The sequence below is a fragment of the Streptomyces sp. SDT5-1 genome, assembly GCF_052245995.1.
Taxonomy (GTDB): Bacteria; Actinomycetota; Actinomycetes; order Streptomycetales; family Streptomycetaceae; genus Streptomyces.
In genome coordinates, this window is record NZ_CM125963.1 from 6,245,157 (window position 1) to 6,360,499 (window position 115,343).

The 115,343-nt window shown below is 71.5% G+C and carries 91 protein-coding genes and 1 pseudogene (2 of these 92 cut by a window edge); 53 read left to right on the forward strand and 39 right to left on the reverse strand.

The window, feature by feature from the left end; genetic code table 11:
* The 4 genes from ACTWJ8_RS28770 to ACTWJ8_RS28785 form a co-directional block, all read left to right on the forward strand.
* On the forward strand, positions 1–583 hold the 3' end of the coding sequence (locus ACTWJ8_RS28770) for an APC family permease (RefSeq protein ID WP_443260632.1). Its footprint begins 884 nt before the window's first position; only the last 583 of its 1,467 coding nucleotides appear in the window; its start codon lies off the left edge, out of view; its stop codon occupies positions 581–583.
* Between the two features lie 24 nt (positions 584–607).
* Positions 608–2,242: an amidohydrolase gene (locus ACTWJ8_RS28775; protein WP_443260633.1), complete on the forward strand. Its 1,635-nt coding sequence runs from the start codon at positions 608–610 to the stop codon at positions 2,240–2,242.
* 69 nt (positions 2,243–2,311) lie between these two features.
* On the forward strand, positions 2,312–3,307 hold the full coding sequence (gene argF / locus ACTWJ8_RS28780; RefSeq protein ID WP_443260634.1) for an ornithine carbamoyltransferase: 996 nt from the start codon (positions 2,312–2,314) through the stop codon (positions 3,305–3,307).
* A 119-nt stretch (positions 3,308–3,426) separates the two neighbouring features.
* Positions 3,427–4,881 carry an amino acid permease gene (locus ACTWJ8_RS28785; protein WP_443260635.1) on the forward strand — a complete coding sequence of 485 codons (1,455 nt, stop codon included), beginning with the start codon at positions 3,427–3,429 and terminating at the stop codon, positions 4,879–4,881.
* On the opposite strand, the gene ACTWJ8_RS28790 is transcribed toward ACTWJ8_RS28785, so the two are convergent.
* On the reverse strand, positions 4,844–5,302 hold the full coding sequence (locus ACTWJ8_RS28790) for an ATP-binding protein (RefSeq protein ID WP_356378433.1): 459 nt from the start codon (positions 5,300–5,302) through the stop codon (positions 4,844–4,846). The two genes, ACTWJ8_RS28785 and ACTWJ8_RS28790, sit on opposite strands and share 38 nt — an antisense overlap.
* A 276-nt stretch (positions 5,303–5,578) precedes the next feature.
* Between ACTWJ8_RS28790 and ACTWJ8_RS28795 the strand changes: the two genes are divergently transcribed.
* Both ACTWJ8_RS28795 and ACTWJ8_RS28800 read left to right on the forward strand, forming a co-directional pair.
* On the forward strand, positions 5,579–6,409 hold the full coding sequence (locus ACTWJ8_RS28795) for an enoyl-CoA hydratase family protein (protein ID WP_356378436.1): 831 nt from the start codon (positions 5,579–5,581) through the stop codon (positions 6,407–6,409).
* Positions 6,410–6,416: 7 nt separating this feature from the next.
* A complete protein-coding gene (locus ACTWJ8_RS28800; RefSeq protein ID WP_443260636.1) occupies positions 6,417–8,705 on the forward strand; it encodes a bifunctional salicylyl-CoA 5-hydroxylase/oxidoreductase in 2,289 nt (762 codons plus the stop codon).
* A gap of 1,215 nt (positions 8,706–9,920) precedes the next feature.
* On the opposite strand, the gene ACTWJ8_RS28805 is transcribed toward ACTWJ8_RS28800, so the two are convergent.
* From ACTWJ8_RS28805 to ACTWJ8_RS28840, 8 genes are read right to left on the reverse strand one after another with little or no spacing between them, the layout of a single operon-like run.
* On the reverse strand, positions 9,921–11,135 hold the full coding sequence (locus ACTWJ8_RS28805; protein WP_356378441.1) for a sulfate adenylyltransferase subunit 1: 1,215 nt from the start codon (positions 11,133–11,135) through the stop codon (positions 9,921–9,923).
* Positions 11,136–12,050: a sulfate adenylyltransferase subunit CysD gene (cysD, locus tag ACTWJ8_RS28810; protein WP_356378443.1), complete on the reverse strand. Its 915-nt coding sequence runs from the start codon at positions 12,048–12,050 to the stop codon at positions 11,136–11,138.
* Positions 12,047–12,610 (reverse strand): adenylyl-sulfate kinase, encoded by a 564-nt coding sequence (gene cysC / locus ACTWJ8_RS28815; protein ID WP_356378446.1) that lies wholly within the window; start codon positions 12,608–12,610, stop codon positions 12,047–12,049. The genes cysD and cysC overlap by 4 nt, the downstream gene beginning before the upstream one ends.
* Positions 12,607–13,902 (reverse strand): glycosyltransferase family 4 protein, encoded by a 1,296-nt coding sequence (locus ACTWJ8_RS28820; RefSeq protein WP_443260637.1) that lies wholly within the window; start codon positions 13,900–13,902, stop codon positions 12,607–12,609. Before ACTWJ8_RS28820 ends, cysC begins: the two co-directional genes overlap by 4 nt.
* Complete coding sequence (locus ACTWJ8_RS28825) at positions 13,899–14,336, reverse strand: hypothetical protein (protein ID WP_443260638.1); 438 nt, start codon at positions 14,334–14,336, stop codon at positions 13,899–13,901. Before ACTWJ8_RS28825 ends, ACTWJ8_RS28820 begins: the two co-directional genes overlap by 4 nt.
* On the reverse strand, positions 14,318–15,211 hold the full coding sequence (locus tag ACTWJ8_RS28830) for a sulfotransferase family protein (protein ID WP_443260639.1): 894 nt from the start codon (positions 15,209–15,211) through the stop codon (positions 14,318–14,320). Before ACTWJ8_RS28830 ends, ACTWJ8_RS28825 begins: the two co-directional genes overlap by 19 nt.
* A gap of 58 nt (positions 15,212–15,269) precedes the next feature.
* Complete coding sequence (locus tag ACTWJ8_RS28835) at positions 15,270–16,079, reverse strand: PaaX family transcriptional regulator (RefSeq protein ID WP_443260640.1); 810 nt, start codon at positions 16,077–16,079, stop codon at positions 15,270–15,272.
* Positions 16,080–16,083: 4 nt separating this feature from the next.
* Positions 16,084–17,730: an AMP-binding protein gene (locus tag ACTWJ8_RS28840; protein WP_443260641.1), complete on the reverse strand. Its 1,647-nt coding sequence runs from the start codon at positions 17,728–17,730 to the stop codon at positions 16,084–16,086.
* Positions 17,731–17,859: 129 nt separating this feature from the next.
* Between ACTWJ8_RS28840 and ACTWJ8_RS28845 the strand changes: the two genes are divergently transcribed.
* Positions 17,860–18,999 (forward strand): acyl-CoA dehydrogenase family protein, encoded by a 1,140-nt coding sequence (locus ACTWJ8_RS28845; protein WP_443260642.1) that lies wholly within the window; start codon positions 17,860–17,862, stop codon positions 18,997–18,999.
* Positions 18,996–19,412 carry a RidA family protein gene (locus ACTWJ8_RS28850; RefSeq protein WP_443260643.1) on the forward strand — a complete coding sequence of 139 codons (417 nt, stop codon included), beginning with the start codon at positions 18,996–18,998 and terminating at the stop codon, positions 19,410–19,412. The genes ACTWJ8_RS28845 and ACTWJ8_RS28850 overlap by 4 nt, the downstream gene beginning before the upstream one ends.
* A gap of 23 nt (positions 19,413–19,435) precedes the next feature.
* Here the strand turns inward: ACTWJ8_RS28850 and ACTWJ8_RS28855 are convergent, their stop codons facing one another.
* Entirely contained in the window at positions 19,436–20,965 is a 1,530-nt protein-coding gene (locus ACTWJ8_RS28855) for a helix-turn-helix domain-containing protein (RefSeq protein WP_356378467.1), read from the reverse strand.
* A 272-nt stretch (positions 20,966–21,237) separates the two neighbouring features.
* Between ACTWJ8_RS28855 and acnA the strand changes: the two genes are divergently transcribed.
* Entirely contained in the window at positions 21,238–23,952 is a 2,715-nt protein-coding gene (acnA, locus tag ACTWJ8_RS28860; RefSeq protein WP_443260644.1) for an aconitate hydratase AcnA, read from the forward strand.
* Between the two features lie 34 nt (positions 23,953–23,986).
* On the opposite strand, the gene ACTWJ8_RS28865 is transcribed toward acnA, so the two are convergent.
* A complete protein-coding gene (locus ACTWJ8_RS28865) occupies positions 23,987–24,178 on the reverse strand; it encodes a DUF397 domain-containing protein (protein ID WP_443260645.1) in 192 nt (63 codons plus the stop codon).
* Positions 24,175–24,999 carry a helix-turn-helix domain-containing protein gene (locus ACTWJ8_RS28870; RefSeq protein ID WP_443260646.1) on the reverse strand — a complete coding sequence of 275 codons (825 nt, stop codon included), beginning with the start codon at positions 24,997–24,999 and terminating at the stop codon, positions 24,175–24,177. The genes ACTWJ8_RS28865 and ACTWJ8_RS28870 overlap by 4 nt, the downstream gene beginning before the upstream one ends.
* 104 nt (positions 25,000–25,103) lie before the next feature.
* On the opposite strand from ACTWJ8_RS28870, the pseudogene ACTWJ8_RS28875 reads away from it, so the two are divergent.
* From ACTWJ8_RS28875 to ACTWJ8_RS28890, 4 genes and pseudogenes are all read left to right on the forward strand, one after another.
* Positions 25,104–25,481, forward strand: a pseudogene (locus tag ACTWJ8_RS28875) (ATP-binding protein); the annotation flags it as partial.
* 79 nt (positions 25,482–25,560) lie between these two features.
* Entirely contained in the window at positions 25,561–28,746 is a 3,186-nt protein-coding gene (locus ACTWJ8_RS28880) for an NACHT domain-containing protein (RefSeq protein WP_443260647.1), read from the forward strand.
* A gap of 106 nt (positions 28,747–28,852) precedes the next feature.
* Entirely contained in the window at positions 28,853–31,012 is a 2,160-nt protein-coding gene (locus tag ACTWJ8_RS28885) for an ATP-binding protein (RefSeq protein WP_443260648.1), read from the forward strand.
* Positions 31,012–32,532, forward strand: a complete 1,521-nt coding sequence (locus ACTWJ8_RS28890) for an ABC transporter substrate-binding protein (RefSeq protein ID WP_443260649.1) — start codon at positions 31,012–31,014, stop codon at positions 32,530–32,532. Before ACTWJ8_RS28885 ends, ACTWJ8_RS28890 begins: the two co-directional genes overlap by 1 nt.
* 33 nt (positions 32,533–32,565) lie before the next feature.
* Here ACTWJ8_RS28890 and ACTWJ8_RS28895 read toward each other — a convergent pair whose 3' ends face one another.
* A complete protein-coding gene (locus ACTWJ8_RS28895; protein ID WP_443260650.1) occupies positions 32,566–36,405 on the reverse strand; it encodes a GH92 family glycosyl hydrolase in 3,840 nt (1,279 codons plus the stop codon).
* 567 nt (positions 36,406–36,972) lie between these two features.
* Here ACTWJ8_RS28895 and ngcE point away from each other — a divergent pair.
* From ngcE to ACTWJ8_RS28945, 10 genes are all read left to right on the forward strand, one after another.
* A complete protein-coding gene (gene ngcE / locus ACTWJ8_RS28900) occupies positions 36,973–38,376 on the forward strand; it encodes an N-acetylglucosamine/diacetylchitobiose ABC transporter substrate-binding protein (protein WP_356378489.1) in 1,404 nt (467 codons plus the stop codon).
* Positions 38,377–38,384: 8 nt separating this feature from the next.
* Positions 38,385–39,446 (forward strand): carbohydrate ABC transporter permease, encoded by a 1,062-nt coding sequence (locus tag ACTWJ8_RS28905; protein WP_443260651.1) that lies wholly within the window; start codon positions 38,385–38,387, stop codon positions 39,444–39,446.
* Entirely contained in the window at positions 39,443–40,333 is an 891-nt protein-coding gene (locus ACTWJ8_RS28910) for a carbohydrate ABC transporter permease (protein ID WP_443260652.1), read from the forward strand. Before ACTWJ8_RS28905 ends, ACTWJ8_RS28910 begins: the two co-directional genes overlap by 4 nt.
* Positions 40,334–40,529: 196 nt before the next feature.
* Entirely contained in the window at positions 40,530–41,741 is a 1,212-nt protein-coding gene (locus ACTWJ8_RS28915) for an ROK family transcriptional regulator (RefSeq protein ID WP_443260653.1), read from the forward strand.
* 121 nt (positions 41,742–41,862) lie between these two features.
* Positions 41,863–42,981, forward strand: coding sequence for a substrate-binding domain-containing protein (locus ACTWJ8_RS28920; RefSeq protein WP_443260654.1), 1,119 nt, complete (start codon positions 41,863–41,865; stop codon positions 42,979–42,981).
* Positions 42,982–43,157: 176 nt separating this feature from the next.
* Positions 43,158–43,949, forward strand: a complete 792-nt coding sequence (locus tag ACTWJ8_RS28925) for an ATP-binding cassette domain-containing protein (RefSeq protein WP_356378504.1) — start codon at positions 43,158–43,160, stop codon at positions 43,947–43,949.
* The gene (locus tag ACTWJ8_RS28930; protein WP_356378507.1) at positions 43,946–45,235 is read left to right on the forward strand and encodes a sugar ABC transporter permease; all 1,290 of its coding nucleotides are present in this window, start codon (positions 43,946–43,948) and stop codon (positions 45,233–45,235) included. The genes ACTWJ8_RS28925 and ACTWJ8_RS28930 overlap by 4 nt, the downstream gene beginning before the upstream one ends.
* A 226-nt stretch (positions 45,236–45,461) precedes the next feature.
* A complete protein-coding gene (gene dxs, locus ACTWJ8_RS28935; RefSeq protein ID WP_356378510.1) occupies positions 45,462–47,384 on the forward strand; it encodes a 1-deoxy-D-xylulose-5-phosphate synthase in 1,923 nt (640 codons plus the stop codon).
* 164 nt (positions 47,385–47,548) lie between these two features.
* A complete protein-coding gene (locus ACTWJ8_RS28940) occupies positions 47,549–49,066 on the forward strand; it encodes an amino acid permease (RefSeq protein ID WP_356378513.1) in 1,518 nt (505 codons plus the stop codon).
* Between the two features lie 74 nt (positions 49,067–49,140).
* The gene (locus tag ACTWJ8_RS28945; protein WP_443260655.1) at positions 49,141–50,634 is read left to right on the forward strand and encodes an ArnT family glycosyltransferase; all 1,494 of its coding nucleotides are present in this window, start codon (positions 49,141–49,143) and stop codon (positions 50,632–50,634) included.
* A gap of 11 nt (positions 50,635–50,645) precedes the next feature.
* Here ACTWJ8_RS28945 and ACTWJ8_RS28950 read toward each other — a convergent pair whose 3' ends face one another.
* The gene (locus ACTWJ8_RS28950) at positions 50,646–51,740 is read right to left on the reverse strand and encodes an LCP family protein (RefSeq protein ID WP_443260656.1); all 1,095 of its coding nucleotides are present in this window, start codon (positions 51,738–51,740) and stop codon (positions 50,646–50,648) included.
* A 380-nt stretch (positions 51,741–52,120) separates the two neighbouring features.
* Between ACTWJ8_RS28950 and ACTWJ8_RS28955 the strand changes: the two genes are divergently transcribed.
* The 5 genes from ACTWJ8_RS28955 to ACTWJ8_RS28975 all read left to right on the forward strand — a co-directional run bounded on the left by ACTWJ8_RS28955 (position 52,121) and on the right by ACTWJ8_RS28975 (position 62,322).
* Positions 52,121–53,167, forward strand: coding sequence for a hypothetical protein (locus ACTWJ8_RS28955; protein WP_443260657.1), 1,047 nt, complete (start codon positions 52,121–52,123; stop codon positions 53,165–53,167).
* A 394-nt stretch (positions 53,168–53,561) separates the two neighbouring features.
* Positions 53,562–55,283 carry a stealth family protein gene (locus ACTWJ8_RS28960; protein ID WP_443260658.1) on the forward strand — a complete coding sequence of 574 codons (1,722 nt, stop codon included), beginning with the start codon at positions 53,562–53,564 and terminating at the stop codon, positions 55,281–55,283.
* The gene (locus ACTWJ8_RS28965; protein WP_443260659.1) at positions 55,280–58,033 is read left to right on the forward strand and encodes a bifunctional glycosyltransferase/CDP-glycerol:glycerophosphate glycerophosphotransferase; all 2,754 of its coding nucleotides are present in this window, start codon (positions 55,280–55,282) and stop codon (positions 58,031–58,033) included. Before ACTWJ8_RS28960 ends, ACTWJ8_RS28965 begins: the two co-directional genes overlap by 4 nt.
* Before the next feature lie 21 nt (positions 58,034–58,054).
* Entirely contained in the window at positions 58,055–59,530 is a 1,476-nt protein-coding gene (locus tag ACTWJ8_RS28970; RefSeq protein WP_443260660.1) for a glycosyltransferase family 2 protein, read from the forward strand.
* Between the two features lie 50 nt (positions 59,531–59,580).
* Positions 59,581–62,322: a bifunctional glycosyltransferase/CDP-glycerol:glycerophosphate glycerophosphotransferase gene (locus tag ACTWJ8_RS28975; RefSeq protein WP_356378530.1), complete on the forward strand. Its 2,742-nt coding sequence runs from the start codon at positions 59,581–59,583 to the stop codon at positions 62,320–62,322.
* 24 nt (positions 62,323–62,346) lie between these two features.
* On the opposite strand, the gene ACTWJ8_RS28980 is transcribed toward ACTWJ8_RS28975, so the two are convergent.
* Positions 62,347–62,703, reverse strand: coding sequence for an NTP pyrophosphohydrolase (locus ACTWJ8_RS28980; RefSeq protein ID WP_356378533.1), 357 nt, complete (start codon positions 62,701–62,703; stop codon positions 62,347–62,349).
* 51 nt (positions 62,704–62,754) lie between these two features.
* Here ACTWJ8_RS28980 and ACTWJ8_RS28985 point away from each other — a divergent pair, with 51 nt between their 5' ends.
* On the forward strand, positions 62,755–63,792 hold the full coding sequence (locus ACTWJ8_RS28985; protein ID WP_443260661.1) for a hypothetical protein: 1,038 nt from the start codon (positions 62,755–62,757) through the stop codon (positions 63,790–63,792).
* Positions 63,793–63,878: 86 nt separating this feature from the next.
* On the opposite strand, the gene ACTWJ8_RS28990 is transcribed toward ACTWJ8_RS28985, so the two are convergent.
* The 5 genes from ACTWJ8_RS28990 to ACTWJ8_RS29010 all read right to left on the reverse strand — a co-directional run bounded on the left by ACTWJ8_RS28990 (position 63,879) and on the right by ACTWJ8_RS29010 (position 70,562).
* Entirely contained in the window at positions 63,879–66,011 is a 2,133-nt protein-coding gene (locus ACTWJ8_RS28990) for a 3-hydroxyacyl-CoA dehydrogenase NAD-binding domain-containing protein (RefSeq protein ID WP_356378538.1), read from the reverse strand.
* A complete protein-coding gene (locus tag ACTWJ8_RS28995) occupies positions 66,008–67,234 on the reverse strand; it encodes a thiolase family protein (protein WP_356378541.1) in 1,227 nt (408 codons plus the stop codon). The genes ACTWJ8_RS28990 and ACTWJ8_RS28995 overlap by 4 nt, the downstream gene beginning before the upstream one ends.
* Before the next feature lie 192 nt (positions 67,235–67,426).
* Positions 67,427–68,734 (reverse strand): HRDC domain-containing protein, encoded by a 1,308-nt coding sequence (locus ACTWJ8_RS29000; protein WP_356378543.1) that lies wholly within the window; start codon positions 68,732–68,734, stop codon positions 67,427–67,429.
* Between the two features lie 103 nt (positions 68,735–68,837).
* Positions 68,838–69,500: a response regulator transcription factor gene (locus ACTWJ8_RS29005; RefSeq protein ID WP_266602921.1), complete on the reverse strand. Its 663-nt coding sequence runs from the start codon at positions 69,498–69,500 to the stop codon at positions 68,838–68,840.
* A gap of 336 nt (positions 69,501–69,836) precedes the next feature.
* Positions 69,837–70,562 carry a DUF3000 domain-containing protein gene (locus ACTWJ8_RS29010; protein ID WP_443260662.1) on the reverse strand — a complete coding sequence of 242 codons (726 nt, stop codon included), beginning with the start codon at positions 70,560–70,562 and terminating at the stop codon, positions 69,837–69,839.
* A gap of 112 nt (positions 70,563–70,674) precedes the next feature.
* Between ACTWJ8_RS29010 and hemE the strand changes: the two genes are divergently transcribed.
* Entirely contained in the window at positions 70,675–71,754 is a 1,080-nt protein-coding gene (hemE, locus tag ACTWJ8_RS29015; protein ID WP_443260663.1) for a uroporphyrinogen decarboxylase, read from the forward strand.
* 28 nt (positions 71,755–71,782) lie between these two features.
* On the opposite strand, the gene ACTWJ8_RS29020 is transcribed toward hemE, so the two are convergent.
* Together ACTWJ8_RS29020 and ACTWJ8_RS29025 are read right to left on the reverse strand one after the other, a co-directional pair.
* Positions 71,783–73,168 (reverse strand): FAD-dependent oxidoreductase, encoded by a 1,386-nt coding sequence (locus tag ACTWJ8_RS29020; RefSeq protein ID WP_356378552.1) that lies wholly within the window; start codon positions 73,166–73,168, stop codon positions 71,783–71,785.
* Between the two features lie 54 nt (positions 73,169–73,222).
* A complete protein-coding gene (locus ACTWJ8_RS29025; protein WP_443260664.1) occupies positions 73,223–74,152 on the reverse strand; it encodes a DUF4349 domain-containing protein in 930 nt (309 codons plus the stop codon).
* Positions 74,153–74,304: 152 nt separating this feature from the next.
* Here ACTWJ8_RS29025 and hemG point away from each other — a divergent pair, with 152 nt between their 5' ends.
* Positions 74,305–75,789 carry a protoporphyrinogen oxidase gene (hemG, locus tag ACTWJ8_RS29030; protein WP_356378558.1) on the forward strand — a complete coding sequence of 495 codons (1,485 nt, stop codon included), beginning with the start codon at positions 74,305–74,307 and terminating at the stop codon, positions 75,787–75,789.
* Positions 75,790–75,793: 4 nt separating this feature from the next.
* On the forward strand, positions 75,794–76,525 hold the full coding sequence (gene hemQ / locus ACTWJ8_RS29035; RefSeq protein WP_356378560.1) for a hydrogen peroxide-dependent heme synthase: 732 nt from the start codon (positions 75,794–75,796) through the stop codon (positions 76,523–76,525).
* A gap of 7 nt (positions 76,526–76,532) precedes the next feature.
* On the opposite strand, the gene ACTWJ8_RS29040 is transcribed toward hemQ, so the two are convergent.
* From ACTWJ8_RS29040 to ACTWJ8_RS29055, 4 genes are all read right to left on the reverse strand, one after another.
* Positions 76,533–78,113, reverse strand: coding sequence for an alpha/beta hydrolase (locus tag ACTWJ8_RS29040; RefSeq protein WP_443260665.1), 1,581 nt, complete (start codon positions 78,111–78,113; stop codon positions 76,533–76,535).
* Positions 78,114–78,294: 181 nt separating this feature from the next.
* Positions 78,295–79,080, reverse strand: coding sequence for a TIGR04222 domain-containing membrane protein (locus tag ACTWJ8_RS29045; protein ID WP_443260666.1), 786 nt, complete (start codon positions 79,078–79,080; stop codon positions 78,295–78,297).
* Between the two features lie 62 nt (positions 79,081–79,142).
* Entirely contained in the window at positions 79,143–79,919 is a 777-nt protein-coding gene (locus tag ACTWJ8_RS29050; RefSeq protein ID WP_443260667.1) for a DUF4142 domain-containing protein, read from the reverse strand.
* A gap of 158 nt (positions 79,920–80,077) precedes the next feature.
* Positions 80,078–81,379, reverse strand: a complete 1,302-nt coding sequence (locus tag ACTWJ8_RS29055; RefSeq protein ID WP_443260668.1) for a DUF692 domain-containing protein — start codon at positions 81,377–81,379, stop codon at positions 80,078–80,080.
* A 129-nt stretch (positions 81,380–81,508) separates the two neighbouring features.
* On the opposite strand from ACTWJ8_RS29055, the gene ACTWJ8_RS29060 reads away from it, so the two are divergent.
* Positions 81,509–82,090: a hypothetical protein gene (locus ACTWJ8_RS29060; RefSeq protein ID WP_443260669.1), complete on the forward strand. Its 582-nt coding sequence runs from the start codon at positions 81,509–81,511 to the stop codon at positions 82,088–82,090.
* Positions 82,091–82,148: 58 nt separating this feature from the next.
* On the opposite strand, the gene ACTWJ8_RS29065 is transcribed toward ACTWJ8_RS29060, so the two are convergent.
* Entirely contained in the window at positions 82,149–82,883 is a 735-nt protein-coding gene (locus ACTWJ8_RS29065) for a peptidyl-tRNA hydrolase (protein ID WP_356378576.1), read from the reverse strand.
* A gap of 59 nt (positions 82,884–82,942) precedes the next feature.
* Here ACTWJ8_RS29065 and ACTWJ8_RS29070 point away from each other — a divergent pair, with 59 nt between their 5' ends.
* Positions 82,943–83,773, forward strand: coding sequence for an ABC transporter ATP-binding protein (locus ACTWJ8_RS29070; RefSeq protein WP_443260670.1), 831 nt, complete (start codon positions 82,943–82,945; stop codon positions 83,771–83,773).
* Positions 83,774–83,814: 41 nt separating this feature from the next.
* The gene (locus ACTWJ8_RS29075; protein ID WP_443260671.1) at positions 83,815–84,483 is read left to right on the forward strand and encodes an ABC transporter; all 669 of its coding nucleotides are present in this window, start codon (positions 83,815–83,817) and stop codon (positions 84,481–84,483) included.
* Between the two features lie 4 nt (positions 84,484–84,487).
* Here ACTWJ8_RS29075 and ACTWJ8_RS29080 read toward each other — a convergent pair whose 3' ends face one another.
* Entirely contained in the window at positions 84,488–84,682 is a 195-nt protein-coding gene (locus tag ACTWJ8_RS29080) for a hypothetical protein (protein WP_356378584.1), read from the reverse strand.
* Between the two features lie 15 nt (positions 84,683–84,697).
* Entirely contained in the window at positions 84,698–85,540 is an 843-nt protein-coding gene (locus ACTWJ8_RS29085) for a polysaccharide deacetylase family protein (RefSeq protein WP_443260672.1), read from the reverse strand.
* Between the two features lie 91 nt (positions 85,541–85,631).
* On the opposite strand from ACTWJ8_RS29085, the gene ACTWJ8_RS29090 reads away from it, so the two are divergent.
* Positions 85,632–85,994: a DUF6479 family protein gene (locus ACTWJ8_RS29090; RefSeq protein ID WP_356378590.1), complete on the forward strand. Its 363-nt coding sequence runs from the start codon at positions 85,632–85,634 to the stop codon at positions 85,992–85,994.
* A 16-nt stretch (positions 85,995–86,010) separates the two neighbouring features.
* On the opposite strand, the gene ACTWJ8_RS29095 is transcribed toward ACTWJ8_RS29090, so the two are convergent.
* On the reverse strand, positions 86,011–86,283 hold the full coding sequence (locus ACTWJ8_RS29095; protein ID WP_443265016.1) for a WhiB family transcriptional regulator: 273 nt from the start codon (positions 86,281–86,283) through the stop codon (positions 86,011–86,013).
* Positions 86,284–86,509: 226 nt separating this feature from the next.
* Between ACTWJ8_RS29095 and fdh the strand changes: the two genes are divergently transcribed.
* The 5 genes from fdh to ACTWJ8_RS29120 all read left to right on the forward strand — a co-directional run bounded on the left by fdh (position 86,510) and on the right by ACTWJ8_RS29120 (position 92,149).
* Positions 86,510–89,755: a formate dehydrogenase gene (fdh, locus tag ACTWJ8_RS29100; protein ID WP_443260673.1), complete on the forward strand. Its 3,246-nt coding sequence runs from the start codon at positions 86,510–86,512 to the stop codon at positions 89,753–89,755.
* A gap of 5 nt (positions 89,756–89,760) precedes the next feature.
* The gene (locus ACTWJ8_RS29105) at positions 89,761–90,585 is read left to right on the forward strand and encodes a 4Fe-4S dicluster domain-containing protein (protein WP_443260674.1); all 825 of its coding nucleotides are present in this window, start codon (positions 89,761–89,763) and stop codon (positions 90,583–90,585) included.
* On the forward strand, positions 90,582–91,514 hold the full coding sequence (nrfD, locus tag ACTWJ8_RS29110; protein WP_443260675.1) for an NrfD/PsrC family molybdoenzyme membrane anchor subunit: 933 nt from the start codon (positions 90,582–90,584) through the stop codon (positions 91,512–91,514). Before ACTWJ8_RS29105 ends, nrfD begins: the two co-directional genes overlap by 4 nt.
* Before the next feature lie 63 nt (positions 91,515–91,577).
* Positions 91,578–91,901 (forward strand): plasmid stabilization protein, encoded by a 324-nt coding sequence (locus ACTWJ8_RS29115; protein ID WP_356378601.1) that lies wholly within the window; start codon positions 91,578–91,580, stop codon positions 91,899–91,901.
* Positions 91,902–91,906: 5 nt separating this feature from the next.
* Positions 91,907–92,149: a hypothetical protein gene (locus ACTWJ8_RS29120; protein ID WP_356378603.1), complete on the forward strand. Its 243-nt coding sequence runs from the start codon at positions 91,907–91,909 to the stop codon at positions 92,147–92,149.
* A 243-nt stretch (positions 92,150–92,392) separates the two neighbouring features.
* On the opposite strand, the gene ACTWJ8_RS29125 is transcribed toward ACTWJ8_RS29120, so the two are convergent.
* The 3 genes from ACTWJ8_RS29125 to zapE form a co-directional block, all read right to left on the reverse strand.
* The gene (locus ACTWJ8_RS29125) at positions 92,393–93,271 is read right to left on the reverse strand and encodes an ABC transporter substrate-binding protein (protein WP_356378606.1); all 879 of its coding nucleotides are present in this window, start codon (positions 93,269–93,271) and stop codon (positions 92,393–92,395) included.
* Between the two features lie 115 nt (positions 93,272–93,386).
* A complete protein-coding gene (locus ACTWJ8_RS29130; protein WP_443260676.1) occupies positions 93,387–94,772 on the reverse strand; it encodes a PhoX family protein in 1,386 nt (461 codons plus the stop codon).
* Positions 94,773–94,908: 136 nt separating this feature from the next.
* Complete coding sequence (zapE, locus tag ACTWJ8_RS29135) at positions 94,909–95,988, reverse strand: cell division protein ZapE (protein WP_443265018.1); 1,080 nt, start codon at positions 95,986–95,988, stop codon at positions 94,909–94,911.
* Between the two features lie 82 nt (positions 95,989–96,070).
* Here zapE and ACTWJ8_RS29140 point away from each other — a divergent pair, with 82 nt between their 5' ends.
* From ACTWJ8_RS29140 to msrB, 4 genes are all read left to right on the forward strand, one after another.
* The gene (locus ACTWJ8_RS29140) at positions 96,071–96,883 is read left to right on the forward strand and encodes a pyrimidine reductase family protein (RefSeq protein ID WP_443260677.1); all 813 of its coding nucleotides are present in this window, start codon (positions 96,071–96,073) and stop codon (positions 96,881–96,883) included.
* Positions 96,884–97,066: 183 nt separating this feature from the next.
* Positions 97,067–97,540, forward strand: coding sequence for an indole-3-glycerol phosphate synthase (locus ACTWJ8_RS29145; RefSeq protein ID WP_356378615.1), 474 nt, complete (start codon positions 97,067–97,069; stop codon positions 97,538–97,540).
* Between the two features lie 113 nt (positions 97,541–97,653).
* On the forward strand, positions 97,654–99,048 hold the full coding sequence (gene murC / locus ACTWJ8_RS29150; protein WP_443260678.1) for a UDP-N-acetylmuramate--L-alanine ligase: 1,395 nt from the start codon (positions 97,654–97,656) through the stop codon (positions 99,046–99,048).
* A gap of 5 nt (positions 99,049–99,053) precedes the next feature.
* A complete protein-coding gene (gene msrB, locus ACTWJ8_RS29155; RefSeq protein WP_356378621.1) occupies positions 99,054–99,461 on the forward strand; it encodes a peptide-methionine (R)-S-oxide reductase MsrB in 408 nt (135 codons plus the stop codon).
* Positions 99,462–99,479: 18 nt separating this feature from the next.
* On the opposite strand, the gene ACTWJ8_RS29160 is transcribed toward msrB, so the two are convergent.
* Genes ACTWJ8_RS29160 through ACTWJ8_RS29170 form a run of 3 tightly spaced genes read right to left on the reverse strand, consistent with a single transcriptional unit; the run spans position 99,480 to position 102,249 of the window.
* Positions 99,480–100,148 carry an ADP-ribosyltransferase gene (locus ACTWJ8_RS29160; protein ID WP_443260679.1) on the reverse strand — a complete coding sequence of 223 codons (669 nt, stop codon included), beginning with the start codon at positions 100,146–100,148 and terminating at the stop codon, positions 99,480–99,482.
* A gap of 44 nt (positions 100,149–100,192) precedes the next feature.
* Positions 100,193–101,464: a cytochrome P450 gene (locus ACTWJ8_RS29165; RefSeq protein ID WP_443260680.1), complete on the reverse strand. Its 1,272-nt coding sequence runs from the start codon at positions 101,462–101,464 to the stop codon at positions 100,193–100,195.
* Entirely contained in the window at positions 101,461–102,249 is a 789-nt protein-coding gene (locus ACTWJ8_RS29170) for an alpha/beta fold hydrolase (RefSeq protein WP_356378630.1), read from the reverse strand. The genes ACTWJ8_RS29165 and ACTWJ8_RS29170 overlap by 4 nt, the downstream gene beginning before the upstream one ends.
* A gap of 109 nt (positions 102,250–102,358) precedes the next feature.
* On the opposite strand from ACTWJ8_RS29170, the gene ACTWJ8_RS29175 reads away from it, so the two are divergent.
* Positions 102,359–103,192, forward strand: coding sequence for a pentapeptide repeat-containing protein (locus tag ACTWJ8_RS29175; RefSeq protein ID WP_356378633.1), 834 nt, complete (start codon positions 102,359–102,361; stop codon positions 103,190–103,192).
* A 9-nt stretch (positions 103,193–103,201) separates the two neighbouring features.
* On the opposite strand, the gene ACTWJ8_RS29180 is transcribed toward ACTWJ8_RS29175, so the two are convergent.
* Positions 103,202–103,843, reverse strand: coding sequence for a chorismate mutase (locus ACTWJ8_RS29180; RefSeq protein ID WP_443260681.1), 642 nt, complete (start codon positions 103,841–103,843; stop codon positions 103,202–103,204).
* A gap of 129 nt (positions 103,844–103,972) precedes the next feature.
* Here ACTWJ8_RS29180 and cyc2 point away from each other — a divergent pair, with 129 nt between their 5' ends.
* The 5 genes from cyc2 to ACTWJ8_RS29205 all read left to right on the forward strand — a co-directional run bounded on the left by cyc2 (position 103,973) and on the right by ACTWJ8_RS29205 (position 111,172).
* Positions 103,973–106,213 (forward strand): germacradienol/geosmin synthase Cyc2, encoded by a 2,241-nt coding sequence (gene cyc2, locus ACTWJ8_RS29185; protein ID WP_443260682.1) that lies wholly within the window; start codon positions 103,973–103,975, stop codon positions 106,211–106,213.
* An 87-nt stretch (positions 106,214–106,300) separates the two neighbouring features.
* Positions 106,301–108,232 carry an O-aminophenol oxidase PhsA gene (gene phsA, locus ACTWJ8_RS29190; protein WP_443260683.1) on the forward strand — a complete coding sequence of 644 codons (1,932 nt, stop codon included), beginning with the start codon at positions 106,301–106,303 and terminating at the stop codon, positions 108,230–108,232.
* A 121-nt stretch (positions 108,233–108,353) separates the two neighbouring features.
* The gene (locus ACTWJ8_RS29195) at positions 108,354–109,001 is read left to right on the forward strand and encodes a PDZ domain-containing protein (protein WP_443260684.1); all 648 of its coding nucleotides are present in this window, start codon (positions 108,354–108,356) and stop codon (positions 108,999–109,001) included.
* A 143-nt stretch (positions 109,002–109,144) separates the two neighbouring features.
* Positions 109,145–110,272, forward strand: coding sequence for an aminopeptidase P family protein (locus tag ACTWJ8_RS29200; protein WP_356378648.1), 1,128 nt, complete (start codon positions 109,145–109,147; stop codon positions 110,270–110,272).
* A gap of 6 nt (positions 110,273–110,278) precedes the next feature.
* Entirely contained in the window at positions 110,279–111,172 is an 894-nt protein-coding gene (locus tag ACTWJ8_RS29205) for an aminoglycoside phosphotransferase family protein (RefSeq protein WP_356378651.1), read from the forward strand.
* Positions 111,173–111,197: 25 nt separating this feature from the next.
* On the opposite strand, the gene treZ is transcribed toward ACTWJ8_RS29205, so the two are convergent.
* Positions 111,198–112,964: a malto-oligosyltrehalose trehalohydrolase gene (treZ, locus tag ACTWJ8_RS29210; RefSeq protein ID WP_443260685.1), complete on the reverse strand. Its 1,767-nt coding sequence runs from the start codon at positions 112,962–112,964 to the stop codon at positions 111,198–111,200.
* Positions 112,965–113,165: 201 nt separating this feature from the next.
* Between treZ and ACTWJ8_RS29215 the strand changes: the two genes are divergently transcribed.
* A complete protein-coding gene (locus tag ACTWJ8_RS29215; protein WP_356378656.1) occupies positions 113,166–113,717 on the forward strand; it encodes a DUF1707 and FHA domain-containing protein in 552 nt (183 codons plus the stop codon).
* A 16-nt stretch (positions 113,718–113,733) separates the two neighbouring features.
* Here ACTWJ8_RS29215 and ACTWJ8_RS29220 read toward each other — a convergent pair whose 3' ends face one another.
* The gene (locus tag ACTWJ8_RS29220; protein ID WP_443260686.1) at positions 113,734–114,975 is read right to left on the reverse strand and encodes a M14 family zinc carboxypeptidase; all 1,242 of its coding nucleotides are present in this window, start codon (positions 114,973–114,975) and stop codon (positions 113,734–113,736) included.
* 356 nt (positions 114,976–115,331) lie between these two features.
* On the opposite strand from ACTWJ8_RS29220, the gene ACTWJ8_RS29225 reads away from it, so the two are divergent.
* Positions 115,332–115,343, forward strand: partial view of a cytochrome P450 gene (locus tag ACTWJ8_RS29225; protein WP_443260687.1) — the start only. It continues 1,071 nt past the right edge of the window; 12 of the gene's 1,083 nt are visible here — the first part of the coding sequence; the start codon lies at positions 115,332–115,334; its stop codon lies beyond the right edge, outside the window.

The window sequence follows — 115,343 nt, forward strand, 5'->3', positions numbered from 1 at the left end:
CTGGGCCGCCGACGCCATGCACCTCCTCATCATCACCAGCGCCTTCGCCGCCACCCTCGCCTTCCACAACGGCGCCACCCGCTACTTCTACGCCCTCGGCCGCGAGCGCCTGCTGCCGCGCCGCCTCGGCCGGGTCACCGCCCGCACGCAGTCGCCGGCCGTCGCGGTCGTCGTGCAGTCGGCGCTCGCCCTGCTCACCGTCGTCGTGACGCTGATCGCGGGCGTGGACCCGTACAGCGTCACGTTCCTGTGGACCAACGGCACCGGCATCCTCGGCGTGATGCTCATGCAGGCCTGCGCCGCGCTCGCCGTGTACGGGTTCTTCCGCCGCGACCGGCGCGGGCTGCCCGCCTGGCGGGTGGTCGTCGCGCCCCTGCTCGCCTTCGCGGGACTCGCCGTCCTGATCGGCCTGGCCTGCGCCAACCTCGACCTGCTCACCGGCGCGACACCGGGCGTCAACGCGGTGCTGCTCGCCCCGCTCCCGGTCCTCTTCGTGCTCGGGGTGGCCGTCGCGCTGCGGGTGCGGCGCCGCGACCCGGCCGCGTACGCCCGGCTGACCACCGTCGACGCCGAGCGCGTCTGAACACCCGTACAACAGGAGAGAGACATGCTGGTACTGCGCGGCACCGTCCGCACCGGGAACGAGGCCTACGGCGACGTCACCGCCCTCGCCGTGCGCGACGGCCGGATCGTCGCCGTCGGAGCGGAGGCGGAGGCGCTCGCCGCCACCGCCGACGAGGTGCTCGACCTCGGCGCGGAAGGACTGCTCATGCCCTCCTTCGGTGACGGCCACGCCCACCCGCTCTTCGGCGGCCTCGAGCACTTCGGGCCGCAGATCAAGGAGTTGGGGTCGGTCGACGAGATCGTCGCCGAGGTAGGGCGCTGGGCCGCCGCGCACCCCGTCGCCGAGCACCCCGAAGAGGAGTGGATCGTCGGCGCGAGCTACGACCCCGCGCTCGTCCCGGACGGCGAGTTCGACGCCCGCTGGCTCGACGCCGCCGTGCCCGACCGGCCCGTCGTGCTGCGCGCGTACGACTACCACACGGTCTGGTGCAACACCGAGGCCCTGCGCCGCGCCGGAGTCGACAAGGCGACCCCCGAGCCCCGCCTCGGTTGGATCGTCCGCCGCCCCGACGGCACCCCGATGGGCACCCTCCGCGAGTGGCACGCCTGCGACCTGGTGCTCGACCGGGTGCCAGGCCGCCCCGTGACCGAGCTGGTCGACGCGATCCGCGTGGCCGGGGAGGCGTACGCGCGGGCGGGCCTGACGTGGGTTCAGGACGCCTGGGTGGAACCGGAGATGGTCGACGCGTATCTGCGCGCCGCCCGCGACGGAGCCCTGCGCTTCCGCGTGAACCTCGCCCAGCGCGCCGACCCCGACCGCTGGCGCGAGCAGCGGCCCGCGTTCGCGGAGCAGCGCCGCCGTGTCGAGGCCGAGGGCGGCGAACTCCTCGCCGCCCGCACCGTGAAGTTCTTCAGCGACGGCGTCATCGAGGGCGGCACCGCCGCGCTCCTCGAACCGTACGACGACGCCCCGCACAGCTGCGGCATGCCCGTCTGGGAACCGGCGGCGCTCGCCGAAGCGGTCCGCGCCTTCGACGCCGACGGCTTCCAGATCCACATCCACGCCATCGGCGACGCCGGTGTGCGGGCCGCCCTCGACGCGATCGAATCGGCGGCCCGGGCGAACGGCGAGTGGGACCGCCGCCCCGTGATCACCCACGTCCAGCTCGTCGACCCCGCGGACCTGCCGCGCTTCGCCGAGCTCGGCGTCGTCGCCAACTTCGAGCCGCTGTGGGCGCAGCCCGATCCGCTCCAGACCGTGCTGTCGGTGCCGCGCATCGGCGAGAAGCGGGCGGCGCTCCAGTACCCGATGGGCGATCTCGCGCACGGCGGGGCGCGGCTCTCGTTCGGCAGCGACTGGCCGGTCAGCTCGTACGAGCCGCTGGAGGGGATCCAGGTCGCGGTGACCCGGCGGACGTTCGACGGCGCCCCCGGAGCGGACGGCTGGCTGCCCCGGCAGCGGATGACGGTCGAGCAGGCGCTCGGCGCGTACACGGCGGGCTCGGCGCACCAGGCGTTCGCCGACGAGCGGGCGGCGGGGCTCGTGCCGGGGGCTCCGGCTGACCTGGTGTGGCTGTCGGCGGACCCGCGCACGACGGACCCCATGCGGCTGCGGGAGATCAGGGTGCTGGGCACATGGCTCGCGGGAGAACCCACGTTCGACAGGGATCATGAATAGAAATGTGGAACATCGTATAGACTTCCACTGTCCCGACCTCGTCCCCGAGCCCTGCGCAGGAGCACCCCCATGAACCTCACCGGCCGCCACTTCCTCAAGGAGCTGGACTTCACCGCCGAGGAGTTCCGAGGCCTGGTCGACCTGGCCGCCGAGCTGAAGGCGGCCAAGAAGGCGGGGACCGAGACCCAGCACCTCAAGGGCAGGAACGTCGCGCTGATCTTCGAGAAGGCCTCCACGCGCACCCGCTGCTCCTTCGAGGTGGCCGCCGCCGACCAGGGCGCGTCGACGACGTACATCGACCCGGCCGGCTCGCACATCGGCAAGAAGGAGTCGAGCAAGGACACCGCCCGCGTTCTCGGCCGGATGTTCGACGCCATCGAGTTCCGGGGCGACGACCAGGCCATCGTGGAGACCCTCGCCGAGTACGCGGGCGTGCCGGTCTACAACGGTCTGACCGACGACTGGCACCCCACCCAGATGCTCGCCGACGTGCTCACGATGACCGAGCACAGCACGAAGCCGCTCACGGACATCGCCTTCGCCTACCTCGGCGACGCCCGGTTCAACATGGGCAACTCGTACCTCGTCACCGGCGCCCTGCTCGGCATGGACGTCCGGATCGTCGCGCCGAAGTCCTACTGGCCGGCCGAGGAGGTCGTCGCGAAGGCCCGCGAGCTGGCCGCGGCCAGCGGCGCCCGCATCACCCTGACCGAGACCGTCGAGGAGGGCGTCGCGGGCGCCGACTTCGTCGTCACCGACGTCTGGGTCTCCATGGGCGAGCCCGAGGAGGTCTGGGACGAGCGCATCAAGGCCCTCACGCCGTACGCGGTCACGATGGACGTGCTGCGCGCGACGGGGAACGCGGACGTGAAGTTCCTGCACTGCCTCCCCGCCTTCCACGACCTCGGCACCAAGGTCGGCCGCGAGATCCACGCCAAGTACGGCCTGGAGTCCCTCGAGGTCACCGACGAGGTCTTCGAGTCGGAGCACTCCGTCGTCTTCGACGAGGCGGAGAACCGCATGCACACGATCAAGGCCGTCATGGTCGCCACGCTCGGCCGATAGCAACAAACCGCACAATCCCCGAATAACCGTTCAAACTGGTGGGGCCGGAACACCCTCTCCGGCCCCACCGGCACGCGGCCCACCCCCGCCGCACCACCAGCAGAAAAGAGCACCACCCCATGTCGCCGAGCCCGTCCGGCCTGCGCATCAAGTCGCCCGAGTCCCTCATCGCCGAATCGGGCGCCGACCTCGAAGGTCATGGCCTCAAGCGCACCATGGGGCTCTTCCAGCTCGTGTGCTTCGGCGTCGGCGCGATCGTCGGCACCGGCATCTTCGTCGGTCTCTCCGACACGGTCGCCGAAGCGGGCCCCGCCGTCATCCTCTCCTTCGTCCTCGCGGCGATCACCTGCATCTTCACGGCGTTCTCCTTCGCCGAGCTGGGCAGCGCGATCCCGGTCTCCGGTTCCTCGTACTCCTTCGCCTACGCGACCCTCGGCGAGCGCGTCGCGTTCCTCGTCGGCTGGTGCCTGCTGCTGGAGTACGGCGTCTCGGTGTCGGCCGTGGCCGTCGGCTGGAGCCAGTACCTGAACGAACTGCTCGACAGCATCTTCGGGTGGCAGCTGCCCGACGCGCTCTCCGCGGGGCCCGCCGACGGCGGCGTCGTCAACCTGCCCGCCGTGCTCGTCATGCTGATGGCCGCCACGCTCCTGGTGCGCGGCATCCGGGAGAGTGCGCGGGCCACCGCAGCGATGGCCGTGCTCAAGATCGGCATCCTGGTCCTGTTCTGCGCGATCGCCTACTCGGCGTTCAAGGCCGGGAACCTCACCCCGTTCCTCAGGGACGGCATGGGCGGCGTGACGTCCGGCGCCTCTCTCGCCTTCTTCTCGTACATCGGCTTCGACGCGGTCACCACGGCGGGCGAAGAGGTCAAGAACCCGCGACGGAACATCCCCCTCGCGATCCTGATCTGCATCGGCATCGTCACGCTGCTCTACGTCGCCGTGGCCGTCGCCGCGATCGGGGCGCTCGGCGCGGACGCCGTCGGGGACAAGCCGGCCGCGCTCTCGCTCGTCGTCGACCAGGTCACGGGCTCGGACATCGGCGGCGGCGTCATCGCCTTCGGCGCGGTCGTGGCCATCGCCTCCGTCGTCCTCGCGGTGATGTACGGGCAGACCCGCATCCTCATGTCGATGTCCCGCGACGGACTGATCCCGCGGGTGTTCGAGCGGGTCTCCCCGAAGACGCACACACCGGTCACCAACACGTGGATCGTCGCGATCGTCTTCGCGATCCCCGCCGCGTTCTCCTCGCTCGACGCCGTCGTCAACCTCACGACCATCGGCACCCTCGCCACCATGGTCGTCGTCAACATCGCGGTGCTCGCGCTGCGCCGCTCGCACCCTGGCCTGAAGCGCTCGTTCCGGGTGCCGCTGTACCCGGTCAGCCCGCTCCTCGGCGTCGGCTTCTGCCTCTATCTGATCTGGGGCACGGGCTGGACGACGTGGGTCCAGTTCGCCGTGTTCCTCGTCGTCGGCGCGCTCGTGTACGCGCTGTACGGCCGCCGCAACTCGCGGCTCGGCGGCGACGGCGGCGGGGCTACGCCTCGGACGCCGGACGCTGCGCCGGCACCGTAGAGGGCAGCGTGAACCACACCGCCTTGCCGGAATCGGTGGGGCGGTGCCCGCACGACGAGCTGAGCGTGCGGATGAGGAGCAGGCCGCGGCCGTGCTCCTGCCAGGGATCGGGCGCCCCCGGGTCCTCCGGATTGGTGAGATCGGCCGGCGGCGCCGGATCCGTGTCGTGCACCTCGACCTGACAGCCGGACTCCAGCAGCTCCACGACCAGCTCGATGGGCGCGTCCCCCGCCGTGTGCTCCACCGCGTTCGCCACCAGCTCCGCCGTCAGCAGCTCCGCCGTGTCCGCGTCCGCAGCGGGCGAGTCGATCTCGGACAGCGCCGTCCGCACGAGGGCACGCGCGACCGGCACGGCCGCGGCGGTGTGCGGCAGCGCTATACGCCACGACGTCGGCGTGGGGGGACCGGAGAAGGGAGTCACGGGGGAATCCTGGGGGCGGTCGGAGCGGATGCGGCTCTAAGGGGCGGGCTCGGGAGGAACGGGACCGTGGGGGACTGTCCTGCGTTCAACCTTATGAATGGTACGGCGTGGGGCGAAAGAGGCTCCGGTCGGTGGGCTTCGGGACGTCCGGCCCTTATGCGAGGGCCCTTGCCCGTCCCGGCTTATCGCGCACTCGTGACGGCAGTCACGATGCGGTGATACGGTCGACGGGTCTCGCCCCTCCTCGGCACGTCCGCCACCCGCCGGAGGCACCGCATGAGTCCCTTCACCGGTTCCACCCCCCGCACCGACACCTGGGAACACCTGTCGTACGCCGTGGACGAGAGCGGCGTCGCGACCGTCACGCTCGCCCGCCCCGAGAAACTCAACGCGCTCACCTTCGGCGCCTACGCCGACCTGCGCGACCTCCTCGCGGAACTGTCCCGCACCAGGTCGGTCCGCGCCCTCGTCCTCACGGGAGAGGGCCGCGGCTTCTGCTCCGGTGGCGACGTCGACGAGATCATCGGCGCCACGCTCTCCATGGACACCGCGCAGATCCTCGACTTCAACCGGATGACAGGACAGGTCGTACGGGCCGTGCGCGAGGCCCCCTTCCCGGTGATCGCCGCCGTGCACGGAGTCGCGGCGGGGGCGGGCGCCGTCCTCGCGCTCGCCGCCGACTTCCGCGTCGCCGACCCCAGCGCCCGCTTCGCGTTCCTGTTCACGAAGGTCGGCCTGTCCGGCGGCGACATGGGCGCGGCCTATCTGCTGCCCCGCGTCGTCGGCCTCGGCCACGCCACCCGGCTCCTCATGCTCGGCGAGGCCGTCCGCGCGCCCGAGGCCGAGCGCATCGGACTGATCAGTGAGCTGACCGACGACGGCGGGGCCGACGCCGCCGCGCGCGCCCTCGCCCAGCGCCTCGCCGAGGGCCCCGCCCTCGCCTACGCACAGACGAAGGCGCTGCTCACGGCCGAACTCGACATGCCGCTCGCCGGGGCCATCGAGATGGACGCGGCGACGCAGGCGCTGCTGATGCACGGCGAGGACTACGCCGAGTTCCACGCGGCGTTCACCGCCAAGCGACCGCCGAAGTGGCAGGGGAGGTGACCGGGGGATGACCGTACGCGCCCGGCGCATCGCCGTCGTCGGAGGCGGCCCCGGCGGCCTCTACGCCGCCGCCCTCCTCAAGCGCCTCGACCCGGACCGGGAGATCACGGTCTGGGAGCGGAACGCCCCGGACGACACGTTCGGCTTCGGTGTCGTCCTGTCCGACGAGACCCTCGGCGGCATCGAGCACGCCGACCCCGTCGTCTACCGGGCCCTCCAGGACGAGTTCGTCCGCTGGGACGACATCGACATCGTGCACCGGGGGCAGCGGCACACCTCGACGGGCCACGGGTTCGCGGCGCTCGGCCGCCGCAGGCTCCTGGAGATCCTGCACGACCGCTGCCGCGAGCTCGGCGTGGACCTGCGCTTCCGGCAGGAGGCGCCGGACGTCGACGAGCTGCGCGCGACGTACGACCTGGTGATCGCGGCCGACGGCGTGCACAGCAGGACCCGCGAGACGTACGCGGACGCGTTCGGCCCGCACATCGAGGAGCACCGCAACCGGTACATCTGGCTCGCCGCCGACTTCGCCTTCGACGCCTTCCGCTTCGACACCGCCGAGACGGAACACGGCGTGATGCAGCTGCACGGCTACCCGTTCAGCTCCGACGGCTCCACGGTCATCGTCGAGATGCGCGACGAGGTGTGGCGGACGGCCGGCTTCGCCGACATGGACGTACGGGAGTCGATCGAGGCCTGCGCGAAGATCTTCAAGGACGCGCTCGGCGGCCGGGCCCTCAGGTCCAACAACTCCTCCTGGCTCACCTTCCGCACGGTCGTCAACGACCACTGGTCGCACGGCAATTGCGTACTGATCGGCGACGCCGCGCACACCGCGCACTTCTCCATCGGCTCCGGCACCAAGCTCGCCGTCGAGGACGCGCTGGCGCTCGCCGCGTGCCTCACCGAACAGCCCACGACCGAGGCGGCGCTCATCGCGTACGAGGAGGAGCGCAGGCCCGTCGTCGCGTCGACGCAGCGGGCGGCGCGGGCCAGCCTCCAGTGGTTCGAGGAGCTCGGCCGCTATCTGGACCAGCCCCCACTCCAATTCGCCTTCAACCTGCTCACACGCTCGCGCCGCGTGACGCACGACAACCTGCGGCTGCGGGACGCGCGGTTCACGGAGTCGGTGGAGCGGGAGTTCGGCTGTCCCGAGGGCACGCCGCCGATGTTCACGCCGTTCCGGCTGGGCCCGCTCGAGCTGCGCAACCGGGTCGTCGTCTCGCCGATGGACATGTACTCGGCGGAGGACGGGGTTCCGGGGGACTTCCACCTCGTCCACCTGGGGGCGAGGGCGCTCGGCGGGGCCGGACTGGTCATGACGGAAATGGTGTGCGTGAGCCCCGAGGGGCGGATCACGCCGGGGTGTGCGGGTCTCTACACGTCGGAGCAGGCCGACGCGTGGCGCCGGATCACGGAGTTCGTGCACACGCGGGCGCCCGGTACGGCGATCGGGGTGCAGCTCGGGCACTCCGGGCGGAAGGGTTCCACGCGGTTGATGTGGGAGGGCATGGACGAGCCACTCCCCGTGGCCGAGGACAACTGGCCGCTCGTCGCGGCGTCCGCGCTCCGCTATCGGGCGGACAGTCAGCTGCCGCGCGAGCTGACGGTGTCCGAACTGGCCGACGTGCGCGGGCAGTTCGTCGCGTCGGCGAGGCGGGCGGCGGAAGCGGGCTTCGACCTCCTCGAACTCCACTGCGCGCACGGGTACTTGCTGTCCGGGTTCCTGTCGCCGCTGACGAATCGGCGGACGGACGAGTACGGCGGTTCGCTGGAGGGGCGGCTGCGGTTCCCGCTGGAGGTCTTCGATGCCGTACGAGAGGTGTGGCCGGACGACCGGCCGATGACGGTGCGGATCTCGGCCACGGACTGGGCGGAGGGCGGCACCAGCGAGGAGGAGGCGGTGGCGATAGCGCGGGCGTTCGCGGAGCGGGGGGCCGACGCGATCGACGTGTCCACGGGGCAGGTGGTGTCGGACGAGCGGCCCGCCTTCGGCCGCTCCTACCAGGTGCCGTACGCGGACCGGATCCGGGCGGAGGTCGGGGTGCCGGTGGTGGCGGTCGGGGCGATCTCGTCGTGGGACGACGTCAACTCCCTGGTCCTGGCGGGCCGTACGGACCTGTGCGCCCTGGCCCGCCCGCACCTGTACGACCCGCACTGGACGCTGCACGCGGCGGCGGAACAGGGATATGCGGGCCCGGGGGTCTCCTGGCCCGCCCCCTACCGCGCGGGCAGCCGCCGCCCCCAGACGGGCCGCCTGGACGCCCCCAAACCGAGGCTGGTCCTCCCGGGGTGACGCTGCGGGGCGCCGGGGGGGCGAGGGTCGGGCCCCGCCCTGCCCCGCGGCACGCTCCGCCGGGCGCCCGTTCCTCCGGCTGCTTCCGCCGCCCATCTCCCACCCACCCGCCCCCTCCGGGGGCGTAGGCCCCCCGTGGCGCGGTGCCAGGGCGACGCCCATCCGATGGGCTCCACGGAGCCGGAGCCCATCGACCTGCACCGGGGCGGGCGCCTCCCGCTCCAGTTGCGCGGCACCGTGCGCCGCCTTGCCCACCCTGCCGCCCCAGGCGGCAGATTGCCCAAGGCGTGGTGGGGTCGTCCGTGATGGGTGGGGAGCCGTTCCGGGGGTGCTTGCCTAGGGCGTGGTGCGGTTGCCCGTGATGGGTGGGGAGCTGTCCCGGTGGTGTCGCCCTGGGCGTGGTGGGGTTGTCCGTGATGGGTGGGGAGTCGTTCCGGGGGTGCTTGCCCTGGGTGTGGTGCGGTTGTCCGTGATGGGTGGGGAGTCGTTCCGGGGGTGCTTGCCCTGGGTGTGGTGGGGTCGTCCGTGATGGGTGGGGAGTCGTTCCGGGGGTGCTTGCCCTGGGCGTGGTGCGGTCGACCGCAATGGGTGGGAAGTCGCCCTGGCGCTATTTGGTGTGCGGTCGACCGCAACCGGTGGAGAGCCGGCCCGACGGGGTTTGGCCACGGCGCCGCACGGGCCCCCGTTGCCCCGGAGGGCCCGTGGGGTGGCACTGCAGTGCCGTGGCCCCGGTGCGGCGTGAGGGGAACGGTGGGCTGCGGCGCCGACGCAACTCCGTGGGGCCGAAGCCCCCGGAGGGGGCGGGTGGGTGGGAGAAGGGCGGCGGGAGCCGGGGCGGGCGGCGTCGGGCATCCGCGCCGGGCGATGCCGGGCAACCAGGGCGGGCGGCGTCGGGCGTGCGGGGGCTCCGGCCACGGCGCCGTAGCGAGGCGCCGGGGCCGTGTGGGGACCGGAGGCGTCGCCACGGTGCTGCGGGTGCGGCCCGGTGCAGCGTACGAGGGACGGCGAGGTGCGGGACCGGGCGCAGCCCCGTGGGGCCGAAGCCCCTGGAGGGGGCGGGTGGGTGGGAGATAGGCGGGAGGGAGTGAGGATCGGCCGGACGCCGGGCGCCGGACGCCGGACGCCGGGCGCCGGACGCCGGGCGGCGGGCGCCGGGCGCCGGACCGGACGACGTGGTAGGTGGCGGTGTGGGTCAGGGCGTCGCCCGGTAGGCGTTCACCGCACCATCCCCGCCGTCAACGTCGTCCCGTCCGACGGGTCCACCAGGAGGAAGGAGCCCGTGCGGCGGATGTGGGGGTAGGGGTCCAGGGGGAGGGGGTCGGCTGTGCGGAGGGTCAGGTGGGGGGTCAGGGCGTTGGCCGTCAGTTCGGGGGGCTCGCCGAGGGATGTGACCAGGGCGCGGACCGTGCGGGTGCCGTGGCGGAGGAGGACGCGTTGGCCCGCCCGGAGGGGGCGGTCCGACAGGTGGCAGGCCGAGGCGTGGACGTCCCGCGTCACCAGAGGCGGGTGGTCGTCGGACGGCGCGAGCAGGTCGCCGCGTGACACGTCGAGTTCGTCCGACAGGCGCACCGTGAGCGACGTACCCGCGTGTGCCTCGTCGACCTCCGTGCCGAGGACGTTCAACCCCGCGATCGTCGACGTACGCCCCGACGGGTGCACCGTCACCGCCGAGCCGACCCGCAGCGTCCCCGACACCAACTGGCCCGCGTAGTGGCGGGTCTCGTCGTGGCGGATGACGTACTGGACCGGGAAACGGGCCGGCGCCGAGGGGGATTCGGGGGACACCGGCACCGTTTCCAGGTGGGAGAGGACCGTCGGCCCGTCGTACCACTCCATCCGGTCGGAACGGTCCACGACGTTGTCCCCCGCGAGGGCGGAGATGGGGATGGCCGTGATGGACGACAGGCCCAACTCCCTTGCGTACGACGTGAATTCGCGTGCGATGCGGGTGAACGCGGCCTCCTCGTAGCCCACCAGGTCCATCTTGTTCACCGCCAGCACCACCCGCGGCACCCGCAGCAGCGCCGCGATGGACGCGTGGCGGCGGGTCTGGTCGACGACGCCGTTCCTGGCGTCGACCAGGATGATCGTCAGCTCCGCCGTGGACGCGCCGGTGACCATGTTCCGCGTGTACTGCACGTGGCCCGGCGTGTCCGCCAGGATGAAGCGGCGGCGCGGGGTCGCGAAGTAGCGGTACGCGACGTCGATGGTGATGCCCTGCTCCCGTTCGGCCCGCAGGCCGTCCGTGAGGAGCGCCAGGTCGGGGGTCCCGGTGCGGGAGATCGACTCCAGTTGGTCGGAGAGGACCGACTTGGAGTCGTGCAGCAGGCGCCCCACCAGCGTCGACTTACCGTCGTCGACCGAACCGGCCGTCGCCAGCCGTAGTGTCCCGACGGCAGGGGCAGAAGAAAGAGATTCAGACACAGACACCTAGAAGTAGCCTTCCCGCTTGCGGTCTTCCATCGCCGACTCCGACAACCTGTCGTCCGCCCGCGTCGCGCCCCGTTCCGTGAGTCGGGACGCCGTGATCTCCGCGATGACCTGGTCGAGGGTCTCCGCGTCCGAGTCGACCGCGCCCGTGCAGGACATGTCGCCGACGGTGCGGTACCGGACCCGGCGTTTCTCGACCGGCTCGCCGTCCCGGGGGCCGCCCCAGGCGCCGGCCGTCAGCCACATGCCGCCCCGGTCGAAGACCTCCCGCTGGTGGGCGAAGTAGATCGAGGGCAGGGCGATCCGTTCGCGGGCGATGTACTGCCAGACGTCCAGCTCGGTCCAGTTGGAGAGCGGGAAGACGCGGACGTGTTCGCCGGGGGCGTGGCGGCCGTTGTAGAGCTGCCACAGTTCGGGGCGCTGGCGGCGCGGGTCCCACTGCGAGAACTCGTCGCGCAGGGAGAAGACGCGTTCCTTGGCGCGGGCCTTCTCCTCGTCCCTGCGGCCGCCGCCGAACACCGCGTCGAAGCGGCCGTCCCGGACGGCGTCCGTCAGCGGCACGGTCTGGAGCGGGTTCCGCGTCCCGTCGGGGCGTTCGCGGAGCACACCGCGGTCGATGTAGTCCTGTACGGACGCCACATGGAGGGTGAGCCCATGTTCGGCGACCACACGGTCCCGGTACTCCAGGACCTCGGGGAAGTTGTGGCCCGTGTCCACATGCAGCAGCGGGAACGGCATCGGCGCCGGCGTGAACGCCTTCAGCGCCAGATGCAGCATCAGGATGGAGTCCTTGCCGCCGGAGAAGAGGATCACCGGCCGTTCGAACTCGCCCGCCACCTCCCGCATGATGTGCACCGCTTCGGATTCGAGGGCGTCCAGATGATTCAAGTGGTGCGACACGGAGTGGTCGCTCATGCCAGGCCCCTCTCCGCCAGCAGCGCCCGCACCGCGTCCGCCGACTCCGCCGGCGTCTGGTGCTGCGTGGCCAAATGCAGATCGGGGGAGACCGGCGCCTCGTACGGGTCGTCGACCCCGGTGAGGCCCTTGAGGTGGCCCGCGGCCTGCCGCGCGTAGAGCCCCTTGACGTCGCGCGCGCTGCACACCTCGACCGGTGTCGCCACGTGCACCTCGACGTACGGGGTGCCGCTCGCCGCGTGCCGTTTGCGGACGGCCTCCCGGCTGTCGGCGTAGGGCGCGATGACGGGGACGACGGCGAGCACGCCGTTGCGGGCGAGGATCTCGGCGACGAGGCCGATGCGCTGCACGTTCGTGTCGCGGTCGGCGCGGCTGAAGCCGAGGCCCGCGGAGAGGAAGCGGCGGACCTCGTCGCCGTCGAGCACCTCGACGCGGTGGCCCTCCGCGCGCAGCCGCCCGGCGAGGGCGCGCGCGACGGTCGTCTTGCCGGAGCTGGGCAGCCCGGTGAGCCAGATCGTGGCTCCGGCTCCCCGGGCGTGGGCCTTGGTGGCCGTGGTCATACGTGGAGTCCTTCCGGGGAGCCGTCAGCGCCCCGTGTGTCGTCGGAGGCGGAATCAGAAGCAGAAGCGGAATCAGAAGCAGCAGCAGCAGAAGCAGAAGCAGCAGCAGAAGTGGTCAGGTCGGTGAACAGGGCCTCCCAGCGCGGATGCACCGCGTCGGGGCCGTACGCCGCGGCCGTGAGGAGCGCGGCCGTGCCCATCTCCGCGCGCAGCGCGCCGTCGCCCATGAGGCGGGCGAGGGCGTCGGCGAGCGCGTCGGGGTCCTGTTCGGGCACGAGCAGTCCGTCCACGCCGTGCGTGAGCACGTCCGCGGGGCCCGTCGGGCAGTCGAAGGAGACCACCGGGAGGGCGTGCGCCATCGCCTCGATCATCACCATCGGCAGCCCCTCGAACCGTGAACTCAGCACGTACAGCGAGGACTTGGCGAGTTCGTCGTCGAGGCGGTCGGTGTGGCCCATGAGCAGGACGTGGTTGTAGAGGTGGTGTTCCTCGATGAGGGCGCGCAGTTGGGCCTTCTTCTCGCCGCTGCCGTAGATCCGCAGCTGCCAGTCGGGGAACTCGCGGACGAGCTTCGCCCACGCGGGGATCAGCAGGTCGAAGCCCTTCTGCGGGAAGAGCCGGCCGGCCGCCACCGCGATCTTCGAGCGGTGGTCGGCGGGTACCTGGTCGAGGGAGTGCACGGCGTTCGGGATGCGCACGACGCGGGTGCCGGGCAGCAGCCGGGCGTACTCGGCCCGGTCGCGCTCGGTCAGGACGGCGACGGCGGCGAAGCTCCCGTACGTCTCGACGATGCGCCGCTGCACGTCGGGCCGGTGCGTGCCGTGGTTCATGTGCTCCTGCGCGACCCGCACCACGCCGTTGGTGGCGTGCGCGGCGGCGAGGAAGTTCAGGGCGGGCCGGGTGGTGACGAGCACGCCGTCGGTGAGGGAGCGGAGGAAGGCGCCGAGGGCGAGTTCGAGGCGGCGGTCGAAGTACCGGTGGCCGAACTCGCCGCGCGGGATCTCGCGTGCGGGCGCCGCCGCGAGCCTGGCGCGCCGTCGCGCACGCCACCAGCCGCCGAGCCCCGGCTCCCTGGGCTCGTCCGCGGCGCCTTCGCGCAGATCGACGACCGTCGTCACCGGCACCCGCTCGTCCAGCGGGAACTGGAGCGCGTCGCGGCGCCGCACGGCGCTGACGATCTCCACGTCCCAGCCCGCGGCCACCAGCGAGTTGGCCTGGTTGAAGACGGTGCGGATGGTGCCGCCGCGCCCGTAGGCGTGCAGCAGGAGGTACCGGATGCGGGTGTTCCTCATGCGCGGCACTCCAGCGACAGGTTGTCCTCGACCGTGAAGTAGGGCCGCACGCCGAAACCCGCCCTCGCCCCCGGCACCGGCTGCCGCGGATAGATGTAGATCGACTTCTTGCCGCGGATGTCGTCGAGGCGGCGCCCGACGCGCAGCCGGAGCGTCCCGTCCGTGAGGTGCAGGTCCCACTGGTCGGCGCCGGTGGACCCGTCGTCGTACGCGGCGAGGTCGGCGACGTCCCAGGCGCAGCGGAACCGGTCGCCCTCCCGTTCGGCCGCGTACTCCAGTACGTGCTCGGGGCGCGAGCGGCGCGTGACGGCGAGCCGCCAGTCGGGTCCGTGGCCGTCGCCCACGGCGTGCAGCCGGCCGACCACCGCGATCCGTCCGTCCCGCGGCCACACTTCCTCGACCTCGGCGCGGGGCTTCACTTCAGGTACCCCCACGCCTCGCACATGGGCCGCAGCAGCTCGGGGATCTCGTCGTCCTTCGGCAGCGGGCGGCCCGCCTGCACGGTGCCGCTGCGGATCTTGTCCCGCCAGTCGCCGAGCCCCTTCTGGACCTGCGTCTCGTCGCGGGCGCCGTAGTCGAGCATCGCCGGTTCGAAGTCGACGCCGAGATACGTGCACAGGGCGCGCAGGCGGCTCTCCGGGTCGGCGGTCAGCTCCTCGTAGCGGACGGTGTGGCCGCCGGTGATGCCCTTGCGCGCGTTGTCGACGGCCTTCATGTAGCGCAGCGCGTCCGCGCAGGCCTCCTCGTACGTGCGCTTGTCGGGGTCGCCCTCGTGCCAGGACTGGGCGATGGAGACGGGGTGGCGGAGCAGGAACACGAAGCGGGCGTCGGGCCAGCAGTCGCGGATCCGGCGGTACACGAACGCGTTGCTGGGCGTCTTCTCGACGATGAAGTCCTTGCCGGACCTGGTGAGCTCGCGGTGCAGGACGCGGTCCCACAGGAGGTGTTCCAGGTCGCCCCGGCTCAGGTCGAGGGCGTCCATGGCGCGCCGCGACAGGGAGCTGCCGTAGTCGACCTCCAGTCGGCGGATGTGCAGTTCGTGCGGGGCGTGCAGGCGGGGGTGCGCGTCGAGCAGCATGCGCAGCAGGGTCGAACCCGAGCGGACCGGCGACATGATGAAGACGGGGCGGCGCAGCAGCCGGTCGGTCGCCGGGTCGTCGGTACATCGGTACTCGGGCGTGGGCCGCTTGGCCGGTGTCTTCTTCTCGGGCGCCTTCGTGACGGGGCCGGGTTGCCGCTTGGGCGCGCGGCGCACCTGGAGCCCCGTCGTGGCGGTCAGCGCCCGGTTCATGTTGCGCATCAGACTCATGCGAACCGACGCTAAGAGGGCATTCTGAGAGGACTCGTGGAGGAACCTGAGGGTTCCCTTAGGGCGTGTGCGCGAACTCCGCCCCCGCCGCCCTCAGCCGCTCGTCGAGCCCCCGGAACACCTCGGCCGCCCGCGCCCCCGGCCACCCCTCGGGCAGCAGCTCCGGCGGCAGGCCCGGGTCGGCGTACGGGAGGTGGCGCCAGGAGTCGAGGGCGAGCAGGTAGTCGCGGTAGGCCTCGCGCGGCGGCGTGTCCGCGCGGGTCTGCCAGGCGCGCAGCACCGGCTCGTGCTCGTCGAGGAACGCCTCGTGGAGCTTGGCGAGCGCCGCGAGGTCCCACCACTGCGCGACGGCGTCGGCGGTCGCCGCGAAGCCCAGGTGCTCGCCGCGGAACAGCTCGACGTATCCGGACAGGCCGAGGCGTTCCAGCGTGTGCCGGGTCTCCTCGTGGACGGCGAGCGGGGCGAGCCACACGCCGGGCGCCGCCGTGCCGAAGCCGAGCCCGCTGAGCGTGGAGCGCAGCACGTGCCGCTTGGCGCGCTCGGACTCCGGTACGGAGAAGACGGCGAGCACCCAGCCGTCGGCGGCGGAGGCGTCGCCGTAGATGCGGCGGTCGCCGTCGTCGAGGAGCTGGCGGGCGTCGTCGGAGAGCGCGTAGGCGGCGGCGCCCGCGTCGGTCCGGGCGGGCAGGAGCAGTCCGCGCCGCTTGAGCCGGGACACCGCCGAGCGCACGGAGGGCGCGTCGACGCCGACCGCGCCGAGCAGTCGGATCAGCTCGGCGATCGGCAGCGGCCCCGGAAGTCCGCGCCCGTAGGCGCCGTACAGGGTGACGATGAGGGAGCGGGGCGTATGCGTGGGCTGCTCGGGCACGCGATCACTCTACGGTTCCGGGCTCCCGCAGGCGGAACCGCTGGAGCTTCCCCGTGGCCGTGCGCGGCAGCGCGTCCAGGAACTCGACGGCGCGCGGGCACTTGTACGGGACGAGTTCGGCCTTGACGAACTCCCGCAGCGCGTCGGCGTCCTGCCGCGCCCCGGCCCGCAGCACCACGTAGGCGACGGCGACCTGGCCGCGTTCCTCGTCGGGTCGTCCGACGACGGCCGCCTCCGCGACGTCCGGGTGGCGAAGGAGCGCGTCCTCGACCTCGGGGCCCGCGATGTTGTACCCGGCGGAAATGATCATGTCGTCGGCGCGGGCCACGTACCGGAAGTACCCGTCGGGCTCGCGGACGTACGTGTCCCCGGTGACGTTCCAGCCGTGCCGTACGTACACGGTCTGTCGCTCGTCGGCGAGATAGCGGCAGCCCACGGGCCCGCGCACGGCGAGCAACCCGGGCTCCCCGTCCGGGAGTTCGTGCCCTTCGGGGTCGATGATCCGGGCCTCCCAGCCGGGTACGGGGACGCCGGTCGTGCCCGGTCGTATCGCGTCGTCCGCCGCCGAGATGAAGATGTGCAGCAGCTCGGTCGCGCCGATGCCGTTGATGATGCGCAGGCCCGTCGCCTCCTGCCAGGCCTGCCAGGTCGCGGCCGGCAGGTTCTCGCCCGCGGACACGCAGCGGCGCAGCGAGGAGATGTCGTACGAGCCGAGGTCGGGGAGCATCGCCCGGTACGCGGTCGGCGCCGTGAACACGACGGACACCCGGTGCTCGGCGATGGCGGGCAGCAGCTTCTGCGGGCCCGCCTGTTCGAGCAGCAGCGCCGACGCCCCGGCCCGCAGCGGGAAGAGCAGCAGGCCGCCGAGCCCGAAGGTGAAGCCGAGCGGCGGGCTGCCCGCGAACACGTCGTCGCGGTCGGCGCGCAGCACGTGCCGCGAGAAGGTGTCGGCGACGGCCAGGACGTCCCGGTGGAAGTGCATGCACCCCTTGGGCCGTCCGGTGGTCCCGGAGGTGAAGGCGATGAGCGCGACGTCGTCGGCGGCCGTCTCCACCGCGTCGTACGCCGCCGGTTTGGCGGCCGCTCGGTGCAGCAGGTCGTCGGGCCCGTCCCCGCCGAACGTGGTGATGCGAAGCCCCGGCACCTCCGCCTTCGCCAGGTCGTCCACCGAGCGGATGTCGCACAGCGCGTGCTGCACCCGCGCGATCCCGCACACCGTCGCCAGCTCGCTCGCCCGCTGTTGCGCGAGGACGGTGACCGCGACGGCCCCCGCCTTCATCACGGCGAGCCAGCAGGCGGCGAGGTGTCGGGTGGTGGGGCCGCGCAGCAGCACCCGGTTGCCGGGCACGACGCCCAGGTCGTCGGTGAGCACGTGCGCGATCCGGTCGACGGTGGCCTTCAACTCGCCGTACGACCAGGGCGCCTGGCCGGGGGAGCGGAGCGCGGGCCGGTCGGCGCCGTGCCGCTCGACGGTCGCGTCGAGGAGTTCGGCGCCGCAGTTGAGCCGCTGGGGGTAGCGCAGCTCCGGCAGGTCGAAGGTGAGGCCGGGCCACAGTTCCGGTGGTGGCAGGTGGTCGCGCGCGAACGTGTCCCGGTGGGCCGAGGGGGACAGCGGGAAGGACGGAGACGGCGGGGTCGATGCAGAGGTCATGTCCGGGCGCCCCTTTGCTGGGATCGGTGTGACCGCGCATCGAGCGTATCGTGATGGTGACGACAGTCAACGGGGCGCGATACGGTTCCTGTGCGTGACCGGTAGGCAGCCGTGAGAGGAGCACCACGTATGGGGACATTCTCGCTCGAACCGGAGCAGCGTGCGTGGTGTGCGGAGCTGCGCGCCCTCGCGGCCGACCGCCTCGCCCCGCTCGCCGAGAAGAGCGAGCCGGGCCGGATCAACCGCCCGCTCGTCGCCGAACTCGGCCGACTCGGGCTCCTGGAGCGGCTGTTCACGTCCGGCGCGCTCGACCTCTGTCTGCTGCGGGAGTCCCTGGCGAGCGTCTGCACCGAGGCCGAGACGGCCCTCGCGCTCCAGGGGCTCGGCGCCCACCCGATCCACGCGCACGGCTCCCCGGCCGTGCGCGAGCGGTGGATCCCGGAGGTGGGCGCGGGCCGGGCCGTGGCCGCCTTCGCGCTGAGCGAGCCGGGCGCGGGCTCGGACGCGGCGGCGCTGACCCTGGAGGCGCGCCCCGACGGCGCCGACGGCTGGCGGCTTACCGGTGAGAAGTGCTGGATCTCGAACGCGCCGGAGGCCGACGTCTACACCGTCTTCGCCCGCACCACCCTCGGCGCGGGTGCGCGCGGCGTGACGGCCTTCGCGGTCCCCGCCGACCGGCCGGGACTGACCGGCGAGCACCTCGACATGATCTCCCCGCACCCCATCGGCACGCTCGCCTTCGACGGCGTCCCGGTCACCCGCGACGACGTGCTCGGCGAGGTCGACGCCGGGTTCCGCGTCGCGATGGGCACCCTGAACCTGTTCCGGCCCAGCGTCGGCGCCTTCGCCGTCGGCATGGCGCAGGCGGCCCTCGACGCGACGCTCGCGCACACCGCCGAGCGGGAGGCGTTCGGCGCCCCGCTGAAGGAGCTCCAGACTGTGGCGCACCAGGTCGCCGACATGTCGGTGCACGTCGAGTCCGCGCGCCTCATGGTCTACGCGGCGGCCTGCGCGTACGACGAGGGGGACCCGGAGGTGCCGCGCCGGGCCGCCGCCGCGAAGCTCGTCGCCACGGAGGCGGCGCAGCGGGTCGTGGACGCGGCCGTGCAGCTGCACGGGGCGCGGGCGCTGCGCAGGGGCCACGTACTGGAGCACCTGTACCGGGAAGTCAGGGCGCCCCGCATCTACGAGGGCGCATCCGAGGTCCAACGGGCCATCATCGCCCGCGAGTTGTACAAGGGCCGACAGAAGCAGAAGGAGTCCGCGTGAGCAGCGACGTGAGCGGTGACCTGGAGCGCGTCAACCCGCCCGAACTCTCCCCGCCCACCGGCTTCTCGCACGCCGTCGTCGCCACCGGCGGCCGTCTGGTGATGCTCGCGGGGCAGACGTCCCTGGACGGCGACGGCAAGATCGTCGGAGCCACCCTCCCGGAGCAGTTCAGGCAGGCCCTGACGAACCTGCTCACCGCCCTGCGCGCGTCCGGCGGCGCGCCCGAGCACCTGGCCCGCGTCACCGTCTACGCCACGGACGTCGCCGAGTATCGCGAGAACGCCCGCCAACTCGGCCGTATCTGGCGCGAGTTGGCGGGCCGTGACTATCCGGCGATGGCCGTGATCGGTGTCAGCCGCCTCTGGGACGAGGAGGCGAAACTCGAACTCGACGGAACCGCCGTGCTTCCCTGAACCCGAAAGGGGCGAGAAGCGGACTAGATGTCGCGGAACGTCTCGATCTGCGCCCCGACGGAGTTGAGGCGCTCCGCCAGGTCCTCGTACCCGCGGTTGATCACGTAGACGTTGCGGAGCACCGACGTGCCCTCCGCCGCCATCATCGCCAGCAGCACGACCACGGCGGGGCGCAGGGCCGGCGGGCACATCATCTCGGCGTGCCGCCAGCGGGTCGGGCCCTCGACGAGGACGCGGTGCGGGTCGAGGAGCTGGAGGCGCCCGCCGAGCCGGTTGAGGTCGGTCAGGTAGATCGCCCGGTTGTCGTACACCCAGTCGTGGATCAGGGTCTTGCCCTGGGCGGACGCCGCGATGGCCGCGAAGAACGGCACGTTGTCGATGTTCAGGCCCGGGAACGGCATCGGGTGGATCTTGTCGATGGGCGCTTCGAGCTTGGAGGGACGGACCGTGAGGTCGATCAGGCGCGTGCGCCCGTTGTCCGCCGGGTACTCCGCCGAACGGTCGTGGTCGAGCCCCATCTCCTCCAGGACCGCCAGCTCGATCTCCAGGAACTCGACCGGCACCCGCTTGACCGTCAGCTCGGACTGCGTGACGACGGCCGCGGTCAGCAGGCTCATCGCCTCGACCGGGTCCTCGGACGGCGAGTAGTCCACGTCGACGTCGATGTGCGGCACGCCGTGCACGGTCAGCGTGGTCGTGCCGACGCCGTCCACGCGCACGCCCAGCGTCTCCAGGAAGAAGCACAGGTCCTGGACCATGTAGTTCGACGACGCGTTGCGGATGATGGTGGTGCCCTCGGCGCGGGCGGCGGCGAGCAGCGCGTTCTCCGTCACCGTGTCGCCGCGCTCGGTCAGCACGATGGGGCGGTCCGGCGCGACGTCCGGGTGCACCTCCGCGTGGTAGAGCCCCTCGGTCGCCGTGATGTCGAGGCCGAAGCGGCGCAGCGCGATCATGTGCGGCTCGATGGTGCGGGTGCCGAGGTCGCAGCCGCCCGCGTAGGGCAGCTTGAAGTGGTCCATGCGGTGCAGGAGCGGGCCGAGGAACATGATGATCGACCGGGTGCGGCGGGCGGCGTCCGCGTCGATGGCGTTCATGTCGAGCTCGGCGGGCGGCACGATCTCGAGGTCCGCGCCGTCGTTGATCCAACGGGTGCGTACGCCGATCGAGCCGAGTACCTCCAGAAGGCGGTACACCTCCTCGATGCGCGCGACACGGCGGAGCACGGTGCGGCCCTTGTTGAGCAGCGAGGCGCACAGCAGCGCCACACACGCGTTCTTGCTGGTCTTCACTTCGATCGAACCCGAGAGCCGGCGTCCGCCGACCACGCGCAGATGCATCGGTCCCGCGTACCCGAGGGAGACGATTTCACTGTCGAGGGCTTCGCCAATTCGAGCGATCATCTCAAGGCTGATGTTTTGATTCCCGCGCTCGATGCGGTTGACCGCGCTCTGGCTGGTGCCGAGCGCCTCCGCAAGCTGCGACTGTGTCCAGCCCCGGTGCTGCCGGGCGTCGCGGATGAGCTTGCCGATGCGTTCGAGGTAGTCGTCTGCCATGGCGGCAGGCTATCTCAGATATGAGATGCCGCATCTCAAGGGGCGGGGTCGCCGTCGGGAGCCGAGGATGGGGGGTGAGGTGAAGGGCCCGGACGTGGGTACGCGCACGAGGGTGCCCCTTGCTGGCATTGCCGGGCGATGTACTAGGGTTATCTCGACATCGAGATATCCGCGCGAAGGCGCGCCAAGGAGGCCCGGTCGGGGCGAGGTAAGGGTTACCTTACCTCACTCGTTTCCGCGGTCCGGTACTGAATGCACTGAAGGAGACTGTCGTGTCGGCGAACAGCTTCGACGCCCGCAGCACGCTGCGCGTGGGCGACGAGTCGTACGAGATCTTCAGGCTGGACAAGGTCGAGGGCTCGGCCCGCCTTCCCTACAGCCTCAAGGTCCTTCTGGAGAACCTGCTCCGCACCGAGGACGGCGCGAACATCACCGCCGACCACATCCGTGCGCTCGGCAACTGGGACTCCCAGGCGCAGCCGGCGGAGGAGATCCAGTTCACGCCGGCCCGCGTGATCATGCAGGACTTCACCGGCGTCCCCTGCGTCGTGGACCTCGCCACGATGCGTGAGGCCGTGAAGGCCCTCGGCGGCGACCCGGCGAAGATCAACCCGCTGTCCCCGGCCGAGATGGTCATCGACCACTCCGTCATCGCCGACAAGTTCGGCACCAACGACGCGTTCAAGCAGAACGTGGACCTGGAGTACGGCCGCAACAAGGAGCGCTACCAGTTCCTGCGCTGGGGCCAGACCGCGTTCGACGACTTCAAGGTCGTCCCGCCGGGCACCGGCATCGTGCACCAGGTCAACATCGAGAAGCTGGCCCGCACGGTCATGGTCCGGGGCGGCCAGGCCTACCCCGACACGCTGGTCGGCACCGACTCGCACACCACGATGGTCAACGGCCTGGGCGTCCTGGGCTGGGGCGTCGGCGGCATCGAGGCCGAGGCCGCCATGCTCGGCCAGCCGGTCTCCATGCTGATCCCGCGCGTCGTCGGCTTCAAGCTGACCGGCGAGCTGCCGGCCGGCACGACCGCCACCGACCTCGTCCTCACGATCACCGAGATGCTGCGCAAGCACGGCGTCGTCGGCAAGTTCGTCGAGTTCTACGGTGAGGGCGTCGCAGCCACCTCCCTCGCGAACCGCGCCACCATCGGCAACATGTCGCCGGAGTTCGGCTCCACCGCCGCGATCTTCCCGATCGACGACGAGACCCTGAACTACCTGCGTCTGACCGGCCGTGACGCCCAGCAGGTCGCGCTCGTCGAGGCCTACGCCAAGGAGCAGGGCCTCTGGCTGGACCCGGCCGCCGAGCCCGACTTCTCCGAGAAGCTGGAGCTCGACCTCTCCACGGTCGTCCCGTCGATCGCAGGACCGAAGCGCCCGCAGGACCGCATCGTCCTCGCGAACGCCGCCGAGCAGTTCGCCCAGGACGTGCGCAACTACGTGGACGACGACGAGGAGGCGGGCAAGGAGTCCTTCCCCGCGTCCGACGCCCCGGCCGCCACGAACGGCGTCCCGTCGAACCCGGTCACCGTGACCGCCCCCGACGGCTCGACGTACGAGATCGACCACGGCGCCGTCACCGTCGCCGCGATCACCTCCTGCACCAACACCTCGAACCCGTACGTGATGGTGGCCGCCGCCCTCGTCGCGAAGAAGGCCGTCGAGAAGGGCCTGACCCGCAAGCCGTGGGTCAAGACCACCCTCGCCCCGGGCTCGAAGGTCGTCACCGACTACTTCGACAAGGCGGGCCTGACCCCGTACCTCGACAAGGTCGGCTTCAACCTCGTCGGCTACGGCTGCACCACCTGCATCGGCAACTCGGGCCCGCTGCCCGAGGAGGTCTCGAAGGCCGTCAACGACCACGACCTCGCCGTCACCTCGGTCCTCTCCGGCAACCGGAACTTCGAGGGCCGCATCAACCCCGACGTCAAGATGAACTACCTGGCGTCCCCGCCGCTGGTCGTCGCGTACGCCATCGCCGGTTCGATGAAGGTGAACATCACCAAGGACGCGCTCGGCACCGACACCGAGGGCAACCCGGTGTTCCTCAAGGACATCTGGCCGTCCGAGGCCGAGGTCAACGACGTCGTCGCCAACGCGATCGGCGAGGACATGTTCTCGAAGTCCTACGAGGACGTGTTCGCCGGTGACGCCCAGTGGCAGGCGCTGTCGGTCCCGACCGGCAACACCTTCGAGTGGGACAGCGAGTCCACCTACGTCCGCAAGCCCCCGTACTTCGAGGGCATGCAGATGGAGCCGGCCCCGGTCCAGGACATCTCCGGCGCCCGTGTCCTCGCCAAGCTGGGCGACTCGGTCACCACCGACCACATCTCCCCGGCCGGTGCGATCAAGGCCGACACCCCGGCCGGCAAGTACCTCTCGGAGCACGGCGTCGAGCGTCGCGACTTCAACTCCTACGGCTCCCGCCGTGGCAACCACGAGGTCATGATCCGCGGCACGTTCGCCAACATCCGCCTGCGCAACCAGATCGCGCCGGGCACGGAGGGCGGCTACACCCGCGACTTCACGAAGGAGGACGGCCCCGTCTCCTTCATCTACGACGCCTCGCAGAACTACCAGGCGCAGGGCACGCCGCTCGTCATCCTGGGCGGCAAGGAGTACGGCTCCGGTTCGTCCCGCGACTGGGCCGCCAAGGGCACCGCGCTCCTCGGCGTCAAGGCCGTCATCACCGAGTCGTACGAGCGCATCCACCGCTCGAACCTCATCGGCATGGGCGTTCTGCCGCTCCAGTTCCCGGAGGGCCAGTCGGCCGACTCGCTCGGCCTGACCGGTGAGGAGACCTTCTCGATCTCCGGCGTCACCGAGCTCAACAACGGCACCACGCCGTCCACGGTGAAGGTCACGACCGACACCGGTGTCGAGTTCGACGCGGTCGTCCGCATCGACACCCCCGGTGAGGCGGACTACTACCGCAACGGCGGCATCATGCAGTACGTGCTGCGCAACCTGATCCGCAAGTAAGCGGACCGGACACGCGGTCGGGCCGCGCCCCTGTTCAGGGGCGCGGCCCTTCGCGTTCTTCCCGCACGAACGTGACCCAGGCCTCCGGCGCGACCGTGAGGTGCGGCCCGGCGGGGTTCTTGGAGTCGCGGACGTGGACCACGGTGGTGTCGACGGCTACTTCGAGGCACTGGCCGCCTTCGCTGCTGCTGTAGCTCGACTTGAACCAGTGAAGTCCGGTGCTCATGTCTCTCCTAGCAGGCGATCCAGCAGGCCCCTGGTCGCGTTGGGGGTGAGGGCCTGGGATCGCAGCATCGCATACTTGCGAGCCAGGATGGACACTCCATCGGCGTCGGAGACCCACTGGCTGCCGCGCTGCGACTCCGCGTACGCAAGCTGCTGGTGTTCCGGGGTCTCCAGGATGGTGAACGGGCCTGCGTCGCCCGCGTTCTCCTGCGCGTCCAGCGGCAGTACCTGGAACGACAGCCCCGGCAGGTCCGCGCACTCGCGCAGGAACCTCAACTGGTCCGCCCGCACCAGCGGTTCGGCGATCGCCATCTTTAGCGCCGGCTCCCACACCACGAAGCTCATCGTCGGCGGCACCTTGCGGTGCAGGATCGTCTGGCGGTCCACGCGGGCCGCCGTCTTCGTCTCGACCTCGTCCTCGCTGTACGCGGGCACTCGCTGACCCAACAACGTACGGGCGTACTCGGCCGTCTGAAGAATGCCGGGCACGACGAGCGCGTCGTACCAGGACAGAGCGATGGCCTCCCGCTCGTGCTGGATGTACGACTCCGCCCACAACGGAAACTGGTCCACCTCCGGCATCGCCGCGACGGCCGTCGCCAACGCCCCCTTGGTGTCGAGGAGTTGGTCCATCGACGCCGCCAGCTTCGGCACCAGCGGGCGGCGTGCCTGCTCGATCGCCGCGATCGTCGACTCGGCCACTATCAGCCGCTGCGCCAGCGCCGCCTGCGTGTAACCGGCGGCCTTGCGGAAGAGCGCGACGAGGTCGGCGACCAACCTCATCGCCGAGGGATTCTTCGGCGGATGCTGCGCAGGGCTCATGACGGGCAATCTCCCCGCCCCCGTTCCTTCTCGACCCCACTCGAACCCCGACAAAAAATCTGTCGGGGTCGAATCACTGTCGCCATTGCATCACTCTCCGCGACATTCCACTCGTGAACCGGGAACCACGCGAGCGCTTCTACCGCCGCGAACGCCAAACCGTCCCCGCCGCACGGGAGTTCACCCGCGCCGCCCTCGCCGACTGGCGCGTTCCGCCCGAACGCGCGGACGACATCGTGCTGTGCGTCAGCGAACTCACCACGAACGCCCTGCTCCACGGCGTGCCGCCCGGCCGCGGCTACCGGCTGTGCCTGCTGCCGTACGAGGACGGGCTGCGTGTCGAGGTGCACGACAGCGGCGACGGCCTGCCGCACGCGGCGCCGCGGGACGAGGGCGGGCGGGGTCTGTTCCTGGTGGAGGCGCTGGCCGACAAGTGGGGTGTGGGGGAGCGGGCGCCGGGCAAGGTCGTGTGGTGTGAGTTCGGCCATCTGTCCGAGCGGGCTCGTACACGTATGGTGGAGGACACGTGGGCGACGGGGGTGAGCGGTGGATCCGGGAGCGGTGGGGCTGAAGGTCGCGTCCTCGGTGGTGGTGCCGCTGCTGAAGCGGTTCGTGCTGCCGCCGGCGAAGGCGGCCGGAGCCGAGTTCCCCGATGAAAAACCCGTCCGCGTGCGGTCGTTGCTCTCCTTCGCCGGTGATCACCCGAAGCTGAGCCGCGACGACATGCACCGGCTCTCGCGCGAACTCGTGCGCCGCGCCGTGCGGGCCGCGCCGCCGCACGAGGCCCGGCTGCCCGACGACGAGCACGACGCGGTGGGCCAGGCCCTCACCCGTACGCTCTTCGCGCTCGGCCAACTCGACATGAACGACGTCGACCTGGTGCTGCTCGGCCCCGAGGAGCTGGCCGCCACCCTGAACAGGGCGGCCGAGCGGGACATCAAGGGGCTGCTCACCGCCGACGCCGCCCGCTTCCACGACGCGCTGCTCGGCACCGCCTGCGTGCACCTCGTGCGCTTCTTCACCGAGCGGCCCGGCTTCGAGGCGCGCGCCCAGCTGTCGAGCGCCCGGCAACTCCGCGAGCAGAAGGAGCAGTTGGACCGCATGTGGCGGGTGATCGTCGGAGAGGACCACCAGGCCGAGGACATCCGCTTCGAGGAGCGGTACGCCCGCTACATCGTCGAGCGGCACAGCCGCCTCACCATCTACGGCGTCGACCTCCGCGACCCCGCGGGCCCCGAATGGCCCCTCGACGACGCCTACTTGTGCCCCACCGCCGTACCCGTCGCGGCGGCCGAGGCCGACGGCGACTACGAGACCGTGCGCGAGGAGAGCGTCGAGTCCGTGCTAGCCGGACGCGGCAAGGTCCTCCTGCACGGCCTCGCGGGCACCGGCAAGACGACCCTCGTGCAGTGGCTCGCCCTCACCACCGCGCGCCAGGAGGCCGTCCCCTCCGAGCTGCCGCAGCTCATCGGCCGCGTCCCGTTCGTGCTGCCGCTGCGCACGCTCGCCCGGCAGGGCGCCGAACTCCCGCTGCCCGACGAGTTCCTGAAGTGGACGCGCTGCGAGCTGTCCGGCGAGGAACCCGACGGCTGGGTCGTCCGCATCCTGCGCAACGGCCGCGGGGTGCTGCTCGTCGACGGCCTCGACGAGATCCCCAGGGCCGACCGCCGCCGCACCCGCGACTGGCTGCGCGGACTGGTCCGCCAGTTCCCGGGCAACCTCTGGCTGTGCACCACCCGGCCCTCCGCCCTCGAACCCGGCTGGCTGGCGAACGAGGGCTTCCACGAGCTGAGCCTCAACCCGCTCAGCCCCGACGACCTGCGCAGCTTCGTCGCCCGCTGGCACACGGCCGCGTGCGCGCCCGAACGGCTCGGCGAGGAACTCGTCGAATCCCTGCGCTCCAACCCCGAACTCAGCCGCCTCGCCACCAACCCGCTGATGTGCAGCCTCATCTGCGCCCTGCACCGCGAGCGCAGGGGCTTCCTGCCGAACGGCAGGGCCTCCCTGTACCGGGCCGCGCTCTCCATGCTCCTGGAGCGGCGCGACGTCGAGCGGGACCTGTACCGGCGCGGCGACGACCGGCCCCGGCTCGACGAGGAGTCCGCGACCGAACCGCTGAAACGGCTCGCGTACCGGCTGATCCGCAACGACGACACACAGATGGAGCGCGACGACGCGATCCACGAGCTGCGGCGGCTCCAGCCACAGGTCCCGAGCCTGGAGCGGCTCGGCGAACCCGAACAGGCGTTGCAGTATCTTCTGGAGAGGTCCGGGCTCCTCCGGGAACCCGCCCCGGGCGCCGTCGACTTCATTCATCGTACGTTTCAGGACTACCTGGGTGCCAAGGCTGTTCTTGAGGACCGTGACTTCGGCATGCTGGTGAAACACGCTCACATGGACCAGTGGGAGGACGTGGTGCAGATGGCCGTCGCGCAAGCCGACCACAACGGGCGGGCCGATCTGCTGATGCGCCTCAGCGACCGCGGCAAGCGCGAGAAGGACGTCACCGTCCAGGCCAGGATCCGCCTCCTCGCCCTCGCCTCCCTCGAACAGGCGACCCGGCTCGAACCCGCCGTGCGCCAGACCATCGAGGCGGAGGCCGCGAGCATGCTCCCGCCCCGCAGCCTGCGCCAGGCCCGCGTCCTCGCCCGCACCGGACCGCTGCTGCTCGGCCTGCTCCCGAGGGCCGACGAGCTGGACGGCGACGCCGAGCTCGCGACCGCGCACGCCATCTGCCAGATCGGCGGCGACGCCGCCATCCCGCGCCTGCGCGAGTTCCTCAGCACCTCCCAGTCCACCGTGCGCGCCCAGCTCCTCGGCCACTGGGACCGCTTCGACACCGACACGTACGCCCGCGAGATCATCGCCCCGCTCCTCGAGCGCGCCCCAGGCGAACCCGTCACGGTCCGCTCCCGCGCGGAACTCGACGCGCTGTCCCGGCTGCCCGGCTGCGAGCGCGTCGGCATCCACGGCGACTTCGACCCCGCCGCCGTGCGCGCCGCCCTCTCCGCCGAGCACCTGCGCGAGCTGCGGCTGCGCGGCGCCCTCCAGATCGACGACCTCGCGCTGCTGCACGACTTCCAGCACCTGGAGAGCCTCACCCTCCAGGGCTGCCGCAACGTCAAGGACCCCGAACCGCTCACCCGGCTCCCGCGCCTGCGCAGCCTCGTCCTGGAGAACGTGCCGCAGTTCGAGCCGCTGGAACAGCTCGACCAGTGCGCCGAACTCGAAGCCCTGCACATCGGCGCCGGCGTCCCCTGGCGCGGCGTCGCCGAACTCCCCAGGCCGGGACGGCTCAGGACGCTCTCCCTGCCGCCCGGCACCTCCGAACTCTCCGAGATCACCCGCTGCGTCGCCCTGGAGGAGCTGCGGCTCCAGGACGCCAGCAGCCGACTGCTCCCCGACGACTGGGGCAGCCTCCTCGGCCGACTGCCGCAACTGCGCACCCTGTGCGTCTCCGCCGAGCAGCTCAGCACCCTCCTGTTCAACCCGACCAGCCAGATCCCCCAACTGACCAAGCTCTACGTCTACGCCCAGCAGGGCACGCCGCTCCAACTGCGCCGCATGTCGCGCCGCTTGCAGGGCCTGGAGGAGCTGCACGTGACCCAGGGCGGCGACCTCGACCTCTCGCCGCTGAAGGGGATCGCCTCGCTGCGCAAGGTCCGCATCGCGTACCCGGGCGGCGTCGTCCAGGGAGTCGAAGACCTGCCCGAAGGCGCCGAACTGGAGATTTACCCGCAGCCCTGAGGTCCCCGCCGGTCCCGCCGTCCATCTGGCAGGAGATCGACACGAACGGTAAGTTCTAGGGTTCACGCCGTAGTTGACGATCCCTAGGGAAGCAGGACAGCCGAAGATGGCCAGGCCCAAGGCGCCCTTTCTGTACGGGCGCGAACCCCTGGTGGGATCGCTCGTCCCCGCGCTCACCGGACTCGCCTTCCACGAACGCGCCCGCGCCCGCCGCGAGTTCGGCTCCGACGTGCCCGTCGTGCTGCTCACCGGCGAGCACGGCACCGGACGCAGCGCCCTCCTCGACGCCCTCGCCCGCGGCTACCGCGGCCGCCTCCCGCTCGCCCACGTGCGCGCCGTCGACCCCGGATCGCCCACCGCGTCCGGGCTCCCCGAAGAGGTCCCCGAAGGCAGCGTGCCGCCCCAGACCGCCGCGTCGCCCGCCGAGATCCTCGAACGCCTGGTGTGCGCGCTCACCCCCACGTACGGCACCTTCCGCACGCTGATGCCCGCCCTGTTCGCGGTGTCAGGCTGGCACCTCGGGCAGAGCGACGAGCGCGACGAGGTGTGCCGCAGACACGCCCGCATGCTCATCGTCAGCGGCCTCGCGCGCGGCACCGAGCGCGAGGTCGCCCGCGACTGGGCCACCCAGGTCGAGACCTCCGTCAGCGAGGCCGCCGCCCGCGACCACGACCCCGACGACCCGGACGGCACCCAGCCCGTCACCGCCGCCGTGCTCCGCCAGCTCGCCGCCCGGATGTCCCTCGCGCCCTCCCGCGCCTGGTTCCGGCAGCGGCACACGACCCCCGACGGCACCATCGCCGAAGAGGACGCGCTGTGGCTGCTGTCCCGCCGCTTCCACCGCGGCGGCGACTACCTGCACGCCGCCGAACAGGCCCTGACCGCCTGCTTCCTGGAGGAGACCGCGCACGCCCACGGCCTCGTGCGCCGGCTCAACCGCGAGCCCTGGCCGCTGATCCTCCTCGACGAGGCGCACACCCCGGCCGGCGTCCGCTTCCTCGAACTTCTCCTGGAACAGCGGGCCATCGGCGGTCGAGGCCACGACGACAGGACCGTCGTCGTCGCCACCCGGCTCGGCGACCTGCCCCGCGAGGACGCCCCGCACGCCGTCCGCCGCGAACTCGCCGACCTGGTACCGCCCGGCGGCGCCCGCCGCCCCGGCCACGCCGCGACCCTGTGGAAGCGGACGGGACACGAGCCGTCCGAGGGCCTTCTCGTCCTCCCGCTCACCCCGCTGACCAGGGACGACATCCTCTCCATGCTCGACAGGGCGTCCTCACGCCTGCTCCACCCGCACCTCGCGTCCGCCCTGCACGCCCTCACCGGCGGCCACCCGTCGGCCAGCACCGTCCTCGCCGACGCCGCCGTCGAGACCGCACGCCAGAACCGCACCGTCGTCCCCCGCGACCTCCTCGACCTGCGCGTCGAGGGCGGCCGGGCCGTCACCGAGGTGCTGCTGCGGGACCTGCTGCCCGACCGCCGCCAGCGCGACCGCCTCGTCAAGCTCTGCCTCGCCCGTGACGCCAAGGCCGCCGAGGCGCTCGCCCAGGACCTCGGCCTCGTCGGCCCCGAGCAGCTGCCGGCCACGGCCGCCGCCCAGTACCTCGTCGAGCGCGAGTGGCAGGACCTCCCGGCCGCGGACGACCCGCTCGTCACCAGCCCGCTCCTGCGCACCCTCCTCGTCCACGAGGCGCGCCGCACCCTGCCGCCCGGCGACGAACCGCACAGCTGGCGCTCCGTCCACGCCTTCCTGCACCTGCACCACGTCCAGCGCGCCGATACCGAGGAGGCCGACGCCCTGCGCCACAACCTCGCCGCCGGGAACCCGCAGCAGGTCGTCGCGATGCTCGCCGACGAGTTCGACGCCGAGGAGGCCGAGCAGAGCGTCGAGCACTGGCTGCACTGCCTCAAGCGGTGCGCGAGCGCGCCCGTGCCACCCACCGACGACACCTGGTGCGACCAGCGCGTCGAGATCGCCGACGGCGAGCACGCCGCCCGCTACGCCCGCCTCGACCCCTCGGGCCGCAGCATCAACCGCCTCCTGCACGCCCTGTGGTACCTCTCCGAGCCGTACGCGGACGCCGCCCTCGACCCGGACGCCGACCGCATGTGCCGGGCCGTGGGGGAGGAGCTGGGCTTTCTCGCCCGCCGCCACCCCACCTGGTACGCGGCCCTCGGCCAGGCCGCCCGCGACTGGCCCACCGCCGCCCGCAAGGGGCAGGAACTGCCCGTACCCGCAAGCGCCAACTCCGTGGAGGGAGGCTGATGTTCGGCAGCAGGATCAGGGAGTGGGGTCCGCTGGACTGGTGCGTCGCGCTGGTCGTCGTGCTCGCGCTCGTCGCGGGCGGCGTCTACGGCGGCTCGAAACTGCTGCGCAAGTGCGACGACGGCCTCAGCGACATCGACGGCCAGTGCATCGGCGTCACCACCGAGAGCTTCGAGGCCGACCACGACATCCGCACCCTCATCGACGCCATCGCCGCCGAGAACGACAGGGTCGCCTCGCAGAGCGGCACCCCCTACGTCCGCGTCGCCCTGATGATGGCCTACACCTCGGGCGACACCAGCGCGATGACCGGCGACATGATCCGCCGCGCCCTCGCCGGATCCCTCGCCGCCCTCAAGGAGGCCAACGCCGGGGCGGGCGGCCCGCACGTCCAGCTGATGATGGCGCCGGTCGGCAGACACCTCGACCAGTGGCAGCCCGTCGTCAAGCGGCTCGGCGCGCTCGCCGCCGACCAGGACCACCCGCTCGTCGGCGTCACCGGCATCCCCAGCAGCCAGACGGACACCCGCGACGCGCTCGACGAACTGAGCGCGCGCAAGATCCCCACGGTGGGCCCCGTCATCAACGCCTCGTCGATGAACTACCCGTACTTCTTCAAGACCTCGCCGGACGACAAGGAGTTCGCCAACGCCCTGAAGCAGTACCTCGACACCTACCCGCAAGGGAAGAAAAAGGGGCTGCTGCTGCTCGACCGGCACACCGGCGACGTCTACTCGAAGGACCTGACCGCCACCCTCAAGCGCAGCTTCGGCAAGGCCTACGGGCTCGCCGACAGCTCGTCCATCTTCACCGGCTCATCCGGCAGCGACGAGGGCGAACCGGGCATCTTCGTCGACGCCGTCAACAAGATCTGCGGCGAGGGCGTCGACACCGTCTTCTTCGCGGGCCGCGACCAGGACCTGCCGGGCTTCATCGACGCCCTCTCCGACGCCGGCCGCTGCGACGACGGCGGGCCGCTGCGCATCCTCAAGACCGGCATCGGCCTCGAACCCACCCTCACCAGGCCGGAGGTCGCCCGCGACCTGAAGCGGGCGAAGGCCACCATCGTCGACGCCGCCTCCTTCGACCCGCGCTGGGAGAAGGCAGGCTCGACGAACAGGCCCGCCGGAGTCGACGACTTCCTCGACCGCTTCGACGAACTGCGCACCGCCCACCCGCTCGGCGCCAAGCCCCTCGCCGACGGCTACGCGGCCTCGTACTACGACGGCCTGCGGCTGCTCACCACCGCCATGAAGCGCACCTTCGCCGAGATGAACGCGGGCAGGAGCACCAAGCAGCTGCCGACGACGCAGGAGCTCTACACGACGCTCTCGCAGTCCACCATCAACAGCTCAGGGATGCTCCAGGGCGCCACCGGCACCTACGGATTCGCGGGCCAGGACACGAACGACCGGTGGTCGGCCTGCAAGCCGGTACCGGTCGTCGAGTTCCCCGCCCAGCGCCACGACCGGAAGCTGCCCCTGTACCGGACGTACGACCGTGGCGACTGCCCCGGGTGACGCGCCGCGCACGGCACGCCACCCGGGACCGCGTCACGACAGCAGCTCCACCTCCGCCACCGTCGCCGCCCCGCCGGTGAACACCAGCCGGTACTGCTGGTGCGCCGCCGGGGACGGCACCGAGAACACCCGGGTCTGCTTGTCCCAGGCGAAGGACTCGCCCGACCTGCTGTCGACGGTCTTCCAGTCCTTGCCGTCGTCCGACGCCTCCAGGCGCCAGCCCGTCGGGGCCTTCGCCCGGTCATCGGACGTCAGCGTGTACTGGACGGCCTTCGCGCCGTCGGCGCCGACCGGCAGCTCCACCGACTCCGTGCTCGCGGACGTCGCCGACGAGTTGTCGAACAGGGCGCCCGAGCCCTTGATCGCGTCGGAGCGCGGCGCGGGCACCTTGTCGTCGTTCGTGATCGACGTCGGGGCGGCACCCGCTCCCGTACCCCACTTCGACGGCTTGTCGCCCATCGCGAACTCGACGACACCGCCCTTCGCGATCACCGAGTGCGGCAGCGACGTCTTGTTCCACGCCTTGCCGTTGACCTTGACGCCCTGCACGTAGATGTTCTTCGCGCTGTTCTTCGGCGCCTTCACGACGAGGTCCTTGCCGCCGTCCATGTGCAGCGTCATCTTCGTGAACTGCGGGGACCCGATGGCGTACTCGCCGCTGCCCATGACCAGCGGATAGAAGCCGAGCGACGAGAACAGGTACCAGGCGCTCTGCTCGCCGTTGTCCTCGTCGCCGTGGTAGCCCTGGCCGATCTCGCTGCCGGTGTAGAGCCGCGACATGACCTCGCGGACCTTCTCCTGCGTCTTCCACGGCTGACCCGCCGCGTCGTACATGTACGTCACGTGGTGCGCGACCTGGTTCGAGTGCCCGTACATGCCCATCCGCACGTCACGCGCCTCGGTCATCTCGTGGATGACACCGCCGTACGAGCCGGCGACGTCCGCCGAACCGGTCTCCGGCGTGTCGAAGTACGTGTCGAGCTTCTTGGCGAGACCGTCCCTGCCGCCGTACAGATTGGCGAGGCCGCGGCTGTCCTGGACGGCGGTGAACGCGTAGCCCCAGGCGTTGGTCTCCGTGTAGTCGTAGCCCCAGATCGCCGGGTCGAAGTCGGCGGACTTCACCCGCCAGTTGCCATCCTTGTCCTTGCCCTGGAAGAAGCCCGTCCCGGCCGCCTTGTCGTCGAACATGTTGACGTAGTCGCGGGCGCGGTTCAGGAAGTAGTCGGACTCCTCCTTGTAGTGCTTGTCGCCGGTCTTCTCGTAGAGCTTGCGGCCCATCTCCGCGATGCCGAAGTCGTTGAGGTAGCCCTCCATCGCCCACGACATGCCCTCGTGCGTGTCCGACGGCGTGTAGCCGAGGAACGGGGACGTCGTCATGCCCTTGCGGCCCACACCGGCCGACGGCGGGACCACGGTCGCGTTCTTCACGGCCGCCTTGTACGCCGACTCGACGTCGAAGCCGTCCACGCCCTTCACGTAGGCGTCGGCGAACGCCACGTCGGACGAGGTGCCGGTCATCAGGTCCGCGTAGCCGGGCGAGGACCAGCGGGAGGTCCAGCCGCCGTCCCGGTACTGCTGCACGAACCCGTCGACCAGCTCACCGGCCTTCTTCTTCGTCAGCAGCGAGTAGGCGGGCCACGTCGTGCGGTACGTGTCCCAGAAGCCGTTGTTCACGTACGGCTTGCCCTCGACGATCTTCGCGCCCGTGTGCGTCGGGGTGTCCGGGTTCGGCATCGGCGAGAACGGCGAGGCGTACTTGTACGTCGACTTGCCGCCCTGCGAACGCACCTTCTCGAACGCCGAGTTGGGGTACAGGTACAGCCGGTACAGCGAGGAGTAGAGGCTGGTGCGCTGGTCGTCCGTCGCGCCCTCGACCTCCACCTTTTTCATCAGCGCGTCCCACTGGGCGCGCGCCGCGTCCCGCACGGCGGAGAACGAGCGCTTCGCCGGCAGCTCCTGCGCGAGGTTGTCCTTCGCCTGGTCGACGCTGATCAGCGAGGTCGCCAGGCGCAGCGTCACCGTGCGGTCCTTGCCCGCGTCGAACGTGAAGTGCCCCTTCACGCCCGACGCCGCCGCGTCCGTCACCGGCTTGTCGAACGTGCCGTAGACGAACAGCCGGGTGGCGCCCGCCGACAGGCCCGACTTCACGTCGGAGTAGCCGGTCACGACCCCGCTCTCCTTGTCGAGCGTGAGGCCGCCCTGCTCGGAGACGTTGTCGAAGACCACGCTCGCGTCGTCGTCCGGATAGCTGAAGCGCAGCGCCGCCGCGTGATCGGTCGGCGTCATCTCGGCCTTGACGCCGTTCTGGAACGTCACGCCGTAGTACGACGGGGTCGCCGTCTCGTCCTCGTGCAGATACGGCAGCGCACGGCCCGAACGCGACGTGTCGAGCGCGTCGCCCTTCTTCGCCGACGGCATCACCTGGAACGTCTGCCGGTCACCCATCCACGGGCTCGGCTCGTGACTCGCCGAGAACGCCTCGAGGGCGGGCAGGTTGTCCGCGTTGTTGTCGCGCGCGTAGTCGTACAGCCAGCTCAGCGAGCCCGCGTTGGTCACCGGCGTCCAGAAGTTGAAGCCGTGCGGGACGGCCGTCGCCGGGAATGTGTTGCCGCGCGAGAAGCCGCCGGTGGAGTTCGTGCCGCGGGTCGTCGACGCGTAGTCGCTCAGGTGCGCCTTGGGCTTCACCGGCTGCGCCTTCGCGATGCTGATGTCGTCGAGCCAGCCGCGGAACTTCGCCGGCCCCTTGGGGGAGTCGTACGCGACGAGGACCCGGTCGACCGTCTTCCCGGCGGCCACGGAGCCGATGCCGGACTTCACGGCGTTCCACTGGTTCACGTAGAGCCGCTTGGCGGCGCCCTGCCCCTGCGGCGTGAGGAGCCCGCCGTAGGAGTCGACGGCCTTGAGGTCGCTCAGGTACGTGCCGTCGGTGAAGGCGAGGTCGACGGAGACGTTCGTGGCGTCGTAGTCGCGGTCGCCGTCCGCCATCGACGGGAAGATCTTGTACGCCAGCTCGGTGTCCTTGGCCACCGCGACATTGACGTCGAAGACCTTGTTGTACGAGTAGGCGCGCCCGCCGCCCTTGTGGGTACCGGCGTAGCGCAGCGCGCGCGTGCCGGTGAAGCCGACGCCCGCCTTCGCGGTGGGGGAGGCGGTCGGCCCGCGGTCCACGAGCGAGAGCATGTCCTCGGGGGCCGGGGTGGAGTCCTCGCCGGTGGAGAGCTGGAAGTCGGCGAGCTGCGTCGCGTCGCCCGCGCCGTTGTTCTTCGTGAACTCGATGCGGAAGTGCGCGTACTCGGCCGGGCTCTGCAGGTCGTACGACTTCAGCTGGTGGCGCTTGTCGAAGGTCTCGCCGGAGCGGGTGTCGAGCGTCGTCCACTCCTTGCCGTCCGCCGAGCCTTTCAGCGTCCAGTCCTTCGGGTCGCGCTCGTCGTGGTCGTTGGCGGACGTCAGCGCGTACTTGGCGATCTTGACCGGCTCGTCGAGGTCGTACTCGACCCAGGCGGTCGGTGTGAACGCCAGCCACTTGGTCGTCGCCTCGCCGTCGACGAGGTTCTCCTTGGTCTCGCCGCCGCCGGTGTTCTCGTCGCTGGCCCGGACGTCGGTGACATGGCCGTTCACATTGCCCGGCATGCCGCTGCTGTACGCGCCGTCGACGCCGCTCGCCCGCTTCGTGCCGTCGGCGTCCGTGTCGACGGTGTTCAGCCAGTCCGGGGTGGGCTGCCCGGCCTCGAAGGACGAGCGGAACGAAGGCTCGCCCTCGGCGGCGTGGGCGGCGGTGCCGGGGCCGAGGCCCTGCCCTCCGGCGGTGATCACGAGAGCGGCCGCGCCGAGCGCGGCCACGGTGCCGAGTCTGTGTCTGGATCTACCTCGCATGCAGGGCTCACCCTCCGGCTGCTGGACAACGTTGTCAGTTGTTGAGCAGAGTCCAGTAGTGGTCGAAGTGCCCAGTGTTGTCAAGGGTGTTGGTGTCTTTTGGTGGCACGGCGATTACGCGCCGCTTCTCGCGCAATTGCGGGCGTGGAAGTAACCGGCAAGTGAGGTTCCGCTACACCCTTTGTAGACAAGGCAGTTGGAAAGCTCGGTTCGTCACGCGTGCGACGTATTTCCGGGAGGTCTCAACTCGGAAAAGACCGATGCCCAAACCTGCATTCGATCTTGCCCCTCTCACAGGGAGTGGACTATACCTGTCGCCACCGCCCCGGCCTGCGCGTCAACCGGGCCGGCAACACCATGGGGAGGTCGAGGACTTGAGCATGGGATCCACCTTCAGTGCAGGCCTTTTCCGACATCGCTCAGCTGATCGTCAGCGGTGCCCCTGAGCGGCACCGGCACCAGGACGCGCGCTCACAGAGAAACCCGGCAAGCGCATGGCCGATCTGGCCCGGCAGCCGAACATGCAGCCAACCGTTAGAGATCCAATCGATCAGTGAGGATGCAGAGATGACCATTCGTGCCGGCTCTCTTGACAGGCGCACACTTCTGCGCGGGGCGATCGCCACCGCCGCCATGGGGTCGTTCGCCGTCGCGTGTGGCTCCCCCTCCAGCAATGACGACAATGGCGGCACGAAGAACAAGGGGAGCGAGAAGAACCCCTTCGGCGTCGCCAAGAACTCCAAGGTCGAGGCGGCCATCTTCGACGGCGGCTACGGAACCGACTACGTCGACTACGTGAACAAGGTCATCGGGGCCCAGATCGCCGGCACGAAGGTCCAGGTCAAGCCGGTCGTCGACATCGCGCCCGAGCTCCAGCCCCGGTTCGTCGGCGGCAACCCGCCGGACCTCATCGACAACTCCGGCGAGGACCAGATCGGCTTCCTCGGCATCCTCGACCAGCTGGAGGAGCTGGACGACGTCCTCGAGGCCAAGAACTACGAGGGCAAGAAGATCGCCGACACGATCTACCCCGGCGTCAAGGACCCGGGCACCTTCAAGGACAAGTTCGTCGCGCTCAACTACGTGATGACCGTGTACGGCGTCTGGTACTCGAAGACGCTGTTCGAGGAGAACAGCTGGACTCCGCCGAAGACGTGGGACGAGGCGCTCGATCTCGGCCAGAAGGCCAAGAAGAAGGGCAAGTACCTCTTCGTCCACGGCAAGGAGGCGGCGACCTACTACTCGACGCTCCTCATGGACTCCGCGATCAAGGAGGGCGGCGACGAGGTCAGGATCGCGCTGGAGAACCTGGAGAAGGACTCCTGGTCGCACCCGGCCATCCAGGGCGTTCTCAAGGTCATGGAGACCATGGTCAAGGAGAAGATGTTCGTCCCCGGTGGCTCCGGCACCCAGTTCCAGAAGGCGCAGGCGATCTGGAGCAACGACCAGAAGGCGCTGCTCTACCCGTCCGGTGGCTGGATCGAGAACGAGATGAAGGACGCCACCAAGAAGGACTTCCAGATGACCGGCTTCCCGGAGATGACCCTCACGGACAAGCCGAAGATGCCCTACGAGTCGCTGCGCGCGGCCGCGGGCGAGCCGTTCATCGTCCCCAAGCAGGGCAAGAACGCGGCGGGCGGCAAGGAGGTCCTGCGGGCCATGCTGTCCGAGAAGGCGGCCGCCAACTTCTCGAAGACGAAGCTGGCCCCGACGATCGTCAAGGGCACCGTGCCCGCCGACGGCTACGGCTCCTCGGCCCTCGTCTCGCAGACGAAGATGCTGGAGGCAGCGGGCGAGAACATCTTCAACTACCTGTTCGTCGTCGCCTACGGCATGAACACCGACATGCTGGTGCCGTGGAACTCGTTCCTCTCCGGCGACCTCGACGCCAAGGGCCTGACCAGGGCTCTGCAGAAGATCTCCGACAAGGTCCGCGAAGACGACTCCGTCGACAAGATCAAGGTCAGCTAGCACCCGCCATGAGTGAAACGATCTCCAAATCCGCAGCCGCGAGCGACCGGCCCGTGCCGGCCGCTCGCGGCGGGCGTCCCCGACGCCGCAAGCTCACGTTCGACCGGGTGACGTTCTTCCTCGCGTTCCTCGGCGTACCGCTGGCCGTCTTCGTGCTCTTCGTCCTGTACCCGTTCCTCCAGGCGATCTTCTGGGGGATGACGAACTGGCGGGGTTTCAGCCCCGATTACGACTTCGTCGGGCTCGACAACTTCGTCAAGATCTTCCAGGACGACATCTTCCTGAAGGCGCTGACCAACGTCGCGCTGCTGGCGGCCTTCGTACCGCTGATCACGCTGACGCTCGCCCTGGCGGTCGCGGTGGCCGTCACCCTGGGCGGACCCAGCATCGGCCCCGTCCGGGGGATCCGCGCGGCCTCCTTCTACCGGATCATCTCGTTCTTCCCCTACGTCGTGCCGGCGATCATCGTCGGCCTGATCTGGGCCCAGATGTTCGACCCGAACGCGGGCCTGGTCAACGGCCTCCTCACCTCGCTCGGCCTCGACGGCTTCAAGGAATTCGCCTGGCTCGGCGAGACCTCGACCGCGATGCCGGCCCTGATGTTCGTCTTCGTCTGGGGCCTCGTCGGCTTCTACGCGGTGCTCTTCATCGCCGCGATCAAGGGCGTCCCCGCCGAGCTGTACGAGGCGGCGAGGATCGACGGGGCCGGCCGGTTCCGGATGACCCTCTCGGTCACCCTGCCGGCGATCCGGGACAGCGTGCAGACGGCGTACATCTACCTGGGCATCGCCGCCCTCGACGCGTTCGTCTACGTACAGGCGATGCTGCCGAACGGCGGGCCCGCCAACTCGACCCTGACGATCAGTCAGCGGCTGTACCACATGGCCTTCACCAAGCAGCAGTTCGGCCTCGCCACCGCGATGGGCGTGGTCCTCGCCGTCGTCACCCTGGTGTTCGCGGCGCTCGTGTTCACCGTCAACCGGCTGACCGGCGGCGGCGAGAAAGAGGGCAAGGAGAGGACGCGGGCGCCGAAGGCCCGGCGTGCGGGATCCAAGGGAGGTGCCCGGTGAGCGCCGTAGCCGCCGCCCGGAAGCCGGCGAGCGACCGGAAACTGACCAGGGCCGTCGTCAGCGGCGACCGCAGGTTCGCGGCGATCTCGCACGGCCTGCTGATCCTGTGGTCGGTGATCGTGATCGTGCCCATGCTGTGGGTGCTGCTGTCGTCCTTCAAGTCGACCGGCGAGATCCTGTCGTCCCCGTTCGATCTGCCGAAACACTGGCGGGTCGAGAACTACGTGAACGCCTGGACCGACGCGAACATCGGCAGGTTCTTCCTGAACTCGGTGATCGTCGTGGTCTCCGCGCTGGTCCTGGTGATGCTGCTGGGCGCGATGTGCGCCTACATCCTGGCCCGGTTCGAATTCCCGGGTCGCCGGCTGATCTATTACGTGATGCTGGCCGGACTGACCTTCCCGGTCTTCCTGGCGATCGTCCCGCTCTTCTTCCAGCTGCAGAACTTCGGGCTGCTCAACACCCGGCCCGGACTGATCCTCACCTACGTCGCGTTCGCGCTGCCGTTCACGGTGTTCTTCCTCTACGCGTTCTTCCGGTCCCTGCCGCACGACGTGTACGAGGCCGCGCTGATCGACGGGGCGGGGGACTGGCGGGCGTTCTTCCAGGTGATGCTGCCGATGGCCAGCCCCGGCATGGCCGCGGTGGCGATCTTCAACTTCCTGGGGCTCTGGAACCAGTTCCTGCTGCCGGTGGCGCTCAACACCGACCAGGACAAATGGGTGCTGACCCAGGGCATGGCCGCCTACGCGTCTTCGCAAGTTTATGACATCGACTACGGCGCCCTCTTCGCGGCGATCGTCGTCACGGTGGTGCCCGTACTGATCGTGTACATCTTCTTCCAGCGCCGGATCGCCGGATCGGTGTCCCAGGGCACCTTCCGCTGACCCGCGTTCGTTGCGCGGCAAGGGCCGGGCCCCGGAGAGACCGCTCTCCGGGGCCCGGTTCCTTCGTGCGGCGGAAGGTACCGATTTCCGTCAAGGGCTTGACGACGGAGACACCTTCAGCGGAGCTTGGAGTTCATAACTTGTACAAGGTCTGGTCACGTAGGGTGACGTGGGCCAAGGGACTAAGGGTGGGTCAATGGAGACTCCGGGGTCGCAGTCCTCGCTGCACCGGGCCAATCTGGAGCGCGTCGTACGTGCCGTACGGCTGGCCGGATCGCTCACGCAGGCCGAGATCGCGAGGACGACGGGCCTGTCGGCCGCGACGGTCTCCAACATCGTCCGGGAGCTCAAGGACGGCGGAACCGTCGAGGTCACGCCCACGTCGGCCGGCGGCCGCCGGGCCCGCAGCGTCTCCCTGAGCGGCGACGCCGGCATCGTGATCGGCGTCGACTTCGGCCACACCCACCTGCGCGTGGCCGTCGGCAACCTCGCCCACCAGGTGCTCGCCGAGGAGTCCGAGCCGCTCGACGTCGACGCCTCCGCCGCCCAGGGCTTCGACCGGGCGGAGGAGCTGGTGGAGCGCCTCATCGTGGCCACCGGCGTGGACCGCGCGAAGGTCGCCGGTGTCGGGCTCGGCGTGCCGGGCCCCATCGACGTGGAGAGCGGCACCCTCGGCTCCACGTCGATCCTGCCGGGCTGGTCCGGCACCAAGCCCGCGGAGGAGCTGGCCAGGCGCCTGGGCGTCCCCGTGCACGTCGACAACGACGCCAACCTCGGCGCGCTCGGCGAGCTGGTCTGGGGCAGCGGCAGGGGCGTGAAGGACCTCGCGTACATCAAGGTCGCAAGCGGTGTCGGCGCGGGCCTCGTGATCAGCGGAAAGATCTACCGGGGCCCCGGCGGCACGGCCGGCGAGATCGGGCACATCACGCTCGACGAGTCGGGCCCGGTGTGCCGCTGCGGAAACCGCGGCTGCCTGGAGACCTTCACCGCGGCCCGCTACGTGCTGCCGCTGCTCACCTCCAGTCACGGCACGGACCTGACCATGGAGAAGGTCGTGCGGCTCGCGCGCGACGGCGACCCGGGCTGCCGCCGCGTCGTCGCGGACGTGGGCCGTCACATCGGCTCCGGCGTCGCGAACCTGTGCAACCTCCTGAACCCCAGCAGGGTCGTCCTGGGCGGCGATCTGGCGGAGGCCGGCGAGCTGGTCCTGGGGCCCATCAGGGAGTCCGTGGGGCGCTATGCGATCCCCAGCGCGGCGCGCCAACTCTCGGTCCTCCCGGGGGCGTTGGGCGGCCGCGCGGAGGTGCTCGGGGCGCTGGCCCTGGCCCTCAGCGAGATGGGCGATTCGATGCTTTTGGACGGTTCCGGTGCAGGCACTGTGCCCGCAGCCACACCTGCCTTCACTTAGAGAACGCATGACACCGTTGCCAACCCGTTAAGGATTTACTCCTTGACGCTGCGGTTGCGGCCGAGTTGACTTCCAGCCACCTCGGCCGCAACGACGCGGCCTCGTCAGGGAGGTTTCTGAAGTGAACACGCGTATGCGTCGTGCCGCCGTTGCTGTGTGTGCCAGCGCCATGGCCGTCTCTCTCGCCGCCTGTGGCAGCGCCAAGGAGTCCAAGGGCGAGGGCGACAAGACCGCCGGAAAGAAGACCGACGCGCTGAAGATAGGCCTGCTCCTTCCGGAGAACCAGACCGCGCGTTACGAGAAGTTCGACAAGCCCATCATCGAGCAGCAGGTCAAGAAGCTGACGAATGGCAAGGGCAAGATCCAGTACCTCAACGCCAAGCAGGACGCGTCCCTGCAGTCGCAGCAGATCGACACGATGATCACCAACAAGGTGGACGTGCTGATCCTCGACGCCGTGGACTCCAAGGCCGTCGCCGGCGGCGTGAAGAAGGCCAAGGACGCCGACATCCCGGTCGTCGCCTACGACCGCCTGGCCGAGGGACCGATCTCCGCGTACACCTCCTTCGACAACCAGGAGGTCGGCAAGGAGCAGGGCAAGGCGCTCCTGAAGGCCCTGGGCGACAAGGCCAAGCCGAGCAACAGCATCGTCATGATGAACGGTGCCGCGACGGACCCGAACGCCGGCGACTTCAAGAAGGGCGCCCACTCCGTACTCGACGGCAAGGTCAAGATCGCCAAGGAGTACGACACCAAGGAGTGGAAGCCGGAGAACGCCAACGCCAACATGGAAGGCGCGATCTCCGCCATCGGCAAGGACAAGATCGTCGGCGTCTACTCCGCCAACGACGGCCTCGCGGGCGGCATCATCACCGCGCTCAAGAGCGCGGGCGTCTCCAAGCTTCCCCCGGTCACCGGCCAGGACGCCGAACTCGCGGGCGTGCAGCGCATCGTGACCGGCGATCAGTACATGTCCGTCTTCAAGTCCTACCCGCAGGAGGCCGAGACCGTCGCCAAGATGGCCGTCTCGATCGCCAAGACGGGCAAGCTCGACGGCTCGCTCGAGACCACCAAGGTCGACAGCGGCACCGAGAAGGGCATCCCCTCCGTGATCGTCCCGATCGTCTCCCTGACGCAGGACAACATCAAGGACACGGTCATCAAGGAGGGTTACTACACGGTCAACGACATCTGCACGGCCAAGTACAAGAAGGCCTGCGACAAGATCGGCCTGAAGTAACCCAGGTACCGGGCCACCCCGGCCCGCACGGGCCCCGTACGGCCCCCTGATGCACGTCCGGCGCCCCGCCGCCGACAGCCCCGCAGCTCAACGGCGGGGCGCCGGACGTAACACCCACCCCCCTCATTCTTCTGAGTGCAACCTCCCGCCGGGTCAGGCCTTTGGCGGTGAAGGAGATGGTTCACGTGTCCGCTACGCCCGTGCTGGCGTTGCGCGGGGTCTCCAAGCGATTCGGTGCCGTGCAGGCGCTCACCGACGTCGAGCTTGAAGTCCACGCCGGTGAGGTGGTCGCCCTGGTCGGCGACAACGGTGCCGGAAAGTCCACCCTGGTCAAGACGATCGCCGGCGTGCACCCCATCGATGACGGTGTCATCGAGTGGGACGGCAAGGCCGTCGCGGTCAACCGGCCGCACGACGCCCAGGACCTGGGCATCGCGACCGTCTACCAGGACCTCGCGCTGTGCGACAACATCGATGTCGTCGGCAACCTGTTCCTGGGGCGCGAGATCAAGAAGCGCGGCGTCCTCGACGAGGTCGAGATGGAGCGCAGGTCGAGGGAGCTCCTCGACACCCTGTCGATCCGGATACCCAGCGTGCGGATCCCGATCGCCTCGCTCTCCGGCGGTCAGCGCCAGGTCGTGGCCATCGCCCGCTCCATGCTCGGCGAGCCCAAGCTGGTGATCCTCGACGAGCCCACCGCGGCCCTCGGCGTCGAGCAGACCGCGCAGGTCCTCGACCTCGTGGAGCGCCTCCGCGAGCGCGGCCACGCGGTCATCCTGATCAGCCACAACATGGCCGACGTGAAGGCCGTCGCCGACAAGGTCGCGGTCCTGCGGCTCGGCCGCAACAACGGCGTGTTCGAGGTCAAGAGCACGTCGCAGGAAGAGATCATCTCCGCCATCACCGGCGCCACGGACAACGCCGTGACCCGACGTGCGGCGCGCGCGAACGGGGAGGCTCAGAAGTGAGCATCGACAAGACCGACACGCCACAGACCCCCGTGGACGCCCCCGCTGCCGCGGAGGGCGCGGCCGTCGCCGCCGTCGACCCCCGCCTCCTCGTGCGCGAGCAGGGCTTCGCCGGATACATCGGCGAGTTCAAGCGCAAGATCAAGGGCGGCGACCTGGGAGCGATCCCGGTCGTCATCGGCCTGATCGTCATCTGCGCGATCTTCCAGAGCCTGAACTCCGCGTTCCTCGGCGCCGAGAACATCAACAACATCCTCGTCGCCATGGTCGCCACCGGCATGATGTCGGTCGGCATCGTGTTCGTGCTGATGCTCGGCGAGATCGACCTCTCGGTCGGCTCCGTCTCCGGCGTCTCCTCCGCGATCACCGCGGTGCTCAGCGTCACGCACGGCATGAACGAGTGGCTCGCCGTCCTCATCTCGCTCGCCGCCGGCGCGCTCATCGGCGCCCTGCACGGCTTCTTCTTCGCCCGGCTCGGCGCCCCCGCGTTCGCCGTCACCCTGGCGGGCCTGCTGTTCTGGAACGGCTTCATGCTCCAGATCCTGGGCTCCAACGGCACCATCAACATCGACGGCGACGGCGTGGTCGGCAAGCTCACCACGTACTACTTCTCCGACGTCGCCGCCGCCTACGGGCTCGCCGTCGTCGCGGTCCTCGGCTACTTCGTGCCGACGTTCCTCGGCAACCGGCGCCGTGAGGCCGCGGGCATCCCGTCCCGGCCGCTCAGCGACATCATCATGCGCACGGTGCTGCTGGCGATCGCCGTCTTCGGCGTCGCGATCATCTTCAACCAGTACAAGGGCCTGCCGCTCGCGGTGCTGCTCTTCGGCATCGTCCTCGTCGGCACCGACTTCCTGCTCCGCCGCACCTCGTACGGCCGCAAGGTCAACGCGCTCGGCGGCAGCGTCGAGGCGTCCCGGCGTGCCGGCATCAACGTCACGGCGATCCGGATCTCGGTCTTCTCGCTCGCCGGGCTGTTCGCGGCGGTCGGCGGCCTCTTCTGGGCCTCCAAGATCGCGGCGGCCAACCAGAGCGCCGGCGCCGGCGACCTCCTGATGAACGTCATCGCCGCGGCCGTCATCGGCGGCACCAGCCTCTTCGGCGGCCGGGGCCGCACCTGGAACGCGCTGCTCGGTGTGCTGGTGATCACGTCGATCCAGTACGGCCTCGCCCTCCAGGGCATCGCCACCCCGATCCAGTACATGATCACCGGCGGTGTGCTGCTCGCCACGGTCGTCATCGACTCGATCACCCGAAAGACCCAGAAGACCGCCGGTCGCGCCTGACGCCGACCGCGCGGCCACGGGCCACGACCGACTGTGCCCGGCGTCAAGGGTGACGCCGGGCACAGTCACGTACGGAACCGCCGGGGCCGGTGCGATTTCGTGACGAGGGCGTGACGTGGAACGCACGGCCCGGACGCCGCTTTCAGTGACGGAACATTAGACTCGACAGGCCCGACAAGCTCGACAGCTCAACCAGCTACTCACAGCTCTACGCAAGGAGGCACGGGTGCCGCTGCTGACCCGCATCACGGGACCGCGCGATCTGGACCGGCTCAGCCTGGAGCAGCTGGACCAGCTGGCAGACGAGATCCGGACCTTCCTCGTCGACGCCGTCTCCAAGACCGGCGGCCACCTCGGCCCCAACCTGGGAGTCGTCGAGCTGACGATCGCCCTGCACCGCGTCTTCGAGTCGCCCAAGGACAAGGTCCTGTGGGACACCGGCCACCAGTCGTACGTGCACAAGCTGCTCACGGGCCGCAAGGACTTCTCCAGGCTCAAGATGAAGGGCGGCCTCTCCGGCTACCCCTCGCAGGCCGAGTCCGAGCACGACGTGATCGAGAACAGCCACGCCTCCACCGTCCTCGGCTGGGCCGACGGCCTGGCGAAGGCGAACGAGATCCAGGACCGCGGCGACCACGTCGTCGCCGTGATCGGCGACGGCGCCCTCACCGGCGGCATGGCCTGGGAGGCGCTGAACAACATCGCCGCGGCCAAGGACCGCCCGCTCGTGATCGTCGTGAACGACAACGAGCGCTCCTACGCGCCCACGATCGGCGGCCTCGCCAACCACCTGGCGACCCTGCGCACCACGGACGGCTACGAGCGCTTCCTCGCCCGCGGCAAGGACCTCCTGGAGCGCACCCCGGTCGTCGGCAAGCCCCTCTACGAGACGCTGCACGGCGCCAAGAAGGGCCTCAAGGACTTCATCGCCCCGCAGGGCATGTTCGAGGACCTCGGCCTCAAGTACGTCGGCCCCATCGACGGCCACGACATCGAGGCCCTGGAGTCCGCCCTCACCCGCGCCAAGCGCTTCGGCGGCCCCGTCATCGTGCACTGCCTCACCGAGAAGGGCCGCGGCTACACGCCCGCCCTCCAGGACGAGGCCGACCGCTTCCACGGCATCGGCCCCATCCACCCCGACACCGGCCTCCCCATCAAGGCCTCCGGCGCCGACTGGACCTCCGTCTTCGGCGACGAGATGGTGAAGCTCGGCCGCGAGCGCGAGGACATCGTGGCGATCACCGCCGCGATGCTCCAGCCCGTCGGCCTGAAGAAGTTCGCCGAGGAGTTCCCCGAGCGGGTCTACGACGTCGGCATCGCCGAGCAGCACGCGGCGACCAGCGCGGCGGGCCTCGCGCACGGCGGCCTGCACCCGGTCTTCGCCGTCTACGCGACGTTCCTCAACCGCGCCTTCGACCAGCTCCTCATGGACGTGGCCCTGCACAAGTGCGGCGTCACCTTCGTCCTGGACCGGGCCGGCATCACCGGCACCGACGGCGCCTCCCACAACGGCATGTGGGACATGTCCCTGCTCCAGGTCGTCCCCGGCGTCCGCATCGCCGCGCCGCGCGACGCCGACCAGGTCCGCGCCCAGCTCCGCGAGGCGGTCCAGGTCGACGACGCCCCGACCGTCGTCCGCTACTCCAAGGGCGCCGTCGGCCCCGCCGTCGAGGCGGTCGGCAAGGTGGGCGGCATGGACGTGCTGCGCGAGCCGAAGTCCGACAAGCCCGACGTCCTGCTGGTCTCGGTCGGCGCCCTCGCGCCCATGTGCCTGGAGATCGCCGACCTCCTCGACAAGCAGGGCATCACGACGACCGTCGTCGACCCCCGCTGGGTCAAGCCGGTCGACGAGGCGATGGCCCCGCTGGCCGAGCGTCACCGCGTCGTCGTCACCGTCGAGGACAACTCCCGGGTGGGCGGCGTCGGTTCGTCCATCGCCCAGGCGCTGCGCGACGCGGGCGTCGACGTCCCGCTCCGCGACTTCGGCATCCCGCCGCGCTTCCTCGACCACGCCTCCCGCAAGGAGATCATGTCCGAGATCGGCCTCACAGCCCCGGACATCGCCCGCCAGGTCACCGGCCTCGTCTCCAAGCTGGACGGCCGCTACGAGGAGACTCCGTCGACCACGGTGGAGCCGGCGCGGGACTGAGGCTTTCGCGTCGGCCGGGGCGAGCCCCGCCGCGTGACATGGGGCCGGGCGGTCCCCCAGAAGGGGGCCCGTCCGGCCCCATTCGTATGAAAAAGCAGGAATCACCCGCGCGCCGGAGGCCACTCGTCTCGATCATGGGACGAAGAAGCCTACGGAGGTAGCCGGTGAGCACCCAGCCACAGACGGGCCCGGAGCGGAGCCGCAACGGCCTGTTCAGGACCAAGTCCATCGAGCAGTCCATCCAGGACACCGAGGAGCCCGAGCACAAGCTCAAGAAGACCCTCTCCGCCCTCGACCTCACGGTCTTCGGCGTCGGCGTCGTCATCGGCTCCGGCATCTTCGTCATCACGGGCACCGCCGCGACGGACTACGCGGGCCCGGCCGTGACCATCTCCTTCGTCGTCGCCGCCGTGGTCTGCGCCCTCGCCGCGCTCTGCTACGCCGAGTTCGCCTCGACCGTCCCGGTCGCCGGATCCGCGTACACCTTCGCCTTCGCCTCCCTCGGCGAGTTCCCCGCGTGGATCATCGGCTGGGACCTCGTCCTCGAGCTCGCCCTCGGCTGCGCCACGGTGTCCGTCGGCTGGGCCGGCTACGTCCAGTCCCTGCTCGACAGCTGGGGCATCCCGCTGCCCGCAGCCCTCCAGGGCCCCGGCTCGGGCCACGACGGCTTCAGCTTCAACATCGCCGCGTTCCTGCTGGTCATCGCCGTGATGACGGTCGTCGTGATCGGCATGAAGCTGTCGGCGTGGGTGACATCGGTGGTCGTGGCCATCAAGGTCACGGTCGTCCTCATCGTGATCGCGGTCGGCGCCTTCTTCATCACCTCCAGCAACTACACCCCGTACATCCCGCCCGCCCAGGACAACAAGAGCGGCTCGGGACTGAGCGCCACACTCCTCGAAGGCATCGCCGGCTTCACCCCGTCCAGCTTCGGCGTGATGGGCATCTTCACCGCCGCGGCCGTCGTCTTCTTCGCGTTCATCGGCTTCGACGTGGTGGCGACGGCGGCGGAGGAGACCCGCAATCCGCAGAAGGACGTCCCGCGCGGCATCCTCGGCTCCCTCGCCATCTGCACGGTCCTGTACGTGGCCGTGGCCGCGGTCGTCACCGGCATGCAGAACTACAAGAAGCTGGACCCGAGCGCCCCGCTCGCGGAGGCGTTCAAGTCGGTCGGCCACCCGTTCTGGGCGGGCCTCATCTCGTTCGGCGCGGTGATCGGCCTGACGACCGTCTGCATGATCCTGCTGCTCGGCCAGAGCCGCGTCTTCTTCGCGATGAGCCGCGACGGACTGCTGCCGCCGGTCTTCAGCGCGGTCCACCCCAAGTTCCGCACCCCGTACCGCTCGACGATCATCCTGGGCCTCCTGACGGCCCTGGTAGCAGGCTTCATCTCCCTCGAAGAGCTCTCCAAACTGGTCAACATCGGCACCCTGTTCGCCTTCGTGGTCGTGGCCCTCGGCGTCCTGATCCTGCGCCGCACCCGCCCCGACCTGCCGCGCGCCTTCAAGGCGCCGTGGGTGCCGTTCCTGCCGATCGCCTCGGTGGCGTGCTCGGTGTGGCTGATGCTGAACCTGTCGGTGGAGACCTGGCTGCGGTTCGCCGTGTGGATGGTGGTGGGCGTGGTCATCTACTTCGTCTACGGCCGCCGCCACAGCCGCGCGGCCCGCGGCACCGCGCGGTAGTCCGCGCCCCGCCGTCCTCCCGCCCTCGCATGTCCTCCCCAATCGGGACATACGGGGGCGGATAGCTTTGCGTCATGCTCACCGAGGCGCCCCCGTCCCGACCGCCGTACGCACTCCGGCAGCGAGCCCGCTCCTCGATACGCGCCCGCCCGGCCCGCCACTACTGGCCGCGCCTCCTCCTCGCCCTCACGGCCCTGGCCTGCGCGACCCACGCCCCGTCCTTCGCCCGCCCGCTCTGGAACCCGGACGAGGGCTACCTCGCGGTCCAGGCCCGCATGCTGGCGCACGGCGGCTCGCTCTACGAGACGGTCGTCGACCGCAAACCCCCGCTCGTCCCCTGGCTCTACGAGTCGGTGTTCGCGCTCTTCGGCTCCGACTCGCTCACCCCGGTGCGGGTCTGCGCCCTGGCGGCGCACGTCCTGACGGCGGTGTTCCTCGCCTCCCTGGCCCGCCGCCGCTGGGGCGACAGGGCGGGCCGCACGGCGGGCGCCCTGTACCTGCTGCTGTCGATCGGCCTCAACCCGGAGGACACCCAGGCGGCGACGTTCGAGGTGTTCATGCTGCCGTGGACCGCGGCGGCGATGTGGTGCGCGGACCGCGGCAGATGGACGTGGTGCGGGGTGGCGGTGGCAGCCGCCTTCCTGACGAAACAAACAGGCGGAGCGATGCTGCTCCCGGCCCTCTGGCTGTGCTGCCGCTCTCCCCGTCCGTGCACGGCCGCCCTGAAACTCCTGACGGCAGCGGCGGTGCCGATCGTGGCGACCGCCCTCGCCACCACCCCCACCGGCTTCCTCTTCTGGACGGTGACGGGCTCGGGAGCCTACGCCTCGATCAGCGGCTCCGAACTCCACGTCCTCGTAAGGGGATTGACGAACGCGGCGATCCTGGCCGCGGCGTGCGCCGGGGTGCTGCCGCCGATCCTCCGGGTGCTGCGCATCGCGCGAACGGGCTGCGGCGACCTGTGGCTGTGGCTCGCGTCATCGACGGCGGCGGTGATCTTCGGCTTCCACTTCTTCGGCCACTACTACCTCCAACTGGTGCCGCCCCTGGCCCTGTTGGCGACACTGGCCCTGCACGTCCTGCCGCGCGAACACCTGCGCCGCTCGGTGGCGGCGACGGCGTGCGGCGCGGCGCTGTTCGCGACGTGGGGCTTCCTGGCCCCCCGTTCCGACCTCACCCACGCCCAACGCGTGGCGTCCGCGGTGACGGCGCGCACGGCCCCGGACGACCGGGTCCTGATCTGGGGCATGCACCCGGAAACGTACTGGCTCGCGAACCGCCCGCCGTCCACCCGCTTCCTGACGGCGGGGCTTCTGACGAATTACAGCGGGGGGCGGGACGGGGGGAGGGTGGGGGAGCGGTACGGGGTGCCGGGCAGCTGGCCGACCTTCCACTCGGACCTCCGAACCCGTCCACCGTCGATGATCGTCGACGATTCACGGGGGGAGGCGTACGGGCCGGGACGGGTGGCGTCGCTGCGGCGCATCCTGGACGGGTACGACGAAGTGGCCCGCGTGGACGGGGCCGTGGTCTACGAACGCGTCCACGCGGGCCGGGCCGGGGCATAGCCGGCTGTCGGTCAGCCGCCCTGCGCCGGCGACTTCTTCGCGGACTCGGGGATCTCGCGGTCGCCGCGGATCGCCTTCCACAACGTGTCGGCCTGCGGCTGCGCGGCGACGACGCGGTTCGGATCCACCTTGTCGTACGCGACCGGCAGCATGATCGTCTCCATGGTCGACGGGTCGACGCCCCGCATGCTGCGCCCGAAGGTGGCGAGCTTCGTGAGCGAGGCGAGCCCGTCGTCGGTGGTCAGCGACGCGGTGAGACTGTCCGCGATCTTGTACGTCTTGGTGGGACTGCCCAGCAGGTCCTGCTGCTTGATCTCGCTGAGCAGCGCGATCATGAACTGCTGCTGCAACCCGATGCGCCCGAGGTCCGAACCGTCACCGACGCCGTGCCGGGTGCGGACGAAGGCCAGCGACTGGGTGCCGTCCAGCTTGTGCGTGCCGGCGGTGAGGTCGAGCCCGCTGGACTTGTCGTGGATGGGCTTGTCGACGGTGACGGTCACCCCGCCGATGGCGTCGACCAGGCCCTTGAATCCGGCGAAGTCGATCTCGACGAAGTGGTCCATGCGCACGCCGGACATCGCCTCGACGGTCTTGACCACGCACGCCGGACCGGCCAGCGAGTACACGGAGTTGAACATCACGCGCCGCGCCGCCGCCACGCTGCCGCCGTCCGCCTTGGTGCACGCGGGCCGCGTCACGAGGGTGTCCCGCGGGATGCTCACGGCGGTCGCCCGGGACCGGCCCTCGGGAATGTGCAGCACCATCGCGGTGTCGGACCGCGCGCCTGCGACCTTGCCGGTCCCGAGCGAGCCGTTGGCCCCGGCCCGCGAGTCGGACCCCAGCACCAGAATGTTCTGCCCCGACGTCGGCAACTTCTCCGGCCGATCGGTCCCGATCGCCTTGTCGAGGTCGACGCCGTCGATGTTCCCGTTGAGGTCGTTGTAGAGCCAGTATCCGGTGCCGCCGAGCGCCAGAAAGAGCACCAGCAGCGTCAGCAGGACGATCCGTCCCTTGCGGCGCTTCTTCTTCGGAGCCTTGCGGCTGCGCCGCGTACTGGAGTCGGCTCTGTGGGATGTCGGTACAGGTGTGCCCAGGTCATGGCTCACGGCGGGTCCTCGCAACTCGTGCCCAGAGGGGGCAGGAGCAGCTGGCCGCTCCCGTGAGGGGCCGGGTCGGTGCTGCTCGACTGACGCTTTGGTAGCACCGAACTATAGACATGTCTTCGAAAACGCGTATGACTGAAGTGCCCGGAACGCCGCGCGACTTCGGCTCCGTGGAGGCCCGGCCGCCCGTCGGTGGACGGTGAGTGGAGCAGTCGGTGCCTTGTTCGAGTGTGCATATGATGTGGCGAATTCTGGAGTCATCTGTGGACACCGGGGCTGGCGTGGGAGGGGCGGCAGGCATGCGCGGCAGAGGTGCGCAGGCGGTGGATCGGCGGTCCCCGGCTGGTTTCGAGGCAACGGCATCCGTTCCGCGAAGGCCCGCTATGGCAGCGGCCACCGGGTCGTGGCTGGTCCGCGGGAACGACGACCGGCTCAGCGTGTTCGCCATGGTCGACGGAGGGGTGCACCGCTGGACGGAGAAGGCCGTCGGCAGCGGGCGGTGGAGCAGCCCGGACTTCATCCGCGTCGAGGGACTCACCGCGCTCACCGTGGGGCAGGGCGCCAATCGCTACGTGCATTTCGTCGGTCGCAGGGAGAGGCGGCAGGGAGCGAGCGACCCCAAGGTCGATCTGCTCTACGCCGTGCAGTATCAGACAGGTCGCACGCTGGGGGACTGGCGGTCCCTGGGCAACCCGTACCGCGACCCGAAGGGTGCGGCGACCTTGGGCACTCCGACTGTCGCCGTCGACGGCCAGGGCACGGTTCACGTCTTCGTGTCCGGTGGCCCGGGCGGAGTTCTCCTGCGACGGGAGTCCAAGAGCGGGGCCTGGGAGGCGTGGAAGGATCTGCGCGGCGGTGAGGTCGTCGGCGGGATGGCCGCGTCGGCGACCTCGGCCGGACTGATCCAGCTCCTGGCGCCAGGACGCCGGTCGGTCATGCACTGGATGCAGCCGGAGAAGGGTGCCGAGCTGCGGCGCGCGCAGGACCTCGGGCCCGCGCCCGTGCCAGGTTCGGCCGCGCTTCTCGAGACGGCCCCTGGGGTCTTCACCGCGTACTGGACGGAGCAGACCGGGACGGGCATGTACGCGCAGCGACCCGGTGAATGGGCCTTTCCGCTCGGCGGGGACCCCGCGGAGGGCGCGCACGCCGTGCTGCGCGTCGGCATCGACGGCTACGACTGCACCGTCGTGGCCCATCGCGGGCGTACGGGCACCGCGGTGTACGGAATCTGCGGCACTGGCGGTGAAGCCGCCGGCCTGTGGTGGACCGACACGGGTCTGCCCTGCACCGGGGCGCCGGCGCTCGCGCTGGACGGGCGGGGCCGGGTCGTCATGGCGGCCGTCGCCGCGGGCGGCGAGGTTCTGGTGAGCCGTCAGCGGCCCGAGCCCGGGCTCGCCCTGTCCGACTGGGACCGCCTGCCGGGCAACTGAGCAAGCACGTTTCGCGCGATCCCTCTACCGCAATTCACCCTGGAAGTCCAGGGATGGAAATGGTTGTACGCGTGTCAGGTGGCGATTGTCACGCGACCGCATGTGATCGTCAGGTGTCCAGGTCTGGACTTCCGCGAAACGATTATGTGAAAGTTCTATGGATCCCCGATGTGTGGGTGATCGCCGTGATGTGCGGGCAAAGGGCCTTTGCACGAGGAAAAGCGGATCTGCACGGTTCAGGGGGACACACGACGCGGTGTGCGCTTCCCGGAGCGCGCGGGCCGCTGGGGGTGGATGGTTCGTGGGGGGCTCGAACAACCCTGAATCCGGCGCGCTGATTTCCGCGTACCGGTCGACGGTCCCGGTCGGTGCACGACAGCGCATAGTCCGCGGGGTGCCCACCCCGGTCCGTAAGGTCGTGAAGTCCTCGCTCACCGCGGCCGACTCCGTGCGGTCCGCGACGGTGGTCTGGGCCATGGGCGGCAAACGCAAGGCACCTCGGCACAGTGCCGCCCACAGCCGCCGCATCGTCCGCGTGGGCCGCCGCCACATGCACGCCTTGATGGTCGAAGGCGCCACGGACTGGGCGGCCCGGGCCCGAAACCTGAGCATCGCCGTCTCCGTCCTGGAGGCGGCGGGCGTCGACTACTTCTGCGTACGGGGCACGGCCAGTGGTCTGCCCGCGGTGGCCATCCCCGCAGCGGACCGCCCACGTGTCGAGGAGCTGCTGCAGATCGCCTTCGAGCAGGCCCCCGGGTACGTGGGGCCGGCCGGTGGTGGCGAGGCCCGCATGGAACCCGGCGACGACGAGCGGTCCTGGCGCCAACTGCGCAAGCACAAGGTGCTGCGCCTGGCCTGGTACGTGTGCGATCCCACCGAACAGTTGGTGTTCGGCGCGGCGACGGGCTGCGACCTCGAAGTGTGGGCGGAGCGGGACGGGGAGCTGCGGGCTCCGCGCCCGAACCGGGTCATCGACACGGTTCCGTCGGGAGTCGTCCGCAAGAGCGCGCCGCAGAGCCTCTTCAGCGCCATACCGCCCGCCTACCACACAGGGGACGCGCGGACCCTGGCAGAGTTCGCGGTCCCGCTTCCCGAGGATCATCAGTTCCCCATCGACGTCGTCTACACGTGGGTCGACGACTCGGACCCCGTCTGGCGGGCCTCGCGGGACCGCGTACGCGGGGACCTCGACGTTTCCGCACTGCATGAACAGGCGGCCAACGACTCACGGTTCACCAGCCGCGACGAGCTGCGCTACTCCCTGCGCTCACTGCACCAGAACGCGCCCTGGGTACGGAACATCCATCTCGTGACCGCGGGTCAGGTGCCGGCCTGGCTCAACCTTCAGCACCCGAATCTGCGAGTGGTGGACCACCGGGAGATCTTCTCGGACCCCAGGGCCCTGCCCACGTTCAACTCGCACGCCATCGAGAGCCAGTTGCACCACGTACCGGGTCTGTCCGAGTGCTTCCTCTACCTCAACGACGACGTGTTCTTCGGGCGGGCGGTGACGCCAGGACAGTTCTTCCACCCGAACGGCATCAGCAAGTTCTTCACCTCGCCCGCGCTGATACCTGGCGGAGGAGTGTCCCCGGACGATCTCCCCGTCAACGCCGCGGGGAAGAACAGCCGGTGGCTCATCGCGCAGAAGTTCGGCGTCGCCATCTCCCAGAAGATGAAGCACACACCGCACGCACTGCGCAGGAGTGTGCTCCAGGAGATCGAGGACACCTTCCCGCAGGAGCACGCCGTCACTCAGCACTCCCGCTTCCGCTCGCCCGGCGACGTGCCCATCGCCTCCTCTCTGCATCACTACTTCGCCTATCACTCGGCCCGGGCGACCGTGGGGGACATCCAGTACCGCTACATCGATCTCTCGGCCGAACTCGCCGACCGTCGCCTGAACACGCTGCTCGCCCACCGGAACATGGACACCTTCTGCCTGAACGACACGGTGGAGGCCACCGACCCCGTGCGACAGCGGGAGATGCTGGCGCGATTCCTCAACGCCTACTTCCCTGTTCCGAGCCCCTACGAGGACACGGAGGACACTCCTGTCCTGGGGCGGAGGGCCGAGCGGGAGCAGATCCTCGCGAGTGAGCCCCGGCACGCATGAACCCTTATGACGTCACGCTCGTCGTGCCGGTGTACAACGTGCAGGAGTACCTCCAGGAGTGTCTCGACTCCATCGAGGCGCAGACGGTGTTCGACCGCTGCGAGGTGCTCCTCGTCGACAACGGCAGCACCGACGACTCGTACCGGATCTGCGAGGCCTTCGCGCGCAGGCACCCCAATGTGACGGCCCTCGTCCGCCACGGCGGTGGGGCCGGCGCCGCGCGGAACGTCGGCATGGACCGTGCGAGCAGCGTCCGCATCACGTTCTGCGACTCCGACGATGTCCTGCCGTCGACCTCCATCGAGCGGATGCTGAACGCCGCGCTGACGACCGGCGCGGAGGTCGTGGTGGGCGCGATGGAGACGTTTCCCAAGACGACCAACTGGGCCTGGAAGGACCTCTTCGGCAAGGGCGACCGAACGTGCGCAGGCGTGGCTGAGGTGCCCGAACTGGTGCACAGCGCGAGTGCGTGCAACAAGCTCTTCGACCTCTCCTACCTGCGCTCCCACGGGATCCGCTTCGCGGAAGGCGTGCATTTCGAGGACGCCTACGTCGGGGTGCCCGCGCTCGTCCTCGCCTCCCGCCTCGCCCTGGTCGACGCCTGCGTCTACCGGTACCGCAAGCGTGCCGCGGGGGACTCGACCATGGACGCGATCTGGACGCGCCGCCAGAACTACTGGGACCACCTCCAGCTGGTGGAGTACCTCCGGCAGCTGGGCACCCGGCTGCCGGAGTCCTCGCGTGCCGTGCTCGACCTCTTCCTCGTGCGCAGCTACCAGGGCTTCGCGCTCCGGGCGCCGACCCTCTTCCACGGGACGGAGCTGGCGGAGATCTACGCGCGGTGCCGGGCCGTGTACTGGAACATCGCGCCGGACGTGATCGTCCGTGCCACGGCCGACGCGCGTCACCGGGTGGCCTACCTGGCGTTTCTCACCGACGACTTCGGGCTGTTCGCCGACCGTGAGGCAAGGCTGCGCGAGGTGTCGGTACGGGAAGGGCGCCCCTACCTCACGAGCGAACTGCCCGATCGACTGGCGGTGTTGGCGCAAGCCGCGCCCTTCACGGCCCACCTGGAGCACGTCCGGCGGGTGCCGGGAACCTCGACGCTCCGGATCGCCGGACGGTTCGAGGTGGGCGGCATGCCTCTGGTCGGGCCGCTGCCCGCACGCCTCGGGCTGCGCGTTCGAGGAAGTCGCCTCAGCGTGCCCGCCACGCAGGTCCGCCGTCGGGATCTGCGCAACACGCGCCCCGACACGGAGTGGGGCGGGTTCATCGCGGACGTGCCGCTCGGTTCCCTGCGCCGGGGCGTGCATTCCCTCGAATTCGTTCTCGACACCGACAGCGGACAGGCGGTCACTCCTTGCCTGGTCGCCGCGGGCTATCTCCGTGGGGCACGTGTCGTACGGCACCGGGGGACACGCGTCGTTCCGCACTGGAAGGGGAAGAACCGCGCGATCCTCATGGTTCTCGGCGCGGCACGGCGCCCGGGCCGAAGAGCGCTCCTCGGCGGGCTGCTGGCCAAGGACGCCAAGCACGTACTGCGGCGCCGGCCGTTCTGGAAGCAGCGTCTCCTCCGGCTCCTCACGATGCCGCTGAAGCCGCTGGTCCTCGGCAGGAACATCTGGCTGTTCGGAGAGAGAGGCGACACGGCCCAGGACAACGGCTGGCACCTGTTCCGGCACGTGCGCACCGTCGAGAAGAGGCGGGGAGCGTACTACGTCATCAGGGCGGGCGCCGCCGACCGGGCCCGCCTGAAGGGCCTCGGCCATGTCGTCGCGCACAGCTCCTGGAAGCACAAAATGCTGATGCTGCACGCCTCCGCGCTGATCAACGCCTACGACATCGACACCTACATGCTGCCGGACGGCTGGGACAGGACCCGCTTCCTCAAGCACCTGAACTGGAGAGTCGGGGCCCGCCGCGTTTTTCTCCAGCACGGGGTGACGGACAAGGACGTCAGTAAGGGGCTGCACCGCAATCGAACGGGCGTCGACCTCATCCTCGCGGTGAGCCGGCACGAAGGCTGGTTCCTGTCGGAGGAACTCGGTTACGAGGGACAGGTGGAGGCGATCGGCTTCCCCCGCTTCGACGCGCTGACCCCCGACCGGGGTGGTCGTCGCATTCTCTTCATGCCGACCTGGCGGGCCTATCTGACCGTGGCCTCCTATGCCCGGGACGGCGGCGGGCGAGAGGCGAGAAAGGCGGCACGCGACCGCTTTCTCGCCTCCGACTACCGGGAGTTCATGACCTGCTTCCTGAACCACCCGCGGCTCCTGGAAACGCTGGACCGCCATGACTTCACCCTGGAGTTCCTGCCGCACTACGAAATGCGCGCCATGGTCGGGGACATGGTGCCGGACCACGGCCGCGTCCGGATCCTCGACCAGAACAGGACCAGCGTGCAGGACGCCATGCGGCGCTGCGACCTGTTCGTCACCGACTGGTCCTCCACCGCCTTCGACGTCGCCTATCTCGGCACGCCTCTGGTGTACGCGCAGTTCGACGCCGAGCAGTACTGGGACGGGCATTACCAGAAGGGGTATTTCGATGCCCGTCGCGACGGCTTCGGGCCCGTGGGAGAGACCGCCGACGAGGTGGTGGACCACGTCATCCGCTACGTGCGGCGCGGATGCGAAAGGGAGCCCGAGTATCTGCGCCGGGTCGAGAAGTTCTTCGAGTACCGGGATCAGCGGAACAACGCGAGGGCGTTCGAAGCGATCGACCGGCTCGTCCGGGGGTCGGATCAGTGAAGTGCCGTGCCAGGAGGAAGCATGTCCCAAGCCAACCGTGACGTCACCGTCGTCGTGCCGTTCCGTGACGTCCAGAACTACTTCGCGGAGTTCCTGGCGTCGGTGGCCGCGCAGACGGCTTTCGCACGTGCGCATGTGATCCTCGTCGACAACGGCAGCACCGACCAGTCGGTGGCCATGGCGAGCGAATTCGCCGCGCTGTACTCCAACGTCGATCTGGTGACGCAGCCTCAGGGACGCGCCGGCGATGCGCGCAACATGGGGATGGACATGGCGACGACGCCGTACATCGTCTTCTGGGACGCGGACGACATCGTCCCTGAGCGCGCGCTCCAGGTGCTCCGCGACACCGTCGTCAAGACCAGGGCCACGGTCGTCGTGGGGCGGGAGAAGCACCTCCCCAAGCCGGTCAAGTCGCCGTGGCACAAGTACTTCGGGAAGAACGTGAAAACGGTCGGCAGCGTCATCGACGTCCCCGACCTGATCCATTCGGCATCGTGCTGGAACAAGATCTTCGACCTCGACCTGCTGCGCGCGCAAGGAATTCGGTTCGGCACCGGCACCGCCTTCGAGGACGCCTATGTCTCGATCCCCGCCCTGCTGTTGTCCGAGCGCATCGCGTTGGTCGACGCGCCCGTCTACCAGTACCGCAGGCGCGGAGACGGCACCTCCGTCATGGACACCATCTGGGACCTTCCGCAGAACTATGTCGACCAGCTGGTGATGCTGGAGTACCTCGCGGCCATGCGTCAGGGGCTGACGCCCTATCAGCAGGAAACGCTGGAGCGCTTTCTCATCCGCAGTGTCCAGGGCTTCCTGCTGAGGGCGCCGAGGGTGCTGTCGGAGTCCGACTGCCGCCAGCTCTTCGAGCGCTGCCGACAGGTGTACTGGGGGATCACCGCGGAGCAGTTCGCCCGGAGCACGAACGACACACGGCACCGTATCCCGTACCTCGCGCTCCACTTCGGGGACTTCGATCTCTTCTACCGGGCGGGCGCCGTCCTCGGATCGGTCTTCGGCCGGGAGGGCGACCTCTACGTCGACTACGCGGGCACGTCCTGGGGGCTGCCCCTCACCAAGGTCACGTCCGTCCCCGCCCGGATCGAGGGAATCGTCGCGGGTGACTCCGGAACCGCGGTGATCCACGGCCGGTTCTCGGTCAACGGGCTTCCCGACGAACTGCTGGCCAAGCTCGAACTGCAAGTCTGGTTCGAGCGCAGCGGAAAGACACTCCCCGCGGTCAATCACGGGCAGACGCAAGAAGGGGCGGGCGAGCAGGGGGCCGTCTTCAGCGTCACCCTCGACCCCAGGGAGTTCCCGGCCGGGTCCTTCCCGGTCCGCCTCGTGGTGTGCACCCGGGGCAGGGACGTCTCCCGACCCTGCACCGTTTCCCCGGCGCTGCTCCAGCAGCCTCCGGTGGGCGGCTTCCACGGGCTGACCCGCATCGCGGCCGACGGCGGCAACGCCCAGCTCGTCATCGAGGCCCCCCAGCACTGATCGGTATTCCCTCCAGAAATGGAGCATTCGGTAGAAAACAGGAGTCACACGTGTTCGATCCCGTCTACGACGTCGCCGTCGTCGTCCCCATCTTCAATGTGGAGAGATATCTCCAGGAGTGCCTGGACTCGCTGGCCCGTCAGACGATATTCGACCGCTGTCAGGTGATTCTGGTCGACAACGGGAGCAGTGACAGCTCTCCCGCGATCGCCGCCGCCTTCGCCGCGCAGTACCAGAACGTATGGGCGTTCGTGCACCCGCAGGGCAAGGCCGGCGGTGCTCGGAACGCGGGAATGGATCTGGTCAGCGCCCGCTACATCACGTTCTGCGACTCGGACGACGTGCTGCCCGACGATGCCCTCGAAACCATGTGGCGCACGGCGGTCAAAGAAGGTGTGCCGCTCACCATCGGACGGATGGAGACGTTTCCGGAAGAGACCAGTTGGCCCTGGCTCCGCTATTTCGGAACGAACACCCAAGTTCACCCCGGCATCGAGAACATTCCGGAGATGATCCACGGCGGGAGCGCCTGCCACAAACTGTTCGACGTCGAGTTCATCCGCGCCAACAACATTCGGTTCCGCGAGGGCGTGCACTTCGAGGACGCGTTCTTCTCGGTCCCCGCGATGCTGCTCGCGGACCGGATCGCGATGGTGCCGCACACGGTCTACCAGTACCGCAAGCGGGCCGCCGAGGACTCCACGATGGACAAGCTCTGGGAACGCACAGCGAACTACTGGGACCACCTCCTGCTGGAGGAGTACCTGCTGACGCTCCGCCCCCGGCTCTCCGGACACCGCGTGGAGGTCCTCAACCGATTTCTGGTGCGCAGCTACCAGGGCTTCGCCCTGCGCGCGCCGGAAGTGCTGCCCGAGGCGGAGCTCTTCCAGCTCTTCCAGCGAGCCCGCGCGGTCTACACGCAGCTGACTCCCGACGCGATCCTCTCCTCCACCCACGACACCCGCCACCGGGTGCCGTTCCTTGCGATGTACATGAACTGGTTCGAGCTGTTCGCGCGGCCGGGGCAGGAGATCGGCGGGGTCTACGGACGAGGCGGCGACCTGTATCTGGACCTCTCGGTCCCCAGCGCCCTGCTTCCGCTGACGAAGGTCTCCTCCACCAGCGTGCATGTGGAGCGCGTCCAGGCGGCACCGGCGGAGGGCGGCGTCCTCGTGGCCGGCCGCTTCGTCCTCAACGGACTGCCGATGAGCCGGCCGATGCGCAATCCGATGCAGCTGTGGGCCGAGAAGAGCGGCCAGATGGTGCCCGCGCGGCAGGTGTGGCGCAGCGACCTCAAGGCCACCCGGGACGATCTCGAGTGGGGAGGGTTCGAGGCGGTGCTCCCGGTGGGCGCGGTCAAGGACGGCGAGTTCCCGTTGAAGCTCGTCTTCTGCACGTCCGGCAGGGACGTCTCGCGTCCCTGCATGACCACGACGGCGATGCTCCGCGGCGCCCGGGGCATGCGGGTCGGCGACCGATGGGTGCTGCCGCTCTCGAAGGGCAAGGACAACGCGGTGCTCGTGGTCCGGGAGGCGCGGGGCAAGAAGAGCGCGAAGGACTGGGAGGAGTTCCTTCAGAGCCTCGACGCGGACCAGAAGAAGCGCAAGGCGCCCTTCTGGCGTGCTCGGGCCATTCGCCGCATGACCCTCAGATTCTTCCGGCGCAAGGAGATCTGGCTCATCGGCGAGCGGACCGACACCGCCCAGGACAACAGCCTGCACCTGTTCACGTACCTGCGGAAGCACGAACGGCGCCGCAAGGCCTACTACATCATCGACAAGGCGAGCGCGGACAGGGCCAAGCTGAAACGCCTGGGGAACGTGGTCGCGCACGGGTCCTGGAAGCACAAGCTGCTTCTGTTGCACGCGACGTTGCTCATCAACGCCTACGACATCGACTCGTACATGCTCCCCGAGGAGTGGAACCGCACGAACTACCTCAAGCACCTGAACTGGCGAGTGGGCGCGCGGCGCGTCTTCCTCCAGCACGGAGTGACCGACGAGGACGGCAGCAAGGCTCTGCACCGCAACAGGACCGGCGTGGACCTGGTGTTCGCGACCAGCGCCAGGGAATCCGCGTACTTCTCGGAGCACATGCACTACGGAGATCAGGCGCAGGCCTTGGGCTTCCCGCGCTTCGACGCCCTCCAGCCGGACCGCGGCGGACGCCGTGTCCTGCTGATGCCCACGTGGCGCAAGTACCTGACGGTGCCCTCGTACCTCCAGGGGGACGGAGCCGACCAGGAAGCCGTCAAGGAGATCTTCCGGGAGTCCACGTACCGCGACTTCATGGTGCGACTGCTCCGCGATCCCAGGCTCATGAAGGCCCTCGAGTACTACGACTTCGTGCTCGACTTCCTTCCGCACTACGAGATGCGGAACATGATCGACGGTGTGGTGCCGGACCACCCGCGCGTCCAGCGGCTGGACCAGACGAAGGTCAGCGTCCAGACGGCGCTGCGGCAGTGCGATCTGTTCATCACCGACTGGTCGTCGGTCCACTTCGACATGGCCTACCTCGGCACGCCACTGGTCTACGCACGGTTCGACCCGGACGAGTACTGGGCCAAGCACGCGAGGAAGGGGTACTTCGAGGCCGAGCGCGACGGGTTCGGGCCGGTGTGCGCCACCGTCGACGAAGTGGTCAACGAAGTCATCCGCTATCTGAGCAACGGGTGCAGGAGAGAGCCGGAGTACGACCAGAGAGCACGCGCGTTCTTCGCCTTCGAAGACCGGAACAACTGCGCCCGTGCCACGAAGGCGATCGCGCAGCTGGCGGCCTCCGACGCGTGATGCGGGCAGGTCGTGCGAGGGACCTCAAGCGGGCCAGACCGTGCGAGGTCCCACGCACGTCGCACCGAACTCGCCTACTCGGCGCCGCAATTCACGATCCGCCGTAACCACCACACACCCCCGCCCCACCTCCACCCCCGCCACCAGCTCCACAATGTGATCGTCCCCGCTCCCGCTCGCCGACTCCACCCGCACCCCCGGCACCGACTCCACACCCCGCGCCGCGCCCTCGACGACGAGGATCACGTCCTCGCCGGTGCGGGCCGCGCGGGCGGCGAGGTGGTCGCGGAGGCGTTCCGCCGCGGCGCGGCGGTCGCGCCACCAGCCGTCGGGGACGGAGCCGACGACGTTGGCGCCGTCGACGACCAGGAGTTCGTTCATGGGCCCAGGGTCGCACGGGACGCCCCGCAGGCTCGGCTTAAGGTGGGGGACGTGAACGGCGACTGGCTCATGCGTTCTCGGGACGGCGGACTCTGCGCCTACGCGTACGACCCCGGCGGCGACGCCGTCGTCTGTCGCGCCGAGGCGTACCCGGGAGGCCCCTGGTCGCCGCCCCGCCCCGTCGGCGGCGAGCAGCGCGTGCAGCCGGAGCCGGCCGTGGCCCGCGGCCCGCAGGGGTACGCCCACCTCGTCGCCTGGCGGCCCACCGTGCCGGGCGAGGCCGGGCTCGTGCACTCGACGCACTTCCAGGCGCGCCTCGCCGCGCTCGACTGGAACCCCATCGGCCATCCGAACAAGAAGGGCGACCGCACCGGGCCGCCCGCCGTCGCCGTCGACGCGCAGGGGCGCGCCCACGTGTTCGTACGGAACAACGGCGGCGGAGTGAGCCTGCGGGCGCAGGAGGAGAAGGGCGGCTGGGGGCCCTGGCGTGACCTCAAGGGCGAGGACGTGCACGGGGAACTCGCCGCCGTGACGGGGGAGTCGGGGCTCGTCGACCTGTATGCCGTCACCGGCGACGGCGGACTGCTGCGCTGGCGGCAGGAGGAGGCCGGGCGGCCCCTCGTACGGGACGAGAAGGTGCAGCCCGCGGCTGCCAGGCCCGGGACGCTGCGCGCGCTCGCCACCTCAGCCGAGCACACCACCCTCTTTTTCACCGACGAGGACGGGGCCGTGTGTGCCTGGCGCGGGGGAGAGGCGCCGGTGCGGGTCGTCGACGCGGTGGGGCCGGGGGCCGTCGCCGCGATCCGGTGCCGGCTCGACGACGTGGACTGTACGTTGCTGGCCCAGCGTGCGAGCGGCGGGCGGGTCGCCTTCGCCGCGTATCCCACCGAGTGGGAGAGCGCGGGCGCCTGGTGGACCGAGTCCGGGCCCGAGTTGGCGGCCGACGCGTCCGTCGCGCTCGTGGAGGACGGGGAAGGGCGTGTCGTCGCGGGGAGTCGGGAGCCCGGCCCCCAAGGGCGGCTGTACCTCGCGCCGCGCAAGCGGGACGAGCCGGGGCTCGCTCTGGAGGCGTGGCGGCACGTCGGCTGACCACCGGCGACCTGTCGGCGAAAGACGTGAAGGCCGCCTTCGACCAGGAGGTCGAAGGCGGCCTTCACGCTGTCAGGCGCGCACCGTTACGCCGGGACCGAAGCCACCCCGGTCTCCAGGAAACGCTTGCCGTTCACCCGCTCGCTGACGCCCTCGCGGTCCAGGTACGGCGTGATGCCGCCCAGGTGGAAGGGCCAGCCGGCGCCGGTGATCAGGCAGAGGTCGATGTCCTGGGCCTCGGCGACGACGTTCTCGTCGAGCATCAGGCCGATCTCCTGGGCCACCGCGTCGAGGACGCGGTCGCGGACCTGCTCCTCCGTGAGGACCTTGTCGCCCTGCTTGAGGAGCGCGGCGACCTCGGGGTCCAGCTCCGGCTTGCCGGAGTCGTAGACGTAGAAGCCGCGCTTGCCGGCCTTGACGACGGCCGCCAGGTTCGGGGACACCGTGAAGCGCTCCGGGAAGGCGCGGTTCAGGGTCTCCGAGACGTGCAGGCCGATGGCCGGGCCGACCAGCTCGAGGAGGACCAGCGGGGACATCGGGAGGCCGAGCGGCTCGACGGCCTTCTCGGCGACCGCGACCGGCGTGCCCTCGTCGATGACGTTCTGGATCTCGCCCATGAAGCGGGTCAGGATGCGGTTGACCACGAACGCCGGGGCGTCCTTGACCAGGACCGCCGTCTTCTTCAGCTTCTTGGCCACGCCGAACGCCGTCGCCAGCGCCGCGTCGTCCGTCTGCTCGCCGCGGACGATCTCCAGGAGCGGGAGGATCGCGACCGGGTTGAAGAAGTGGAAGCCGACCACGCGCTCGGGGTGCTTGAGCTTCGAGGCCATCTCCGAGACGGAGAGGGAGGACGTGTTCGTCGCCAGGATCGCGTGCGCGGGGGCCACGGCCTCCACCTCGGCGAACACCTGCTGCTTGACGCCGATCTCCTCGAAGACCGCCTCGATGATGAAGTCGGCGTCCGCGAAGCCCTCGGCCTTGTCGAGCACACCGGAGACCAGGCCCTTGAGGCGGTTCGCCTTGTCCTGGTTGATGCGGCCCTTGCCGAGCAGCTTCTCGATCTCGGCGTGGACGTAACCGACGCCCTTGTCGACGCGCTCCTGGTCGATGTCCGTGAGGACGACCGGGACCTCGAGGCGACGGAGGAAGAGGAGGGCGAGCTGGCTGGCCATCAGGCCCGCGCCGACGACGCCGACCTTCGTGACCGGGCGCGCCAGGTTCTTGTCCGGGGCGCCGGCGGGGCGCTTGGCGCGCTTCTGGACGAGGTTGAACGCGTAGATGCCCGAGCGCAGTTCGCCGCCCATGATGAGGTCGGCGAGCGCCTGGTCCTCGGCGTCGAAGCCGGCCTGGAGGTCGCCGGACTTCGCGTTCGCGATGATGTCGAGCGCGCGGTACGCGGCCGGGGCGGCACCGTGCACCTTGCCGTCGGCGATGAACCTGCCGCGCGCCACGGCCTGGTCCCAGGCCTCGCCGCGGTCGACGTCGGGGCGCTCGACCTTGACGTCGCCCTTGAGGACCTGGGCGGTCCAGATGAGGGACTGCTCCAGGAAGTCCGCGCCCTCGAAAAGGGCGTCGGCGATGCCCAGCTCGTAGACCTGCGCGCCCTTGAGCTGCTTGTTCTGGTTCAGGCTGTTCTCGATGATGACCGAGACGGCCTTGTCGGCGCCGATCAGGTTCGGGAGCAGGGCGCAGCCGCCCCAGCCCGGAACCAGGCCGAGGAAGACCTCGGGCAGCGAGAAGGCCGGGAGGGCCTTCGAGACGGTGCGGTAGCTGCAGTGCAGACCGACCTCGACGCCGCCGCCCATCGCCGCGCCGTTGTAGTACGCGAACGTGGGAACGGCGAGCGCGGACAGGCGCTTGAAGACCTCGTGGCCGCCCTTGCCGATGGCGAGCGCGTCCTCGTGGCGCTTCAGCAGCTCGACGCCCTTGAGGTCGGCGCCGACCGCGAAGATGAACGGCTTGCCGGTGACGCCGACGCCGACGATGTCGCCCTCGGCGGCCTCCTTCTCCACCTGGTCGATCGCCGTGTTCAGGTTGGCGAGGGAGGCCGGGCCGAAGGTGGTCGGCTTGGTGTGGTCCAGGCCGTTGTCCAGCGTGATGAGGGCGAACTTGCCCGCACCGTACGGCAGGTCGAGGTGGCGTACGTGCGCCGACGTGACGACCTCGTCGGGGAAGAGGGCGGATGCGCCCTTCAGGAGCTCAGCGGTGGTGGTGCTCACTTGTCGCCTCCGGCGTCCTTGTGGTGCGGGTTCTCCCAGATGACCGTGGCGCCCATGCCGAAGCCGACGCACATGGTCGTGATGCCGTAGCGGACCTCCGGCTGCTCCTCGAACTGGCGGGCCAGCTGCGTCATCAGACGGACGCCGGAGGAGGCGAGCGGGTGGCCGTACGCGATGGCGCCGCCGTACTGGTTGACGCGCGGGTCGTCGTCGGCGATGCCGTAGTGGTCCAGGAAGGCCAGGACCTGGATGGCGAACGCCTCGTTGATCTCGAAGAGGCCGATGTCCTCGATGCCGAGGCCGGCCTTGGCGAGGGCCTTCTCGGTCGCGGGGATCGGGCCGTAGCCCATGACCTCCGGCTCCACGCCCGCGAAGGCGTAGGAGACGAGGCGCATGCGGACCGGGAGGTCGTTCTCGCGGGCGAAGTCCTCGGAGGCGATGATCGAGGCGGTGGCGCCGTCGTTCAGGCCCGCCGCGTTGCCGGCCGTGACGCGGCCGTGCGTGCGGAACGGGGTCTTGAGGCCCGCGAGGTTCTCCAGGGTGGTGCCCGGACGCATCGGCTCGTCGGCCGTCACCAGGCCCCAGCCGGTCTCGCCGACGTCGGGGTTCGTGTTGCGGACGGAGATCGGGACGAGGTCCTGCTGGATCTTGCCGTTCGCGTACGCCTTCGCCGCCTTCTCCTGGGAGCCGACCGCGTACTTGTCGGTGCGCTCCTTGGTGATGTGCGGGTAGCGGTCGTGCAGGTTCTCGGCGGTCATGCCCATGAACAGGGCGGACTCGTCGACGAGCTTCTCCGACACGAAGCGGGGGTTCGGGTCGACGCCCTCGCCCATGGGGTGGCGGCCCATGTGCTCGACGCCGCCCGCGATGACGGCGTCGTACGCGCCGAACGCGATGGAGCCCGCGGTGGTGGTGACGGCGGTGAGCGCGCCCGCGCACATGCGGTCGATCGAGTAGCCCGGCACGGACTGCGGGAGACCGGCGAGGATGCCGGCCGTGCGGCCGAGGGTCAGGCCCTGGTCACCGGTCTGCGTGGTCGCGGCGACGGCGACCTCGTCGATCTTCGCGGGGTCCAGGTTCGGGTTGCGGCGCAGCAGCTCCCGGATGGACTTGACGACCAGGTCGTCGGCGCGGGTCTCGTGGTAGATGCCCTTCGGGCCCGCCTTGCCGAACGGGGTGCGGACGCCGTCGACGAAGACGACGTCCCTGACGGTACGAGGCACGATGGCTCTCCTCCAGGTACGGGAATGCGCTGCGAATACCGCCATGCTACTTGCGAGTAACCAAGTCTTGAAGTCCCCCCGGCGGGAGCGGCGAAGGTCACATTTGAGCTGGGGCGATCGAGGTGGGGGCGAGCGCGCGAAAACGCCCCCCGGCGTGGGCCGAGGGGCGTGTCGAGCGGGGGACGGACCGGGTCAGGGCCGGGAGGCCAGTGCCGGGATCAGGATCGGCGTCACCTGGTTGATCTGCCAGTTCCGCGCGCCGTGCGAGCGCAGCGCCTCCGCCACCGACTCCGCGTCGATCGAGGCGGGCGGCTCCCAGCACACCCGCCGCACGGTGTCCGGCGTGATCAGGTTCTCCTGCGGCATCGACAGCGTCTCGGCGAGCGCCGACACCGCGGCGCGCGCGGCGGAGAGCCGGGCCGCGGCGGCCGGATCCTTGTCGGCCCAGGCGCGCGGCGGCGGGGGCCCGGTGGTCGGCTGGCCCGGCTGCGGCAGCTCCGCGTCGGACAGGGCCCGCGCCCGGTCGACCGCCGCCTGCCACTGCTCCAGCTGCCGCCGCCCCATCCGGTGCCCGAAGCCGGGCAGCGCCGAGAGCGCGTGCACGTTGGGCGGCATCGCGAGCGCGGCCTCGACGATCGCGGCGTCCCCGAGCACCTTGCCCGGCGACACGTCACGGCGCTGCGCGACCTGGTCGCGGGCCGTCCACAGCTCACGTACGACGGCCATCTGGCGGCGGCGCCGCACCTTGTGCATCCCGGACGTGCGGCGCCACGGGTCCTTGCGCGGCGGCGCGGGCGGCGCGGAGGCGATGGCGTCGAACTCCTCGTGGGCCCACTCCAGCTTGCCCTGCCGGTCGAGCTCCTTCTCCAGCGCGTCGCGCAGGTCGACGAGGAGCTCCACGTCGAGCGCGGCGTAGCGCAGCCAGGGCTCGGGCAGCGGGCGCGTCGACCAGTCGACGGCGGAGTGGCCCTTCTCCAGTACGTAGCCGAGCACGTTCTCGACCATCGCGCCGAGGCCGACCCGCGGGAACCCGGCGAGGCGCCCGGCCAGCTCGGTGTCGAACAGGCGGGTGGGTCGCATGCCTATGTCGCGCAGGCACGGCAGGTCCTGCGTCGCGGCGTGCAGGTCCCACTCGGCGTCGCCGATGGCGGTGCCGAGCGAGGAGAGGTCGGGGCAGGCGACCGGGTCGATGAGCGCGGTGCCCGCGCCCTCGCGGCGCAGCTGCACCAGATAGGCGCGCTGCCCGTACCGGTAGCCGGACGCGCGCTCGGCGTCGACGGCGACGGGTCCTGACCCGGCGGCGAAGGCGGCCACGACGTCGGCGAGCGAGGCCTCGTCGGCGATCACCGGCGGGATGCCCTCGCGGGGCTCGAGGAGGGGGGTGGGCGCACCGCTGACTGAACCAACAGATCCTTCAGCAGAAGATCCGCCGTCGTCCAGAGGGGCGCCTCCGGTGGTGCGCAGTGAACTGTCTGCTGCGGTCTCTTGGGCGTCGGTCACCTGTCAAGAGTATCTGTGAACGCGCGACGCCCGTCGACGGAACGTTACGTCGACGGGCGTCGGGTCCGAGTAAACCGGATGTTTCCGGCCACACGGTGTGCGGTCAGTGGATGATGCCGGTGCGCAGCGCGACCGCCACCATGCCGGCCCGGTCACCCGTGCCGAGCTTGCGCGCGATGCGGGCGAGGTGGCTCTTGACGGTCAGGGCGGAGAGCCCCATGGAGACGCCGATGGCCTTGTTCGACTGGCCCTCGGCGACCAGCCGGAGCACCTCCACTTCGCGTCCTGACAGTTCGCGGTAGCCGCCCGGGTGGCTCGGGGCACCCGGGGGGCGACGGTGCATACGGGCGGCCGCGGCGCCGATGGGGGCGGCGCCGGGCCGGGTGGGCAGGCCGATGTTCGTACGGGTGCCGGTGACGACGTAGCCCTTGACGCCGCCCGCGAGGGCGTTGCGCACGGCACCGATGTCGTCGGCGGCGGAGAGGGCGAGCCCGTTGGGCCAGCCCGCGGCTCGGGTTTCGGAAAGGAGCGTCAGGCCGGATCCATCGGGGAGGTGGACGTCGGCGACGCAGATGTCGCGGGGGTTGCCGATGCGGGGACGAGCCTCCGCGACGGACGAGGCCTCGATCACGTCACGAACACCGAGCGCCCACAGATGGCGGGTCACGGTGGAACGGACGCGGGGGTCGGCCACGACCACCATCGCGGTCGGCTTGTTCGGGCGGTAGGCGACCAGGCTTGAGGGCTGCTCGAGGAGAACGGACACCAGGCCTCCTGGGGTGCGGGACGGAGCCGGCTCGGGGATGAAGCCGGGATGAACCGTGCTTTCAAGGTCACAGCAACCTTCGGCATCAAACCTGCTCGCCTTTAGGGAATGATCACGATTTGGTGAGTAACAATGCGTGCAATTCGGACGCATTGTCGATCATTCGAAAGGGTGGCGAATAGTCATGAGGCGCATACAAGCGAACCGAATGGGACCGATCGGGATCGAAGGGGACCGTTTCGGGGTGCCGTTCCAGGGTCTCGCGCGCCGCCCGGCCCCCGCACATGCGAAAGCCGCGCCGGACCTCGTCCGACGCGGCCGAAAACGAACCGTCCGTCAGGAAGGCTGCGGCCCCCGCCGCTGCGGCAGCGTCACCACCGCGCCGTCCGAGCCCTGCGGCCCCGCCGCCACCGGCGGGAGCCCCGCGATCTGGCAGAGCACCTCGCACCACGCCGCCAGGTGCGAGGCCGTGTCCGGCACCCCGCCCAGGCCCTCGCGCGGCGTCCACGACGCCCGGATCTCGATCTGCGAGGCGGGCGCCCGGTCGCCGAGCCCGCCGAAGTAGTGCGAACTCGCGCGGGTGACCGTGCCCGAAGGCTCCCCGTACGAGAGCCCGCGGGCCTGCAGCGCGCCCGTCAGCCACGACCAGGAGACGTCGGGGAGCAGCGGGTCGGCGGCCATCTCGGGCTCCAGCTCGGCCCGCACGAGCGTCACGAGCCGGAAGGTGCCGTGCCAGGCGTCGTGCCCCGCCGGATCGTGCAGCAGGACGAGCCGGCCGTCGGCCAGATCCTCGTCACCGTCGACGACCGCGGCCTCGAGCGCGTACGCGTAGGGGGCCAGACGCTGGGGCGGCCGCGTCGGGTCGATCTCGATCTCCGGGCGGAGCCGCGCGGAACGCAGGGCGTCGACGGCCGTGCGGAAGGCGGGCGGGGTGGGGTCGTGCTCCTGTGCAGCGTTCATGTCCCGAGCGTTCTGCCCCTCCCGCACCGATTCACTCATCCCGCCTGTCCCGTCGTGGTCGTCGCGCCCGTCGCCCGACCGTCGTCCCTGAGCCGCTGCCATGCCGGGAAGGTTAAGGGGAGCGGGCCCCGCGCGCGGGGAAGGACACCCCTGCGGGAGCCCCCTTCCCCATGTCCTTCACAGGCGGCGGCGCGGGCGTGCGAAACTTTCGGGTGTGAGTGCCAACACCGAGGCCACGGGCCAGCAGCCGTCAGCGACGTACGAAGCCACCAAGGATTCCGCCTTCCTCAAGGCGTGCAGGCGCGAGCCCGTGCCGCATACCCCGGTGTGGTTCATGCGCCAGGCGGGCCGCTCGCTGCCCGAGTACCTCAAGGTGCGCGAGGGCATCGCCATGCTGGACTCCTGCATGCGCCCCGACCTGGTCGCCGAGATCACCATGCAGCCGGTGCGCCGCCACAAGGTCGACGCGGCGATCTACTTCAGCGACATCGTCGTGCCGCTCAAGGCCATCGGCATCGACCTCGACATCAAGCCCGGCGTCGGCCCGGTCGTCGCCAACCCGATCCGCTCGCGCGCCGACCTCGCGCAGCTGCGGGACCTCACCCCCGAGGACGTCTGGTACGTCACCGAGGCCATCGGCCTGCTCACCGCCGAGCTCGGCGGCACCCCGCTGATCGGCTTCGCGGGCGCCCCCTTCACCCTCGCCAGCTACCTCGTGGAGGGCGGCCCGTCCCGCAACCACGAGCACACCAAGGCGCTCATGTACGGCGACCCGCAGCTGTGGGCCGACCTCATCGACCGGCTCGCCGAGATCACCTCCGCGTTCCTGAAGGTGCAGATCGAGGCCGGGGCCAGCGCCGTGCAGCTGTTCGACTCCTGGGTGGGTGCGCTCGCCCCCGCCGACTACCGCCGCTCCGTGATGCCCGCCTCCGCCAAGGTCTTCCAGGCCGTCGAGTCGTACGGCGTGCCGCGCATCCACTTCGGCGTCGGCACCGGCGAGCTGCTCGGCCTGATGGGCGAGGCCGGCGCGGACGTCGTCGGCGTCGACTGGCGCGTCCCGCTCGACGAGGCCGCCCGCCGCGTGGGCCCCGGCAAGGCGCTCCAGGGCAACCTCGACCCGGCCGTCCTCTTCTCCACCCCCGAGGCCGTCGAGACCAAGACCCGCGAGGTCCTCGACTCCGCCTCGGCCCTGGAGGGCCACATCTTCAACCTCGGCCACGGCGTCATGCCCACGACCGACCCGGACGCCCTGACGCGCCTGGTGGAGCACGTGCACACGCAGACCGCGTCCTGACGCGCGGGCGCCGGTGCGGGCCGGGACCTCAGCCCGCCCGCACCGCCGCCACCGCCTTCCGCGCCGCCACCAGGATCGGGTCCCAGACCGGGGAGAAGGGTGGGGCGTAGCCGAGGTCGAGGGCGGTCATCTGTTCCACCGTCATGCCGGCCGTCAGGGCAACCGCCGCCACGTCGACGCGTTTCGCCGCGCCCTCGCGGCCCACGATCTGCACGCCGAGCAGGCGGCCCGTGCGGCGCTCCGCCAGCATCTTCACCGTCATCAGGGCCGCGCCCGGGTAGTAGCCCGCCCTGCTGGTCGACTCGATGGTGACGGTCACGAACTGGAGCCCGGCGCGGTGCGCGTCCTTCTCGCGCAGGCCCGTACGGGCGATCTCCAGGTCGCACACCTTGCTGACCGCCGTGCCGACGACACCGGGGAACGTCGCGTAGTCCCCGCCGACGTTCGCGCCGATGATCTGGCCGTGCTTGTTCGCGTGCGTGCCCAGCGCGATGTGGCGTTCCGCGCCCGACACCAGGTCGAGGACCTCCACGCAGTCGCCGCCCGCCCAGATGTCCTCGTGGCCGCGCACCCGCATCGACCGGTCCGTCAGGAGCCCGCCGTGCGCGCCGAGCGGCAGCCCGGCCTCCCGGGCGAGGCTCGTCTCCGGGCGCACCCCGATGCCCAGCACCACCACGTCCGCCGGGTACTCCGCGTCGTCCGTGGCCACCGCGCGGACCCGGCCGTCGTCGCCGGTGCGGATCTTGGTGACCTCGGCGTCGTCGACCATCGTGATGCCCAGGCCGGTCATCGCCTCGTGCACGAGCCGGCCCATGTCGGCGTCGAGCGTCGACATCGGTTCGGCGCCCCGGTTGACGACCGTCACCTCGTACCCGCGGTTGATCAGCGCCTCCGCCATCTCCACGCCGATGTAACCGGCGCCGACCACGACCGCCCTGCGCCCCTTCGTCGCCCGCAGCGTGTCGAGCAGCGCCTGGCCGTCGTCGAGCGTCTGCACGCCGTGCACGCCCGGCGCGTCGATGCCCGGCAGATCGGGGCGGACGGGCCGGGCCCCCGTCGCGATCACGAGCTTGTCGTACGAGGTCCAGGACTCGGCCCCGCCGTCCAGCTCCCGGGAGCGGACCCGGCGACCCGCCACGTCGATCTCCACGACCTCCGTGCGGGTGCGCAGATCGATACCGCGGGCCCGGTGCTCCTCGGGGGAGCGGGCGATCAGCTCGTCCCGCTCCTCCACCTGTCCGCCGACCCAGTACGGGATGCCGCACGCCGAGTACGACGTGAAGTGGCCCCGTTCGAAGGCGACGATCTCCAGTTCGTCCGGGCCCTTGAGGCGGCGGGCCTGGGACGCGGCGGACATGCCGGTGGCGTCGCCGCCGATCACCACGAGGCGCTCGCGCGCGGGTTCGCTGTTCATCTGTTCACGCTACCCGGCGTCGCGGTCGCGGGGCGCTGCCCCGGGCCCCGCCCCTCAATCGCCGGAGGGGCTCGACGCGCGCCGCCTGAACCGGAGGAACAGGAAGGTCGGCAGCGCGAGGACCACCGCGAACGGGAGGATCGCCGCCACGCCCATGCCGATCCACTTCAGCCCCGTGGTGAAGGCGTTCCAGCCGCCTGCCAAGGCATCGAGGAGGCCGGGGTCCTTGTCCTCCACGGGGGCGGCCGGCGGGTGGGGTTCCGTCAGGCGGAGGGTGATCGTCGCCAGGCTCGTACGGTTCTTGAGGGAGGCCTGTTGGGCCAGGAGGGACTCCAACTCGGACTGACGGGAGCCGAGTTCGCCCTCGAGCGTGACGACGTCGCTCAACTTCTCCGCGCGGTCCATGAGTTCCCGCACCCGCGCCACGCTCGCCCGCTGCGACTTGATGCGGCTCCCGACGTCCACCACCTCGTCCGTGACGTCCTTCGCCGTCTCGTTCCGCTCCAGCAGTCGGCCCCCGCCCGCGAGTTCGTCGAGCACCTCCGCGTACGACTCCTGCGGCACGCGGAGCGTCACACGGGAGCGCTCGTGGCCGTGGGAGTCGCGGTCGGTGACCTCGTCGCCGACCATGCCGCCCGCGTTCTCCGCCGCCGCGCGGGCCTCGGCCAGGGCTTCCGGGACGTCCTTGACGCGGACGGAGAGGCGCGCGGTGCGGATGACGTGGACGCCCGTGAGCTTCGGCGGCTGCGAGCCGTCCTGTGAATCCTGTGAATCCCGTGAATCCGATGACTTCTGGGAGCCAGGTGCGGCGCCGCCCCCGGACGTGGGCGCCGCCGCCTTCCCGTCGGAGTCGGCCGCGGACTTCGACCCCGCGTCGCCGCCCGCCCCCGAACAGCCGGTCAGCGCGAGCGACACCGTGAAGAGCGCGGCGGCGAGCAGCGCGAGCGGACGCGGCCTGGTGCGTGTCCCAACCGAAACGTGCATCGACATACCCCCGAAGGCGTGATGGTGATCCGACGCCTCCTTCGACGCGCGAGTGGGCCGAACGGTGGTTGCCGAGCGATCCCGAACGGGTCACGGTCGGGACACGTCCACACGTGTCAATCCAGCGCTGACGTTCTGACAAAGTGGGGGGCATGCGTGAAGCGGACACTGTGCGGAAGACGGGCCGGGACGGGCGGGGCAGGAAGGTCCTCGTCGTCGGCGGCGGGATCGCGGGCCTCGCGGCCGCCCACCGGCTGCTCGACGGCGACGAGCGGGTTCGGGTGACCGTCCTGGAGGCCGACGACCGGCTCGGCGGCAAGCTGCGCGTCGGCGACATCGCCGGCGCCCGCGTGGACCTCGGCGCCGAGTCGATGCTCGCCCGCCGCCCCGAGGCGGTCGGCCTCGCCCGCGAGGTGGGCCTCGGCGACCGACTCCAGCCGCCGAGCACCGCCTCCGCGTCCATCTGGACCCGCGGCGCCCTGCGCCCCATGCCCAAGGGCCACGTCATGGGCGTCCCCGGCACCGCCGAGGCGCTCGAGGGCGTGCTGTCCGACGAGGGGCTGCGCCGCATCCGCCGCGACGACCACCTGCCACCCGCCCACATCGGTGACGACGTGGCCGTCGGGAAGTACGTCACCGCGCGCCTCGGCCGCGAGGTCGTCGACCGGCTCGTCGAACCGCTGCTCGGCGGCGTCTACGCGGGCGACGCCGACCTCATCTCCATGCGCAGCGCCGTGCCGCAGCTCTTCGAGGAGGCCGCGAAGCACGTCTCGCTCACGGAGGCGGTCCGCGCCATCCAGGAGCGCGCCGCGGCCAAGCAGCAGACCGGGCCCGTGTTCATGGGCATCGAGGGCGGCATCGGCACCCTCCCCGGCGCCGTCGCCGACGCCGTGCGCGCCAAGGGCGGCGAGATCCTGCTCGGCGAGCGCGCCACGTCCCTCACCACCCGCGACGGACTCTGGCGGCTCGGCACCGAGTCCGGCCGCGCCTTCGAGGCCGACCAGGTGATCGTCGCGCTGCCCGCGCCCGCCGCCGCGAGCCTGCTGCGCACCGCCTCCCCGATGGCCTCCCAGGAGCTGCGCCGCATCGAGTACGCCTCCATGGCCCTGATCACCATGGCGTTCCGTAAGTCCGAGGCCGACCTCCCCGAGGGCAGCGGCTTCCTCGTCCCGCCGGTCGACGGCCACACGATCAAGGCCGCCACCTTCGCCTCCCGCAAATGGGGCTGGATCGCCGAGCAGAACCCGGACCTGATGGTCGTCCGCACCTCCGTCGGCCGGTACGGCGACGAGAAGGACCTCGCCCGCGACGACAACGACCTCGTCGACCTGTCCCGCCAGGACCTGCGCGAGGCCACGGGGCTCGGCGCCGCCCCCGTCGCCGCGCACGTCACGCGCTGGAAGGACGGACTGCCCCAGTACCCCGTCGGGCACGCCGCCCGCGTCGACCGGATCCGCGAGCACATCGCGGCCGTGCCGGGCCTCGCCGTGTGCGGAGCCGCGTACGACGGCGTCGGCATCCCCGCCTGCATCGCCAGTGCGTACGCCGCCGTGGACATGCTCGGCGGGGACACCACCGCGCTCGACGAGCTGAAGGCGGACCCGGTGCAGAGCATGCACGGCGGAGCAGGAGAATGAGGACATGAGCGACGACACCCCCAACACCGACGCCGCGCGCGTACCGAACAAGGGCAAGCTGGCGAAGGATCTCAACGAGACCATCCGCTACACCCTGTGGTCCGTCTTCAAGCTGAAGGACGTGCTGCCGGAGGACCGCGCCGGGTACGCCGACGAGGTCCAGGAGCTGTTCGACCAGCTCGCCGCGAAGGACGTCACGATCCGCGGCACGTACGACGTGTCCGGTCTGCGCGCCGACGCCGACCTCATGATCTGGTGGCACGCCGAGACGGCCGACCAGCTCCAGGAGGCGTACAACCTGTTCCGCCGCACCAAGCTGGGCCGCGCGCTCGAGCCGGTGTGGTCGAACATGGCGCTGCATCGCCCCGCCGAGTTCAACCGCTCGCACATCCCGGCGTTCCTCGCCGACGAGACGCCGCGCGACTACGTGTCGGTGTACCCGTTCGTGCGCTCGTACGACTGGTACCTGCTGCCCGACGACGAGCGCCGGAAGATGCTCGCCGACCACGGCAAGATGGCGCGCGGCTTCCCGGACGTGCGGGCCAACACGGTCGCGTCGTTCTCCCTCGGCGACTACGAGTGGATCCTCGCGTTCGAGGCCGACGAGCTGTACCGGATCGTCGACCTCATGCGTCACCTGCGCGGTTCCGAGGCGCGGCGGCACGTCCGCGAGGAGGTTCCGTTCTTCACGGGCCGCCGCAAGTCCGTCGCGGACCTGGTGGCCGGGCTCGCGTAGGTCCTGGTCACCGACCTGAACCGAGCGGCTCGGGTTCCTTGTGCGGTGCGCAGGAGGCCGAGCCGTCCTCGGGAAGCTCCCCGTGCAGCAGGTACGCGTCCATGCGGCCGTTCACGCAGGCGTTCGGGCCCGCGCCGATGCCGTGCGTGCCCGCATCGCGTTCGGTGACGAGGGCGGAGCCCGCGACGCGGCGGTTCAGTTCGAGCGCGCCCTTGTACGGCGTCGCCGCGTCCCGCTCCGCCGCCAGGATCAGCGTCGGCGGGAGTTCGCCGGGCGCGGTGCGCACGTCGACCGGGCGCTGCCGGGGCGCCGACCAGTAGGCGCACGGCAGGTTCATCCACGCGTTGTCCCACGTCTCGAACGGGGCGCGCTTCGCGAGTTCCGTGTTGTCGCGGTCCCAGGTGGCGAAGTCCGTCGGCCAGGGCGCGTCGTTGCACTGGACGGCCGTGTAGACCGCGTTGCCGTTCTCGTCCTCCTTCGCGGCCCGCGGGATCGGCGCCGCCTGGTCGACGAGCGGCTTCGGGTCGCCCTTCACGTACGCCGCGAGCGCGTGGGCGCGCAGCGGCCAGTAGTCGTCGTAGTAGCCGGTCTGGAGGAACGCCGCCTGCAGCTGTCCTGGCCCGACCTTGCCGCCGGCCGGCTCGCGCGACAGCTCCTTGCGCACCTTCTCGTACGCGGACTGCACCTTCTCCGGCGTGTTCCCCAGGTGGTACGCCTTGTCGTGGCGGGCTACCCAGGCCCTGAAGTCCGCCCAGCGGCGCTCGAAGGCGGCCGACTGCTCCAGGTTGTTCCGGTACCAGACGCCGTCCGGTGACGGGTCGACCGCCGAGTCGAAGACCATCCGCCGCACGTGCGAGGGGAACAGGTCCGCGTACACGGCGCCCAGGTACGTGCCGTACGAGGCGCCCATGAACGTCAGCTTCTTCTCGCCGAGCGCGGCCCGCAGCACGTCCAGGTCGCGGGCGTTGTTCAGCGTCGTGTAGTGCTCGATGCCCGGGTTCCGTTCCACGCACGAGCGCGCGTACGCCTTCGCCCGCGCGATGCGCTTCTCCTTGTACGCGTCCGTGGGGTGGACCGGCGACTGCGTGGGCGCCTTCTGGTACGTCTTCGGGTCCTCGCAGGACAGCGGCGCGGACCGGCCCACGCCCCGGGGCGCGTAGCCGACCAGGTCGTACGCGGCGGCGATGGAGCGCCACTCGGGGAGGGTGGCGGCCATCGGGAAGTACATGCCGTTGCCGCCGGGGCCGCCGGGGTTGAAGACGAGCGCGCCCTGGCGGGCGACCTTGCTGCGACGGTCCTTGCCCGTCGCCTTCGTCCGGCTGACGGTCAGCTCGATCTTCTTGCCGAGCGGCCTCGCGTAGTCGAGCGGTACGGAGACCGTGCCGCACTGCACCGACTTCGGCAGCTCCTCCACCTTCGGGCAGGCGCCCCAGTGGACGCCCGCCGACTCGGCGCGCTCCGCCGCGAGATGGGCGCCGACGGTCTCGGCCGGGTACGGGGGCGGGCCCGCGGCGCCCGCGGGGGCGGCGGCCAGGGCCGAGAGGAGCAAGGATCCGGCGGTGGCGCCGATGGCGGGGGCTGCTCTCATCGCTTGGACGTGTCCCTTTCGTCGGGGCTCGCGCGGCCCTGCGGCCAGGCGTCGGGCCCGTGCGGCGCGCGCACGAAAGGGATCCTTGGGGTGGCGGTCGGCGAAGTAAAGGACCAGGTCGTGGGTGTCGGAACGATGACCCTGATGCGTGGCGTCCGCCGCTTTCCGGCTGCCGCCAGGCTCAGTCGGTGGTATGGCGCCCCGTGCCGATGAGCGCCGCCCGCAGCTGCGAGTCGTCGACCGCGCGGACGCCGCGCACCGCCACGGCGAACAGGCTGCCGGAGCCGAGCGGACGCCCGGCGAGCAGCCGCTGCCCGGTCGGCGACGCCCAGCGCGTGTACGGGTGGATCTCCACGCGGGCGAGCGTCAGACAGCTCAGCGTCAGCAGCAGCGGAAGGCCGAACCACAGCGCCACCGGGCCGCCCCGCTGCGCGCTCTCGCCCGGCAGCAGCACCGCGAGCGCGCCGAGCACCAGCACGGCGACCGTCGCCTGCCGCACCTGGCGGACCGCGCCCGCGAGCGTCGCGCGCTCCCGGTCGGGCACCGCGAGCCCGGCCGCGACGAGCCGCTCGGCGAGCGCCCGCACGGCGTCTCCGGCCGCGGCGGCCGACCGCAGCGGGGCGATCCTGGCCTGCGCGTCCGGGCCGATCGCGCCCAGCACCGAACGCTCCATGGCGTCCTCGCCGACCGGGTCGACGACGGTCGCCCAGCCGGTGTGCGCGAGCAGCAACCGGCGGCTGCGGGCCATCGACACCAGCGTCACGTCGGCCACCCGGTCCGGGCCGCCGGACAGGAAGGCGGTCTCGTACAGGGACAGCTCGTGGCCCCGGAGCACGGTGTCGGCGGCGGCGGGGCGCGGGCCCGCGGCGCGTTCGCTCTCGGCGGCGCGCACGGCCGCGAGACACAGCCGCCCGCAGGAGACACCCGCGGCGGCACAGGCGACGAGGAGGAACAGGACCCACAACATGCGCAGTTTCTACGACAGTTGTGCGGATACCGCTACGGGCCGCCCACGATGTGGACGCGCTGTTATCGGCTCGTGACGTCGGGTCGGGGGCGGGACGCGGCGGGCGGCAGGGAGAACGACGGGGTGGGGGTCGCGGAGACCGGGGGCGGGGTCGCCGGGTCGGGGGTCGGTCCCGGCGGGGCGGGGGAGCGGGTCGCGGGCGGCGGGCTCGCGGTCGCGGCGTCGCGGGCCAGCGCGTCGAAGTCGACGAGGCCCGTCGCCTCCAGGACCTTGATGTGGTCGAGGACGGTGGTGTTGGCGTCGTCGGCGAGCTGCCGCACCAGGGAGTTGCGGGTGGCGGCGCGGACCTGGGCGACCAGGGAGAAGACCTGGCCGTGGGCGCGGCGCAGGATGTTGGCGAACTTCCGCTCGTAGTCCTCGCCGCGCGCGGCGGTCAACTCCCGGAGCCAGCCCTGTTGTTGGGTGTTCGGTTGGCTGGGCAGCTCCAGGTCGAGGCGGGCCGCGACCTCGCGCACCCGGGCGTCCAGGAAGGTGTGGCCCTCGACGAGGTGCCTGCCCGCCGTCTCGACCGCCTCGCTCGGGGCGCGTTCCTCGGCCTGCTGCCCGGCCGGCAGCTCCCACAGCCCGGCGAGCCGCACCTTGGTGATGAAGACGCGGTCCGTGGCGGACAGCGGGCCGAATCTGGTGCTCACGGACTGGGCGTTCAACTCGTCGAGCCCGGTGCCGGAGCGGTCCGCGTACGACCAGAGGGGGAGGACGAGCGCGGCCACGGTCGCCACGAGGGCGGTGACGATGAGGACGGTGCCGGTGCGGACGGCGTGGGGCGGGGTCGGTCGCATGGGGCCTCCTGGTGCGACATCGCACGCTAGCCGCGGGGCGGTGCGGGTGCCGAGGTTTGCTCAGGAGTACGCCAGGTGCGGTAGCCGGTGGGCCGGGGAACGGACGACCGAGCCCCTGCGGCGATTGAGCAGCGGGGCCCGGGGCGGAGCCCCGGAGCTCAGCCCCGGCGCAGGGCGAACGCTGCGGAGCGCAGGGCCCGGGCCACCGGCCGCCCGGACAGCGGCTTCGGTCCCGACCGGTCCAGCCACCAGTCCGTCACCGCCCGGCGGGCCCCGGCGTCCCGGATCCGCTGCCCCAGCAGCAGTTCCTCCGCGAAGTCGAGGGCGTCCTGCCGGTAGCCGCCGGCCATGGGCCGCCGCCGCGCGTAACCGAGGAACAGCTCGCGGTACGTCGACGCGCCCAGGATCGCGGGGAGTTCGGGCGCCACCTTCGCGACGACGTCGGCCCGCTTGCCCGCGAGCGCCCGGCTCTGCACGGCGAGCCGCGCGCGGTCGAAGCCCTCGGGGGCGGGTGTGCCGGCGACGAGCGCGGAGAGCAGTGCGGCCTGGCCGAGCGCGAGCCGTTGCCGGGTGGCGTCGTCGACGGGGTCGGCGGGCGCGGCCGTCCGGGGTGCGGGTGCCTGCGCGCGCGGTCCGGTGCCCGCGGCGACGGTCTCCCGGATGGTGTCGACCTCGCGCGCCAACTCGCCCAGGTCGTCCGGGAAGTTGTCGTCCCGTTCGAGCAGTACGCCGGGCGGCGTGACGCGGGAGGCCAGTTCGGCGAGCACGTCGAGGACGGCAGGGGGCACCGGGTGGGCGTGGCTGTCGTGCCAGACGCCGTCCCGCTCGAACCCGCCCGCCACATGCACGTACGCGATGGCCTCCACCGGCAGTTCGGCGAGCGCCTTCGCAGGGTCCTCGCCGCGGTTGACGTGGTTGGTGTGCAGGTTGGCGACGTCGATGAGGAGCCGTACGCCGGTCCGCTCCACCAGCTCGTACAGGAACTGCCCCTCGGTCAGCTCCTCGCCAGGCCACCCGAACAGCGCGGCGATGTTCTCCACGGCCAGCGGCACGGGCAGGGCGTCCTGGGCGATCCGTACGTTCTCGCACAGCACGTCGAGGGCGTCGCGGGTACGTGGCACGGGCAGCAGGTGCCCCGCCTCCAGGGGCCGCGACGCGGTGCGCTCACCACCGGCCCGTACGAACGCGATGTGCTCGGTGACCAGCGGCGACCCCAGCGCCTCCGCGCGGGCGGCGAGGTCGGCGAGCCGCCGCTCGTCGGGCCGCTCCGCCCCGCCGAGGCCGAGCGAGACACCGTGCGGCACGACGGTGACACCGCGCTCGCGCAGCCGCAGCAGCGAGTCGGGCAGATGGCCCGGACACAGATTCTCGGCGACGGCCTCGACCCAGTCGATGCCCCACATGCCCTCGACGGCCTCCGCGATCTCCGGCCGCCACCCGATCCCGGTCCCCAGCTCCATGCTCTCCCCCTCCTCCACACCGCTTCCCCGTCTCCTCACCCCCGACCCCCGATCCGAACCCCCCACGAGCCGCTTTCAGAGCAACATTTGAGCTTTCGGCCGGGGGGACCGCGATGACAGGCTGGCCCCATGGATCATGGGGCCGCGCGCGCGGAGGCACTGCTCATCGGGGGACGTGCCGGGGTGGGGAAGACGTCGGTGGCGTGGGAGGTCTCGGCCCTGCTGCGGGCCGCCGAGGTCGACCACTGCGTCCTGGAGGGCGACTACTTGGGGCAGGTGCACCCCGCACCCGCGGACGATCCGCGCCGCAGCGCCATCACGGAACGCAATCTCGTGTCCTTGTGGTCGAACTTCGCCGCACTCGGCCACCACCGCCTCGTCTACACCAACACCGTCAGCGTGCTGACCCGGAGCGAGGGCATGTTCCGGCGCGCGATGGGCGACGACGTACGGCTCGTGCGGGTGCTGCTCACGGCGTCGGACGACACCGCGCGGGCCCGGTTGACGGCCCGCGAGCTCGGCTCGGAACTCGACACCGAACTCCGCGGCAGCCACCGCAAGTCCCGCCTCCTGGACGACGAGTCCCCACCGGACACCCTCCGCGTCCCGACGGACGCCCGCACCGTCCCCGACATCGCCCGCGAGGTACTGGAGGCGACGGGGTGGACGGCGGCGGACCCCGCGGAGAAACGGGGGCCTACGCGTCGGTAGGGGGACGGGGCGGAAACGGGGTGGGGCTGCTAGCCTCGGGGGTGGCCCCGGCCGTCCGTCATCCCCCGTGCGGACGGGCGGGGTTTTTCGTGGGGTGGAAGGGGAGCTCCGGGACGACCGTGTCGCTCGGCGGGATCTCCGTGAAGCCCGCGTCGCGGACCACCGGCAGGCCGCTCGTCGTCAGGGCCGGCCAGTGCGACGGGGGAGCCGTGCGGACCGCGAGCGGGAAGCCCGCCTCGCGCCACTCCTTGCGCTCCGCGTCGGACAGCTCCCACCAGGCGAGTTGGGCGCCGTGTCCGGCCTGCGCCATGGTCTTGCCCGCCGTCATGTCGAGGTCGGGGTTGAGCCACAGGACGGGCGTCGCGGCGTCGGGCGCGGGCGGCGGCTCCGGGTCGTCGAGGTCCGTGCCGGACACCTGGAGGCGGGCCAGGTCCTTGGGCCAGCCGTCGAGCGGCACCGGCGGGAAGACCCGGACCTCCGCCGAGCCGTGCGTGACCGTGATCCCGTCGAGGGCCTCGGCGCGCCGCCACTCAGCGCCCCTCGCCCGCCGCACCACCTTCCGGATCCGCGCGTCCTGCCAGTCCCGCATGGCCTGCGCCCACACGCCGTCGCCGAGCGACCGCTCGTCCGACAGGATCACGAGGACGGCCCGCGCGGCGGCCTCCAGCGCGTCCGTACGGGTCGGGGGCGCGCCCCGCTCGATGCGGACGACGAGGGGCAGCACGAACTGCGGTGCCTCGTCGCGGGAAGGGCTCTCGGTCTGGGCGTCGGCCCGGGCGTCGTCGCTGGTCACGTCTCCAGTCTGCCGCACCCCGATACCCGGTGGCCGCGCCCGTACGGGAACATGACCGCATGCACCTCACGCTGCGCGGCGCGGGACGCCGTTACGGACTGGGCGGGCCCTGGGTGCTGCGCGACGTCGACCTGGACGTGCCCGAGGGCGCCGTGCTCCGCGTCGCGGGGCCCAACGGCGCGGGGAAGTCCACCCTGTTGCGCCTGGTCGCCGGGATGGACGCGCCCTCCGAGGGCCGGGTCGTCGGCCGCCCCCGCACCGCGTACGTCCCCGAACGCTTCCCGCCCGCCCTGCCGTTCACCGCACGCGCCTACCTCACGCACATGGGCCGCATCCACGGCCTGCGCCGTGCGACGGCCGCGCGCCGGGCGGGGGAGTGGCTCGAGCGGTTCGGCGCCGCCCAGTACCTGGGCACGTCGCTCGCCGAACTGTCCAAGGGCAGCAGCCAGAAGGTCGCGGTGGCCGCGGCGCTGCTCGCCGAACCGGACCTGCTGGTCCTCGACGAGGCCTGGACCGGGCTCGACACCGCCGCCCGCGACACCCTCGACGCCGCCGTCGCCGAACGCGCCGGCACCGGCGCCGCCGCCGTCTTCGTCGACCACGACCCCCGCCGCCTCGCCGCGGCCGTCACGTACGAGGTCGCGGGGGCCACCGTCGTACCCGCCACCGGCGCCGACAGCAGCGCCGTCGTCATCGACGTCACCGGCGACACCGACCGCGCGCCCGAGCTGTCGGTCCCCCACACCCTCGCCCGCCTCGACCCCCGCACCGTCCGCATCACCACGACCGCCGAGCACTCCGACGCGGCGCTGCGGGCACTGCTCGTCGCCGAAGCCGGCTGGCACGTCGTGGCGGTCCGGCCGCCGGAACCAGGGGAGGGCCAGGGATGACCTCCCGTACCGCATGGTCGCCTGGACTCACGGAGGTGCGGATGAGTGCCGCCCTGCTCGCCTACCAGGCGGATCTGCTGCTGCGCTCGCAGCGCTGGCTCGCACCCGTTCTGCTCTACGCCGCCTTCGCCGCCGTCGGCGTGCAGGCGGGGCAGCCGGTGCTCGACTCGGTTGCCTATGGCGCCGCGGCGCTGCTCCCCGTGGGGGCCTGGCTGGTGCGGATCTGTGTCACCAACGAGCCGCCCGCCGCCCGTGGTTGCACCGCCGCCGCGACGACGCCGGGACGCGCCCACCTCGCGAGCCTGACCGCCGGATTCCTCGCCACGGCGGTCGTCGGCGTCGTGGCGACCGCCGTCGTCGTACTGATCAGCGACGGGGTCAGCACGGACCACCAGGTACGGGTCGCCAAGTGGTCGGCCGCGGGCGCCGGGCTGCTCGCCGCGCTGGTGTGCGCGCTCGTCGGCGCCGCCGTCGGAGCCGTCACGACGTGGCCCGTGGTCCGCGGCACGGGGCTGGGCGTGGCGGGCCTTGTGCTGTGCACGCTCGCGGCGCTGGTCGCGCCCGGGTCCCCGGCGAAGGCGGTGGTGTCGGGGCTGGTGACCGGTTCACAGGACGGGGCGGTGCCGGTTCTCTTCCTCCCGTTCGGCGGGGCCGTGGTCGTGGCGGGGCTCTGCGCCGCCGCCTCCTGCGCCCTCGCGTCCCGCCGCTGACGGGCTACCCGGAGCACGCCCCCCGCTGCGCCTCCTGCCACTCGCACACCGGGCAGAGCGTGGCGCCCTTCGTCGACGCCGGGTACTCCGTGGGTTCACGGCACAGCACGCACTCGGCGCGCGGCTCGTCCGACGCGGGAGGGACGGGAGACGGGGGAGCCTGGGGATCCGAAGCGGCTCCGGCACAGTAGTCGGCCATACCGCCAGCGTACGTTCACGCCCCGATCAGGTCCGAGACCCGGACGAACCGGTAGCCCCGCTCCCGCAGCGCCGGCACCACCTTCCGCACCACCCGCTCCGTCGTCGGCGCCGCGCTGCGCGTGCAGTGCATGACGACGACCGAACCGGGACGTACCCCGTCGAGCACCTGCCGCACCACCGCGTCCGCGTCCGTGGCGAACGCGTCGCCGCTCACCACGTCCCACTGCACCGCCGTCACCCCCGTCGGCGTCAGGGCCCGCAGCGCCGCCCGGTCGTGGCAGCCGCCGGGGAACCGGAAGTACGGGACGACGTGCTCGACGCCCGCCTTCCGGAAGGCCGCGAAGGCGCGGTCGACGTCGGCGCGCATGTCCGGCGCCGGCACCCGCGGCAGCCCGTAGCAGTCGTCGGTGAAGGCGTAGTGGCTGTACGAGTGGTTGGCCACCTCGAACAGCCGGTCCCGGCCGATGGCCCGGGCCTGCGCCGGATACTCCTCCGCCCAGCGGCCCGTCATGAAGACGGTGGCCGGGACCTTCAGGCGGCGCAGCGTGCCGATCAGGGCGGGGTTGTCGAAGTGCTCACCTGCGGCGGCCCGCGCGCCCTGGTCGGCGGTCATGTCGGCGTCGAAGGTGAGGGCGACGACCCGTTCCTTCCTCTTCGTTGCGCCGCGCGCGAAGACGGGCGTGGTGCCGCCGGGGCCGGGCGCGAGCGTGGGGGTGGGCGTCGGGCTCGGGCGCGGCGCGGCCGACTTCTTCGGCGCGGCCTCGGGGCGCGCGGCGGGCTCGCCGCACCCCGCGAGGCCGAGCGAGAGCGCCCCGAGGGCGCAGGCCGCCGTGACGCGGCGTACATAGCTGATCACGCGCCGACCATAACGCCGGATTCATATTAATTTGCGCAAATCGGACGAATGGGAGGTGAGTGATTCCGGGACGGGGGGTTACCCGGTACGCATGAGCACTCCAATCGCCTTCGACCTCTCGACCTCGATCCTGCCGTTCGTGGCCGGCCTGGTGATCGCCCTGGCTCTGGTCTGGGCGGTCTGGCTCGGCATACGGATCCGCCGCCGGGAGCCGGGCCCGCCCGACCCCGCGGACCAGCCGAAGCTCCCGCGCGAGGGTCCCGTCCAGGAGATCCGCGAGATGCGCGAGCCCGACGAGATCCCGCGCACGGACGACGGCAACTCCCGTCTGACCCCGCACGAGCTGCACGGCTTCGGCAACGCGAGCAGCAAGCGCAGCAAGGACCAGCGTCCGCGCCGCTGGAGCCGCGGCCACAGCGGCGCCTTCGGCAGCGGCGGCCCGGGGCGCACCTGACGCGCCGCCCGCCGGATCAGCCCGCCTCCGCCTCCACCCGGGCCCGTCGCCGCTCCTGGCGGCGGCGGGCCCGCAGGAGGGAGGCGCGTTCGGTCTCGGACGTGCCTCCCCACACACCCGTCGTCTGGCCCGTGGCGACGGCCCAGTCGAGGCACTCCGTGATCACGGGGCAGCGATGGCACACCTCTTTGGCGGCCTGCTCGTCCTGCACGGAGGGGCCCGTCGTGCCGACGGGAAAGAACAGTTCAGGGTCCTCGTCGACGCACGCGGCCCTGTCCAGCCACTCCATTTCCTTCTCCCTCATGGGCACCGGCATAGCCGCGCGGGTGCCCATGAGGACCCGCCGAAAACGCCGAGTTTGAGGGCCGCGACCCGGGGGACCCGGGTCGCGGCCGAGTGGCCAGGGGAGCGAAGGGAATCGGGGCCGGGGGCACCACACAGCCCCCGGCCCCGGCTTCGCCCGAAGCTCCGAGGACCGGCGGTACGTACAGAGCACGGGAGCGAGGCCGGGGCACATGAGCACATCGCACGGGAAGCCGAACCCGCTCCGCTGGCCGGTCCTGCGCCAGCTCACCGGCTCAGGCGACCGCACGGGCCGCGCGGCGTCCGCCGCCTCCGAGCGGACCCGCTCCCTGCGCCCCCGCACCGACACCGCGCACCGCGTCGCGAAGTCGGTCTGCCCCTACTGCGCCGTGGGCGGCGGCCAGCAGGTCTACGTCGCCCCCGACGAGCACGGAGACGACCGGGTCGTCCAGATCGAGGGCGACCCCGACTCCCCGGTCAGCCGCGGCAGGCTCTGCCCCAAGGGCGCGGCCACCCTCCAGCTCACCACCGGCGACTCCCGCCGCCACCAGGTCCTGTACCGACGCCCGTACGCGAAGGACTGGGAGCCGCTCGACCTGGAGACGGCGATGGACATGGTCGCCGACCGGGTCGTCGAGACGCGGCGCCGCACCTGGGAGTGGGAGACCGAGGACGGCGTCCGCACGGCCCGCACCCTCGGCATCGCCTCGCTCGGCGGCGCCACCCTCGACAACGAGGAGAACTACCTCATCAAGAAGCTCCTCACGGGGCTCGGGGTGGTGCAGGTCGAGAACCAGGCGCGGGTCTGCCACTCGTCGACGGTCGCCGGGCTCGGCACCTCGTTCGGGCGCGGCGGCGCCACGACGTTCATGCAGGACCAGCAGCACTCCGACTGCATCGTCATCCAGGGCTCGAACTACGCGGAGGCGCACCCCGTCGGCTTCCAGTGGGTGATGGAGGCGAAGGCGCGCGGCGCGACCGTCATCCACGTCGACCCGCGCTTCACCCGCACCAGCGCGCTCGCCGACCTGTACGTGCCGATCCGCGCGGGCACCGACATCGCGTTCATCGGCGGGATCATCAACCACGTCCTGACCGAGGAGAAGGACTTCCGGGAGTACGTCCTCGCGTACACGAACGCCGCCACGATCGTCTGCGAGGACTTCCGCGACACCGAGGACCTGGACGGCCTCTTCTCCGGCTTCGACCCGGACCGCCGCCACTACGACCCGCACAGCTGGCAGTACGAGAACACCCAGGTGCAGGCGCCGGCGGGCGAGGTCGACGAGCAGTACGAGGACCGGGTGCGGGCCGCGGGCCAGGCCGAGACCCACGGTTCGGGCGGCGCCCGCGCCGAGGCCAGGGCCCCGCGCGACGAGACGCTCACCGACCCGCGCTGCGTCTACCAGATCCTCAAGCGGCACTACGCCCGCTACACCCCGGAGGCCGTGCAGCGGATCTGCGGCGTGCCGAAGGAGACCTTCCTGCGGGTGTGCGAGGCGCTGACCGCCAACTCGGGCCGCGACCGCACCAGTTCGTTCGCGTACGCGGTCGGCTGGACGCAGCACACCGTCGGCTCCCAGTACATCCGCGCGGCGAGCGTCCTCCAGCTGCTGCTCGGCAACATCGGCCGGCCCGGCGGCGGCATCCAGGCGCTGCGCGGCCACGCCTCCATCCAGGGCTCGAGCGACATCCCGACCCTGTTCAACCTGCTGCCCGGCTACCTGCCGATGCCGCACGCGCACGCCCACGAGACCCTCGACGACTTCATCGCCGCGTCCCGCACCGACAAGGGCTTCTGGGCGAACATGCGGGCCTACTTCGTGAGCCTGCTGAAGTCGTACTACGGCGACGCCGCCACCGCCGACAACGACTTCTGCTTCGACCACCTGCCGCGCCTGACCGGCTCCCACTCCACGTACGAGACGGTGGCCGCGCAGCTCGACGGCGTCTGCAAGGGGTACTTCCTGCTCGGCGAGAACCCGGCCGTCGGCTCCGCCAACGCCCGCCTCCAGCGCCTGGGAATGGCGAACCTCGAATGGCTGGTGGTCCGCGACTTCTCGCTCATCGAGTCGGCGACATGGTGGCAGGACGGCCCCGACATCGAATCCGGCGAGCTGCGCACCGAGGACATCGGCACCGAGGTGTTCTTCTTCCCCGCCGCCTCGCACACCGAGAAGTCCGGCTCGTTCACCAATACGAACCGGTGGGTGCAGTGGCACGAGGCGGCGGTCGAACCGCGCGGCGACGCCCGCAGCGACCTCTGGTTCATGTACCACCTGGGCCGCCGCGTCAAGGAGCGGCTGGCCGGTTCCACCGACCCGATGGACCGGCCCGTACAGGACCTCACCTGGGACTATCCGGTGAGCGGCGAGCACGCCGAACCCGTCGCCGCGTCCGTGCTGGCCGAGATCAACGGCCGCGGCCCCGACCACCGGCCGCTGTCCGCCTACACCGAGCTGAAGGACGACGGCTCGACCCGCTGCGGCTGCTGGATCTACTGCGGCGTCTTCGCCGACGGCGTCAACCAGGCCGCCCGCAAGAAGCCCGGCGCCGAACAGGACTGGGTGGCGTCCGAATGGGCCTGGGCCTGGCCCGCCAACCGCCGCATCCTCTACAACCGCGCCTCCGCCGCCCCCGACGGCACCCCGTGGAGCGAGCGCAAGGCGTACGTCTGGTGGGACGCCGAGTCCGGCCGCTGGACCGGCCGCGACAACCCGGACTTCGTGCCCGACCGCGCCCCCGACCACGTACCGGACCCGGAGGCGAAGGGCGTCGACGCGCTGCGCGGCGACGACCCCTTCATCATGCAGGCCGACGGCAAGGGCTGGCTGTACGCGCCCGCGGGCCTGCTCGACGGGCCGCTTCCCACCCACTACGAACCCGAGGACTCGCCCTTCGAGAACGACCTGTACCCGGCCCACTCGCGGTCCCCGGTACGGCAGTTGATGGACCGGCCCGGCAACAGGACCCATCCGCCGGGCTCGCCCGTCTATCCGTACGTCGTCACCACGCACCGCCTCACCGAGCACTTCACGGCGGGCGGCATGAGCCGCTGGACGCCGCATCTCGCCGAGCTGCAACCGGAGTTGTTCTGCGAGGTGTCGCCGGAGCTGGCGGCCGAGCGGGGCCTGGAGAACGGCGGCTGGGCCACCCTCGTCACCGCGCGCGGCGCCGTCGAGGCCCGCGTCCTCGTGACCCGCCGCATCACCCCGCTGACCGTGCAGGGCCGCACCGTGCACCAGATCGGCCTGCCCTTCCACTGGGGCCGCAACGGCCTGGTCACGGGCGACTCCGCCAACGAACTCGTCGGCATCACCCTCGACCCCAACGCCCACATCCAGGAGGACAAGGCGCTGACCGCCGACATCCGCGCGGGCCGCAGGCCCCAAGGACCCGAACTGCCGCGCCTCGTGGCCGACTACCGGCGCCGCGCGGGCCTTCCGGAAGGAGCGTGAGGGCCATGACGGAGCAGGACACCGAACGCGTCGGCTTCTTCACCGACACCTCCGTCTGCATCGGCTGCAAGGCCTGCGAGGTCGCCTGCAAGGAGTGGAACGCGATCCCGGAGGACGGCCTCTCCCTGACCGCGATGTCGTACGACAACAGCGAGGGGCTCGGCGCCGACACCTGGCGGCACGTGGCGTTCATCGAGCAGGACAAGGTGGCGATGCGGCCGCAGGAGACGCCCGGCGCGGACGAGTCGCACGGCGGCAGCCGCTGGCTGATGTCGTCCGACGTCTGCAAGCACTGCACGCACGCCGCCTGCCTCGACGTCTGCCCGACCGGCTCGCTGTTCCGCACCGAGTTCGGCACCGTCGTCGTCCAGGAGGACATCTGCAACGGCTGCGGCTACTGCGTGCCCGCCTGCCCGTACGGCGTCATCGAGCAACGCCCGGACGACGGGCGGGCGTTCAAGTGCACCATGTGCTACGACCGGCTCGGCGCGGGCCAGGAACCGGCCTGCGCGAAGGCCTGCCCCACCGACTCGATCCAGTTCGGGCCGCTCGACGAACTCCGCGAGCGCGCCGCGCTGCGCGTCGACGAACTCCACAAGGCGGGCGAACCCGCCGCCCACCTCTGCGGCGCCGACCCCGAGGACGGCGTCGGCGGCGACGGCGCCTTCTTCCTGCTCCTCGACGAGCCGGAGGTGTACGGGCTGCCGCCCGACCCGGTGGTCACCACGCGGGACCTGCCGACGATGTGGAAGCACGCGGGCGGCGCGGCGCTCGGCCTGCTGACCGGGGCGGCGCTCTCCTTCGTGGCCGGAAGGAAGGCGGGCTCATGAGCCGGGGCAAGCGGCAGCGCGGCGAGCAACTCCAGGTGCCGAAGGCGGAGTTCCGGTCCTACTACGGCCGGCCGATCATCAAGGCGCCCGCCTGGTCCGCCCGGGACATCGCCGGATACTTCTTCCTCGGCGGACTCGCGGGCGCGGGCTCCGTGTACGCGGCGGGCGCCCAGCTCACCGGCTGCCCGCACACGGCGACCGCCCTCAAGTGCAGCTCGCTCGGGTCCGTCGGGCTCGCCACGGCAGCGCTCGTGCACGACCTCGGCAGGCCGGCCCGGTTCGCCAACATGCTGCGCGTCGCCAAGCCGACCTCGCCGATGAGCGTCGGCTCCTGGTTGCTCGCCGCGTACGGGCCGTGCGCGGGGGCCGCCGCGTTCGGGGCGGTCACCGGGCGGCTGCCCCGGATCGCGGCGGCGGGAACCGGCGGGGCCGCGCTGCTCGGGCCGCTCGTCGCCGCGTACACCGCCGTCCTCGCCGCCGACACCGCGGTGCCCGCCTGGCACGGCGCGCACCGCGAGCTGCCGTACGTCTTCACGGCCTCCGCGACCGCCGCCGCGTCCGGCATGGCCCTCGTCCTCGCGCCCGCCCGGGAGAACGCCCCGGCCCGCTGCGCCGCCGGGCTCGCCGCCGCGGGCGAGGCCGTGGCCCTGCGGGCGGCGCGGGCGCGGCTCGGCGACACGGCGGAGACGTACGAGCAGGGGAAGGCCGGGCGGCTGCTGCGCGCGGCGGAGGCGCTGACGGCCGGGGGAGCGGCGCTCGCCGCCGTCGCGGGCCGCCGCAGCCGTACGGCCGCTGCCGCGGCGGGCCTCGCCCTGCTCGCGGGCTCGGCCTGCACCCGCTTCGGGATCTTCGCCGCGGGCATCGCGTCCGCGGAGGACCCCCGGTACACCGTGGTCCCGCAGCGGGAGCGGCTCGCCGCGCGGGCATGATCGCCGCGCAGTGGGTACCCGTGCGTGAACGCCCGCGAGTCTCCGCGAGAAGGGATGGACACGATGCCCAGCGGATCCAACGCCAAGCGCGAACGCCAGTACGAGAAGATCCGGGAGAGCGCGCGCGAACGCGGCGAGAGCCCGTCGCGGGCCAAGGAGATCGCCGCCCGCACCGTGAACAAGGAGCGTGCGCGGACCGGCGAGGCCAAGCAGGCGAGCCGCACGTCCACGAAGGACATCTCGTCCGGCCGCCGCGGCGGCCTGCGCTCCCACCAGGGCGCCGGCGGACCGACCAAGGACCAGCTCTACGAGGAGGCCAAGGACCGGGGCATCAAGGGCCGCTCGCAGATGAACAAGTCCGAGCTGGCCAAGGCACTGGGACGCTGAGACGGATGGAATCGACGAACCGCGAACCCGACGCGATCCCGCGCGACCCGCCGGACCAGCAGGCGGACCCGGACACCGAGGACCGCGAGGCCGAGGAGTCGGCCCCCGAGGAGACCGACACCGACCCGGAGACCGGCGCCGACGCCACCGTCCCCGACTCGGACGTGGCCGGCACCGGCCGCACCGGCGCCCCGCACGCCCCCGGCGTCCACCCCGACCAGCCCGTCCCCGACGAGCCCGCCGACTAGGGCCTGTCGTTTGGATCAGGCCGGGCTCGCGGGGTCTGGCACGCACTCCCCCAAGCTCTTAAGGAGCAGGGGGGACCCCCTTCGGCGTTGTCGTCGGTCGACGACGCTCCGCGTCGCCTCCCTCCTCCGCCTTGCGATCGCACGCTTCCCCAAGCTCTCGGCTTCGCTCGAGCAGGGGAGACCCCATCACCCCGCTCCCTGATCCGGCCTGATCCAAACGACAGGCCCTACGCCGCACGGCGGCTACCGGCCCCGCAGCGCCCCCGCCACCCGGTCGAACAGGGCCGCGTGGGCGTGGGCGCTCGCCGGGGTCTCCGGGTTCCACGGGAGCACCGTCGCGTGCTCGGAGACGGCCGACCAGTGCGGGTCGGCCGCGTAGTCGGAGGGTGCCGCCGCGTTGACGCGGGCGTCCACGAGGAGGACGTCGGGGGCCAGCTCGGCCGCGTCCGCCCAGGTCCCCGTGTGCCAGTTGGCGCCCGGGCCCTCGGGCGGCGCCGCCATGGTCACGCCGAGCCCGCCGAGCGCGCTCAGGTCGGGCCACTTCGTGGGCCGCGCGAGGTGCACCTGGCCCTCGGCTGCGGGGGAGAGGGCCAGCACCCGGACGCCGCGCGCGCCCCTGGCCGCGACGCCCAGCTCCCGCTCCGCACGGGCCAGCTCCTCGGCCGCCCCGTCCGGTTCCGCCGCGCCGAGCGACTGCCCGAGCTCCGCGAACCGTTCCCGTACGCCGCCCAGGGTGCGGCCCTGCCCGACGTCGATGACGACGACCGGGACGTGCTCCTCCAAGTGTTTCGCCGTGTCGGGCTCGACCCCGTACACCTGCCCGCCGCCGTAGGTGAGCGCCACCACCAGGTCGGGGCGGGCGGCGAGCACGTCGTCGACGCCGAGCGCGGCGCCCGCGCCGAGGTAGTCGACCTCGTCGAGCGGAAGGGCGCCGGACTTGGCGCGGTCGGGCTCGGCGCCGTCGTGGAACGAGCCGAAGATTCCCACGGGGCGTATGCCCAGGTCCCACAGGCTCGCCGCGGCCTGTATGTACGCGACGACCCGCGAGGGCCGCTCGGCCGCCGTCGCCCGATGCCCCCGGTCGTCCGTGAACTGCCATGAGTGCGCGGAAGGTTGCGTCATGAGGCCACCCTGCCCACCGGGCCGTGGCGGCATGTCCTGCGCTCCGACCTGAGGGGCAGTCAGGTCACCGGTCGGATCACGGCCGCGACCCGACCGCCCCTCGGCGCCTTCCGCGCTACTTGTGCCAGGGCCCGGTCACCGCGAACGTCGTGCCCGGCGTGTAGCAGTTCACGAACATCGTGTCGCCGTCCGGCGAGAACGTGACGCCCGCGAACTCGCCCCACTCCGGCTTGTCCGCCGTGCCGATGTTCTGCCGGCCGCGCGCCATCGCGTAGACCTCGCCCTTGCGCGTCACGCCGAACACGTGCTGCGCGCCCTCGCCGTCCTCGCACACCATGAGGCCGCCGCTGGGCGCCAGACAGATGTTGTCGGGCTCCTCGCCCGGGAGCTGCACGTCCGTGTCGGGCCCGAACACGATGACCAGCGTCAGTCGGCGCGACGAGGGGTCGTAGCGCCAGATCTGCCCGTAGTGGTCGGCGGCCGAGCCCTCGCGGCTGCGGGCGTACGACGACACGAAGTAGACGCTGGAGCCGCCCCAGTAGCAGCCCTCCAGCTTCTGGGCGTGGGTGATGCCCTTCGGGCCGAAGTCCTGGTTCCTGATGGGGGTCTGCGCGGCCAGCGGGTCCGGCACGTCCACCCACTCGACGCCGCCGAACGTGGCGCCGGTCTCCTGGATCGCCGACAGGTCAGGCACGCCCGGCACCCGCATCGCCTGGAGCCTGCCGCCCGCGCGCAGCGAACCGAGGCCGCCCTTCGTGTTCTTGGGCAGGAACCGGTAGAAGAGGCCGAACGGCTTCTCGAAGGCGTCCTCCGTCTCGTACACCGTCCCGTTGCGGGGGTCGACGGCGATCGCCTCGTGCTGGAAGCGGCCCATCGCGGTGAGCGGGACGGCGCCGGAGCGGTGCGGGTCGACCGGGTCGACCTCGAAAATGAAGCCGTGGTCCTTGGTGTAGCCGTTCGTACCGGCCTTGTCCTCGGTCTCCTCGCAGGTCAGCCAGGTGCCCCACGGGGTGGGCCCGCCCGCGCAGTTGACGGCGGTGCCGGCGATGCCGACCCGCTCGGACAGCACGTTGTTGTCCCGGTCCACGGTGAGCGCGGTGCAGCCGCCCTTGCCCATCGGGTCGTAGGTGAGGCCCTCGACCGTCGGCACGCCGATCTTCCCGGTGACCCGGTTCTCGTGGTTGCGCACGAGGTGCACGCGGCCGTGTCTTCCTGAGAAGGCGGCCATCCCGTCGTGGTTCGAGGGCACCTTGCCCTCGCCGGAGCGGAGTTGGTCCCCTTCCCGCGAGAGGACCTTGTAGCGGAACCCCTTGGGAAGGTCGAGCAGCCCGGCCGGGTCGGGCACCAGCGGGCCGTATCCCGCGCGGCCCTGGGCGGCGGCGGAGCCCGCGAACAGTTCGGAGATGCTTCCCGCGAAGGCGATTCCCACTCCCAGGGCGCCGGAGCGGGCGAGGACTTGACGTCGAGTTGCGGACTGCCGTGCGTCAGCGGTGTGCGACATGGGTGACCTCCTGCTGGCGGACAGGAACTGTGACCCGGCTGTGTTTATCACGTGCCCTTCGCCGCGGGAACCACGCGCGTAGCGTCCGCGTTTCGTGCACCACCCACGTAACGCCCCACCCGGGGCGCGCCCGTGCTTACTCGTGTACGAGCTCCTTGGCGTCGCGCGCGAGCGCGGTCAGCCGGGAGATCGCCCGGAAGTACTTCTTCTTGTAGCCGCCGTTCAGCATCTCGTCGCTGAACAGCCGGTCGAACGGCTGGCCGGACGTCAGCACCGGGATCTCCCGGTCGTAGAGCCGGTCGGCGAGGACGACGAGGCGCAGCGCGGTCGACTGGTCGGGCACCGCCGACACGTCGGTGAGGCAGACGGCCTTCAGGTCGTCCGTCAGCGCCCCGTAGCGGCTGGGGTGCACGCGCGCGAGGTGCTCGAGCAGGTGCGGGAAGTCGTCGAGCGAGGCGCCCTCGGTGGCGTACGCCGCCTTGGTGACCTGTTCGTCGGTGAACGGCGCGGGGGCCTCGGGCAGGCCGCGGTGCCGGTAGTCCTCGCCGTCGATGCGCAGCGGCCTGAAGTGCGCGGACAGGCCCTGGATCTCGCGGAGGAAGTCGGCGGCGGCGAACCGGCCTTCGCCGAGCTTGCCCGGCAGCGTGTTCGAGGTCGCGGCGAGCGCGACGCCCGCCTCGACGAGCTTCCCGAGCAGCGACGACACGAGCACCGTGTCGCCCGGGTCGTCCAGCTCGAACTCGTCGATGCAGAGCAGCCGGTGCCCGCTGAGCGTCTTGACGGTCTGCTGGAAGCCGAGCGCGCCCACCAGGTTCGTCAGCTCGACGAACGTGCCGAACGCCTTGTACGCGGGCTCGGCGGGGGTCGCGTGCCAGAGGGAGGCCAGGAGGTGGGTCTTGCCGACGCCGTAGCCGCCGTCGAGGTAGACGCCGCGCGGACCGGTCGGGGCGGCGGGCTTCTTCCCGAAGCCGAACAGGCCGCGCTTCCTGCCGGCCCCGGACGCGTGCGCGCCGCCGAGCCCTGCCGCGAAGCCGCTCAGGATCTGTACGGCCTCGGTCTGGCTCGGCTGCTTCGGGTCCGGGATGTACGTGTCGAAGCGGGCGGAGCTGAACCGGGGAGGCGGCACCATTTCGGCGACCAGGCGCTCCGCGGGGACGTGCGGCTCGCGGGCGCACAGGGACAGCGGCGCCGCGTCGGGTATCGGGCTCATGCCCATGTGGGTGGACTCCCGGGAGTCGGCGGCTTCGAGGGATGACGACACAACCACCCAGCTTAGTCGCCGTGCCACACTGCACGTCATGCGACGCCTGTTCCCTGTGACGTACGAAACAGCAGATGACAAGGGGTACGAGGGGAGGCAGGCGGGCCCGGAGGGCCGCGAGTGGACCCTCGACGAGCTCGCCGACGCCTACGCCTACCCGCCGGAGGCCGTGCACGCGCCGTGGCTGCGGGCCAACATGGTCTCCACGCTCGACGGGGCCGCCCAGCACGACGGCCGCTCCCAGCCCATCTCCTGCGAGACCGACATGCGGATCTTCGGCACGCTGCGCGCGCTCGCCGACGTGGTCGTGGTCGGCGCGCAGACGGTCCGCCAGGAGGGCTACCGGCCCGCCCGCGCCCGCGAGGCGTTCGCGGCGCGCCGGGAGGCGGCGGGGCAGGGGCCCGCCCCGCAGATCGCGGTGATCAGCGCGAGCCTCGACCTCGACTTCGCCCTTCCGCTCTTCTCCGACCCGCTGGTGCCGACGCTGCTGCTGACCGGCGCGGGCGCCCCCGCCGACCGGATCGAGGCGGCGCGCAAGGCGGGCGTGGAGGTGCTGATCACCGGCGAGGGCGCGGCGGTCGAGCCGGAGCGTGCGGTGGCGGTGCTCGCCGAGCGGGGCCTCAAGCGGCTGCTGACCGAGGGCGGTCCGCGGCTGCTCGGTCAGTTCGTGGCGGGGCGGGTACTCGACGAGCTGTGTCTGACGGTGTCCCCGATGCTGACGGCGGGGGACGCCCAGCGGATCGCGGGCGGATCGGCGCTCGCGGTTCCGGAACGCTTCGAACTGACGTCCCTACTGGAGGAGGAGGGATTCCTCTTCAGCCGTTATTCCAGGCCGCGCGGCGGACAGTAGCCGCTGTCGCCGTCCGCGCGGCGACATTCGGCGGAATGAGTCGTTCCGTTTAGCGTTGGCTGGGCACACTACATCTCGCAGTCCCCGTGCGAACGCGGGGCAGGATGGTTTCCGCAGGTCCGCTGGTCCACCCGGAGGCGCCGTCGCAGGGCGGCCCCCGGTAGGAGAAGAAGGGCGCCCGTCGTGTTCACGAGCGTATTGATGATCGAGAAGGCTCTGACCTCCGCCGACGTGGAGTTCGTCACCACGTTGCACGGCGAGGAGGAGGTCTCCTTCCACGTGCTGCTCCAGCCCCGCGGCGACCAGGCCGACCGCCTGCTGCGGGCCATCGACGACGTGGCGATGGGGGAGTTCGACGAGGCGGCCCAGGAGGGCGAGGTGCCCGAGGGCGACGAGGCCAAGGGCCCCGCCGAGAAGGCCCTCGCGGTCTCCCTCACCGCGCTGCACCAGGCCGGCAGCGAGGCCGTGGGCCGGCTCATCGAGGACCACCCGCTCGACGCCCTCAAGGCGCTCGTCGACGAGGTGAAGGCGGACGAGGTCATCGTCCTGACCGACCCGCACTACGTCGAGGAGTTCTTCCACCGCGACTGGGCCTCGCGCGCCCGCCACCAGGTCGGCGTACCGGTCCTGAAGCTGTTCTCGCACAGCAAGGCGTGACGCCCGCGGGCGGTGATGCGGGTCGGGCCCGGCCGAGGCAATAGGCTGGGCCCGACCCGCGGCCGCTCCGGCCGCGGCCGCGCACGTCCAAGGACCCCAGGGGAGAGACACGTATGGCACCCGGCCTGCCCACCGCCATGAATCGACCGCACTTCATCGGCATCGGCGGCGCCGGCATGTCGGGCATCGCCAAGATCCTCGCCCAGCGCGGCGCCGAGGTGGCGGGCAGCGACGCCCGGGAGTCCGCCACGGCCCAGGCGCTGCGCGAGCGCGGCGCGACGGTGCACATCGGCCACGACGCGGCGCACCTGGCCGCCGACGCCTCCTGCGTCGTCGTCTCCTCCGCCATCCGCGAGGACAACCCGGAGCTGGCCCGCGCCCGGGAGCTCGGCATTCCGGTCGTGCACCGCTCGGACGCCCTGGCCTCCCTCATGGACGGCCTGCGCCCGATCGCCGTCGCCGGCACGCACGGCAAGACCACCACGACGTCGATGCTCGCGGTCTCCCTGAAGTCCCTCGGCCTGAACCCGTCCTACGCGATCGGCGGCGACCTGGACGTCCCCGGGTCCAACGCCGACCACGGCGAGGGCGAGATCTTCGTTGCCGAGGCCGACGAGTCGGACCGCAGCTTCCACAAGTACAAGCCGGAAGTCGCGATCATCCTCAACGTCGAGCTCGACCACCACGCGAACTACGCGTCGATGGACGAGATCTACGAGTCCTTCGAGACGTTCACCACGAAGATCGTCCCCGGCGGCACCCTCGTCATCGCCGCCGACCAGGCGGGCGCGGCCGAGCTGACCCGCAGGATCCGCGACACGACGTCCCTCAAGGTCGTCACGTACGGCGAGTCCGAGTCCGCCGACATCCGCATCCACAAGATCACGCCGCGCGGCCTCACCAGTGAGGTCACCGTCCTCCTCGACGGCAAGCTGCTCACCTTCACGGTCTCGGTCCCCGGCCGCCACTACGCGCAGAACGCCGTCGCCGCGCTCGCCGCGGGCGTCGCCATGGGCATCCCGGCCAGGAACCTGGCCTCCGCCCTCAAGACGTACACGGGCGTCAAGCGCCGCCTCCAGCTCAAGGGTGAGGAGAACGGCGTGCAGGTCATCGACTCGTACGCCCACCACCCGACCGAGATGACGGCCGACCTGGAGGCCATGCGCTCGGCGGCCGGCGACTCGCGGCTGCTGGTCCTCTTCCAGCCCCACCTCTTCTCCCGCACCCAGGAGCTGGGCAAGGAGATGGGCCAGGCGCTCGCCCTCGCGGACGCCTCCGTCGTCCTCGACATCTACCCGGCCCGCGAGGACCCGATCCCCGGCATCACCAGCGCCCTGATCATCGACGCCGCGCGCGAGGCCGGCGCCGACGTGCAGGCCGCCGCCGACAAGGACGCCGCGGTCGCGGCCGTCGCGGGAATGGCGAAGCCCGGTGATCTCGTTCTCACCATGGGCGCGGGCGACGTCACGGAGCTCGGCCCGCGCATCCTGGACCAGCTGAGGGGTTGAGAGACATGTCGTACGACGTCGAGAAGCCGGACGAGCAGTGGCGCACGGAGCTGACCCCGGCGGAGTACGCGGTGCTGCGCCAGGCCGGGACCGAGCCCGCTTTCGTCGGTGAGTACACCGACACGAAGACGAAGGGCGTCTATTCGTGCCGCGCCTGCGGCGCCGAGCTCTTCACCTCGAACGAGAAGTTCGAGTCGCACTGCGGCTGGCCGTCCTTCTACGACCCGAAGGAGTCGGACGCCGTCGAGCTGATCGAGGACCGCTCCCACGGGATGGTCCGCACCGAGGTCCGCTGCGCCCGCTGCGGCTCCCACCTCGGCCACGTCTTCGAGGGCGAGGGCTACCCGACCCCGACGGACCAGCGGTACTGCATCAACTCGATCTCCCTCAGGTTGAGCCCCGAGGGAGAGTGAGCATGGGCGACCCGGCGGCTACTGCGCCGCCGCGGTCGCCGTCGCCGGGCGGAACGCCGGGTTGTCGACGCAGTCCGACATGATCTCGGTGTTGGTCTCCTTGTTGATCGGGCACGCCCCGATGATGAACCGCGAGGCGACGCCGCCGGGGAAGGCGACCTCCACCTGGTCGGCGTACTTGTGCGTGTCGCCGATCGTCTTGTTGACGTCGATGCCGTTCGGGGCGTCGATGTAGTAGTTGTACGCGCCGCCCTTCATCCACTTGGTCCACTTCTTGAAGAGGTCGTGGTCCCGGGTGGTGGAGACGAACGGCGACGGCTGGTTCTTGAGGACGTACTTCTCCAGGTCGTACTGGCCGTTCACCGGGTCCTTCGGCGCGAAGCCCTCCTTGAAGATCACCGCCGGGGCGCGGCCGTCCGCCCGGTACAGCGTCTGACAGTCGCCGCGGTACGCGGGCTCCGGCGAGATCCGCTCGAGCGGGACCCGGTCGATCGCCGCGTACAGCCGGTCGGGGACGACCGGGCAGGAGGGCGCGGCCTTCGCGGCGGCCGGGACCGCCTTCGCCGGGTCGGCGGCGTCGGGGGCGCTCGCCGTCGCCGAGGGCGCGGAGGCGAGGGCCAGGACGGAGACGGCGGCCGCGGGCAGCGTGGCGAGGCGGCGGACGGAACGGGGAAGCTTGTTGATCATCACGAGCAGAACCTTCGGGGGCCCGCGGCCGAGATCCCCGCAACTCACCGGATCGTGGGCGTGTGCGGCTGGATCCGCAGCTCCTTCACGCCGTTGATGAAGTTCGAGACGAGACGTTTCGGCGGCGCCGCGAGCGTCAGGGCCGGAAGCGCCGGGCCCACCTCCTCGTACAGGGCCCGCAGTTGGAGGCGCGCGAAGTGGGCGCCCAGGCAGACGTGCGGACCGTCGCCGAACGAGACGTGCGGGTTGGGGGAGCGGGACAGGTCGAGGGCGAAGGGGTCGGGGAACACGCCCTCGTCGTGGTTGGCGGACGCGTGCAGGACGACGACCTTGTCGCCGCGCCGGATCGGGGCGCCCGCCAGCGTCGTGTCCCGCGTCGCCGTGCGGCGGAAGGTCAGGACGGGCGGGTGGCGGCGCAGCAGTTCGTCCAGGGCGGTCGCCATGTCGACTTTCCCTGAGCGCAGTCGCGCGTACGCCGACGGGTTCTCGGCGAGCAGCGCGAGGCCACCCGGGGCCGCGCTGCGGACCGTGTCGTTGCCCGCGATCGTCAGCAGGAAGAAGAACATCTGGCGCTCGGACGGCGTGAGGTCGGGGTCCTCGGCGAGCGTCGTCATGATGTCGTCGGCGGGGTGCGCCCGCTTGTGGGCCGTCAACGCGTCGGCGTACGCGAACATGTCGGCGAGCGCCGAGGGCGAGCGCGGGTTCACGGGCGGCCCCGAGCCGGGCGCGGCGGGCGCCTCGTCCGGGTCCTGGTAGCCGATCACGCGGCGCGTCCAGTGCAGCAGCAGCGCCCGGTCGGACTCGGGGACGCCGAGGAGGTCGGCGAGGTTCAGGAGCGCGTAGTCGTCGGTGACCTCCGCGACGAGGTCCACCGGGTCCGTGGCCCCGCGCAGGGCCTCGCGCAGCAGGGTTCTCGCCCGCTGCCGCACGGACGCCTCGAACGCCTCCACGCGGCGCGGCGTGAACGCCCGGCTCACCAGGCGGCGCAGCCTCCCGTGCGCCGGCGGATCCTGGTTCAGCATCATGCCGCGGATGAACGGCAGGTCCGCCGGATCGGGATCGCGGATCTGCGTCGCGCCCAGGTACGAGGAGTACGTCGACGTGTCCTTGAGGACCCGCACCACGTCCGCGTGCCGGGCGACCGCCCAGAAGCCGGGGCCCTCCGGCCAGCCGAGGACCGCCGGCTCCGCCTGCCAGGACACCGGGTGGCGCTCGCGCAGCACCTGGTAGCGGTCGTGCGGGACCCCCTCGGCGTAGAGGCGCGGGTCGAAGACGTCGGGCACCTCGCGGTCCGCCTCCGGTGCGCGGGGCGTCACGCGGCTGTCCCCGCGCCGTCCGCCCGCAGGAAGTCCTCCATGACGCGGATCAGCGCGAGCGGCGCCTCGTTCATCGCGTAGTGACCGCACACCGGCAGGTCGACCAGCTCTCCGCGCGTGAACCACGTCAGCCACGTCGACCGCATCAGTGCCGCGTTCAGGGCCGGGTCCAGCTGCCCGGTGATCGCCAGCGCGGGCACCGTGCAGGGCTGCAGGTCCGCGTGGAAGTCGTCGCCGGTCCACGAGTCGAGCCAGGCACGGAACGCCTTGGCGTCGCTGCACGCGAGCGAGTGCTCCACCATGCGGTCGAGCCACGCCCCCGGCCGCACGCCGCCCGTGGTGATGTCGATGATCGCGCGCCGGTTCGCGGGCGACGCGTCGGCCGTCGCGAACAGCTCCCACTGCTCCGGCGGCATCGGAAGCCCCGACGCCGGGACCGGCGACACCCCCACGATGCGCCGCACGCGCCGCGCCGCGTTCGCCACCACGCGCTGCGCGACGCTGCCGCCCATGGAGTGCCCGATCAACGAGAACCGCTCCCAGCCGAGCCGGTCCGCGAGGTCGAGCACGTCCGCCGCCGCCTCGGCCGTCGTGCACGCGCCCGGCGTCTGTTTCGCCTCCCCGTAGCCGCGCAGATCCACGAACGCGTACTGGAAGGACGTCCGGTCGAGGTCGGGCACGATCGGCGCGTAGGCGGCGCGGTCGGCGAACCAGCCGTGCACCGCGATCACCTTGTGCGGGCCGTCACCGTGCAGTTCGTACGGCAGGACGAAGGACGAGGCCACGTCGACTCCCCGGGTGTGGAACGGAAGCGGTGCGGGACGCCTCCAAGGTGGCGCGGCGGCCCGCCCGGCCACAAGAGGGCGCGCGCTCCGCGTCGGGGACAATGGGCGGGTGACCGCCCCGGATGCCCCCACCGACCGCCCCGAGCTGCGCGCCGACTGCGCCGACTGCTTCGGCCTGTGCTGCGTCGCCCTGCCGTTCGCCAAGTCGCACGACTTCGCGCACGACAAGAAGGCGGGCAGCCCCTGCCGCAACCTCCAGGACGACTTCCGCTGCGGCATCCACGCCCGGCTGCGCGACGAGGGCTACCCCGGCTGCACCGTCTTCGACTGCTTCGGCGCCGGACAGAAGGTCTCCCAGGTCACCTTCGAGGGTGTCAGCTGGCGGGAGCGCCCCGAGTCCGCCAGGGCCATGTACGAGGCGTTCCCCGTGATGCGGCAACTCCACGAACTGCTCTGGTACCTGGACGACGTACTGGAACTGGACGCGGCACGCCCCGTGCACCGCGAGGCCCGGCGTGCCCGCGCCGACATCGAACGCCTCACCCGCGCGCGTGCCGACGCACTCGTGGCCGCCGACGTGCCGGCCGTCCGCGGCGAGGTGAACGCCCTGCTCCTGAAGGCGAGCGAACTGGCGCGCGCCGGTGTGCCGGGCGCCCTGGGCCGCAAGAAGAACCACCGGGGGGCCGACCTCGTAGGGGCCCGTTTCCAGAAGGCCGACCTGAGGGGCGCCAATTTCCGCGGCGCCCTCCTGGTGGCCGCCGACCTGACCGGCGCCGACCTCCGCTCGGCCGACCTGATCGGCGCGGACCTGCGCGACGCCCGGATCGCGGGCGCCGACCTCACCGGGGCGCTGTTCCTCACCCAGGCGCAGGTGAACGCGGCGCGCGGCGACGCCGCCACCCGCATCCCGGCGGGCCTGCGGCGCCCCGCGCACTGGGCCTGACCGGAAGGCTCAGGAAGCGCACACCGACGGCAGCGCCCGCCGCAGCGCCTCCAGGTGCAGTGCGTCGAACCCGCGCGCGCGGGCGTCGTGCAGCGCCGCCGCCGTGAGCAGCGGCGTGCAGGCGGGGGACGTACGCGTGGGGGCCACGTTCCGCAGCGCGTCCAGGAGTTGCGTGGTGATGCGGTCGAGCTGCGGCCTGACCTCCTTGGCCAGGTCGGGGCGCTCGGTGGGCCGCTGCTCGGGGTGCGCGTCCCAACGGGCGTACAGGCCGCGCTGCACCACCTTGTTGGCCTCGATCTGGTCGCGGAACACGGACTGCGCGTACGCCGGGTCGATGCCGAGGTCGGCCGAGCGCTTCGCCACGTCGTCGAGGATCTGCCGCTCGCGCGCGGGGTCGTCGATCGGCGCGTCCGTGCCGTACTTCGCCGCCGCCACCTTGTCGGCGAGCGCGAGCCGCTCCGTGGCGAGCGAGGTGATCGCGGCGAGGGCGCGCGGGTCCGCGTGGGCGGGCCGCGACGCAGCCACGGACGCGGCGGCGGGGGCGGCAGGGGCCGCGGCCGCAGGGAGGGCCGCACCGCCGAGGGCGAGGGCGGCGGTGGCGCCCAGGGCGGCCAGGCGGCGGGCGGCGGTCGAGGTGGTCCGGATGCGCAACGTGGGTCCTCAGGGTTCGTAGCGGCGGCGTTTCCCCGACCGTACGTCGAACAATCCCGATTCACGCGATGGTGCGATCATCTTCCGCCCCGTGGATGACCGTTGACGGCCACGGGTAGGGCCGCGCCCATGACACACGAGTCCTCGCAGCCCTTCCGCCTGCCCCGCTTCTACATGCCGTACCAGGCACGCCTCAACCCGCATCTGGACGAGGCGCGGGCCCATTCCACGGCCTGGGCGCGGGAGATGGGGATGCTGGAGGGCAGCGGCGTCTGGGACCAGGACGACCTCGACGCGCACGACTACGGGCTGCTGTGCGCGTACACGCACCCCGACTGCGACGGCCCGGCGCTCTCCCTGATCACCGACTGGTACGTGTGGGTCTTCTTCTTCGACGACCACTTCCTGGACATGTACAAGCGCACGAACGACCGGGAGGCCGGCAAGGCGCACCTGGAGCGGCTGCCGCTGTTCATGCCGATGGACCTCGACGCGGACGTGCCGGAGCCGCAGAACCCGGTCGAGGCGGGCCTGATCGACCTGTGGCGGCGCACCGTGCCCGCGATGTCGATGGACTGGCGGCGCCGCTTCGCCGAGTCCACCGAACACCTCCTGAACGAGTCGATGTGGGAGCTGTCCAACATCAACGAGGGCCGGATCGCCAACCCGGTCGAGTACATCGAGATGCGCCGCAAGGTCGGCGGCGCCCCCTGGTCGGCGGGCCTGGTGGAGTACGCGACCGCCGAAGTCCCCGCCTGCGTCGCGCAGTCGAGGCCGCTGCGCGTCCTCATGGAGACGTTCGCCGACGCCGTGCACCTGCGCAACGACCTGTTCTCGTACGAGCGCGAGGTCATGGACGAGGGCGAGCTGTCCAACGGCGTCCTGGTCCTTGAGACGTTCTTCGGCTGTTCCACCCAGGAGGCCGCCGAGGCGGTGAACGACGTGCTGACCTCGCGGCTGCACCAGTTCGAGCACACCGCCCTCACCGAAGTGCCCGCGCTGGCCGTCGAGAAGGGGCTCACCCCGGACGAGGTCGCGGCGGTCGGCGCCTACGCGCGCGGGCTCCAGGACTGGCAGTCCGGCGGCCACGAGTGGCACATGCGGTCGAGCCGCTACATGAACAAGGAGGCCGCCGCGGAGTCCGCGCCGGTCCTCGGCGGCCCGAGCGGCCTCGGGACGGCCGCCACGGACGTGCGGGCGCTGCTCGACGGCGTCGGCGCCGAACGGCTGCGCCGGTACACGCACGTGCCGTTCCAGAAGGTCGGCCCCGCCCTGATCCCCGACATCCACATGCCGTTCGCCCTGAGCCTCAACCCGGAGCTCGACGGGGCACGCGCGCGGCTGCTGCCCTGGACGCACCGCATGGGCATCCTCGGCGAGGGCGTCTGGGACGAGGACAAACTCCGCGCCTACGACCTGCCGTTGTGCGCCGCGGGCCTCGACCCCGACGGCACGCCCGAAGCCCTCGACCTCAGCTCCCAGTGGCTCGCCTGGGGCACCTACGGGGACGACTACTACCCGCTGGTCTTCGGGCACCGTCGCGACCTCGCCGCCGCCCGGCTGTGCACCACGCGGCTCTCCGCCTGCATGCCCGTCGACGGCCAGGAGATCCCGCCGCCGGCCAACGCCATGGAGCGCGGCCTCGCCGACCTGTGGCGGCGCACCACGGCCGACATGACACCGGAGCAACGGCAGACCCTGAAGGACGCCGTCGAGGTGATGACGGAGAGCTGGGTGTGGGAGGTCGCCAACCAGCTCCAGCACCGCGTCCCCGACCCCGTCGACTACTTGGAGATGCGCCGCGCCACCTTCGGCTCCGACCTCACCCTGAGCCTGTGCCGGATGGGCCACGGCCCCGCCGTGCCGCCGGAGATCTACCGGACGGGCCCGGTGCGCGCCCTGGAGAACTCGGCCATCGACTACGCGTGCCTGCTCAACGACGTGTTCTCGTACCAGAAGGAGATCGAGTACGAGGGCGAGATCCACAACGCGATCCTCGTCGTGCAGAACTTCTTCGGCGCCGACTACCCGACGGCGCTCGGCATCGTCAACGACCTCATGACGCAGCGCATGCGGCAGTTCCAGCACATCGTCGAGCACGAACTGCCCGTCCTCTACGAGGACTTCGGGCTCGGCCGCGACGCGCGCGCCGCCCTCGACGGCTACGTGGACGACCTCCGGAACTGGATGGCGGGCATCCTCAACTGGCACCGCAAGGTGGACCGTTACCGCGACGCGTGGCTCTCGCGGCGCGCCCACGGCTTCGTTCCCGGACGCGTACCGGCGCCTCCGGTTCCGTCCGGTTTCACAAACTCCACGTCCGGATTGGGCGATTCGGGGAACTTCACTGGGGCTCCGGCCGTCTTGTGAGGTGAGACGGCCGGAGACGGCCGCACAGGACGGCCGTTCGCGGTCGTACACGGGGAGTATGTGAGAACACACGGGGGTGTTCTTTTCATGACCGAAATCTTCGAGCGCATCACGGACCGGATCACCGGGGTCGAGGAGGCCGCGAGCGAGATCGCCGCGGCCGCCGTGGGGGAACTGGCGCCGTACGTGGCGCCGTTGACGGTGCCGCCGGTGCTGCGGCCCGACTCCGGTGACGTCCGACAGGAGACGGAGATCGCGCTGCGGCCCACGTGGCAGCGGCTCCACCCGCAGCTCCCACCGACACTGATGTGGGGCTACGAGGGGTCGGTGCCGGGGCCGACGATCGAGGTGCGGCGCGGGCAGCGCGTCCGCATCGCCTGGACCAACCGCATTCCCAAGGGCGGCGAGTACCCGGTGACGGCGGTGGAGGTGCCCAATCCGCCGGCCGTGCCGGGCGAGGACCCGCCGCCCCCGCTCAACACGCTGCCCGGCCGCGGCGGCGTCCCGGCCGACCAGGACGTCGCGGCCCTGCCCTCCTGGACCGTCACCCACCTGCACGGCGCCCAGACCGGCGGCGGCAACGACGGCTGGGCGGACAACGCGGTGGGCTTCGGCGACGCCCAGCTCGCCGAGTACCCGAACGACCACCAGGCGGTTCAGTGGTGGTACCACGACCACGCCATGAACATCACCAGGTGGAACGTGTTCACCGGCCTGTACGGCACGTACCTCGTGCGGGACGACGAGGAGGACGCCCTCGGGCTGCCCTCGGGGGAGCGGGAGATCCCGCTGCTGCTCGCCGACCGGAACCTGGACACGGACGAGGACGGTCGGCTCAACGGCAGGCTGCTGCACAAGACCGTGATCGTCGATCCGGCGAACGAGGAGACGGGCAAGCCCGTGACGCTCCCGTTCACCGGCCCGTACACGACGGTCAACGGGCGGATCTGGCCGTACGCGCGCGTGGACGCGGGCTGGTACCGCTTCCGCCTGGTGAACGCGTCGAACGCGCGGATCTACAACCTGGTGCTCATCGACGAGGACGGCGAGCCGCTGCCCGGCGTCGTGCACCAGATCGGCAGCGACGGCGGACTGCTGCCGCGGCCCGTGCCCGTCGACTTCGATGACGAGCTGCCGACACTGACGGTCGCGCCCGCCGAGCGGATGGACCTGCTGATCGACTTCGCGGCCCTCGCGGGCAAGCGGGTGCGGCTGGTCGACAAGGGGCGCAACGAGGCGCCCGGGGTGCCGGACGTGCCCGGAGACGTGCGCTATCCGCACGTCATGGAGTTCCGGGTCGGCGAGTGCGGCGACCCGGACCCGTTCGTGCTGCCCGAGGTGCTGTCCGGCTCCTTCCGGCGGCTCACGCACGACATCGAGCACGGCCACCGGCTGATCGTCCTGACGCCGCCCGCGACCAAGGGCGGCGGCGGACACCCGGAGATCTGGGAGATGGAGGACGTCACCGAGCAGGCGGACGACATCCAGGTGCCCTCCGACGGCGTCATCCAGCTCGTCGACGACAAGGGCGCGCTGAAGACGTACCGGCGGATCTCCCGGACCTTCAACGACGGGCTCGGCTTCAGCGTCGCCGAGGGCAGCCACGAGCAGTGGAGCTTCCTCAACCTCGCGGTGAACCCGCCGGTCGTGCACCCCATGCACATCCACCTGGCCGACTTCCAGATCCTCGGCCGGGACCGGTACGACGCCTCGGGCTTCGACGTCGAGGTGGGCGGCACCGTCAAGCCGGTCGCCTTCGACCCGGCGACGGTGGTGCCGCTGCCGCCCAACGAGCGGGGCCACAAGGACGTGTTCCGCGCCCTGCCCGGGCAGATGCTCCGCGTCATGGGGAAGTTCGACGGGGCGTACGGCCGGTTCATGTACCACTGCCACCTCCTCGAACACGAGGACATGGGCATGATGCGGCCCTTCGTGGTGCTGCCCGAGGAGGCCCTGAAGTTCGACCACGGGGCCGGGCACGGCGGCGGCCACGGTGGCCACAGCGGCCAAGGAGGCTGAGCGACCGGTCCGCGGCCGGTGAACCGCGGGGGGAGTGCCGGGTGTCCGCGTTCGAGCGGCCCCGGCACTCTCACTCGTTCGTGGATCGTCGCGGGCGTGCGCGGAGGGTAGGGCTCTGGCCGTGGAACAGACTGCGTTGCGCCCCAAGTCGATGCCGGGATCCGGCGGCCGCCGGACGTCGCCCGGCACACCGGGAGCGGGCCCCGAGGGCCCCGGAGGACCGTCCACCGCCCGGCGGCGCGGCAGGCGGGTGTGCGGCGCGCTCTGCGGGCTGCTCTGCGCGGTCCTGCTGGTGCTCGCCGGCCTCGGCCTCGGCACCATGGGCGCCACCGTCATCGGCATGGGCACGCTCGCCGACCTGAAGCGGCAGACCCCGCCCCAGGAGCAGCAGCCCGCGCCCCAGCAGCCGAGCGGCGCCGCCTCGACGGCCCCCGCCCCCGAGCCCGCCCCCACCGCGGGGCCCACCAAGGCACCCGTCCCGCCCCTCGTCGGCCGCGGCGGCCTCGGCGTGGAGGTCGTCGACGCCCCCAAGGGCTCCGGCGCCCTCGTCGTCGCCGTCCACGTTCCGGGCCCCGGCTACACCGGAGGGCTGGTCCGCGGCGACGTCCTCGTGGGCCTCGGCGGCGAGCGCATCGGCTCCGCGCTCGACCTCGCGGCGACCGTCGCCGACGCGGCGGAGGCCCGGCCGGGCCGCCAGGTCGTGGTCACTGTCCGGCACGCGAACGGGGAGCTGCAGAAGCTCGCCGTCACCCCCGGAGTCGTCACCTGAGTCACCTGACCCCCCGGTTCGGCGCGCGCCCCGCGCACGGCGCCTGAAATCATGGGCAGAGGTCGGTCTCGCGCCGCCCCGCGCCACCGGGCAGGATGGCTGCTCGTACGACGCCCGCGCCCCTCCGTACGAAAGGTCAGGACATGACGACCGGTACCCCCGCGCCCTTCACCGCAGCCGACTACAAGGCCCGCATGGACCGTGCCGCGCAGTCCGCCGCCGACGCGGGGCTCGCCGGAGTGCTGGTCGCCCCCGGCCCCGACCTCGTATGGCTCACCGGGTACCACGTGCCGGCCGACACCGAGCGGCTGACGCTCCTGGTGCTCGCGGCCGGACAGGAACCCACGCTCGTCGTGCCGACCCTGGAGGCGCCCGACGCCGCGAAGGCAGCCGGAGCCGACGCCATGACGCTGCGGGACTGGACCGACGGCAAGAACCCGTACGACGTCACGGCCCCGCTGCTCGACGTGGCGGGCCGCTTCGGCGTCAGCGACAACGCGTGGGCGATGCACCTGCTCGGCCTCCAGAAGACGCTCCCGGAGACGTCGTACGTATCGCTCACTGAGGCCCTGCCGATGCTGCGCGCCGTGAAGGACGCCGCCGAGCTCGAGCGCCTGGCCGCCGCGGGGGCCGCCGCCGACGCCACGTACGAGGAGATCAAGAAGGTCGCCTTCGCGGGCCGCGAGGAGAACGACATCGCCCGCGAACTGTCCGACCTGCTCAAGCGGTTCGGGCACTCCCAGGTCGACTTCACCGTCGTCGGCTCGGGGCCGAACGGCGCGAACCCGCACCACGAGGCGGGCGACCGCGTCATCCAGGACGGCGACATGGTGGTGCTCGACTTCGGCGGCCTCAAGCACGGCTACGGCTCCGACACCACCCGCACCGTGCACGTCGGCGAGCCCACCGACGAGGAGCGCCGGGTCCACGACATCGTGCGCGAGGCCCAGACCGCGGCCTGCGACGCGGTGAAGCCCGGGATCACCTGCCAGGACGTCGACCGGGTGGCCCGCAAGGTCATCACCGACGCCGGGTACGGCGAGTACTTCATCCACCGTACCGGGCACGGCATCGGCGTCACCACGCACGAACCGCCCTACATGATCGAGGGCGAGGAGCAGGAGCTGGTGCCCGGCATGTGCTTCTCCGTCGAACCCGGGATCTACCTCCCGGGCCGGTTCGGCGTCCGCGTCGAGGACATCGTGACCGTCACCGAGGACGGCGGCAGGCGCCTCAACGCGACGGCCCGCGAGCTGGCGATCGTGGGCTGAGCGACCATGCCGTCCACACCGGAGCAGCCGACCGCGGAAACGGTCCGTCGCGTTCTGGGGGCGCGGATCCCGGAGGGCGCCGCCGTCCGGGCCGCGGACGACCCGCCGTTCACCTGGTGGATCGGCGACACGCACGTGCTGCGGCTCGCGCAGGACAGGGCCGCGTCCGTGCGGCGCGCCAGGGAGCTGCGGCTGCGCGATCTCGTACGACCCCATGTGCCGGTCGCGGTGCCGACCGGCGTCGCGACGGGGGAGTGGGCGCCCGGCCTCGCGTACGCGCTCGACACCCGGCTGCCCGGCGCGACCGCGCAGGACCGCGAGGTCACCGCGGCGGGCGAGGAGAACCTGGCGGGGCTGCTCACCGCGCTGCGGTCGGTGCCGGTGGCCCGCGCCGCGCAGCTCGGTGTCCCGAAGGTGGCGCCGCGCTCCCTGGAGCAGCTCGGGCAGCAGGCGGGACCCGCCGCCCAGAAGCTGGACGCCAAGGGCGAGTTCGACGCGGAACGCCTTCGGCAGCTGACCGCCCAGGCCGTCGCGCAGCTCGGCCCGCAGGGCGATCCGGTCCTCGTCCACCACGGCCTGTCCGGCGAACACCTGATCGTGACGCCGGACGGCCGCGTGACGGGCGCCCTCGGCTGGGGCGACGCCCGGATCGGCGACCCAGCCGAGGACATCGCGGGCCTCGCCGCGGCCGTCGGCGCGCGGGCGGCCGTGCGCTCCGCGACGCTCGCGGGCTACGGTCCGCGCTCCTGTCTGCGGGGCCTGTGGCTCGGCCGCTGCGACGCGGTGGTCCGGCTCGCCGAGGGCCTCGGCGGCGCCACGGCGAGCCCCCTGGGGCTGCTGCGGGTACGGCTCGAGCGGGTCTGGGAGCCGATCCTCCTCGAACTCGTCTCGGACGGCTGACCCGCTCCCGCCCCCACGCGCCTTCCTACGGGGCCACGGCGATCACGCACGACTCCGCAGGCACGGTCAGGACGCCGTCCCCGCCCGGCAGCTCCACCGGCTCCCACGCCGCCAGCAGCCGCGCCACCGGCCGCCCCAGCGGGATCGACACCGGCGCGTCCGACAGGTTCACCGCGATCCGCAGATCGCCGCGCCGGTACGCGATCCACCGCGCCCCCTCGTCGTACGCGACCTTGACCGCCGCCAGGTCCGGGTCCTGGAGGTCGGGGCGGGCGCGGCGCAGCGCGATGAGCTCGCGGTACCACGTGAGCACGCGCGCGTGGTGGCCCGTTTCGCGCTCCTCCCAGTTCAGGCAGGAGCGCTCGCGGGTGGCCGGGTCCTGCGGGTCGGGCACGTCCTCCTCGGCCCAGCCGTGCGCCGCGAACTCACGCCGCCTGCCCTTGCGCACGGCGTCCGCGAGGGCCGGGTCCGTGTGGTCGGTGAAGTACTGCCAGGGCGTGCTCGCCGCCCACTCCTCGCCCATGAACAGCATCGGCGTGAACGGACCCGTGAGCACGAGCGTCGCCGCGCACGCGAGCAGCCCGGGGGAGACGAGCGCGCCGAGCCGCTCGCCCTGCGCCCGGTTGCCGATCTGGTCGTGGGTCTGCGTGTAGGCGAGCAGCCGGTGCGCGGGGACGGCGGCCCGGTCGAGCGGGCGGCCGTGGCGGCGGCCCCGGAACGTCGAGTACGTGCCGTCGTGGAAGAAGCCGTGCGTGAGCGTCTTGGCGAGCGCGGCCATCGGGGCGCGCGCGAAGTCGCCGTAGTAGCCCTGCCGTTCACCGGTGACGGCCGCGTGCACGGCGTGGTGCACGTCGTCGTTCCACTGCGCGTGCAGGCCGAGGCCGCCCTCCGCGCGCGGGGTGATGACGCGCGGGTCGCCGAGGTCGGACTCGCCGACCAGGAACAGCGGCCGGCCCAGCTCGTCCGAGAGCGCGTCGACCGCGGCGGACAGCTCCTCGAGGAACGGCAGGGCCCGCCGGTCGTGGAGTTCGTGGATCGCGTCGAGCCGCAGCCCGTCGAGCCGGTAGTCCCGCAGCCAGGCGAGCGCGCTGTCGATCAGGTACGCGCGCACCTCGTCGGAGCCGGCCGCGTCCAGGTTCACCGCGCTGCCCCACGGCGTGTGGTGGGTGTCCGTGAAGTACGGGCCGAACGCGGGCAGATGGTTGCCGGAGGGCCCGAGGTGGTTGTGCACCACGTCGAGGACGACACCGAGCCCGTGCTCGTGCGCGCTGTCGACAAAGCGCTTCAGGGCCTCGGGGCCGCCGTACGGCTCGTGCACGGCCCACAGGTCGACCCCGTCGTACCCCCAGCCGTGCCGCCCCGGCATCGGACACAGCGGCATCAGCTCCACGTGCGTGACACCCAGGTCGGCGAGGTGCCCGAGCCGCTCGGCCGCCGCGTCGAGCGTGCCCTGCGCCGTGTACGTGCCCACGTGCAGCTCGTACAGGACGGCGCCGGTCAGGCCGCGCCCCGGCCACTCCGTGCGCCACGCGTACCGCCGGTGGTCGACGACGGCGCTCAGGCCGTCGGGTCCCTCGGGCTGGCGCCGCGAGCGCGGGTCGGGCAGCACCGGGCCGCCGTCCACCGCGAAGCCGTACCGGGCGCCGTCGGCGGCGTCGGCCCGGCCCGACCACCACCCGTCGCCGCGGTACGGGTCGCGCGACAACGCGCGCGTGGTGCCCTGTTCGTCCTCCGCACCCCTCAAGTGGAGTGCTACCTGCTCGGCCTGTGGTGCCCACACCTCGAACTGCACGGACCGTTCCCCCTTGTGACCGGATGCCTGCCGACAGTGACGGATGATCCCCATGGTGCGTCAGTTGTGATCGTCGCGGGGCGGTTTCGGCCCGCTGGGGCGCGTGTCACACGAAGTGGAGGCACCCCACCGGGGCGATGCGGGCCCGCCGGGTCCCGGTTTTCTGGACACTTCGGCCTCCGCTGCCCGACAATTCCCTTTGTGACGTCCTCTTTTGAACACCACACGTACCCGGCTCGGCTGTCCGACGCCGAGCGGGACCGTGCGCTGAAGGTGCTCAGGGACGGCGTCGCCCTCGGCCGCCTCTCGCACGACACGTTCGTGCGCCGCATGGAGCTGGTGCTCTCGGCCCGCAGGACCGAGGAGCTCGACCGGCTCACCGCCGATCTGCACCAGGAGAGCGCCTGGTCGCGGGCGCTGTTCGGCGCCGTCGGCGCGGTCTCCGGGTTCACCGTGAAGCTGCGCACCGCGTGGACGACGGAGCGGCTGCCCCGGCTCCAGCTGCCCTCGCTCACCTCCCCGTACCCGCTGCGCATCGGCCGCGACCCGGCCAACGGGCTGCGGCTGAGCCACGACACCGTCTCGCGGGTGCACGCCGAGCTGAGCAGCCAGGGCGGCCGCTGGGTGCTGCGCGACCTCGGGTCCACCAATGGCACGGCGGTGAACGGGCGCAGGGTGATCGGCGTGGCCGTCGTCAGGGACGGCGACCAGGTCTCCTTCGGGCGCATGGCGTTCCGGCTGTCCGCCGACTGACTCCCGGGGCGCGTGCTCACCCGCGCGCGTGCCGCACCGCCGCCACCGTCGTCCGCGCCTGATGCTCTATCTGGTGGGCCACCGGCACCCACCGCGCCCCGAACCGCTCGGCGTACGCCTCGCACCACCGCGTGACCAGCGCGTCGAGCCGGGGCGCCGCCCGGTCGCCCGCCTCCTCCAGGACCCGCAGCAGCATCGCCGCGGCCCGCAGCGGAAGGCGCCGGGCGAACGCGTCGATGCTCCCGACGTACGCCATCGTGGCGTCCGGCGGCGGCGGTTGCACCCAGTCGTCCGCGAGCCCCGGCACCAGGCCGAGGGCCCAGCGCGCGGCGCCGAGCAGCGGCCCTCCGGTGTCCGGCAGCCGCGGCAGGGCCTCCGCGAGGATGTCCTCCACGAGCCGCGTGTCCCTGCTCAGCCGGGCCGAAAGCCGCCGCAGCGCCCGCTCGGGCGCCGGATGCGGGGCCGGGTCGTCCACCAGGTCGCTCGCCCACATCGGGACCTCCACGATCGCCGTGGAGCCGCCGTAGCGATGCGCGTGGTGCCACGTCGAAAGGCGCGCGTCGTCGGGCAGGCTCGGGAACGCGGCCTGCGCGTCCAGGTCCGGCATCACATGGACACCGCGCCCCGACGTCGGCCAGCCCGCCGCGTCCGAGGCGCCCGTCTCCACCGGTATGTGCAGCTCGGCGGCCGACTTGGCGAACGGCTCGGCGAGCCCCGGTATGTCCCGCGTCAACTGCACCCAGCTGCCGCCCAGTTCGGTGCCGTGCAGCGACACCTGGAGGTAGGGCCGCACCTCGTCGATCACCCCGACCAGCGTCCGCGTCTCGGGCGGCAGCCGGTCGGGCGGCAGCACGGAGGGCGACCACTCCGGCTGCTCCGCGCCCGTGGGCCGGAAGAAGCCCCGGTGGTAGTCGAGCAGCGTGCGCGGCTGCGGGGCGTTGTGCAGGGCCGCCCCGTCCGGGTCCGCGCACAGCAGGAAGTGCCAGGACCTGTCGGTGCGCAACTCCCGGTCGAAGAGCGCCTTTTCGGCCAGGTGCAGCGCCGTGGAGCCGCCCGTCGGCTCGTTGGCGTGCGCTCCCGCCACGATGAGGACGGCGCGCCGGTCGTGCCCGACCGACAGCAGATGCAGGGGGCGCCCCCCACGCGACGTTCCGACCTGGCGTAGACGACACAGGTCGGGTCGGTGAGACGTCAGCTCCCGCGCTGACCGGACCAACTCGGCCGAGGTGGGGTACCGCTGCTCCGTCAGGTGACTCACCCCCGTTGGTGCTCCCGGCGTCAGCAATCCGCAGTACCCCATGCTCCGCTCCATGTGTCAAGAAGGCCTGTACCGCGGCCCCTGGCCGCCCGACAGGAGGGAAAACGCGCCACCGCGACCCCGCGCAGGTCAGACCCGTGCGTCACGCCCGGTCACCGCTGTCACTCGGACGGCGGATCGAAGACTGCGTGCAGTGGATCCCGGTGGTGCGCTGGGAGGAGCCGCGCGCAGCGACCGGTGCGCGCACCGGTACAGAGTGGAGTCCCGCGGTGCTGTGCCCTTCCGGACCGGTCTCGTATCCCGACGCACCCGGGTCCTACCCGCGCGCGGGGGCCGCGACGCAGGTCCCGAGCCTCGTGGCGCCCGGG

Coding starts and splice junctions, on each gene's coding strand:
- ACTWJ8_RS29060 (WP_443260669.1), top strand. CDS start 81,509: ATGGATCATGGGGCCGCGCGCGCGGAGGCACTGCTCATCGGGGGACGT.
- ACTWJ8_RS29010 (WP_443260662.1), bottom strand. CDS start 70,562: ATGGCAGCGGCTCAGGGACGACGGTCGGGCGACGGGCGCGACGACCAC.
- ACTWJ8_RS28830 (WP_443260639.1), bottom strand. CDS start 15,211: ATGAGTCTGATGCGCAACATGAACCGGGCGCTGACCGCCACGACGGGG.
- ACTWJ8_RS29130 (WP_443260676.1), bottom strand. CDS start 94,772: ATGTCGCACACCGCTGACGCACGGCAGTCCGCAACTCGACGTCAAGTC.
- ACTWJ8_RS29105 (WP_443260674.1), top strand. CDS start 89,761: ATGACGGAGCAGGACACCGAACGCGTCGGCTTCTTCACCGACACCTCC.
- ACTWJ8_RS28970 (WP_443260660.1), top strand. CDS start 58,055: ATGTCCCAAGCCAACCGTGACGTCACCGTCGTCGTGCCGTTCCGTGAC.
- ACTWJ8_RS29140 (WP_443260677.1), top strand. CDS start 96,071: ATGCGACGCCTGTTCCCTGTGACGTACGAAACAGCAGATGACAAGGGG.
- ACTWJ8_RS28945 (WP_443260655.1), top strand. CDS start 49,141: ATGCTCACCGAGGCGCCCCCGTCCCGACCGCCGTACGCACTCCGGCAG.
- ACTWJ8_RS29070 (WP_443260670.1), top strand. CDS start 82,943: ATGCACCTCACGCTGCGCGGCGCGGGACGCCGTTACGGACTGGGCGGG.
- ACTWJ8_RS29090 (WP_356378590.1), top strand. CDS start 85,632: ATGAGCACTCCAATCGCCTTCGACCTCTCGACCTCGATCCTGCCGTTC.
- ACTWJ8_RS28775 (WP_443260633.1), top strand. CDS start 608: ATGCTGGTACTGCGCGGCACCGTCCGCACCGGGAACGAGGCCTACGGC.
- ACTWJ8_RS28785 (WP_443260635.1), top strand. CDS start 3,427: ATGTCGCCGAGCCCGTCCGGCCTGCGCATCAAGTCGCCCGAGTCCCTC.
- ACTWJ8_RS29055 (WP_443260668.1), bottom strand. CDS start 81,379: ATGGAGCTGGGGACCGGGATCGGGTGGCGGCCGGAGATCGCGGAGGCC.
- ACTWJ8_RS28965 (WP_443260659.1), top strand. CDS start 55,280: ATGAACCCTTATGACGTCACGCTCGTCGTGCCGGTGTACAACGTGCAG.
- ACTWJ8_RS28865 (WP_443260645.1), bottom strand. CDS start 24,178: ATGAGCACCGGACTTCACTGGTTCAAGTCGAGCTACAGCAGCAGCGAA.
- ACTWJ8_RS29120 (WP_356378603.1), top strand. CDS start 91,907: ATGGAATCGACGAACCGCGAACCCGACGCGATCCCGCGCGACCCGCCG.
- cysC (WP_356378446.1), bottom strand. CDS start 12,610: ATGACCACGGCCACCAAGGCCCACGCCCGGGGAGCCGGAGCCACGATC.
- murC (WP_443260678.1), top strand. CDS start 97,654: ATGGCACCCGGCCTGCCCACCGCCATGAATCGACCGCACTTCATCGGC.
- ngcE (WP_356378489.1), top strand. CDS start 36,973: ATGACCATTCGTGCCGGCTCTCTTGACAGGCGCACACTTCTGCGCGGG.
- ACTWJ8_RS28820 (WP_443260637.1), bottom strand. CDS start 13,902: ATGAGGAACACCCGCATCCGGTACCTCCTGCTGCACGCCTACGGGCGC.
- ACTWJ8_RS29095 (WP_443265016.1), bottom strand. CDS start 86,283: ATGGAGTGGCTGGACAGGGCCGCGTGCGTCGACGAGGACCCTGAACTG.
- ACTWJ8_RS29125 (WP_356378606.1), bottom strand. CDS start 93,271: ATGACGCAACCTTCCGCGCACTCATGGCAGTTCACGGACGACCGGGGG.
- fdh (WP_443260673.1), top strand. CDS start 86,510: ATGAGCACATCGCACGGGAAGCCGAACCCGCTCCGCTGGCCGGTCCTG.
- ACTWJ8_RS28885 (WP_443260648.1), top strand. CDS start 28,853: ATGGCCAGGCCCAAGGCGCCCTTTCTGTACGGGCGCGAACCCCTGGTG.
- hemQ (WP_356378560.1), top strand. CDS start 75,794: ATGAGCGACGACACCCCCAACACCGACGCCGCGCGCGTACCGAACAAG.
- msrB (WP_356378621.1), top strand. CDS start 99,054: ATGTCGTACGACGTCGAGAAGCCGGACGAGCAGTGGCGCACGGAGCTG.
- ACTWJ8_RS28795 (WP_356378436.1), top strand. CDS start 5,579: ATGAGTCCCTTCACCGGTTCCACCCCCCGCACCGACACCTGGGAACAC.
- ACTWJ8_RS28855 (WP_356378467.1), bottom strand. CDS start 20,965: ATGGCAGACGACTACCTCGAACGCATCGGCAAGCTCATCCGCGACGCC.
- ACTWJ8_RS29080 (WP_356378584.1), bottom strand. CDS start 84,682: ATGGCCGACTACTGTGCCGGAGCCGCTTCGGATCCCCAGGCTCCCCCG.
- ACTWJ8_RS29020 (WP_356378552.1), bottom strand. CDS start 73,168: ATGAACAGCGAACCCGCGCGCGAGCGCCTCGTGGTGATCGGCGGCGAC.
- ACTWJ8_RS28980 (WP_356378533.1), bottom strand. CDS start 62,703: ATGAACGAACTCCTGGTCGTCGACGGCGCCAACGTCGTCGGCTCCGTC.
- ACTWJ8_RS29045 (WP_443260666.1), bottom strand. CDS start 79,080: ATGTTGTGGGTCCTGTTCCTCCTCGTCGCCTGTGCCGCCGCGGGTGTC.
- ACTWJ8_RS28845 (WP_443260642.1), top strand. CDS start 17,860: ATGGGGACATTCTCGCTCGAACCGGAGCAGCGTGCGTGGTGTGCGGAG.
- ACTWJ8_RS28915 (WP_443260653.1), top strand. CDS start 40,530: ATGGAGACTCCGGGGTCGCAGTCCTCGCTGCACCGGGCCAATCTGGAG.
- hemG (WP_356378558.1), top strand. CDS start 74,305: ATGCGTGAAGCGGACACTGTGCGGAAGACGGGCCGGGACGGGCGGGGC.
- argF (WP_443260634.1), top strand. CDS start 2,312: ATGAACCTCACCGGCCGCCACTTCCTCAAGGAGCTGGACTTCACCGCC.
- ACTWJ8_RS29115 (WP_356378601.1), top strand. CDS start 91,578: ATGCCCAGCGGATCCAACGCCAAGCGCGAACGCCAGTACGAGAAGATC.
- ACTWJ8_RS29205 (WP_356378651.1), top strand. CDS start 110,279: ATGCCGTCCACACCGGAGCAGCCGACCGCGGAAACGGTCCGTCGCGTT.
- ACTWJ8_RS28840 (WP_443260641.1), bottom strand. CDS start 17,730: ATGACCTCTGCATCGACCCCGCCGTCTCCGTCCTTCCCGCTGTCCCCC.
- ACTWJ8_RS29025 (WP_443260664.1), bottom strand. CDS start 74,152: ATGCACGTTTCGGTTGGGACACGCACCAGGCCGCGTCCGCTCGCGCTG.
- ACTWJ8_RS29160 (WP_443260679.1), bottom strand. CDS start 100,148: ATGATCAACAAGCTTCCCCGTTCCGTCCGCCGCCTCGCCACGCTGCCC.
- ACTWJ8_RS29200 (WP_356378648.1), top strand. CDS start 109,145: ATGACGACCGGTACCCCCGCGCCCTTCACCGCAGCCGACTACAAGGCC.
- zapE (WP_443265018.1), bottom strand. CDS start 95,988: ATGGGCATGAGCCCGATACCCGACGCGGCGCCGCTGTCCCTGTGCGCC.
- ACTWJ8_RS28895 (WP_443260650.1), bottom strand. CDS start 36,405: ATGCGAGGTAGATCCAGACACAGACTCGGCACCGTGGCCGCGCTCGGC.
- phsA (WP_443260683.1), top strand. CDS start 106,301: ATGACCGAAATCTTCGAGCGCATCACGGACCGGATCACCGGGGTCGAG.
- ACTWJ8_RS28800 (WP_443260636.1), top strand. CDS start 6,417: ATGACCGTACGCGCCCGGCGCATCGCCGTCGTCGGAGGCGGCCCCGGC.
- ACTWJ8_RS29075 (WP_443260671.1), top strand. CDS start 83,815: ATGAGTGCCGCCCTGCTCGCCTACCAGGCGGATCTGCTGCTGCGCTCG.
- ACTWJ8_RS28955 (WP_443260657.1), top strand. CDS start 52,121: ATGGCAGCGGCCACCGGGTCGTGGCTGGTCCGCGGGAACGACGACCGG.
- cyc2 (WP_443260682.1), top strand. CDS start 103,973: ATGACACACGAGTCCTCGCAGCCCTTCCGCCTGCCCCGCTTCTACATG.
- ACTWJ8_RS29040 (WP_443260665.1), bottom strand. CDS start 78,113: ATGAGAGCAGCCCCCGCCATCGGCGCCACCGCCGGATCCTTGCTCCTC.
- ACTWJ8_RS28925 (WP_356378504.1), top strand. CDS start 43,158: ATGGTTCACGTGTCCGCTACGCCCGTGCTGGCGTTGCGCGGGGTCTCC.
- ACTWJ8_RS28905 (WP_443260651.1), top strand. CDS start 38,385: ATGAGTGAAACGATCTCCAAATCCGCAGCCGCGAGCGACCGGCCCGTG.
- ACTWJ8_RS28870 (WP_443260646.1), bottom strand. CDS start 24,999: ATGAGCCCTGCGCAGCATCCGCCGAAGAATCCCTCGGCGATGAGGTTG.
- ACTWJ8_RS28890 (WP_443260649.1), top strand. CDS start 31,012: ATGTTCGGCAGCAGGATCAGGGAGTGGGGTCCGCTGGACTGGTGCGTC.
- cysD (WP_356378443.1), bottom strand. CDS start 12,050: ATGAGCGACCACTCCGTGTCGCACCACTTGAATCATCTGGACGCCCTC.
- nrfD (WP_443260675.1), top strand. CDS start 90,582: ATGAGCCGGGGCAAGCGGCAGCGCGGCGAGCAACTCCAGGTGCCGAAG.
- ACTWJ8_RS29050 (WP_443260667.1), bottom strand. CDS start 79,919: ATGCGACCGACCCCGCCCCACGCCGTCCGCACCGGCACCGTCCTCATC.